This is a genomic window from Chloroherpetonaceae bacterium, from assembly GCA_025056565.1.
In the GTDB taxonomy this organism is placed as follows: Bacteria; Bacteroidota; Chlorobiia; order Chlorobiales; family Thermochlorobacteraceae; genus Thermochlorobacter.
The window spans coordinates 1-115,343 of record JANWWA010000001.1 but is presented as its reverse complement, the minus strand read 5'-3'; the positions used below and the strand labels follow the sequence as shown (position 1 = coordinate 115,343).

Sequence of the window (115,343 nt, the reverse complement as noted above, 5' to 3'; positions counted from 1 at the left end):
CATCACAGAGCGGGTGCAGGTAGAAAAAGAACTGCAGCGCGCTAAGGAAGACTTTGAAGCACGTGTTATTGAGCGCACACGCGACCTAATTGAGCTAAGCCGAAAACTGCAGGAAGAAATTGCGGCACGAAAGCGTGTGGAACAGACGCTGCAGCAAAGCGAAGACTATTTCTGGACAATTTTCCACCTCAGCCCAGCGGCGATCCTGCTCTGCAGTGCTGAAGACGGCAAAATCCTCAATGCGAATACTGCTTTCGAGAACTTATCAGGAATTTCTTATGAAGATGCGATTGGACGCACCATTGAGCAAGTCGGCTTGCAACTGTCTAAAAAAGAGCTAAGCGAAGCACTTGCGCACAAGACCAACTCAAATGCTCTGACTGGCATGGAGACCGAACTAATTTCGCAAACTGGTGAAGTGCGCAGCGTTTTGGCAGCAGCCCAAGCAATTGAGTTAGGCGTGCAGAGCTGCTGGCTCATCATCTTGCAAGATGTAACAGAGCATAAACGTGCTGAACTGTCGCTAGCAAAATCACTGGCAGAAAAGGAAATTTTGCTCAAAGAAATTCACCACCGCGTCAAAAACAATTTGCAGGTGGTCTCCAGCTTGCTATACCTGCAATCGCTAAAATTAACTGATGAGCGAGCAAGGGAGATTTTTCGTGAGAGCCAGAACCGCATCAAATCTATGGCACTTATTCACGAGCAACTCTACCAGACCAAAGACTTTGCGGAGATTAACTTTGCAGAGTATCTCCACAGCTTAGTGGGAATGCTATCAGACTCTTACACAGTGTCTTCATCTCTTATTGAGGTCAAAACCAGTTCAGAGAATCTCTCGGTCAGTATCCACGCAGCCGTGCCAGCAGGGCTAATTGTGAGCGAGTTGGTGACCAATAGTCTCAAGTATGCGTTTCCAGATGGCGTAGCGCCCAGTGGCGGAGAGAAAAAGATTACTATCTTCGCTGCCAAAAATGCAGAGAAAGAGGTGTGTTTGGAGGTGCGTGATAATGGCATAGGCTTTCCAGTTGCAAACCCGATTGAGTCGCCTAAAACCTTAGGGCTGCGGCTAGTTAAAATGCTGACGGAGCAACTGCACGGCACAGTTGAGGCGCGCACTGAAAATGGCGCGGTTTTCCGTATTTCCTTCAGGGACGACAGCCCGTAGTGCGGCACCCCCGACAAGCTGTATGAAACACTAAACTTTGCGCAAATTCAATGACCCAGTCCGCGTCAAGCATAACGCCAGCTAAGAAGAAAGTGCTTATTGTGGAAGATGAGGCGATTGTCGCAATGCATCTCTCTGAGCTGTTGGCGTCGCGTGGCTACGATGTAGCGGGTATTGCGGCCAGCGCAGAAGCGGCACTGGAAAAATACGCCCAGAGCAAGCCCGATGTGGTGCTGATGGACATTACCATCAAGGGTAAAATGGATGGGGTGATGGTCGCAGAAAAAATTTTAGCTGAAAAAACAGCGCCTGTGGTGTTTCTGACTGCGCATGCGGACGATGACACGCTCCGACGCGTGCAGGCGGTCTCCCCATATGGGTTTATCCTCAAACCATTCAAAGATGCAGAGCTCTGTGCGGCGCTGGAAATTGCAATGATGCGTTTCCAGAGCGAGGTGCAAGTATATCGCAAACGGGATTTGTTAGAAGATACTTTGATGAGCATTCCAGAAGGGTTGGTGGCTGTCGACAAGCAAGCCTGCGTTCAAATTATGAACGATGAAGCGGAGCGGCTGACAGGTTGGAAACGAAGCGATGCCTTCTATCGCCCAGTAGATGAAGTGATGAAGTTGGTCGAGGAGCGGTCGCACCAGCGTATTGAGCCGCCCCTGATTACAGCGCTTCGAGAAAAGCGAACGGTGCAAGTGCCACCTAAAACGCGCCTAGTTAGTCGCAATGGGGCTGAAACCCCTATCGTCGATAGTGCCGCACCGATTTATAGCAGAGAAGGAGAAGTGGTCGGCGCCGTGATGGTCTTCTATGACCTAACACTGAAAGGGGCACGCCAAATTGAGGCAGAATATGTGTTGCAGAAACTCATACAGGAACAGCGGGAAGATGCGCTCAGGAAAATTGCCAGCGGAATGGCGCATAACTATAACAACATTCTGGCTGCAATTTTAGGCAACCTCAGTCTCTTGCAGATGGAAATTGAAAAATCCTCGCAGAGCAACGTGCAAACTCGGCTGCGCCGCATTGAGGAAAGTGCAATGCGTGCAGCGATGCTCACAAGCCAGCTTGTAGGCTACACAGGTCAAGGGCGATTACATATTGAGCCGGTGAACCTGAACGCACTAGCCAAAGAGGTCTTGGACGAGATGAGCGAAACAGTGCAGAGCGATCGAGTCGTGATAGAATGTGCCTTCTCAGCGAACTTGCCTGCAGTGCAAGGCGATAGAGTGCAGCTCAAGCAAGTAATTCTAAATCTCTTTCTGAATGCTCTGGAAGCAATTGAAGAAAAAGCTACCAAACAAAGCGGTTTTCGTGGTAAAATTCAACTCTCTACTTTCTCGAGCCGACTAAGCGAAAAAGAAGCGCACAGCTTCGTATTGCCAGACAATAATCCTTTTGTGTGCTTAGCAATCAGCGATAATGGCATTGGAATTGCAGCAGAACATCAAAGCAAAATTTTTGAACCCTTTTTCAGCACAAAAGAAATGCCCCGTGCAGGCTTAGGGCTGTCTATGGCACAGGGCGTCGTAAAAAGCCATCGTGGGGTAATCATCTGCAACTCTATTCCAAAAGAAGGCACAACCTTCTCTGTCTGGCTGCCTGCATACTTGGCGCAAACGGTGTAAGCACACTGTAGCAAGGAAGCGAAGAACAGAACATGCGGCGCATAGCCGATTTGCGCCTTACCTAAACTTGTTTATCTTCCTGTTACTACACTTTATCTCGCTCATTGATTCAGGCTGCACAATGAAATCATTTACGCTAACAGTTAATCGTCAATCTTATACTTTGAAATTGGACCCAGATATGCCGCTGCTCTGGGTGCTGCGTGATGTATTAGGGCTAACAGGCACAAAATACGGCTGCGGCAAAGGTTACTGTGGGGCATGCACCGTGCTAATTGAGGGAGAGGCAGCAAAGTCCTGCTCACGCCCTGTTGAAATGGTCGCAGGCAAACGCATTACCACGATTGAAGGACTGGCTGAATCAGGGCTGACAGCATTGCAGCAGGCATGGATTGAAGAAGATGTGGCACAGTGCGGATACTGCCAGCCCGGGCAAATTATGACCGCAGCAGGGCTGCTAAATGAAAAACCAATTCCCACCGACCAAGATATTGACGAGGCAATGAGTGGCGTGCTCTGCCGCTGCGGCACATATCAACGCATTCGCGCAGCCATTCATCGAGCCGCACGGCTGCACCAGAAAGGAGGACTGAAATGAATGCCAAAGAGCTGAACCCGACCGGCGTCTCAAGACGCACAGTGCTAAAAGTGCTGTCCGCAGCTGGAGCGGGTCTGGTGTTGGGCTTTCATCTCTTGCCAGATGACAAACACCAGATTTTTGCGGAGACATCTGACCAGAGCAGCTTCGAGCCAAATGCGTGGCTTCGAATTGAGCAAGATGGAACGATTACTGTAACGATTGGCAAAGTGGAGATGGGGCAGGGTGTGCATACGGCGCTACCGATGATTGTGGCAGAAGAGTTAGATGCGGACTGGACAAAGGTGCGTGTGCAGCAGGCTGATGCCCACGAGAAATACGGGCGAATGGGCACAGGAGGCAGTGCGAGCGTGCGCACAAATTGGGAAACACTTCGCAAAGCAGGTGCAGCGGCACGAGAAATGCTCCTTGCTGCTGCAGCCAAAGCAATGAAAGTGCCTGAGCGTGAGTGTCGCACAGAGCAGGGATTCGTACTTCACACCAGCGGCAAAAAAATGAGCTATGGTGAATTAGTGCCGATAGCCGCTACCCTTGCGCCACCACAGAATCCAACGCTGAAATCTCCTACCGACTTTAAGCTGATTGGAAAACCCACTCGTCGCTTAGACCACCAAGAAAAGATAACGGGTAAAGCCATTTTCGGCATTGATGTGAAAGTGCCAAATATGTTGGTGGCGGTCGTGGTGCGCCCACCTGTTTTTGGTAGCAAAGTCAAAAGCGTTGATGACAAGTTGGCGCGTCAGGCGGCTGGCGTAAAGCACATTGTGCAAATTTCGTCCGGTGTGGCGGTGGTGGCAGATGGGTATTGGAATGCGATGCAGGCAAGAGAAAAGCTCAAAATCAAGTGGGAAGAGTCTAGCTTTGCAAAGCAAAGCAGCGAGACCATTCGCAAAGAGCGAGAGCAGTTAGCAAAGACGGCAGGGGCAGTGGCAAAATCAGTGGGTGATGCAAAAGCCATTCTTGAGCGCGCCACAAAACGGCTGGTAAATGTCGTCTATGAAGTTCCCTATCTGGCACATACGCCGATGGAGCCACCCGCTGCTGTTGCCAGCGTTGAAAGCCACCGGTGCGAAATTTGGGCATCCACGCAAGTGCCAGACCGCGTGCAGAGTTTGGCAGCGGAACTGACAGGGTTACCGAAAGAGAAAATTATCGTGCATACCACTTTTCTGGGTGGCGGATTCGGACGCAAGCTCTACCCAGACTATGTGGCTGATGCGATCGAGATTTCAAATGCTATTAAGGCGCCAGTAAAGGTCATTTGGTCACGAGAAGACGATATTCAGCATGATTTATACCGCCCTTCAACCTATAATGTGCTCAGTGCAGCACTTGATGACAAGGGCGAGATTTTAGCTTGGACGCACAAGATTGTTGGCGATGCACTCAACGCAACTCACCCAAAGGATAAAGTGGAAAGTGCGGCAGTAGAGGGGGCGCAAAATCTACCTTATCGCATTCCAAACTTGCATGTAGAGTGGGTGATGCATAATCCGGGCGTGCCAACAGGAGCATGGCGCTCAGTGGGAAGTTCGCAAAATGCCTTTATTACCGAATGCTTTATTGATGAACTGGCTTACTTGGCCGGCAAAGACCCATTGGAGTTTCGCCATAGCTTGCTTGAAAATCGCCGTCTTAAACGTGCCTTAGAGCTGGTAGCAGAAAAGTCAGGCTGGGGAAAACCTTTGCCTGAAGGGGTCTTTCGTGGGATTGCATGCCACGAGTCGTTCCGAAGTGCCGTAGCAGAGGTGGCAGAAGTGTCTGTTGATAGGAAAACAGGGCACGTGAAAGTTCACCGTGTAGTCGTGGCAATTGATTGTGGATTAGTGGTGAACCCACTCTCGGCTGCAGCACAAATGGAAGGCGGTGTGATTGATGGACTTTCTTGCGTCTTCAAGCGTGCCATCACGATTAAGAATGGGCGCGTGGAGCAAGCTAATTTCAACGATTACGATTCAATGCGTATCGATGAAGCCCCAAAGGTCGAAGTGCACTTTGTGCCGAGCACTGAAGCGCCAACTGGCACAGGAGAACCGGGCTTGCCACCCGCGATTCCCGCTGTCTGTAACGCAATTTTTGCCGCCACAGGTAAGCGCATTCGCAAACTACCTATCGCGCCAAGTGAATTAAGAGCGCCGTAAAAACTTTAAGCCGCTGCAGAGACTGAGCACAATGACGCATAGCGAGCTTCAGATATTGATGCTAACAGGCCTTGTTGTGTTCCTCATTTTAGTGGGGGCGCTAGGCTACCTACTGCTTCAGTCCAGTGAGAAAAAAACGCAGCTACTCGAGCAAACGCTGCAGACACTTTCAAAAAGTGAAGCAAGCTACAAGTCAATCATCCTCGGTCTGAATCTCCCTTTATTTGTGCATACCGAAGCAGACATTCAGTTTTGCAATCCAGCAGGCGCTGCCCTGTTGGGCAAGGCAGAGGCGTCTCAGGTGATTGGCAAGCCACTCTGTGCATTTGTGCACGAGTGTGAGCAAGATATGGTCAGGCAGTTTATTCAAGCTTGTTATGCACCCGTAGATAGCCCTGCACCAGCTTCAATTGTGGTGCGGTTGCGCCAATCGGAAGGAGGGTACGCTCAAGTAGAGCTTTCAGGCAGATGCATAGACTATGGTGGTCAGCGCGCTATCGCTATTGTAGGGAAAGCGCGGGAGCAAAACACTCCCAGCAACCAGATAGCAGAAGCCTGTAACACCATACCTGTGCTGGCAAGCGCCGTCGCTTACAATTTCAACATGGTGTTTGATACACTGGAAAATGCGTTTTCAGCCCTGCAAGTGAATAGGCGCGTAGATGCACTGGAAGCGGAGTGTCAAGCGTTTGAGCAAGCGATTGCACACGGGCGCAAGCTAACGCAGTCTATTTTGGACTTTACGCGTCCAATGCAAATGCAGCTATCGTCTGTATCGCTGTGGTCAGCAGTGGAAGAAGCGCGTCAGCTCCTCACATCAAGTCTGGCAAATTATCTCTCGTTTAAACTTACGCTCGATGCCGAGTCGGAAAAAGTTTATGCAGACGCAAGGCTAATATGTCAGCTAATTCTCAATCTTGTTGCCCTCATCAAAAGTGTGCTGCCTGCTTGCAGTAAGATTACGATTGAGGTGGCAGAGCCATCTATGGATTTGCTGCGTGAGCTATTGCCAAAGCCAGAAGGACAGCGTTATAGCCTATTGCGCATCAGTAGTGCTGCGGAGTGGCTTAGTGTGCCTATCCAGCCCCTAAAAATCTTGGAGTTTGCTGCACAAGAAGAGGTAAGCATCAAATTACTGCTGGCATATCACATTGTGGCGCTGCATCACGGTGCAATTGGAATCCAAAGAGAAGCAGAGTCTCATTTAGCCTTCGCAGTATTGCTGCCGCAAGCCAGAGACAAGAGGGCGGGAGCAAGTCGAGCACATGAGGCAGCGGTTGCAAATCGACCAGCTTCTCTGCAAACACCATCGCGTCAGGCACTATCTTGTAGCAAAAAGATTTTGGTAGTCGATGATGAAGCACATTTGTGCGAGGTGTTAAGTCGTGCCCTGAATGCCGCAGGTTATCAGACCTTAACAGCGCAAAGCAGCAAAGAGGCGCTGCAGCTCTTGGAATCGATAAACTATGATGTCAGTTTGTGCATCTTCGACCTGAGCCTGCCAGAAATCAGCGGCGAAGAACTCTTTTGCTTGGTGCACCGTGTTGCACCTAATGTGCCGATTTTGATTACTTCTGGAACTGTTGAGCCAACACGGCAAAGCCAAATGTTAGAAAAAGGCGTGGCAAGCTTTTTACTGAAACCATTTAATCTGAAAACGCTGCTCAGTACTGTGCAAGCAACGCTATCAGACTGAAGGGGCACGACCAGAAAATATGCGAGCTCAATTAGCTGAAAGCACGCTATCATCACCCAGCACCCTCTACGAGGGGGTTCGTGTGGTAAACTGGGTCTTGCTGCTGCTGTGCGTGTATGGACTATGTTTCCCGCTGCTTTCGCCTCAGCTTGCAAAAGTGTTCCCAGCCCTCTCGACCTGCTGGTATCAGGCGCGAACAGGGAAGCCGTGTCCTTTCTGTGGCATCACACGCGACTGGCAGCAGCTCACCGCTGGTAACTTCATGCGCGCTAAGCGGCTTAATGCAATGAGCTTACCTCTTTTTCTGCTCTGCATTGTGGAAATAGTGTGGCGCACTGCCCTGCTTGCAGGCTTAATGAGAACGCTCTGCCTGAAGCGCTGGATAACGCTCGACCTACTGGTGCATGCTGCCCTTTTGGCTTGGACTGGTTTTTCTTTACTTTGCAATGTTTTCTTAACACCAAACTGAGGAAATAGTAGCTATGACAGTTGGTATCGTTCTCCTCGTTCTTCTGGCACTGCTTCTGTTACAATGCTTTGTGACGGTCAAGCAAGGCACGGTAGCGGTTGTAACACAGTTTGGTCAGTATAAGCGCGTGATGCGCCCCGGCTTGAACTTCAAGTTGCCGATTCTCGAGAAAGTTGAAATGCGCATCTCCGTTCAAAATCGCTCAGCAGAGCTGGAATTTCAAGCGATTACGGAAGATCAAGCAAATGTGAATTTCAAATCGCTCTTGGTCTACTCAGTACTCAACCAAGAAGAGGAAACAATTAAAAACGTGGCATTCAAGTTTATCAATGAGCAAAACTTTATGCAAGCTTTGGTACGCACCGTAGAAGGCACAGTGCGAGGCTTTGTGGCAAAAAAACGACAGGCAGAAATTTTGGGCTTGCGTTCTGAAATTGTGCAATATGTCAAAGAACAGGTCGACCAAACACTGGAATCGTGGGGCTACCACTTGATTGACTTGCAAATCAATGACATCACCTTCGATGAGGCAATTATGCGCTCAATGTCGCAAGTGGTAGCATCTAAAAATCTTAAGGCTGCAGCGGAGAACGAAGGTCAGGCGCTACTTATCACCAAAACAAAGCAAGCCGAAGCAGAAGGCAATGCAATTAAAATTGCAGCAGAGGCGGAACGGCAAGCCGCACAGCTACGCGGTCAAGGCATTGCGCTCTTCCGAGAAGAAGTGGCACGCGGTATGAAAAATGCCGCCAAAGAAATGGAAGCGGCAAACCTTGATGCATCATTTATTCTCTTCTCAATGTGGACAGAAGCCATCAAAAACTTTGCTGAAAATGGTAAGGGAAATGTCATCTTCCTCGATGGCTCAGTAGAAGGTATGACACGCACCTTGCAGCAATTGATGGCGCTAAGCGGCAATTTGCACGCAGATGGCAGCAGTCAGCCAACGGTCTTTATGCCCTCTGTGCAAACGAAACCGAAGGCATAAGAGCATTAACAAAATCATTGAGCGATGAAAAAAAACATCGCTGTGATGGCTTGTGGCATCAGTCGCGCTGCGAGCCACTGTATGGCAAAGGTGTGTTAAGAAAACAGTGCAAGCTCTAATAGTTGAAAAGAAAAGAAACCAAACTGCCTAAGTTATCGCAGAGAGCGATAGTCTATAGCCAGATTCGTAGAGCAGCGGTGTCCGTATGGTGGTAAACTTTTTTACGGAGATTGGCGAGCTTGCAATTTTATTTGGCGGCGTACTCAAATCCCTACCGCGCCTTTGGAAAGACCGCCAGCTACTTATTACGCAGATGGCACATATCGGTGTCGATTCGCTGCCACTGGTGGTGTTGGTCTCTATTTTCACCGGTGCAATTGCTGCTTGGCAAGCCGCATACCAGATGAAAGGTCTTGCGCCAATGAGTCTGGTAGGCGGTATCACGTCGCGAGTGATTATTATTGAACTGGGCCCTGTGCTAACGGGTATCATTATTGCGGGTCGGGTCGGTGCATCGATCGCAGCGGAGATAGGAACCATGAAGGTAACAGAACAAATTGATGCGCTGGAAACAATGGCGATTAACCCTGTAAGGTACCTTGCGATGCCGCGAATTTTGGCAACCACGCTAATGATGCCAATTCTGGTCATCTTTGCTAACCTTGTGGCCATTGCAGGCGCGTTTGTAGTCTCCTCATCATTTCTGGGACTAACCGCATCGGGCTTTTTCGATTCGCTCAAAAATTTTTTCTACCTCGAAGACGTCTCAGGGGCATTGCTCAAAGCAGCGATTTTCGGCTTGATGACCTCTGCTATCGGCTGCCACATTGGCTTTCGCACCGATGGGGGGGCTGAGGGCGTGGGTATGGCAACCATTCGCAGTTTCGTCGTCTCCTCTGCAACCATTCTCATCGGTGATTATTTTCTTTGGCTCTTTCTCTTTTAGCGCTATAACCGTGTGCAAATGATATACATTATTTTCTTCGCACTGCTGACCTTTGCACCAAAACCTTTTGAAGGCGCGATTCTTTTTTCGGTGGCCTCGCCTGAGGTAAAAGATGGTCATCTGGTCATAATGCTCTCACGATATGGTGCCAAAGCCATCTTTGATGGCAAAAATCAAGCCTTCGAATTTCTTATTCCTAAGCAAGACAGTGCCGCTTACAAGCTCAACACTTACGGCAAGACCTACAACATTGTAGGACTGGCTGAGTCAAGAAGGCTAAGTGAGACGCTGGGTCGGTTTGAAAACTATACCTTAGACAAGCACGGCGAGGAAACGCTACTCGGCTATCGCTGCCAACACTTTACACTCAAAACCAAACTGCGCACCATAGAGTTATGGACAACCCCTGAAATTTTAGACAGTGATGAGCTAACAAAACTGGCAAGTGCAGTAACGCTGCTTGGCTTAAGTCCAAGAATGATTGACGAGATGAAAAAGGCAGGGGTGGCAGGCTTTCCGCTTAAAGTGCGAGCTGAGGAGCAAGGCAAGGTGCTTTTGCTAGTCGCCAAAAGAGTAACCAAGAGAACTTTTTCGCCCACTGCGTTCAAAATCCCAAAGGGATACCGACCGATAGATGAAGACACGACAGTGCGATAATGGTAGAAAAATTGCACAACAAGATGTGTGCATTTGTTTGATGGCTCTCTTGGCAGAAGAAAGATGTGAGGAACATGTCGCAAAGTCGCTGCGCGTTTATGCATGTATCTGTGCAACCTGCTTATCTCTCTGGACAGCAAAAACTCTGAGCAAGAATGCGACCACTTTCATTTAACGAAATCGTGGGAATGGATTTAGCCAAGCAAGCCTTGCTGTTGCTGGCAGTTGACCCGACATTGGGCGGCGTGGCTATTCCAGCAGCAGTAGGCTCAGGCAAATCAACGTTGGCAAGAGCATTTAGTCGAATCTTGCCTGAGGGAACGCCTTTTGTGGAACTACCCGTCAATGTTACTGAAGACCGCTTGCTGGGGGGCTTAGACCTTGAGGCCGCACTAGCGACAGGCAAGCGGGTTATAGAAAGAGGGCTACTTGCCAAAGCGAACGGCGGTGTGCTCTATGTTGATGCGTTGAATTTGCTCGACAATACAACGGCTGCCTATCTCATTGAAACGATGTCGCGTGGAGTGGTCTTTCTGGAACGAGAAGGGCTTTCTGCAGTGCATGAAGCTAAGTTTATGCTCATTGCCACATTTGACCCCAGCGATGGCAATGCGAGAATGGGGCTGTTGGACCGAATCGGCTTGATTGTGCCATTTTCAGCACAGACCCAAGCGGAGACAAGGGCGGAAGTCATTCGTCGTGTTCGAGCACACGAAGTAAAAGGAGCGCACCAGCAAGCTGAAATTGAAGAAGAAGAAAACGCTTTGCGGGCATTGATTTTAGCTGCACGTGCCGACCTCAAAGACGTGGTGCTGTATGATGAACAAATTGAAGCCTTAGCACAAGCTGCAGTCGAGTTAGGTATTGAGGGTAATCGTGTCGATGTCTTTGCAACCAAAGCAGCAGCAGCCAGTGCAGCGCTAAGAGGTTGTCGTGAAGTGGATGACGATGATTTGAAGTTAGCCACTAAGTTGGTTTTGGCGCCACGCGCCACGCGCTTGCCAGAGGAGCAAGCTGAACAAAAAGCCCCTGAGACAGTGATGCAAGAGCCGCCGCAGCCTGCGCAAAGTCACGATAACACGGAGAGCAACGAGCAAACTGACACAAACGAAATGCCATCGCCAGAAGAAATTCGAGAAATGCTTTTGGAGACAGTCGAGACCGAGCTGCCCGATGTCTTGCAACACTTTGCTCTAATGCAGCAGCGCAAAGGAAAGTCAGGCAAGCGAAGCGTGGCAGAAAATATGCGTCGTGGCAAATATGTGCGTGCAGTGAGCGGGCACTTGCGTGAAGGAAAGCTGGCGCTCATTCCGACCATGTTAGCTGCGGCACCTTGGCAACGCGTGCGCCACCGAGAAGACCAGAGAAAATCTTTCATCATCAAAAAAGATGACATTCGAGTCAAGCGATTTCGAGATAAAGCTGGCACGCTCTTTGTCTTTGCGGTCGATGCGTCAGGTTCAATGGCACTGAACCGAATGCGGCAAGCTAAGGGAGCGGTAGCACATCTCTTGCAAAACGCATATGTGCACCGCGATCAAGTCTCGCTGATTGCCTTTCGTGGTAAGAAAGCGGAGGTGCTGCTGCCGCCTTCACAGAGCGTCGAGCGTGCGAAGCGCGAACTGGACGTCTTGCCGACGGGCGGCGGCACGCCATTGGCATCAGCGTTGCTCTTAGTGTGGCAAACCGTCTCACAAATGCGTGCCAAGGGACAAATGCAAGCCACGCTGGTGCTGATTACCGATGGGCGTGCAAATGTGGCACTCGATAGCGCGCAAGGCAACAAAGAGCAGATTCAAAAAGAACTGGAGGATTTGTCTAAACTCATTCGTGCTGAAAACATTCAAAGCATCGTGGTCGATACGCAAATGACTTTTCTCTCAAGAGGCGAAGCAAAAAAGCTGGCTGAAATGCTGGGTGGCAAGTATGTCTACTTGCCAAATGCACGTGCCGAGCAGATTGCAGAAGTGGCACGAGTTGCAACTTGAAATAATTAATCTCCCAGAATGGTTATCGTCATAGACAACTACGATTCCTTCACCTACAACCTTGTGCAATACTTGGGCGAACTGGGCGCTGAGGTAGTGGTGTATCGTAACGATGCAATAAGCATCAGCGATATTCGCCAGATGAAGCCTGAGAAGATTGTGATTTCACCTGGACCATGCACGCCGAAAGAAGCGGGCATTTCCGTGCCACTCGTTCAAGCCTTGCAAGGTGAAATTCCAATTTTAGGAGTGTGTTTGGGACATCAATCAATTGGCGAGGCTTTAGGTGGAAAAGTAGTGCGAGCACCAGAGCCAAAGCATGGCAAAGTCTCCGAAATTTACCATAACGGTCAGGGAATTTTTAGAGGCATCAAAAACCCATTTCAAGCAACGCGTTATCATTCGCTCATTGTAGAGCGGGAAAGTTTGCCAGCATCGTTAGCTGTTACAGCTTGGACTGCAGATGGGCTGATTATGGGCATTGCCTGTGAAGCAAAAAAACTCTACGGCGTGCAGTTCCACCCCGAGTCAATTATGACAACCGAAGGCAAAGCATTGCTCAAAAATTTCCTTGAAATGTAGTTTTTGTAACTTGCCACCTTGTCAAAAACAATGCATCGACAAACCTTTTTTGCATTACTTTCTATGCTCGTACTCACATCACTCATTGAATCGCCCGAAGCAGAAGCACAGAAAAAGTCTGTGCCAAAGCCACCAATAGCAAAGAAAATCCCTAAAACAGATGTCCTGCACGGCGAGACACGCGTCGATAACTACTACTGGCTGCGTGAGAAATCTAACCCCGAAGTCATTCAGTATCTGGAAGCCGAAAATGCTTACACCGACGCAATGACAGCGGGGATTAAAGACTTTGAAGAGACCCTCTACAAGGAGATTCGCGGTCGTATCAAAGAAACGGATTTAAGTGTGCCATATCGGAAGAATGGATACTGGTATTATGTGCGATACGAAGAAGGCAAACAATACGGCATCTACTGCCGCAAACAAGGCTCAATGGAAGAAGGGAGGGAAGAGATTCTAATTGACCTCAATGAATTAGGCAAAGACAAGCCGTTTATTGCATTAGGCACATATGAGGTCAGCGACAACGGTGAGCTTTTAGCCTACTCGCTGGATTTTACAGGCTTTCGCCAATACCTTCTTTTTATCAAAAATCTGAAAACAGGCGAAATTTATCCAGAACGCATTGAGCGCGTAACAGGTGCAGAATGGGCAGCAGACAATCAAACGCTGTTTTACACGCAAGAAGACCCTGTCACCAAACGCAGTCACAAGCTCTTTCGGCACATGCTCGGCACGCCAGTAGAGCAAGATGCCCTGCTGTACGAGGAAAAAGATGAACTCTATCGGCTTTTTATCTCTCGCACACGCGACGGTAAGTTTATTCTGCGTGGTTCAGCCAGCTCTGAAACATATGAATTCTGGTATCTCGATAGCGAAAAACCAATGGGCGACTTCAAGGTGATTCTGCCACGCGAAGAAAAGCACAAATACACTGTCGACCACCGTGATGGACGCTTTTACATTCGCACCAATAAAGAGGCTAAGAACTTTCGTCTGGTGACTGCACCCGTTGAAAAGCCAACGGAATGGACAGAACTACTTGCGCATCGCCCAGCAGTCAAACTCGAGGAAGTAGATGTATTCAAAAATCATCTGGTTGTGCATGAGCGTGAGGGTGGGCTAATACGCATTCGCATCATAAACTTTGCAACCAACACTTCACACGAGATTTCTTTCCCTGAGCCGACTTACGACGCCTATCCTTACGCCAATCCAGAGTTTGAGACAAATCTGTATCGCTACGGCTATCAATCTCTGGTAACGCCCCCATCAGTGTTTGAGCACAATATGGATACGCGTGAGCAAAAGCTGCTCAAAGAAACAGAGGTGGTAGGTGGTTATGACAAGTCACAGTTTCAGAGCGAGCGCATTTTTGCAACAGCATCAGATGGTACGAAAATTCCTATTTCGCTGGTCTATAAGAAAGGCTTTAAGAAAGATGGGTCTGCACCTGCTTTGCTTTACGGCTATGGCTCATATGGGTTCTCAATAGATGCCTCTTTCAGCATTGCACGGCTCTCACTCTTAGAGCGAGGTATGCTCTTTGCAATTGCACACATTCGCGGCGGTGGCGAGATGGGCGAAGAGTGGCACGACAATGGCAAGATGATGAAGAAAATGAACACCTTTACGGACTTCATCGCTTGTGCCGAGCATCTCTTCAAAGAAAAATACACCTCGCCAAATCGCTTAGCGATTCAAGGCGCAAGTGCAGGGGGCTTGCTGATTGGCGCAGTGCTAAATATGCGACCTGACATCTGCAAAGTGGCGCATTTAGGCGTGCCATTTGTCGATGTCATCAACACAATGCTGGATGAAAGTCTGCCCCTGACTGTAGGAGAATTTTTAGAGTGGGGGAACCCGAAAGTCAAAGCAGAGTATGACTACATCAAGCAATACTGCCCCTACACGAACTTGGCGGCAAAAAATTATCCTGCGATTCTGGTTACCACATCGCTGAACGATAGCCAAGTGATGTATTGGGAGCCAGCAAAGTATGTTGCCAAACTACGCGCGCTGAAAACGGACAAGAACCCCTTGCTACTTAAAACCAATATGTCCGCAGGACACGGCGGTGCAAGCGGTCGATTTGACCGAATTAAAGAAATTGCCTTCGAGTATGCTTTCATTATGAGCCAGCTTGGCATTACGAAGTAAACTGCAACGAAACTGCCCTCTCCCATGAGGGAGAGAAGTTTTTCTCTGCAAATCAGGCTGTGCTAAGCCGCTGAACAGTGCTGTCCAATCCTTTCTTCGCTGCAAGACAGGAAGCGGCTCAGATGGCAGCAAGTGAAATTGCTCTCAAAGGTTACTAAGAGCACTTTGTAGGTCAAGCGCCCGTGAACAGGCATTCTGCATGTTGTTTGTATATTTCAGTGAAAAACCAGAGAGACGATATGCTATACTACAAGCAGTATGTATTGTCACCTGATACAGATTGGGTGGTGTTCATTCACGGGGCAGGCGGCAGTTCCTCCATCTGGTTCAAGCAAGTGCGTGAGTTTCGGCGAAATTTCAATGTCTTGCTTGTGGATCTACGTGGGCACGGCAAGTCGCAAACAATGCTCGAGCGTTACAAAGCTGAGAACTATACCTTCCGTGAAATTAGTCAGGAAATTCTCGAGGTCTTGGATTACCTGAAAATTGAGTCGGCGCACTTCGTGGGTATCTCCTTAGGAACCATTATCATTCGCACAATTGGCGAAATCGCACCGCATCGCATTAAGTCAATGGTGATGGGAGGAGCAATTACGCGTTTTAACACCCGCTCTAAAATTTTGATTTTTTTAGGACACTTGGTCAAGCGCTTCGTGCCTTATATGTGGCTGTACAGCCTCTTTGCATGGATTATTATGCCACGCCGCCGGCACCGAAACTCACGAATGATGTTTATCAATGAAGCTAAAAAGCTTTGTCAGCGCGAGTTTATTCGATGGTTCAGGCTAACTGATGAAGCAAACCCACTGCTCAAATACTTTATGGAAAAAGAAGTCCCTGTGCCAACGCTATACCTAATGGGTGATGAAGACTATATGTTTCTGCCACCCGTCAAACACCTTGTAAAGCATCACAAACACGCTGAACTGCGCATTATTGAAAATTCTGGACATGTCTGCAATATTGACCAACCCGAAGCCTTCAACGCCTACTCCATTGAGTTTATCAAGCGGCAAATCAGTCACACCCAATCTTCCACAGCACAGGCTGTGCAATGACAGGTCTAAGGCACTGGATAGCTGCATGTTGGCTTGTAATAGGCGTTAGAGCGCTCTCTCCCAGTGAGGAGCCTAAAACCATACTGTTTCTTGGCAATAGCCTCTCAGCAGGATTTGGCTTAGATCCATCGCAAGCGTTCCCAGCGTTGATTCAAAAAAAGATTGATTCAGCGGGACTGAAATACAAGGTCATTAACGCAGGGCTTTCAGGTGAAACATCGGCAGGGGGCTTGCGACGCATTGATTGGCTGCTGCGCCAGCGCATTGATGTGCTGGTCTTAGAACTGGGTGGCAATGATGGACTGCGTGGCATTAGTGTAGAAACAATGAGACAAAACCTGCAGGGTATTATTGACCGCACCAAAGCCAAGTACCCAAGCGTCAAAATCGTCATTGCAGGGATGCAAGCGCCACCGAATTTGGGCGCAGACTATACCCGTTCCTTCAAAGCCGTCTTCCCTGAGCTAGCAAAGAAAAACAATGCGGCACTCATTCCCTTTCTACTCGAGGGAGTCGGCGGCAATCCCAAGCTAAATTTGCCCGATGGCATTCACCCAACTGCCGAAGGACATCAAATTATCGCAGAAACAGTGTGGAAAACGCTCTATCCGCTGCTGGTGGCAAAGAAATAATAGAGTTAAATGCGCAGCGCTTTCTGAGAGTGAAGCAACTATCTGGATAGCTAAGCAAGAGCAACTTTGAAGAGAATGAGCTTTGTCGTAATTCTGACTGAAGAAGCACGATTGAATTTCAACAGTGCGGCTTTAGCAGCGCCAAAACTTGGCTCGCAAAATCTACTCCCGGTTGAAGTATATTGCTAACTCAGAAGACCAAAATCACTGCAGCGCAAAGTGAGCAATAGCCATAGCCGAGATGGAGTGAATAGTGCGCTAAACCTATAACCCAAATAGTCTCAACATGCAAGCCCACGCAGCAAGTTTGGAGCGGCAATTGCAAGCTGCATCAAGCAATGCCGCAAAGGTGGATGTGCTAAATGCGTTTTCTTGGGAAATGAAAGACTCAGACCCGCGTCGCGCCTTAGCTTTAGCAGAGGAAGCCTACCAGCTTGCACAAGCAGACAAGTATGCCAAAGGAGTGGCTTATAGCTTACGCAATCGCAGTGCATGCTGTGCAATGCTATCACGATACAATGAAGCGCTCACACTGTCCTTAGAAGCACTCGAGCACTTAGATGCACTGGGGGACAAAGAAGGCAAAGCGTCGGTCTTCAGCACGCTGGGGGTGGTCTATACAGACATCAGTGATTACGAAAAAGCACTCTATTACTACGACCAGAGCCTCAAGATTTATGAGCAGATTGGCGATAAGAATGGTGAGATGATGACAACAATGAACATTGGATCTATCTATCAGCAGTTAGGTGACTTCAATCATGCATTGGGTTACTTTCTGGAAAGCCTAAGTGTCAATCGCACCTTAGAGAACAGCAGCATTGAAGCCAGTGCACTCAATCACATCGGTGAGGTCTATATGGCAATGGGGAAGCCAAATCAGGCCTTAGAATACTTTGAGAAAAGTCTGGCTGTAGCACAAACCGCCAATCTGCGGCACACAGAAACAGTGGCCATGCTGAATTTAGGCAAAGCTTACCTTGCGGCTAATGACCCTGAGAACGGACTGTCGTATATGATGCAAAGCGTACAGTTTGCACGGGAGTTAGGAGACCGTCGCATTGAAGCAGAAAGTTTGGCATGCATCGGCTCGCTATATCGCGGTCTGAATGACTTTCAGAAAGCGGAGTTGCGATACCAGCAAGCCCTAAACATTGCACAGGAAATCGGCGCAAAAGACTTGGAGTATGCTTATCACCTTGCGCTTTCAGAGATTTACGAAACAACAGGGGATTTTCGCCAATCATTAGAACACTACAAAGCCTTTCATCAAGTCAAAGAAGCAGTGTTTGGCGAAGAAGCCAGCAAGCGACTACGCCGCATTGCAATTGAGCGAGAAGTCGAAAAGGCGCAGCGTGAAGCAGAACTGGTTCGCTTACGCAACCTGGAGCTTGCCAAAGCAAACAAAGCCTTGGAAGAAGCCAATCAGCTCAAAACGGAGTTGCTCTCTATTGCCGCACACGACCTCAAAAATCCACTCTTCTCGATTATGACCTTTGCAGATATGCTACTTGACCCCACCTCGCCTGCAAGCGACAAGCAGACTCAGTTTCTTTCACTTATCAAAGACCTTGCCTACCGAATGCACCACATCATTAGCGACCTGCTAAATAGCATGAGCATTGAAAGTGGGCGAATCAAACTGAATCTGCACCTGTTTGACTTAGGACAGCTCTCCGCGCTGATGGCTGCAATTTCAACTGCGCGTGCTGAGCAAAAAGGGCAGACTATCACGACTGATATTGAGCAAGGCTGCTATGTGCGTGCTGATGAAGAACGCGTCAAAGAAGTAATGGATAATCTCCTGAGCAATGCCATCAAATACTCGCCACACGGTAGGTCTATCGCAGTGCGAGTCTATCGCAAAGAAAAGTGGATAGTCTTCGAGGTAAAAGATGAAGGACTTGGCTTTTCGGCAGATGAAAAAGACAAGCTGTTCAAGAGATTTCAGCGGCTAACGGCTAAACCAACTGGCGGAGAATCCTCGACAGGGTTAGGACTGGCGATTGTCAAGCAGCTTGTAGAAATGCACGGCGGCAAAGTGTGGGCGCATTCCGATGGCATCGGCAAAGGTAGCACATTCGCATTTGAGCTACCAGCGGCTGAAATTGAATAGCGCGTCCAAAGATTGCAACCTATAAGCTGGGGGTGGGGCAAGGCGTGCACAGGCTGGCAGAGAATAGGTGCGAAATTCAGACTGCTGTAGCAAAAGTGCCAAGCTGAAAATCTTGCGGTGTTCTTTCGTAGAGATATGCCTCGCTAAAGAGCAAGTTCATTATGCAGAAACTGTTGATTCTCGGTTCAGGCTTTGCAGCAATGAGCCTTGTGAAGCACATTGACCTTCGTGCCTACGATGTCACGGTTCTAAGCCCCCGCAATCACTTTCTCTTTTCTCCACTTCTGCCCAGCACTACAGTCGGCACAATTGAATTTCGCAGCATTATCGAGCCAGTGCGCCGCATCCGCAAGGGGATTCATTACCTACAAGCCCGTGCAGTGGCACTGAGCAAAGCAACTCAAACCGTAACAGCACAGTATGTAAATGCGCCTGATACATTCGATGTGCAATACGATAAGCTGGTGATTGCAGTAGGGGCAGTGAATAACACATTTGGCATTGAGGGAGCAGCGGAGTATGCGCTGTTTTTGCGAGAACTCTCTGACGCACGTGCTATTCGCCAAAAAATTTTAGATAACTTCGAACAGGCCTCATTGCCATCTGTTGTTGCGTCGGAGCGCAAGCGGTTGCTTCATACGGTCGTGGTAGGCGGCGGACCAACTGGAGTGGAGTTTGCAGCCGAGCTGTCAGATTTCCTGAGCAGAGAGCTGAAAGCAGTGTTCCCACACATTATCGGTGATGCAAGAATTACTTTGTTAGAAGCAGGCAATCAAATCCTGAGCACATTTGATGCGAAGTTGCGCAGCTACACGATGAAAGTATTTGCGCGCCAGAATGTCGAGGTGCGCACCAATTCATTTGTTCGGAAAGTAACGCCACGCTCTGTCGTGTTAGCAAGTGGCGAAGAGCTTTGTTACGGGTTGTTGGTGTGGTCGACAGGCAATGCACCTTCGCCATTCGTCTTGCAACTACCCTTTGAGCATAGCCGCACAGGAGCAATTCTAACCGACGGGTATCTGCGCGTGAAAGGAGAGACGAACATTTTTGCAGCGGGCGATTGTGCCACCATTGAAGATGACCCGCAACCAGCAACTGCACAAGTTGCCCAGCAAGAAGGTATCTACCTTGCAAAGCTGCTTAACGCCATGGCAAAGTTGCACACCACGGCACCACCGCTCCGGCGATTCAAACGCATTAACTTTGGGATGTTAGCCTACATTGGCGATAACCGCGCTGTGGCAGACCTGCCACAGACTAAGTCTGGAGGTTTTGCCACTTGGCTCTTTTGGCGCTCGGCTTATCTCACCAAACTGGTAAGCCTAAAAAACAAAATGCAAGTGCTGTTCGACTGGCTGAAAACAAGCCTTTTTGGGCGCGATGTCAGTCGATTTTAGCGTGGTTCGAAGTGCCTTAGGTTATGTGGAAAAAATTCTCTCTAAGTGACGATTAAACCTCAAGAGAAGGCGCAGTGAAAACTTGGTGCACTCAGCGCAGTTAGAAAAATGCAGAGATGCCTGAGTGCTTGGTGCGCTTTGACACGCTACTCGGGTTACGAACCGATTGAGTGTTACGTGCGTGAGCAAGTAAAAAGCTCCGTGCAGGCTGTAAGCAGCAAGCACGGAGCGAATGCACAGAGAATCTTGGTGAAAAAGCGTTACTTGAGTTCAACTTCCGCACCAGCGTCGCGCAGCTCCTTAGCGAGCTTTTCCGCTTCAGCCTTTGGCATTGCCTCTTTGACCGTCTTGGGCGCACCATCGACGAGGTCTTTTGCTTCTTTCAGACCAAGACCTGTAGCGGCACGCACGACCTTGATGACGTTAATCTTGTTTGCACCTGCATTCTTCAAGATTACGTCAAACTCGGTCTTTTCTTCGGCAGGAGCAGCTGGAGCGGCAGTGGCTCCTGCGCCTGCTGCAGGGGCTGCACCAGCCACCATCACAGGTGCGGCGGCAGTTACGCCAAACTTCGCTTCTAACGCTTTTACCAGCTCCGCAGCTTCAGTGAGCGTGAGCTTGCTGATCTCTTCAACCAGTGTTTCGACAGATGCCATTTTGCGTTGTTCCTCTCCTTGTTTTATTCGGCGAAAGTAGAAGCCAATCGCCGAGGGTTAATTGAATTGAGTGCGTAATAGTCCGTCATAAACTTACGCGTTAGCGGCTTTTTGCTTGGCGATTTGGTCTAAGACGCTGACCAAGTTGCGCATAACGGCATTGATAGTCATAGGCACGCTGGCAATAGTCTGGTTGATAATGCCTATAGCCTTGCCGATGTTTTCCGCCTTGTTCGTCATAGAGGCAATCGTAGCCAGCTGGGTGTGGTCAAAGACCTGCCCATCGACCGATGCCCCTTTGAATTTCAGCTTGTCATTTTCCTCTGAGAATTTCTTTAGGATTTTCGCAGGCGCAATCGGGTCATCGTATCCAAAGGCAATTGCAGTCGTGTTCTTCAGAACGGAAAAGAGCTTGTCGGACAGGTTGGCACGCTCAATTGCTTTCTTGATGAGCGTATTCTTTACCACCTTGTACTCAATGCCTGCCTTTCTTAGCTCATTACGCAACGCCTGGCTTTGCTCAACAGTCATACCCTGAAACTCAGTGAAGTACACCGCTTGCGCCCGCTTCATTTTCTCAGCAACTTGCTCGACGATTTTTTCTTTTTCTGGTCGTTTCATTTCTCGTCAAGGTTTATAAGTTATCCTGCCACCTCGCGCTTGATTTTGATGCTCGGCGACATCGTGCTTGAAAGGTAAATGCTCTTGATATACTGTCCCTTTGCGGCAGCTGGCCTAGCACGCACGATAGCACTAATAAATGCTTGCACATTTTCTGCCAGTTTTTTTTCATCAAACGAAACCTTGCCAATGCCAGCATGCACGACGCCTGCTTTATCCACCCGAAACTCAATTTTACCAGCTTTGACTTCGCGGACGGCTTTGCCCACGTCCATCGTTACGGTGCCAGATTTCGGGTTTGGCATCAGGCCACGTGGCCCAAGCACCTTACCAAGCTTACCAACTTCAGCCATCACATCAGGTGTAGCAATAATGACATCAACATCGGTCCAGCCACCTTGAATTTTCTCCACATACTCGGCTAAGCCAACATAGTCTGCGCCTGCGTCTTTGGCTTCTTGTTGCTTGTTTTCTCTGCAAAGCACAAGGACACGCACGGTTTTGCCAGTGCCATGTGGCAAAGTAACGGTGCCACGCACCACTTGGTCGGCTTGCCGTGGGTCAACGCCTAAGCGCATTGCAATATCGACGGTAGCATCGAACTTCGTGGTGCTGATTTCCTTGATTTTTGCAACAGCCTCGGCAATATCGTACTCTTTGGTACGGTCAATTTTTGCCAGCGCTTGCTGATATTTTTTTCCTGCCATCTTAAAGAAGTGGTTTTGGCGACGCTTTCGCGTCTCCCACAGTTAGAAGAGATAGGTTATCCTTCAATCACAATGCCCATATTCCTTGCCGTGCCCTCAATCATTCGCTCTGCAGCTTCAAGAGATGTGGTATTGAGGTCAGGCAATTTCATTTCCGCAATTTTACGAATCTGCGCGCGCGTAACCTTGCCAACTTTAGTGCGGTTCGGTTCGGCAGAGCCTTTCTCAATTTTCGCCTCTTTGAGCAGCAAAACCGATGCGGGCGGCGTTTTGGTAACGAAAGTAAAGGACTTGTCGGAATAAACCGTAATCACAACAGGGATAATCAGACCCTGCTGAGAAGCGGTTCGGGCATTAAACTGCTTACAGAACTCCATAATGTTCACACCCTTCTGACCCAGAGCAGGGCCGACAGGAGGGGCAGGGTTAGCTTGTCCTGCTGGAATTTGAAGTTTGACGTATCCGACAACTTTTTTTGCCATTGCTGAAGTTATGTTGTGAAATTGCGATTTTAATTTCCTGTGACCAGCTTGACCTGCGAAAAATCAACTTCGGTCGGGGTGCTGCGTCCGAAAAAGTTAATAAGCACCTTGACCTTCATTTTCTCGGCATTGATTTCCTGCACCACACCCACCAGCGAGTTGAACGGCCCATCAATAATTTTGACTGTGCTGCCAACTTCAAAAGGAGCTTTCATTGAAATGCGCCGCTCATCAGACTCTTGTGGCTCCAAAATACGCTTCACTTCTTCAGGACGCAGCGGGGTTGGTGTATCTTTGACCCCAAGAAAGCCAATTACTGAGGGCGTCTCCAAGATGAGGTTTTTGACCTGCTTATCTAAGACGGCTTCAACCAACACATAACCCGGAAATGCGTTTTTGGTGCGGCTTTTCTTCTTGCCATCCTTGACCTCCACAAACTTCTCATATGGAATATAGACCTGTGCGAGCTTGTCCTGCAGGCCTTGCTTTGCAACCTCTCGGTCAATGTGCTCCTTAACCTTACGCTCATGCCCAGAGTAGGTTCGAACCGTGTACCACTTTCTCTCGCTAGCTAAGGGCGAAACTGTATCTGCCTTCTGTTCCGTATTGGCTTGGACAGGCTCTGCCATATTAATCCCCCTAATGTGATTTAAAGCAGCGATACCAATTTCCTAATCAAAAAACTCAGAGTTTCATCGACGATGAAAGTACCCAGCACCAGAATACCGCACACTGTTAGCACCACTAGTGTCGATTCCTTGACCTCTTCTTGGCTAGGCCAAGTCACTTTCTTCATTTCACTGACTACCTCTTGGTAGTAGTTTACAATGCGTGCTGTCAGGGAGAGCTTTTTCTCTGACATATCAGGTTCACTTGAATCGTTTCAGAGCGCACGGGCGGTAGGACTCGAACCCACAGCCTGCGGTTTTGGAGACCGCTGCTCTACCAATTGAGCTACACCCGTATGTGGGTTGATGCAAGCAGCGTGTGCCAAAAAGCACCCTGTGCGCTGTGTTGTGCAAACGGGCGCGTGCTTACATCGCCTGCGAGCTGATGACCGGGATTGAACCGGTGACCTCGTCCTTACCAAGGACGTGCTCTACCAACTGAGCTACATCAGCACCCATTTGAACAGCGTGGGTAGGGAAGGATTCGAACCTCCGAAGACCGAAGTCAACTGATTTACAGTCAGTCGCGTTTGACCACTTCGCTACCTACCCATGCGCTGAATGCTGCGTGACTGGCGCAGCACAAACCCTGTGAGCTTGTTCGGAGTGACGGCATTTGGGTTTCCGCCAAGCTCTGCTCACGCTGAGCTGGTGGAGGGACTTGAACCCCCGGCCAGCTGATTACAAATCAGCTGCTCTACCAACTGAGCTACACCAGCATGCTTCATAATCAAAGGGCTGCAAATTTAGCGCCTTCTGTGCAAAAATGCAAGAAATGGTGCAAAGTGAGATAAGCTTCTCCAAGTGTCTTGTCCACAGTCTCCTGCCTTGCCATACTGTTGCCGCTGTGCTGGGGTTAGAGAAAGAGCGTGCAACAAGCACAGCTAAAATTAGTTGCGCACGCTAGCCGTGCCAAAGTTTGTGGTGTCCAGAATAGTGCAAGCAAATTCTTGGCGAATGCGCTCCAGCATCTTGCGTGAGACGTGCTGCATTCCAAAGCTCATTGCCGCTTCTGACATAACCTTGATAATTGGCTCTGGAAAAAAGCGGAGCAACACAGGCACATCGAAATCCACATGGATTTGCATACTGACATCGACAAATGTCTCCGTAGCCGAAAGCGGTTTCAGAAGCATTTCACCATTCGCTCTACCGATGAAAGTGTGGTCATTAGGCATCTCGCCTTCAACGACGACAGGATATTCTCTCCAAAAAATCTGACTATGTGTCTCGGGTGAGAGGTTGGGCACAAATTGCTCAATTTGCTCCACGAAGAAAATCAAATGAATCGGATGGGACTGCGGATCCATAATCTCAAAATCCCAGCGGTAGACATTGTCAATCTCAGTAGGAGACACTTCTCGGCAGAAGGGATTGAAGGACAAGATTTTTTTCTGGTTTGCAAAGAAAGGAAAAACGTGTTCCAAGCTTGCGTTCAAGATAACTTGACCGCGTGACCGACCAATGACCTCCATAGCTATTCTCCTTTCTGGCGCATTTGGGCTGGGCGCCAAAGCGGTCCAGCTCAGCTATGAGAGCGCCGTGCTGATCCAAAGGTAAGGTAAACTGATGAGTTTTCCAGTGAGGGAAACAAAGGCACGTCGGGAAAAGACATCGTAGCGGTTTTTCTCAATGCGTTCGAGGATTTTTCTGTAATTGACGCTGCTGACGCGCACGGCAAGGCGGCTATCCTTTGAAAGAAGAGGAATGCCTGCGTCGGCATCGTCGTAATAGCGCCGAGCGCGCGCAATTTGAAATTTCATCAGCGCAATAAAGCGTTCATCAAGCACGCTTCGGAATAAATCTTCTTCCGTGTAATTGAACCGCGCAAGGTCTTCCAAAGGCAGGTATATTCGCCCCTTACGAGCATCTTCGCCAACATCGCGCAAGATGTTCGTTAGCTGCATAGCAATCCCTAACTTGACGGCATAACTGAGTGCTTCTTTACTTGAGTAGCCGAAAATCTCCGACGTCATTAAGCCAACTACAGAAGCAACCTTGTAGCAATAGACATAAAGCTCCTCGAATGTTTGGTAGCGGCTGACCGCTAAATCCATACAAACACCATCAATAAGTTCTAAGGGCAGAGACTTTGGAATGGCGTAGCGCTGCAGCATATCATACCACGCCAGCATAATCGGGTTGTCAAGAATGACACCGCTGTAGCAAAGCTCTAAGTCAGTGCGCCACTGGTTAAGCAGTGCGGCAATTTTCTCCTTTGTGAGTGCTTTGCGTCCCTCTTCTGAACGGTCAACAAGGTCATCTACATAACGACAGAGTGCATAAACAGCATAGACAGGTGGGCGCTTTTGAGCTGGCAAAAAGTGTGTGGCGAAATAAAAGGTTTTGGCATGTTTCCACGAGATGGTTCGGCAGTATTCATATGCGAAAGCCAGCTTTTGTGGGTCAATCTTGGCAGAGTTGTGAAGTGTCCGAGCCGCTAAGCCATCAGAAGGTGTGTGGTTTGGGTGAGAAGGCCCAGTGCTAAGGTTTGGGTCTATGGTTCTTTGTTCAAAGTGCATATACGGTCTCTTAGATTTTCGTGCTGAGCATCACGGAGCGGCGCAACTTTCGAGTTCTATGCAAAAATTTGCTCAATTTAGCGATTTTCCTAATCCTGCGAAAACAAGGCTATGGCGGCGAATTCTGTCTATTGCATTCTCTGCTGGCGCAAAACGTTTGCCGCACCAAAGTCTGCTACACTCACTAAGGTAGAAGAGTTGCATATGTGTAGGGTGGTGCACAAGCTGTGTGTGAACCATAGCTGCTGCTCAAAATGTCCGAGGGATTTGCCAAATTTTAGAGGCGATAAAGAGTGAGTGGAGAGGCGCAACCTGAAAATGTGCGATGAGATGCGCCTGAAAAAACGATTTACGCCCTTGAAAAATTCTTATGCTGGATTAAATTCAGAGCAGCGAAAAAATGAACAAACCTTTCAGGAGTAAAGGGTATGGATTTGAAAAGTCTTGTGATGACCATTGAGAGCTACTTCTTCTTTGCGGTCATACTCATTATGCCTGTTTTCGCACTGGTGTCCCTCTTCAATCGATTTCGCATCAAGCAGGTAAAGCTTGCCATTCGTCATGGTGCACTCTGGGGCTATCCGTTAATGCCAAGCATTTATGCATTTGTGCAAGTCGTTTGTGCGCTAATTGCCTTAGCAATCGGCGATGAAGATTCTGCGGTGAAGTTTGGATTTTATTTCTTAGCAAGTATCTTTTGGTTTATTGGTGCATGGGCGTCTGAGCAGCGGCTGGTAACTGACGAGGGAATTTATCTAAGCATTAACATTTATCGCAAGTCCTTGCTTAAATGGGGGGCTATCACAGACTACTTTGCTAAGCCGAAGAAAGGCTATGTGGAGTATCACTTCTTTTTCAATACCACCGCAACCCAAAAAGGCAAGCGTGTCTTGCGCCGAAGTGTTGCGATAATCAGAGTCCAGAATAGCCAGAAAGACGCTTTCGAGGCTATCTTGAAGACCGAGCTTGAACCGCGCTTTGAAGTTGACCCAGCCAAAATTTTCAGAGGCGAGTTTAAACCCTAATTGCGAACAGAGGTGTATCTCTCGACAGTCAGTTCTTTTCTGTCCTCGCTAAGCGCCATAACCCTACGGACAATTTGAGCAACTTTTGCTAAGTTTGCCGCACAAATGCTAACCAACAACCTGCGGCAATGAAAGACAAGAAAAAACACCATAAACCTGCTTTAAAGCTCTCTCCCTTCGTTAATGAACCGCCAACAGATTTTTCAAAGCCAGCTGAGCGGCGCGCAATGGAGCGAGCGCTGGAAAAGGTGCGGGCACAGTTAGGCGGCGACTACCCCTCTTTCATTGCAGGCAGCGAAGTGTGGCGGGAAGAGAGAATCACTTCAGTCAATCCCTGTAACTACCGTCAAGTGGTAGCGACAGTTCCGAAGAACACCATCGAAGATGCACATCGGGCAATTGAGGCAGCAACCGAGGCCTTCGAAGAGTGGAAGCAAACACCTGCCAAAAAGCGTGTAAAGATTCTGCTCAAAGCAGCCGAAATGCTACGCAAGCGAAAGCATGAGTTCTCAGCTACGATGGTTTTTGAGGTCGGTAAGAATTGGGTAGAAGCGGATGCAGATACAGCCGAGGCAATTGACTTTATAGAGTTCTATGTACGCAGTGCTTTGCGCCTAAGCGGAGAACAGCCTGTGACTCCTGCGCCGAAGTGGTTAGGTAAGGAAAAAAATCGATTCATCTACATTCCGCTGGGAGTCGGCGTAGTATTGCCACCGTGGAATTTCCCGCTAGCAATTCTATGCGGTATGACCGTTTCGGCACTGGTTACTGGCAATACGGTTGTGCTCAAGCCATCGCCTGATGCACCGTGGATTGCACATCGCTTCTATGAGCTTTTGCAGGAAGCGGGATTACCGAAGGGAGTGTTAAATCTTCTGCACGGGGGTGCAGAGTTAGGCGAAGCATTAGTAACGCACCCTAAGACACGGTTTATTTCCTTTACAGGCTCAAAGGCAGTCGGACTACGAATCAATGAGCAAGCCGCAAAAACCCAAGAAGGTCAGCAGTGGATAAAGCGAGTGATTGCGGAGATGGGAGGCAAAGATGCCATTATTGTAGATAGAGAAGCAGACCTTGATGCAGCGGTGGAGGGGGTGGTAGTATCTGCCTTTGGGTTTTCAGGTCAGAAGTGTTCAGCCTGCTCACGGGCGATTATTGATGCCAAAATCTATGACACGTTCCTCAAACGCTTGGTAAAACGAGTGGAAGCAATCAAAGTCGGTGATGCTGAAAGTAATGCAGAAATGACGGCTGTCTCCAGTGAGCGCGCCTTCGAGAAAGTGCGACAGTATATTGAAATTGGCAAAAGCGAGGGGCGCTTGCTGACAGGGGGCACTTGCGACAAAAGCAAAGGATATTTCATTCAGCCAACGGTATTTGCAGATGTGGCGCCACATGCCCGCATTGCACAGGAAGAGATTTTTGGGCCAGTGCTGGCTTGCATCAAAGCCAAAGATTTTGATGAAGCCTTAAAAATTGCAAACGATACGGAGTATGGTCTAACAGGAAGCGTCTACAGCAAAAATCCGAAGAAGTTGACGCGCGCAAGCGAAGAATTTTTTGTCGGCAACTTGTATCTTAACCGCAAGTGCACTGGAGCGCTGGTCGGTGTGCACCCCTTTGGTGGATTTAAGCTCTCGGGGACAGACAGTAAGACAGGCAGTGAAGATTACCTCTTACTCTTCCTACAAGGCAAAAGTATTTCGGAAAGAGTAAAGTGAAAATTACCTGATGGTGAAAAACTCTTTGGGAGAAGGGGCTGCCTTAACAGGCGGCACTTCTTGGTGCATCGGCAAAGTGAAAGCCACCGTCGTGCCTTTACCAAGTTCGGACTCTGCCCAGATTTTGCCGCCGTGTAGCTCAACCACTTGCTTGGCAATAGAAAGCCCCAGTCCTGTGCCGCGAGAACCGTGTTTGGAGTTAGCTTGTCGGTAGGCGTCAAAGATGAATTCTACTTCTTCTGGGGCAATACCTTCGCCTGCATCAATAACCATCAAGCGAGCAAAGGGGTGATAGTGCTCTATAACTTTCTCCAAGCGCACTTCTATCTGTGAATCACGGTAGGAAAACTTGATGGCGTTGCTGACAATGTTAGTAATGACGCGTGCAATTTTGTCGAAGTCAAAGTAGAAAGTGAAGTCCTCTGGTGCAACAACCTTACGCAGGGTAATGCCTTTTGCGCGCATGTCAAATTGGTTCTGTTCCAAGACAAGGTCAAGGCAAAGCTCGAGGTTAGTTTTGACATAGTCGAGTTTCACCATTCGAGATTCATACTTGGAGAAGTCTAAGATTTCTTGAACAAGGCGCGTAATATTGCTCGAGGAGAGGTGAATCTGGTCAATAATGTTGCGCAGGTTTTCAACAGGCATAGCTTTCAGGTCCATCTGACGCAGCATTTCGCTGTAGCCGAAGATGGCAGAAAGTGGCACTTTCATATCGTGCACGACCATTGCAAAAAAGTTATTGCGAATGGTCTCCAGCTCTTTTCGCTGACGCTCAAGCTCTAGCTGTTTGCGCATATCAATCAGCACGCTAAAGGCGCCGACCACTGAGACCTCACCACTGGCACGCAAAACCAACTGCGGCTCTGACGAGATTTTGAACGGGATTGCGTCACCTGTGCTGGTCATCAGCCAAATCAAATCTTCTGAAGCGATACTACCTGAGTAGAGCACGGCAGTTTGACGACGAACAGCCTCAAGTGAATCGGGGTGAGCAATATCTTCCAAGCGAAAACCAATGAGCAGATCGTTACCGCGATTGAGCAGACGCTTAATGCAGGCATTAGCATACTCAATCCTTTGCTCTTTGTCGAAAATGAGAAAGCCATACTCGACATTCTCAACCAGATTGCGGAATTTGGCTTCAGAGGCAGTAAGCGTCTCATTTAGCTCTAAATTTTCCAGATGCGTAGCTAAGCTACTGGCGATAAGCTCAATGAGGCGCACATCGTCCAGAACGTCTTGCACTGACTTTTTGACACGCGCTAGCATTCTGCCCAAAGAGAGAAATCCATAAAGTTTGCCCTGAGAGCCAATAAGCGGGATGATGAAATTGATAAGTTTATCTTCTCGCTCAACCTTGCCGCAAAAGACAGCAAATGCTTCTTCGGGCGAAAGGGCAGGAGGTAAGTCTGAGACAGTGCTATGTGAGCGCCGCAGCATTTCATTTTCCAGCCACTGCAAGTCATAGCAGTAAGCATTGCCAGCTTGTCCTACCCGATTACGCTCGCTAAGCGAGAGTTCAAGAAAGAGCGGGTTGTAGGTGGCGACGCCTTGTGTGTAGCTTTGAATAAGCGGTGCGATAGACTTGCTGGGCTGGTCATCAGAGAAAGCTACAAGCTCAGGGTGCTCCATGTAGTAAAAGTCGGTGAGCGTTTGCTCACTCTTGTTAAGAAGCGCTGCAAGCACATAGCGAAAGCTCGACTGCTCAACGGAGCGCTCGCAGACCATTTTGATCTTGTCGTGCAGGGAAATCGGCTGGTTGAGTCGTACATCAAGTTCCAAGAGTCGCTGAATGAAAAGGCTTTTTTGGAACAGTTGCTGCGATTCTTGCGTGAGTGTTTCCGTGAGCAAAAAGTTTGTAAGGTCGGCCTCGACCACACTGATAAAAAGGTCAATAGCCGTGAGGCGTACCATTGCTTCACTGATGTCTTGGCAGTCCAGGAAGTTGCCTAAGGAGATAAAGCCGGTGGTTTGCAGGTCAGTGCGTGCACCGATGTTGAGCGGCACAACCAGCGTAAAGTAATCAGCCTCTTTGCCAGTCGCAATAGCAGAAAGGTAACGAGCAAGGTTGGTTTTCCCATCGGCGCAGGGTGAGCATTCACTGATTTCTACAACCTGCTGGTATGAAGTGCCTTTTACTTTCAGGGACGAATGAGGAGAATTGATTTGGCGCAGGTCAACGCAGTAGACTTTAAGCGATTGAATGCGAAATTGATCGTTACTGAAAATGGCATTGTAGGCAGCACGGTTTACCTTAGCGCCGGGCTTGAAGCTTTCTTTGGCAAGTGCTCGAGAGGCTTCCGAGAGATGATGAGAGCAATAGCAAGTGCCATGTCGCACAGTGCCACTAAGGTCATCGTATAGCACGACGCCTGCAAAATCCAGTGCCGCAGCCTGCGTGAGCGTCTGCGTCAGTCGCTGGAGCTTTTCGCTAAGCGAGGTAGCTTGCGAAATTTGACTGCTGCCCTCAAAAAGGAGAGTGAGGGTATTGCTCAGGCGCTGTTTAGCCGCAAGTTCTTGAGCGCGCTGGGCTTCGATTTGTAGAAGCGAGCACTCTTGCGAGAGCCGCTCTGCAAAAAGTGCAATAACTTTGGTGCGCTCGATAAACTCTGCAGTCAGCTCTTCTTCGGCAGGTAGCAGCCACTTCCCTAAGCGAATAAAGCCCATCAACGACTTACGCTCCGAATAGAGCGGAAACATAAGCTGGACTTGCTCACTGCCTTTGAAATACGCCCGCAGAGCACGCGTACCTGCAGCACCAGATGCACCGTTGGTGTAAAGGGCAGTTCGGTCAAAGGCAAAGCAGTATCCCGCTGAGAAGTGCGGTGAAAAAATGCGTTCAAGCGTGCGAAACGGAACAGGGCGTCCAATCTGGTAGCGCTGGCTGAAGCGAGCTTTCTCTGTTTCCTCATCGGTCTGAGGGTGCGCGAAAATTTCAGATGCTACAACATGTCCCGTCGAGTCGTACAGCACAATTGAGGCAGAACTAAAGCCAAGCTCCATTACAATTGCTTCACCAACGATGGCAAACTTCTCAGCAATCGTTTTTGCCGATTGAATGCGTAAGCTGGTTAGAAAAAGCGAATCCAGCAGGTCGTGCAAGGTCTTGGTCTGCAGCTCATAGCGCTGCTGCTCTGTTTGCGTAAGCAGGCGAGAAATTTCACGAGCCAGCGTCTCGCTAAGCAATGCCACCGCCTTCAAAGTCTGTGGCAGCGAATCACTTAAGCTGTGTGCTGCCTGAGTGGGAGAAGGCAAGTCTAAGGTCAGGTATCCCAGTACACTGCTGCCAGAGGTGAGAAAGAAAAACAGTCCGATGTCGTAATCGTCAAAAAAGCGAGTCATCTGTTTTTGGCATAGTGCGGGCGATAGCCACTCTTCTGAGACGCGAATACCAGTCTCCAGCGCTGACTGAATGGCGGAGACTTGAGTGCCACTAAGCCAGTAAGCCTCACTGAGTTTGAGCGTAGGAGAAAAAGCAACGAAATCGCACACATAGCGTGGCAAGGTCGCATGTGGAGAAAGAAATACGCGCAGCGGCGCTTCATTGGTTAGGTGATATGCATAGCGCTGAGGCTGCTCATCGTTTTGTGGAAAAAGCACAAAAGCACAATGTGAAAATCCAAAAAGATGCACCAGTGCATGCCCCATCGTCTGCACCTTTGCGTCAATCGTTTTCTGCTCACTAATCTCGCGCGAGAGCGAAATCAAGAGGTCAAGTGCAGTGGTGCTATCGGATTCATTGCCTTGAAGAAATGGGGTGTCTGTTGCGGTTGGTGCAGGCGATAGGTTCTCAACAGATGGAGACAGTGCCTCAGGCTCAGAGACCACTGCTGTAGGCGGTTCAGCTGGCTGATAAAGCAGTGGCTCTAAGGAGACACTGGCAGCCTGAACAAATTGGTCGATAACTTGCTCCAACTCCAGAACTTGTTCTTGCGATAGCGCAACGTTACGTAAGCTCCGCCCAATAAAGATGGCGCCAAACAGCTCGCCACTTGACCGGCGCAGCGGCAGTAGCACAGCATACTTGCCACTTTCGCTCTGCGACGCAGTGGCGTTGTAGAACATAAAGAGAATCTCGAGTGGGATTTTGCGCAGAGAAGTTTTGCGTGGTGTCGTAGTGGGCTGCTGACGCACGCGCTCGAGCAAAGAGGTTTTTGTCTTTCGTGATGAAAGGGGCAGGTTAGCGGTTTCAATGTTCGGCCTAAACTCCACAAACGGCACGGGTATCTGTGCTATGCCCAGTGTGGATTCTAAATCTGATTGTTCAAAGCAATAGGCGTTTTGGAAACGGTATCGCTTCTGCTGCAAGAGGCTCTCGTAGAATGCACGCCGCTGTGCAGCGGTTGCAGAAAGATGCGAAAGAAAGCCTCCACGTGCGGCCTCACTTGGCTCGACTGCATAGAAGTGGGCAAAAGCAACTGAGAAATCGTCCTTAAAAAGCGCAATTGCAACAAATGATACGGAAAGCGCACTAGACAGTGCTGAAGAAACGCCTTGCAGCTTTTCTGTGCCTTTGGCAACAGAAAGTTTCTGGAGATCGTGTTGCAATTCATCGGCGAGGAGTTTCGGAGAGCGATAGTGCAAACGACGTGCAAGTTCGCCTCGCGTTTCTGAGAAAACGCTGAGTATAGAAGCAGGTAACTCAGTTGTCAGTGTGCTGACAGAAACGTCATTCCCCTGCCCATCAGAGGCGCTATGCATTTGGTCTGCCATTGCAGTGTTAAAAAAGCGTCGCCAGCTATGTGCTAACTATGAAAGGCTCACCAGAATAAAACTCAGTATAATCATCAAGCCGAGCGTAATGGCGAGCGCATAATTCTGAGCAATGCCTGATTGAATACTGCGCAAGGCTTCCCCCAAACTCAGCACCAGCTTGCCTAAGCCACTGAATACATTTTCAAGCACCGTTTGCTCTACGGCTTGACTGGTGCGAACCAGCAAAAGCTGGAACGGTTGCACAAAGAGCCGCTCGTAAAGCTCGTCAATATAATACTTTTTGGAGAGCAAGGAACGCCAAGCGCTGTCAGTCTCAACAGGCGATTTTGAGTATAATGAATATGCTGCAAAAAGTCCAACCAACGCAATAAAGCTGGAGAGAGCAAGTAGCACCCATTCAGTTGAGTGAGAAAGGGAATGAGGCGATGAGGGAAATTGAAGCCATTGATGCAAAAAGCCATGCGCCGTTATCACAGGTGGAAGATTAAGTAAGCCACCTAATAGAGAAAGCACGCCAAGTAGCCACAAAGGCAGTGTCATCGTAAATGGAGACTCGTGCGGGTGATATGAAGCCGAGTAACGTGGCGCACCTAAAAAGGTGAGGGCATAGAGGCGCATCGTGTAGAAGGCTGTAAAGGCTGCAGTAACAAGACCAACGCCATAGAGCAAAAATTGACCTGATGCAAAGGTCTGTGCCAGAATTTCATCTTTGCTAAAGAAGCCAGCCGTGAGCGGTGCACCAGCCAGCGCCAGTGAGCCTAAAAGAAAGGTAAGCGATGTAGCAGGCATAGCACTTCGAAGGCCACCCATCTTACGAATGTCTTGTTCTTCATGCAAAGCGTGAATAACCGAGCCACTGCCCAAGAACAAACACGCCTTAAAGAAAGCATGGGTGATTAAGTGAAAGATGGCGGCTGAAAATGCCCCGACCCCCAGTGCTAAGAACATATACCCCAGTTGTGAGACCGTAGAATATGCCAAGACTTTCTTAATGTCGTACTGTGCCAGTGCAATTGTGGCTGCCAGAATTGCAGTCAGGGCGCCGATTGTTGCAACCAGTTGCATGGTAGCGGGCGACATGACATAGAGCGGAGCAAGGCGTGCAATCAGATACACGCCGCTGGTGACCATCGTCGCCGCATGAATCAATGCGGAAACAGGAGTTGGGCCGGCCATGGCATCAGGTAGCCATGTGTAGAGTGGAATCTGCGCAGACTTGCCCGTGCAGCCAATGAAAATGAGCAGCGTAATCCAGAATAAATGAGTCTCGTCAAGAAGAGACTTTTGCTCTAAAATAGCGTTGAAATCCAACGTGCCAATTTTCTGGAAAAGCAAAAACATTGCAGTTAGCATTGCAAAATCGCCAACGCGGTTCATAATGAAGGCTTTATTTGCAGCATCGGTGGTGGTCGCAATGCCGACACCCTCGAAAGAGCGGTCATACCAGAACCCAATCAAAAGATAGGAACATAGCCCAACGCCTTCCCAGCCCAAAAACATTAGCGGCATATTGGCAGCAAGCACAAGGTTGAGCATGGCGAAAATGAAAAGGTTGAGGTAGCTGAAGAATCGTGCAAAGCCTTCGTCACGATGCATATAGCCAATGGAGTAAAAATGAATCAAGCTGCCAACACCCGTTACCACCAGCATCATTGTAACCGACAGTGAATCGATCTGGTAGGCAAGGCTGATGCGCAAATCACCTGCAGCAAACCACTCATAGATGGGCACGACAAAAAGACGTAGGTTTTCGGGAAGCTCTGAAAGCTCGAGCCAGAGACCAATGCCAATTGCAAAAGACACCACAACACTAAGCGTCGAAAGAAGCCCAGTGAAAAACTCACGAGAAGACACTCCACGCACAAATCCTAATCGATCAAGCAGACCACAGATAAGAAAGCCAAAAAGTGGGGAGAGGATTGCAAGGAAAACATATTCGTGCATAGACTTCCTAAGTCTCTAAGTTTGATGAGCGAAGTTGGCAGTTAACCTTTGAGTAGATTGACTTCGTCGACATTGACGGTTTGCCGATTGCGAAAAAGCGAGATGATAATTGCTAAGCCTACAGCTGCCTCAGCCGCTGCAACGGTCATGACAAAAAAGACCATCATTTGACCTTGAAGGTCGCTTAGGAAATGAGAGAAAGCAACAAACGAAAGATTAACTGCATTAAGCATGAGCTCAATGCACATAAAAATCACAATTGCGTTGCGCCGCACCAACACGCCAACGACGCCCATTGTGAACATAAATGCAGAGAGCCAAAGGTAATGGTTGAGTGTAATTTCCATCTTGGATGTTTGTCTGCGTTACGAGTCGTGCAGCAATATACCAAAAAGCGGTCTCACTGCCTTAGAGCGAGTGCAAAAGTGTAGCTAAATCAAGAACAGCAGGTATTAGAGGAAGTGTTCAATTCCTTGCCTTGCAAAAGAGAGAAGTGATGCTGGTGGCGGCGAAATAAAGAGCGTCAACGCAGTACCTTTGCAATCTCACATAGCAGCAGAACGGGCTTTTAAAACTCAGACGGCATCTATAACTTCACACAACGGCTTTCCCAACTTAGACAAACACGCACTATGAGAGTCCTGACCCGTTCTGACTTCGACGGCCTTGTCTGTGCCGTGCTCCTCAAGCAGGTTGAACCCATCGACAGCATTGAATTTTGCCACCCGAAGGATATGCAAGACGGCAAAATCAAGGTTACAAACGAGGATATCATCTGTAACTTACCGTATCACCCAGACGCAGCAATGTGGTTCGACCATCACGCCAGCGAAGCAGTGCGCAATGAAGATATTACTTTCAAAGGGCGATACGAGGTGGCGCCAAGCGCTGCACGCGTGGTCTATAACTACTATGCAACACAAGGCAAAGCCGATAAGCTCGAGCGCTTCAAGCCGATTATTGCTGAGGTAGATAAGACGGATTCCGCGCATCTGACGCCAGAAGATGTAACCAATCCTTCAGGCTGGGTGCTGCTGTCATACCTCATGGATCCACGCACAGGCTTAGGTAAACAGCATGACTATACCATCAGCAACAAAGAGCTGATGATGAAACTGGTCGATTGGATGGCTCAATACTCTGCAGAGGAGATTATGGAGCTACCAGACATCAAGGAACGCATCAAGCGCTACAAAGAAGATGAGCAAGCATTCAGAGAGGCTTTGCTCAAGCATTCTAGGCAAGATGGCAATGTGGTAATTACAGATTTTAGAAACGTGCAGACACCGGTGGGGAATCGATTTCTCATCTATGCGCTTTTCCCAACTGCAAATATCTCTGTGCGCATTATGGACGGCAAGCAAGGTGAGTTTGTAGCCGTTGCAGTTGGACATAGCATCTTCAACCGCACATCTAAGACCGATGTCGGAGCCCTTATGGCACGCTACGGGGGCGGCGGACACCGCGCAGCAGGCACATGCCAATTGCCCCACAATCAAGCCGATGAAAAGATTGCTGAAATCATTGAGGCAATTAAAAAAGATGGGTAGCACATTACAAGGATAGTGAATGCAAAGCTAAGTGCGAGAGCCGTCTTAATGCATGGGAGAAAAGGCTTGACCCCCACCCCATCTTCAAGATGAGGACTGTCACACTCTCACGAAGACTTATGCTGCTGCCGCAGTGCCTAAGGCCAGTGTTTTCCAACTCTCGCAGCCGTGCTAAATTTGCAGGTCATTTTCTTTAATGAACACTCTTCGAGAGATATATGGACTCACGTTCACCCGGCAGTCAGATTCAATTGCTACTGAGAGCCTTGTGCCAAACATAAGTTTTTCTTCAACCCTTAAACCATTGTGTGAAAATGAACACTGTTCTCATCATCGGTGCAGGGGGTGTTGGGCGTGTTGCAGCCTTTAAGTGCGCAATGAACCCCGATATCTTTCACAACATTGTGCTAGCCAGTCGCACTAAAGCAAAGTGCGATAAAATTGCAGCAGACATTCAAGCGAAGTTGAACGTCCATATTAAAACAGACTGTGTAGATGCGGACGATGCAAAGCAGGTGATTCAGCTCATTGAAAAATACCAGCCAAGCATGGTGCTCAACCTTGCCCTACCTTATCAAGACCTACCGATAATGGACGCCTGCCTTGCAACGAAAACAGCCTACCTTGACACAGCAAACTATGAGCCGAAAGACACTCCAAAATTCGAGTATCGCTACCAGTGGGCATATCACGAGCGCTATCAAGCAGCGGGCATTACGGCTATTTTAGGCTGCGGCTTCGACCCGGGCGTCTCACAAGTCTTTACCGCTTACGCCGCAAAGCATCACTTCGATGAAATCCACTACCTCGACATTGTCGATTGCAATGCTGGCAATCACGGCAAACCCTTTGCGACAAACTTCAATCCAGAAATCAACATTCGTGAAATCACGCAAAACGGAAAGTATTGGGAGAATGGTCGGTGGATTGAGACCAAACCACACGAAATTCACAAGCCACTGACTTACCCCAACATCGGACCGAGAGAATCTTACCTCATCTATCATGAGGAGTTAGAATCGCTGGTTAAAAATTTCCCGACGCTTCGGCGCGCACGCTTCTGGATGACATTCAGCCAAGAGTATCTGACGCACCTACGTGTTATTCAGAATATCGGCATGGCATCAATTAAGCCCATCAAATACAAAGGCGTAGAGATTGTCCCACTTGAGTTTTTGAAAGAAGTGCTGCCCAAGCCCGATGAGCTAGGCGAGAACTACACAGGCGAAACCTCTATCGGTTGCCGCATTCGAGGTATCAAAAATGGCAAAGAGAAGACTTACTATGTCTATAACAACTGCAGTCACGAAGCGGCATACAAAGAAACAGGCACGCAAGCTGTTGCCTACACCACAGGTGTGCCCGCAATGATTGGTGCAATGCTCTATTTACAAGGCAAATGGAAAAAGCCAGGGGTGTGGAACTGCGAACAGTTTGACCCTGACCCATTTATGGAATTGCTACCAAAGCACGGTCTGCCTTGGCATGAATTGCACGACATTGATTTGGAAGTCTAACAAAAAAAGCGCACCCAGCTGCACTGGCACGTTCAAGAAGAGCGTTGAAGCGCAAACTGTCTTGCCCTTTCCCTGCATGTGCAGCAAGGAAAGAAGCAAGAGCCGATGTGAGGGTTGCACGGCATTTCTTTGTGTAGTGAGCTGATGAATCATTGCAGGCCGCTAAGCAGCACTGGGCACGCCTTTGTTTCAGCATTTATGCTATCTTTGCGACCATTTACAAAACTGCGAAGCAAAAAACGCTTTTACTGTCAATGATTGACCTGAGGCTCATTCGCGAAGCCCCCGAGAAAGTCAAAGCAATGTTAGTGGCGCGCCAAATGGCAAGTGAGCAAGCAAAAGTCGATGAGCTTCTGGCATTAGACCAGCGCCGCCGCACGCTGGTCGCTGAAGCGGATTCACTAAGAGCACTACGCAACAAAGTCTCCGATGAAATCGCCACCATCAAGAAAAATAAAGGCAATGCAGACGATAAGATTGCAGAAATGAAGAAAGTCTCTGACAAAATCACAGAGCTGGATGCGGAGATTCGTGCTAATGAGACAGCACAAGAAGCCATCTTGCTAAACCTGCCAAATATGCTGCACGAAAGCGTGCCGCTAGGCAAAGATGCCAGCGAGAATGTCGTCTGTAAGGAGGTGCTGGAGTGGCGGCGTGAGTTCGACTTTGAGCCGAAAGACCACTTGCAACTGGGAAGGTCATTAGGCATTTTGGATTTTGAGCGTGGAGCAAAAGTAACAGGAGCAGGTTTTCCGGTCTATGTCGGCAAAGGGGCAACGCTGGAGCGGGCACTCATCAACTTTATGCTGGACTTACACATCTCCAAGCACGGATACAAGGAAGTCTTCCCGCCGTTTTTTGTCAATCAGGCTTCGCTGCGTGGAACAGGGCAGTTTCCAAAGTTTGTCGGACAAGTCTATCGCGTAGGTTACGATGAGCAAGAGCGCTACGAGGAAAGCGGCTTGCAGCTTTTTGCTATTCCGACTGCTGAAGTGCCTGTAACAAACCTGCATCGTGATGAAATTTTGCGCGCAAAAGACTTACCAATCAAGTATGTGGCTTACTCGGCGTGCTTCCGAAGCGAAGCAGGCAGTTATGGCAGAGATGTCAAGGGCTTTCTGCGCGTGCATCAATTCAATAAGGTTGAACTGGTCAAATTCACGCTGCCTGAAACATCTTACGAGGAACTGGAATCTTTGCGAGCTGATGCAGAAGCCGTCTTACAGGCGTTGAAAATCCCGTATCGCGTCGTCCTGCTCTGTTCAGGCGATATTGGCGCAAATGCAGCAAAGTGCTACGACCTTGAAGTATGGTCGCCAGCAGAAAAGCGCTTCTTGGAAGCTTCAAGCTGCTCGAACTTCGAAGACTATCAAGCGCGACGAGCCAACATTCGCTTTAAGCGTGATGAAAAATCCAAGCCAGAATTTGTGCACACGCTGAATGGTTCTGGCTTAGCGACGTCTCGCTTGATGGTCTCGCTTCTGGAAAACTATCAGACCAAGGACGGCAAAGTTGTGGTGCCTGACGTGCTGCGTCCTTACACGCACTTTGAACTGATTGACTAAGCAGATTCCACTCAAACTGGCACAAAAGGAGGCAAAGAATGCGCAAAGCGCTTTTTTCTCTTTTAGCGGTTGTGCTCTCTGTGCAAAGTGAGGCGGAGCTTTTGGCACAGATGCGCCCTGTGAGCACACGCAAAGCGATGGTGGTCTCCGCACAAAAGCTGGCGTCAGAAGCAGGTGTAGCGATGCTGCGTAAAGGCGGCAATGCAATTGATGCAGCCGTGGCAACGGAACTGGCACTGGCAGTTGTGCACCCCGTTGCAGGTAACTTGGGCGGCGGCGGATTTATGCTAATTCGCTTGGCAAATGGCGAGGTCTATGCCCTTGATTATCGTGAGAAAGCCCCGCTGAAAGCCACACGCACCATGTATCTGGATAGCTTGGGCAATCCGTCGCTAGATCGAAGCAAAATTGGGCACTTAGCAGTGGGCGTGCCGGGCACTGTCGCAGGCATCATAGAGGCACATCGGCGCTTTGGCAGACTGCCATTCAAAACCGTGATTCAACCAGCAATTGAGCTTGCAGAGAAAGGGTATCCACTCACGCGCTACAAAGCCGAGATGTTAAATCGCTTTGCGCCACTCTTTGCACGCTACGCTGGCTCACGCAAGTATTTTACCAAAGGCGATACCAGTCAAAAGTGGCAAGAAGGCGACCTATTTGTGCAGAAAGATTTGGCTGAAACTTTGAAGCGCATTCGCGACAAAGGTCGAGATGGCTTCTACAAAGGCAAGACGGCAGAACTCATCATTGCGGAAATGAAACGAGGAGGCGGGCTTATCACGCAAGAGGATTTGGATAAGTATGAAGCTAAATGGCGTGAGCCTATCAAAGGCTCATATCGTGGTTACGAGATTTATTCCATGCCACCGCCGAGCGCAGGCGGCATTGGGCTGGTGCAGTTGCTCTCGCTGGTAGAACCCTACAACCTCAAAGAAATGGGCTTTCAAAGCTCAGAGACAATTCACTTGTTTGCAGAAGCTATGCGGCGTGTCTATGCCGATAGACTCCTCTTAGGCGACCCTGATTTTGTCAAAATGCCCGTCCAAGAGCTGCTCAGTAAAGCCTACCTCAAAGAACGATGGAAGTCCTTCTCGCCCGATACGGTTACACCAAGCACGATGATTTCCAGTGGCAAACCGTTAGCGATTGAGTCCATGGAAACCACGCATTACTCAGTGGTAGATGCCGAAGGAAATGCTGTAGCAACGACCACGACGCTCAATGGCGCATTCGGCTCGTTTGTAGCAGTCGAGGGTGCAGGGTTTCTGCTCAACAATGAAATGGACGATTTTAGTCTCAAGCCCGGCATGCAAAATCCCGGTTTATTGGGTTACGCAGGTCTGATGGGTAGTGAAGCTAATGCAATCATGCCTGAGAAACGAATGCTAAGCTCAATGTCACCCACGATTCTGACCAAAAATGGCAAACTCTTTATGGTCATCGGCACACCGGGCGGTGCGACCATTATCACACAAGTCTTTCAAGTGATTACCAATGTGATTGACTTTGGAATGAACATTCAAGAAGCTGTAAGCGCTAAGCGCATTCATCACCAGTGGCTACCTGATGAGCTGCGCTACGAAAAAGATGCGCTGCGTAAAGATGTAATTCGGGCGCTGGAACGGCGTGGTTGGAAACTGCGTGAGCTACCGTCTTACTACGGCGCTGCAGATGGAATTCTGGTCGGTGATGACGGGTGGCTGTATGGTGGCGCTGACCCCCGAAATGAAGATGCAGCAGTTGGTTTTTAGCAAGCTCATTTTGCGATGCAATGTCAGCTTGCAAGGTATGTTTTGCAATGGGGCGTGGCGCTCGTAGGCATAATGTCAGTTGCCGCAGCGTTTGCGCAGAGCTATCGTGAAGTGGGTCGGCAAAGTCGCATTGTGCAAACAGACACAACGCAGCAAGCTGACACACTGACTGTGGTGCAACTTGTTGAAGTGCGTCAGCAGCTTGTGCGAGCTGCGCCACCGCCCGCTTTCATCTACGAAATTCGCCCCGGACTCTCAATTGTGCAGGCGGCATTTAGCAACTGGGTCGGAGGCGGAGTCAATGCGCTAGCATGGTCAAGTAACCTCAATGTGCGGGTGCAGTATAGACAAGACGCTTGGTTCTGGGAAGCGCGTGCGGTAGCAGAGTTTGGGCAAACGTTGGTTGATGGAGCGTTTCGCAAAACAAATGACCTGCTTGACCTGCAAACCTTTGCAAAATTAGACTTGGGAGCATCGTTTGGCCCACAGTTTGCAGCATCACTGCGCACACAGTTTGCAGATGGGTTTGATTTCTCTCGCTCGGGCGCACCGCAAATATCAGGCTTCTTTGACCCTGCCTATAGCGTGCAAAGTTTAGGCCTCGCCTATGCACGCTCCGACTCGCTGCGTGCTTCGATGGGCATTGCGGCACGTGAAATTTTTACCAATCAATTTCCGAACTTTGCGGATGACCCAAATACAGAAGACATTGAGCGCATTAACATCCGAGCAGGAATTGAGCTTTACATCGTTTGGTTGGTTGAACTGTTCCGAAGCGTCTCGTTTCGCACACGCACGCAACTCTTCGCACCGTTTGCGCGTTTGGGAGCGCTGGAAGTGAATCAAAAATTCACGCTCTTTCTCAACATTAATCAGTTCTTGGACACGCGCTTTACGCTTGTGCTGCTATACCAAGAAAACCTCAGCAAGCGCGTCCAATTGCAAGAGACATTAGAACTCACCATTAGTTTCAAAATCTCGAATCAATGAAAGAGCTGCTGATTTCAGGCATTCAGTCCGCATTAGGAGAGCTGGGCATTGCACTGCCCGAACAGCCAATCTTGATTGAGAAGCCAGCGGACGAAAAGTTTGGCGATGCCTCCACAAACATCGCAATGCTCTTAGCTAAGGCGCTGAAAAAAAATCCGCGCCAGATTGCTACCGACATTGTCGCAAAGTTGCCTTTCCAACACGATACAATGGAGCGCATTGAGGTCGCTGGGGCAGGCTTTATCAACTTCTACTTTGCAAAGCCCTTTATTGTGCGCTCCATCCAAGAAGTGCTTCTGCAGGGTGAGCGCTATGGACGCTCTACGGTTGGAGTAGGCAAAAAAGCAATCGTGGAGTATGTCAGTGCCAATCCAACAGGGCCGCTGACCGTCGGTCGTGGGCGAGGCGGGGTCTTGGGCGATACAATTGCAAACCTGCTCGAAGCACAGGGCTACAGCGTAACGCGAGAGTATTACTTCAACAATGCAGGACGGCAAATGCGTATCTTGGGCGAGTCTGTTCGACTACGCTACCTCGAGTACTGCGGCGAAAAAGTTGACTTCCCCGAAGACTATTATCAAGGTGAGTATATCAAAGACATCGCAAGAAAGATTTACGAGCAATACGGCGACACCAAGAAAGAAAGTGCATCACCCTATTTCTTCAAGGAGTTTGCCGAAGCAGAGATTTTTGAATCCATCAAAAAGACACTCTTGCGCTTAGGAATTAAGCATGATTCTTACTTTAACGAGCTGGAACTCTACCGCCGTGAGTGCGGCGAACCCAGTCGTAACGACCGCGTGATTGAAGAGCTAGACCGACTGGGTTATATTGAGCGGCGTGATGGAGCAATCTGGTTTAAGACCTCACTTTTGGGCAAAAAAACAGTAAATAAGGAGACAAAGGAGGAAATCCCTGTCGACACTGTGCTCGTGAAGTCCAACGGTGAACCAAGCTATCGCTTACCTGACATTGCTTATCATATCACCAAGTTTGAGCGTGGCTTTGACCTAATCGTCAATGTCTTTGGTGCTGACCATATCGACGAATATCCCGATGTGTTGCGCGCACTACGCGCCTTAGGTTATGATGACTCGCGTGTCAAAGTGGTGATTAACCAGTTCGTTACAACGACAATCAACGGGCAAGTCGTGAAAATGTCCACGCGCAAGGGGAATGCCGACCTGCTTGACGACCTGATTGATGAGGTAGGGCCAGACGCCACACGCTTTTTCTTCATGATGCGCTCCAAAGACACGCACCTTAATTTCGACTTGGAGCTTGCTAAGAAACAAAGCAACGAAAACCCTGTATTTTACCTGCAGTATGCGCACGCTCGCATTTGCGGCATCGAACGCGTGGCGGTGGAAACCGCAGGTTTTGCCCCGAATCCTTCTGAGTATGGAGTACTCGAGCATCTGTCTCTGAAAGAAGAGCTGGACTTAGCAAAAACATTGATGCGCTTCCCCGAAGCGATAACCTTCGCAGCAGAAAGTTTAGAGCCGCAGAAATTGGTCACCTATCTCAACGATGTAGCAGCAGCCTTTCACAAGTTCTATGTGGAGTGCCGCATTGTCGGTGAGCCTGAGCCGATAATGAAAGCACGCCTATACCTTGCGCTGGCAACCCGACAGGTTTTGCGCAACGGTTTCAAAATTCTGGGTATCTCTGCACCTGAGCGAATGTAACCAAGTAAAAACAACAGGCCGCTCATTTTGCCTGCTAAGAAAGCAAACTGCGGACAGTAGAGTAGAGTGGGGGTTCGGATGCACCGACCTCTTTCTCACGCAATCAAAATGCTGCCCCTGCAACGCAATGCTCTTGCAAGCGTTGTATTTCTCGTTAAAAAATGATTAAATTTTTAGAAAGACCAACATGAAGTTACTGGCAGCATAAGTCCATTTTTTTATCAAGTAAATCGTTACAAAAGGGAGACTATGAAAAGCGCATTACTATACTCGGCTATCCTTTTCCTCTTCACTTCGGCAAGTAGCGCAGTGTGGGCACAAGGGCGAGTGATCGGCAGAGTAGTAGATGAGCGTGGTGAGCCAGTGGGCGGTGCCACCGTGTCGTTGGTGGGTAAAACCGTGCCACATACGCAGGCAGCGATTTCAAATGGGCAGGGATATTATGTGCTGCTGGGAGTTCAAGAGGGTGGATACGAAGTGCGCGTGAAACGTCGGGGCTACCCTGAATGGAGGGCTGAAATTGCTGTCGCAGCCTCAACAACCAAACGAATGGATGTAAGGCTGGGTGAAGCGCCTGAGATTGTCGTGAAAGCAAATCCTGCAAGCGCGGACAAGGATAGAGACAAGGGCAAGCAGCAGGAAGCTGAAACGCAGTATAACATTGCTCGTGATATTGAGGTCAGTGCAATTTCAAACGATGCAGGTATGCTGAGTGCCTTGAAAGCTGCAGAAGAATTTGCAAAGGTGGAAGAAAGCGTAACGATTCCTGACAAGGAAGTCGAGCTAATTGGAGGGGTCGAGGGACTCTACAAAAAGGTTGTCTATCCTTTCACGGCGGAACGCGCCCGAATTGAAGGTCAAGTCGTAGCGAAGGTCTATATTGATGAGGCAGGTTATATCACCCAAATTAGCTTAGTGAAATCAGCTCATCCACTGCTCAACGCAGAGGTGCTTCGCGTCATTACAGAGGAAGCACGCTTTTTGCCGGCACAAGTGAAAGGAAAGCCCGTCAAGAGTGCAATGATTATCCCGATTCGTTTCGTGCTGAAATAGAAAAGTGGTAACGTGTACGGCTTGTAAAGGTGCGCTGAGGAGAAGTGAGAGTTTCCCTCAGCGCTTTTTATTTGGTGTAGAATTCATCAGCTCGGTTGAGAATGAAGCGGAGATTGCAGAGCCTGCTCTATTGCTTTTGCTAGCAGCTGAGTTGCAGTGGAGAGGCAGACATACGAAGCTTGGTAGCAACTCGAGCGAGGGGCATGCAAGTTTCAGGAAATCATTGTATCTTTGAAGCCCTTTTCTTGTGGAGGGTAACATCGGCGTGTGGCGCAGCCCGGTAGCGCACCACTTTGGGGTAGTGGGGGTCGCAGGTTCAAATCCTGTCACGCCGACGGTTGTGGCAAAAGCGAAACAGGGCGGCTTTCCAGCCGCCCTTTCTAATTGAAGCAAGTTTCCCTTAGACGCGAAAAGCTGCTCGCCCAAGAAACTTGGCTTCGCTACCAAGCTGTTCTTCAATGCGTAGCAGCTCGTTGTATTTGGCAACGCGGTCTGTGCGGGATAGACTGCCTGTTTTGATTTGCCCAGCATTGGTGGCGACTGCAAGCTGTGCAATCGTGGCATCTTCCGTCTCCCCACTGCGATGAGAAATAATTGATGTATAGCCATTTCGGGTTGCCATGGCGACCGCTTCCAGTGTCTCGGTCAGCGTGCCAATCTGATTCACCTTAATCAAGATGGAATTCGCAATGCCTTGCTCTATGCCACGGGAGAGAATTTTCGTGTTGGTTACGAACAAATCATCACCGACAAGCTGAATGCGTTTGCCCAAACGCTCCGTCAGCATCGCCCAGCCTTCCCAGTCGTGTTCCGCCATGCCGTCTTCCAGAGAAATAATCGGATACTGCTTAACCCAATTTTCCCAATACTCGACCATCTTTTCGGATGAAAGCTCTTGCTTGGTGGATTTCTTGAAGATGTATTTCTTTTTGGCTGGGTCATACAGCTCTGAGGTAGCAGGGTCTAAGGCAATCATCACATTGCCGGCAGGCGCAGAAGAACCAGCATTTTTCTTGGACTTCGATGCACCCGTCGACGCTTCGCCTGCTTTGTAACCAGCTTTACCAATTGCTTCGAGCACAAGTTCAATAGCTTCCTCGTTGGATTTGAGGTTTGGTGCAAAGCCGCCTTCATCACCAACAGCGGTGCTGTAACCTTTGGATTTGAGAAGCGCTTTGAGCGAATGGAAAATTTCGGCACCGCACTGCAGCGCATCACTGAAGGTTGAAAAACCAACGGGCACAATCATAAACTCTTGAAAGTCTACATTGTTGTCTGCGTGGGCACCGCCGTTGAGAACATTCATCATCGGAACGGGCAGAGTGCACGCTAATGCACCCCCAATGTATCGATAGAGAGGTAAGCCAGTAAAATCCGCAGCGGCTTTTGCACAGGCGAGTGAGACGCCCAAGATGGCATTGGCGCCCAGCTTGGACTTATTCTCTGTGCCATCAAGCTCAATGAGCTTGTGGTCAATTTCTGTTTGCTGCGTTACGACCATACCTGTCAGTGCATCATTGATAACAGTATTGACATGTTTAACCGCTTTTAAGACACCTCTACCGAGATACTTTTTCTTATCGCCGTCACGCAGCTCAACGGCTTCGTTTTCGCCCGTGCTGGCACCACTGGGCACGGCTGCACGCCCAAACGATGAACGAGTATAGACATCAACTTCAATCGTGGGGTTGCCACGTGAATCTAGAATCTGTCGAGCGAGGATTTTTTCAATGAGTGGCATAACTTCCGAATTGGATAAGTTGAAGAAAATTCAAAGGGCAAAGCAAATATACGCTAGCTGCAGCGATTCAAAGGAATAAACAGCAGGCTAAGTGAAAATCAAGAGGCGCAGCTGTCCAAAGGCAGCACGATATGTAGCGACCGATTTAGCCGATTTCTGGGCTAAGACTTTAAGTTATAGTGGATTGAGCTGCACGGAATTTCTCGGCACAATCGACTTTTAAGCGCCGCAAGATTGCTCGTGAATTTGCAGATTAGGTGAGCAAGACATTTAAGAGAAAAGGAGAAGAGTATGCTCACCAGAGATCTGCAAGCGCAACTGGGCAACACCAAAATCCCTCGAGTCATCATTTATTCTGGCAAGGGTGGCACGGGCAAAACAACCGTCTCTTCAGCCTCTGCGGTTGCCCTGTCACGTCAGGGCAAGCGCGTGCTAATTATGTCCAGCGATCCTGCCCACTCTATTTCCGATGTCTTCAATTTCAAAATAGGGCGCTTTGAGCCGTGCGAAATCGAACCAAATCTATATGGCTTGGAAATCGACACAATTTATGAGCTCAAGAAAAATATGTCGGGCTTTCAGAAGTTTGTCTCGAGTTCCTACACTAGTCGTGGTGTAGACTCAGGCGTCGCCTCAGAATTGACCACACAGCCCGGCTTAGATGAGATTTTTGCCCTAGCTCGCCTCTTAGATGAAGCAATGTCAGGCAAGTGGGACGTGATTATTCTGGATACTTCGCCCACGGGCAACACACTACGGCTCTTAGCTTACCCTGAGATTATCATTGGCGGCAATATGGGCAAGCAGTTCTTTAAGCTTTACAAAAATATGGCCTCGCTGCAGCGCTCACTGGGCGCCACCAATCAGCCTGACCCTGAGTTCTTCGAGGAAGTCAATATGTTAATGAAGCAGATGGACGACATCAACAAGTTCATCTTGCGACCAGAAGTAACCTTCCGCTTAGTTCTAAATCCAGAAAAACTCTCCATTCTCGAAACCAAGCGTGCCTACACATTTGTCCACCTCTATGGCATTAACATTGATGCGATTGTGGTGAACAAAGTCTTGCCAACAGTAAAGACCGTCGGCGAGTATTTCGAGTTCTGGTCAGACCTGCATCGTAAGTATCTTTTGGAAATTGATAACTCGTTTTACCCGACACCAATTTTCCGCTGTGAAATGCAGCGCGTAGAACCAATTGGTTGCGATATGCTCTATGAGCTAAGCAAGCTTATCTTCAAAGGAGAGTCGCCTGATAAGGTGTTCTACAGCGGTAAAAACTTCTGGATCGAGAGCAAAAAGGATGCGCTGCCAAATATGAATCGTGAAATTTTGGCGATTCGCATTCCCTTCCTAAAAGATGCCGAAGAAGTCAAGGTCGTACGAATGGGCACAGACCTGAGTGTGACAATAGATCGCAACCATCGAGTGATTACATTACCACGGGTGCTCTACACGCTGGAAATGGAAAGCTTCGTGCGTGAAGGGGATGTGCTCAAAGTGCTCTTCAAAGAGCCACCAATGGAAAAAGAGCCGATGGAACTGAACGTGGACAAAGGTATCTTGAACAAGCTGCGCGCAACGCGTAAGATAGCTTCCTAATCGCTAAGCGGCAGGTAACCTGAGCGACACCTGCCGCTGCAAGACGGTTCTAAATCTGAGAGGAGTTGGTACCATGAAGCAAGCTGAGACCATACAAACTCCCCGAGCAACTGCCCAGCAAGATGTTGCAAAAGATTTGCAACCTACTCCGCAAAGCACTCACCACAAAACGCATCGCAAAATCGTCTACAAGCGACTGGTGATTCAGCTAACGTTTATTTTCGTTCATGTGGCGCTGATTAAGTTTGCGATTCCAAACATTCTTTGGGCAGCAATTGGGCTGGTGTTTTGGGGTAGTCTGGTCTATGCTGCCTCACGTAGCGGCCGGTGGGTGTGTTCAACTTTCTGCTGGCTGGGCGGAATTCAAGATATTATGTTCCCCTTTGCCAAAAAGCGTGTATCGTTCAATCCAAAAATTTCGCAGTATGCAACGCTGATTTTACTTGTAATCTGGGTGCCATTAGCATGGCTATTTCATAGTCAAGCAGTGCTCGATATGAGCGAAAACCCCATCAACAATCCATTTAACAGCGAAGAGAGTTTGCTGGTGCAAGGTGGACACTTTCTCATTCTCACACTAGTGGGATTAGGCGTAACCATCTTCGGAGCGCGTGGAATGTGCCACTACTTCTGTCCCTTCGGTATTGTGGTGCAGTTCTTCAAAAACCAGCGCTTAAAGCGGCGCTTGGCTTCAGCACCACCTGCGTCGCCAGTGGCGAAGTAACCGCTGCACTGCATTGAGCAAAGCCCCTGCAGTTATGGCTTACCGCATCTACAGCCTTCCACCGACTAAATGAGGTAGCTGTCTGTGAGGTAGGGTATCTCATAGTCAGTATGCTGCTCTTTCTTATCTTGCAGCAACTAACAATCAGTTCAATGTCAGCAGGTCTTTTGCATTTCTCAAAGCAACTGCGAAAGTCCAAGCCCGTGCGAATTGCAGCGGTTACGCTTGCTGGATTCGGGCTCAGCGCACTGCTGCAGGTCTTGGGCTTGCTGGAGGTGGTGGAGCTGAAGCTTTTAGATGTGCGATTTCTCTACGGTCATAATCCGCACCGTGAGGATAACTCCGTTGTGATGGTGGCAATTGACCAAAACAGCCTGACTTATTTCCAAAAGCAAGGGCAAAGCTGGCCATGGCCGAGAGAGTTTTATGCCGTAATGGTGCGTTACCTTCACAAGGCAGGCGCAAAAGTGATTGCCTTTGATGTGGAATTTTCACAGCCTGATTTTGACCGCTTGAGTGTCGATGCAGCCACCTCTGACAGCGCATTTGCCTGTGCACTAAAAGAAAGTGGCTGTGCCGTGCTGGCAACCTATCTCTCGAGTGATGTGCATACGGAGGGCGAAAATGAGGTGTTTTCGAAGCATTTCTTGCCCGCGATAAATGCGTCAAATTTGAATACCCCTGCGTATCGCAGCGCACAAGCACCGATTCCCATCTTTCAAGATGGGGCGGCAAAGCTCGGTGTAGTGAATTTCCAAAGCGACCGTGATGGCATCGCACGGCGTGTGCCACTAATATGCAAGCTGGGTGATAAGTATCTGCCTTACTTCGGACTAAGCTGTTTCATACTTTCCAAAGGCATCGGTAACATAGATTCGCTCCTCAAGACCTTGCCCACTGCAAGCGATGGCAACTTCTTGCTCTATTGGTATGGCAAAGGCGGACCAAATGGCGCATTCAAATACTATCCTGCAGGTGCAGTGATTGCCTCTGCCATTCAACTTGAGCGAGGAGAATCACCCGATATTCCGCCAAGTGAATTTCAGGACAAGCATATCATTATCGGTGCTTCTGCAGCAGGATTGCTGGATTTCAAACCAACCCCATTTACGCCGTTAGAGCCATACCCCGGTATGGAGATTCATGCAACTATGCTGGCAAACCTGCTTAATGGGCATTTCTTGCACGAATTGCCAGAAGAAGGAAGTTGGCTCCTTGCACTGTGTTTAGCAGTTGCAGCTGGCACTGGGTTCTTTCTGCTGAACCGAGTAAGTGTGAGTGTGGTATTTGCTGTTTTATTGGTATTAACTTACCTCGCATCGGTCTATGTTGCATTCATGCAAGCACGCTGGTGGATTCCAGCAGCTTTCCCGATCCTATCGTTTCTGCTGACCTTTGCGCTGGCGGCGGTCGTGAGCTATGCTACAGAAGGCAGAGAAAAGCGCGAGTTGCGAAGAGCCTTCAACCGATACCTGAGTCCGCGCGTCATTGATGAAATCCTTGCCAACCCTGATGAGGTAGAGTTAGGTGGCAAAGAAATTGAGGCAACTGTGTTTTTCTCCGACATTGAGGGCTTTACCAGTATTTCGGAGACACTGACGCCGAAAGAGTTGGTGATGTTCCTCAATGAATACTTTACGCTGGCAAGTCGAATTATCTTAGAGCATGGCGCAATGGTTGATAAATACATCGGCGATGCGATTATGGCAATTTTTGGGGCGCCAATTCCAAAGGATTTACATGCAGCGTCAGCTTGTCTTACTGCTTTGGAAATTCACCGGCAGCTAAAAGCATTTTATGAAAAGAAAAGTGCGGACTTGCCACATTTTCAGACACGCATTGGACTGAACACGGGAAAGATGGTTATCGGCAACATCGGCTCAGAGATGCACATGGACTACACCGTCATTGGTGATGCAGTAAACTTAGCCTCTCGCTTAGAGGGCGCAAATAAGGAATACGGCACAAACATTATCATTAGTGAAAGCACCTATCAGCAAGCAAAAGACTTTATTGAAGTGCGTGAGCTGGATTATCTGCGCGTGAAGGGCAAAGCAATTCCAATTCGCATCTATGAACTGCTCTCTGAAAAGGGAGGGCTTTCGTCGCAGGAGCAAGAAAAAGTTGAGTGCTTTGCCGAAGCACTTGCCTTATACCGCAAGCAGGATTGGGTAGGTGCAATTCGCCGCTTCGAGGCTGTATTGCAGCTCTCGCCAAACGATGGACCTGCCAAGACTTACATTCGCCGTTGCCAGATGCTGGCGCATGAAACACTCCCCGAAAATTGGGACGGCGTGTATGTAATGAAGACAAAGTAGTGTGAGAGAGCAGGACGCTGGTAAGTAACAGATAAGCGTATTTTTTAGTGATAGGAAAAAGTGTCGAGTAAGGTATGCACAGCGCCAGCTTTTTCCAAAGCGACATTAAGTTTCTCAAGGGCATTGGACCAAACCGTGCCGATGCGCTTTACCGCGCTGGCATTCGCACCTTCGAGGATTTTCTGAACTTTTTCCCACGCCGCTACCTTGATAGAACGCTCATCAAAAGCATCGCTGCCCTTCGGGAAGGAGAAACCGCCACAGTTGTCGGTGAAATTAAGTCTGTCCGTCTTGAAGGTACATCGTGGAAAAACCGTCGGCTGGTGGTGCAGCTCTTTGACCGAACAGGGCGGCTTGACCTAACATGGTTTCAAGGGGCGCAGTATCTGCAAAAGGTCTTTAAGGCGGGCGAAGCACTAGCAGTCTCAGGCAAGGTGGGGTTCTTCGGCTCGCGACCACAAATGCTGCACCCTGACTTCGACAAACTCTCCTTACCAGAGTCCAGCGATGGCGAACTGGACGGCGAGCAAAGCGATTATGAGCTGTTTAACACAGGCAAGATCATTGCGCTCTACTCCACAACCGAAGCAATGAAGCAAGTTGGGCTGAGCAACCGCACGCTCCGCCGACTGATGCGGGAAATGCTACATAAAGCAAAGCCATACATTGAAGAAAACTTGCCACCGTTGTTGCTCTCCAAATATGACCTAATGCCCCTACCAGATGCCTACGAACAAATTCACTTTCCAGACTCTATTGAGGCACTGGAGCGCGCCAAGTTTCGCTTAAAGTGGACGGAGCTGTTTTTTATGCAACTGCTCTTTGCTTTGCGCAAAGAAGAGACGGCTAGTACAGTTCATGCCACGCCTTTCTTAAAGGTCGGCGACTACACCAATCGGCTTTACCAGTCTTTGCCGTATGAAATGACCAATGCGCAAAAACGTGTAATTAAAGAAATCCGTGCGGATATGCGCAGCGGTAGTCAAATGAATCGCCTGCTGCAAGGAGATGTCGGAAGTGGCAAGACGCTGGTCGCAATGTTTGCAATGATGATTGCGCTGGATAACGGTGCGCAATGTGCCTTTATGGCGCCAACTGAAATTTTAGCGACTCAGCACTACATCACCCTTAAGTCCTTGCTGGCGCCGCTTGGCGTAACGATTGAACTGCTGGTTGGCAAGCAGCGCAAAAAGTTGCGAGAGGAAATCTTGGAAGCGATTGCAACAGGCAAAACGCAAATTGTGGTAGGCACACACGCCTTAATTCAAGATAAGGTGCAGTTCCACAATCTGGGCTTAGCGATTATTGACGAACAGCATCGCTTTGGGGTCTTGCAACGAAAGGCCTTGCAAGACAAAGCCCTCAATCCACACATTCTACTAATGACCGCAACGCCAATTCCCCGCACGCTGGCAATGACGCTCTACGGCGATTTAGATGTCTCTATCATTGACGAAATGCCGAAAAATCGGAAACCTGTCATCACTTACCTGCGCCATGAATCAGAACGTGAAAAAGTGTATGAAGCCGTAAAGGAGGAAATCCGCAAAGGTCGGCAAGCCTACATTGTCTATCCACTTGTCGAAGAATCGGAGAAAGTGGATTTAGCAGCGGCGGTCGAGAGTTATGAGTATTTGAAGAATAATGTTTTTGAGGAGTGTCGTGTAGGACTCATTCACGGGCGAATGTTCCCTTACGAGAAGGAAGAAGAAATGGAGTTGTTCCGCTCTGGCAAAACGCGTGTGCTGGTTGGCACAACAGTCATTGAAGTCGGGGTGGATGTGCCGAATGCGACAATTATGGTTATTGAACACGCAGAGCGCTTCGGTCTAGCGCAACTGCATCAATTGCGTGGGCGCGTGGGCAGAGGAGCAGAGCAGTCTTATTGTTACCTCATCTACGATAAACTGACCGTCGATGCCAAAGCAAGGCTCTACGCAATGGAAGAGACCACCGACGGCTTCAAAATTGCTGAAATTGATGCGCGCCTACGTGGCACAGGCAACATCATGGGCACGCAGCAATCTGGCAACATTACCAATCTTAAAATTGCGAACCTGAACGAAGACAGCGAGATTTTGCAATCCGCACGCGAAGCGGCGTTTGCCTTGGTAGCCCAAGACCCTCATTTGCGTTTCCCTGAGCACCGCTGCGTGCGTGATTACTACATCCGACACTTCCGCCACAAATATGGGCTTTCCGATGTTGGGTGAAGAGCTGTTCAGCAAACCGTAAATAAAGGAAGCGAGGAGAAAAGTGTGCTGCAAGTTGCAGTTTTAAGTTCTCCCTCGCTTCGCTGCAAAAGAGTCAACCCTCAAGAGTGGCACCCCAACCGTGCAGTTGAGCGCATGCACGACAGGCTCTTTAGTAGAATGCGGGTATCGTGTAGCGCACCTCACTCAAAAGGAATCGTGGAACTGCGGGCGATGCGACCATCTCACGCTGCATGGTGTTGAAAAGGTTTGTGGCTGAAATCGAGAAAAGCAGCTCTTTGGTGATATTGACGCCAATGTTCAAATCCACCGTAACAAATCCACCGAGCGGGCCACGATTAAAAAGGAAGGTCGCAGCGGCTGGGTTGTTCGGCCCAAGTGGCTGACTGGGGTCGCGTGGAATAATAGTGCGTGTGCCTTCACCAAACCGACCGGCATAATGCACGCCAGAGACGAAATCATATGATGACACATACCGCACTGCCAGCGAGCCAAACAGCAGCCCATCAAAGAGGTTCAGTGCAGTGACAACCAACGATGCTTTATGCTCTGGCGTATTGATACTGATTTCATTTGGCGTTACAACGCCATCGCGATTTACGTCAAATACCAACCGATTGCCATCACGCCGGTTCGCATCGAAATCGGGACGGAACCAAGAGTAGTTCAGACCAATTGTCCAATTGTTGTTGATGTTGTAAGTAATGCCAGCATCCACACCAAATGCGGTAACCTGACCGAAATTGACATATGTTTGCACAAACTGCGGTTGCACATCGGTATTGCCAATGCGCACAACGCGCTGGTCAGGCGTAAAGCCAGAGTAAAGTGGCACAGCGGGGCTGATAAAGTCAGCAGAGTTTTGGAAGTATGCACTAATGTCAAGAAAGAGATTGCCAGGCAGCACGCCTTTGTAGCCGATTTCATATGTGTCAACTCGCTCAGGACGAAGTTTGTCAAACACCGTGCCGTTCTGCAGCGTGAAGCCTTCAGAATTGCCCACAATTGAGAGCGTAGAGCCAGCAACGACGGCAGCAGGCACGAAAATAAACATATTCAGTACAGTAGGGGCGACATAGCCACGACCGTAAGTGGCGCGCAATGCCCCATCGCCGATGCTGTAGATTGCACCGATTTTAGGAGCAAGCATTGCGCCGAAAATGTCGTGATTGTCGTAGCGCAAAGCGCCAAGCAGGCGGAGTTGTTCAGTAAGGTTAAAGTCAAGTTGAAGGGCGCCGCCAATTTGCTTAATGCCAGATAGGCTGATGTAGCTTTCTGGCAAAAGTCGTCCTGTGCCAAGCGCAGTAGAACCGTCGCCTCTGAATGCAGCGTTATCGCCTAAGTAAGTACCATCACTGCGCGGATTGTCGACCTGATAATTGAAGGCCAAAACAAAGCGCAAACGGTCGCCAATTTGATTGTTATACTGAATCTCGGCATTAAGCCGTGAAGACAGCTCTGCAAAGCGAGCAGCTTGAATAGCTTCGCTTGCGGTAATAGTGCCACGCAGGACGCGATTGACGCGGTTCGTGTCGCGCAGCGGCCCAAAGAGCGTGGGCACAGGCACAATGTTGCCATTCATAATGTTCGTTACATTCTGAATCGGAAAAGTGTTGCCAGAGTTGTTCCAAGTGTTGTAAATCTGCGCAAAGAGTCGTGGTGAGACGAATTTGGCTTGCCAGTAAGCAAAAAGCCAGTTGTTAATGTAGTTGCGTCCAGCGTTGGTGGGACCAGCGCCCCAGTTGTTGCTCTGCCCGTAAGAGAGTATCAAATCAGGGCGATCGCCTAAGAAAGCGGTCTCAAACGGAAGATTCCAGATAAAAGTGCCTTCGCCACGAATGTGCCGAACAAGAAAGAGATCTTCGTCTGTGTCTATGCGTCCAGTGGCTCGTGGGTCAAAACCCGGGCGTGTGATAACTGGATTGGCGGGATTGAAGTGCGGGATATTTCCACCGTTTGCAGGCGTTTGATAGACCGTATCAACAAACTCCCAATCGCGAGCCGTCATATACTCGAAGGTGGCTTTCCAAGCAAAATCGCCGACTGCGCCAGCATGCCGAAAGCGACCAGAGAAATAAGACTGCAAACCTGCATTGAGTGCAAACATAGTGCCTTGCGATGTGCGTGGGTCTTTGCTGACGACATTCACCACGCCATTATGAGCATTCGGTCCGTAGAGTGCAGATGAAGGACCCAAAATCATTTCAATGCTGGCAATATCCTCTTTGATATTGGTATTAAGGTTGCCAATTGGTAAGCCATTACCAGGCAAGATTGAAAATCGGCTATCGGTTACAACCAGCATTCTGGTATTGAAGGCGGAGTTGAAACCGCGTGCATTAATGCCAATGCCATCAATCCCGGAGCGCACAAAGTCAACGCCTTTAAGCGTCGACATAGCATACCCATATGCAGCAAGCGGGACTCGATCCAGTTCCGCTGAACTGACAGTTTGAACGGACGCAGGGGCGTCTGTGACTTTCTCAGTGCGGCGAGATGCGCCAAACACCACCAATTCTTGCGTTTGAATGACTGCTTCTTCCAGTGCAATATCCAGTTTGTTTTCTCCCTCTGCCAGCTCCAATGTGCGCTCAAAGGTTTTGTAGCCCATATAGGTTACCACGATGGTGTAGCGCCCAGGCAGAAGACCACTGATACTGTATGTGCCATTTGCACGTGAAGTTGTGCCTTTGGTTGTGCCGCGAATTGCGATGCTAGCGCCGGGTAGTGGAGTTTGATTGGCTTTGTCCGTAACTCGACCGCTCAGTGAGCTGGTTTGTGCAAAAGATGTGGCAGCAATCAAGAATACAGCAAGCGCAAGAGCAGCGTGGCGAAAAGTGTTTCCCATAGTTCCTCCTCAGTTGTTTCGTTAATTGGAAGAAAGTTCAGGTGGAGCAAGAATAAATAAGCGTTTCAATTTTTCCAAAAGTTTGATTTGCCAGAAATTACTAAATAGTTGGATAGCGCATTTTTAGAAAGGCTACTTTGCGCGCAGCAGATGCTCATGGAAATATCGGTCAAAAAGCAAAGGCTGCTCAATGTGAGGGGCGTGGGCGCAGTCGTCCAGCAGGATTTCGCGCACAAAACCTGAGTGCTGCTCATATGCACGTAAGACTGCGCGAATCTGGTCAATCATTGGTTGGGGCGGGCAGATGTCAGCACCCGGATAATTAGGCAAAAGTCCTGCTTGACCTAATACGGCTGCGTCTGATGACGCGCGATTTGAGACAGCTTTGTCCAGCGCGCCACGAATCCATAAAATCGGCGGCTTAGGGGTGATACGTGTAAAATCCTTAAAAGAGGGAGCATACTTGGGTGAGATAGCATTAACAGGCCCATAGATACCGGGTGCAAAGCCGGGAAAATTTGGACTAGGTGTTTTGTCGCCGGGTAGAGCGCGCTCGCCAATGTGAACGGTCAGCATTGCAGACAGCAAATCTTCTTCACGTGGGGCAATGAAGCCGGGCTTGAAGACAAAGTTACGCAAGGCATTTCGTGGTGAGAATGTCGACAAACCTCTATCGCCCGCTTTAATCGCATTGAGTAGGAGCAGATTAGCAAGCCCTGCACCACTACCAGCATAATCAGGAAAGCAAGGCGTGCCGAGCGTATCTTTTGTGCCGCCAAAGCCAAAGGGTGAGCCAGGCGCCACCAGTGTTACGCTTAGAAGACGCTCTGGGCAGCGCAAAAGCAGACCCCACACCACATTCCCGCCTAACGAATTACCAACAACATGAAACCGTTGAATGCCAAGTGCATCAGCAAGCGCCAGAATATCATCAACCCAATCACCTACGCCACGCCGTGCATCGACAACTGCAGCAGTATCTGCACCACCAAAGCCACGTAGGTCAGGTGCGATTGCATAGTATTGAGGAGGCAAGCGTAGCATAGTCTCCTCCCACCATGTAGCCGAAGAGAGGTTACCGTGAATAAAGATTACAGGCACACCTGTTTGATTGCCTGAGAAAAGCACGCGCGTGCGTAGGCGTGTGGTTTGAACCATTCGGGCGCGAATATTAGGCAAAGTCGGAACGCGCCTTAACTCAGGCGCATCTTCTTCGACGCGAAGCAAGCGGCTGCTGTGCATAGCTGGTGTGCAAGATAGGTGCATAAGAATGGCTGCAAAGAGGATGAGAAATAGACTACGAGAAAGCATAGCTCTTGCATTTTAAAAGTTTGAAACGTTGCAAGCAAAATATAGGCGAGAAAATGTCAGGTAGAAACACTTTGTTAAGTTTTCTTAAACTTGGTGAGAAAATCGCAGCGCTGTCTAACTTTAGCATAACAATCTGACGCTATCTATGCACCACAGATTTTTTTCAGCACGTTGGGCTATTTCAATCACTTTGACACTGCTGGGTGCAGCCTGTCCGCTTGAGCTCTCCGAGGGGTGGGGCTTCTGGGCGCATAAGCAAATTCATAGACTCGCCGTGCAAGCAATGCCAGAGCCAACTGCGCCATTCTTCAGAGAGTATGCTACGTTCCTCATTGAGCATGCAATCGATGCGGACGACCGGCGGCGCATTGACCCCAGCGAAGCGCCACAGCACTTTCTCGACATTGATCGATACGGCAAGTATCCTTTCCCTGAACTGCCACGTCGCTACGAAGATGCGGTAAAGAAATACTCGTTTGATACGCTGCGCACGTATGGACTGGTGCCATGGCGAATTGCGGCATTTGCAGATAGCCTAACACAAGCATTTCGCACTAAAAATCTTGATAAGATTCTCTTCTTTGCGGTCAATCTAGGGCACTATGTAGCCGATAGCCATGTGCCGCTGCACGCAACAGAGAACTACGATGGGCAGCTGACTGGACAAAAAGGCTTGCACGGGCGCTGGGAGTCGGATATTCCTGAGCGCTTTATGCGGCACTATGAAACGCTGGGCGATATTAAGCCAAGAGTCTACTACATTGCTGACAAAACGGAAGAAAGTTTCAAGTGGATTTTGGAAAGCTACTTACTTGTAGATTCCGTCCTGAAATGCGACCTCAAAGCCAAAGAGGGATTGAAACCTGAAGAGATTTGCACAATTATCACAGATAAAAATGGACGTGAGCGAGAAATCTACACACCGCTCTACTACGAGCGTTTCAAGCAGGCCTTAGGAGATATGGTCGAACGCCGCTTTGCACAATCGGTCGAGCGGGTAGCCTCTATCTGGTATTCGGCATGGGTGGACGCAGGCAAGCCTGATTTAAGCAGCCTGCTGAGTCGTTGAAGTGTATCTTTAATGTGGCACGGTGCGCTCCGTAGGATGCTAAACCAAAAGAAGCATGGCTTTACTTGGTTACTTAAAGTGCAGAGAAGCACTGCCCTCCCCCTTGTGAGGAAAAGAGGTGAGGACGATATACAGCGAACTTTTTGTGACGTAATTTTGAGGTAACAAAGCAGTGTGTGCGAACACACAGGAATTGTAAGAAATATTGTAACTTGGGACTATGATGGTTGTAAGAGCAATCTTTTCTTAACTTAAATTTCTTGTCTATGGTAAAGAAGCTCATAGCGAAAAAGTCAGTTACCTTTTCACTGCTGCTAAGTGTTCTTTTCATCTATGCAAGTTGTAGCAGTTCTTCAGGACCGAGCGTCAGCCGAGCTAAAATTTTAGTAACCCATGCTTCGCCAAATACGCCGACGGTCAATCTGGTGATTGATAATGATGTGGTCGGAGGCAACACGCCCGCTCGCCTGAGCTTTACGCAAAGCACAAGGGTAGAAACCGACCCTGGCACACGTCGCATACGCGTGCGGTTAGATGGCATCAATCCACCTGTAGATATTCTTGACATTCAGAATCTGACTCTGGCTGAGGGAAAAGATTACTCGCTCTATGTGATTGACACGCTGGTTGGGGTCAGCAACCTGAAAACCTTATTCATCACTGATGACCTGACCGCTCCACCATCAGGGCAAGCAGGCGTGCGGTTTTTACATTTGTCGCCAGATGCGCCCGCAGTGGATTTCGTAACTTTCACGGGCACGCCGGGTCTGCCGCAAAACGTGCAACCGATTACAAACGGCACAAACCGCACATTTAACCGAACTGTAACGTCGGCGCAGACAACCTTCGTGAATATCCCAGCAGGCTCACGAGTAGGGGTGCGACTGGCAGGCACGACAGGGTCGCTAATTGGAGAGTTTACAATTCCAGGAGGCAGTAGTGGAGTCGCAGCTGGACGTCTCTACACCTTCTGTGTAATGGGCCTGGCAAGGCCGGGTGCGCCACCAGCACAGAGTTTGACATTAGTGGCAACTGTGAACAACTGAGACGGCTGCAGTGCAATAAATAGCTGAGAGATGTGTGGGCAGACCTGATGGTCTGCCCACGCTGCTTAAATTGTGAGTAGAGAGCTAATCAGCACGTGTAAGAGAGGCAGCTGCGCGTCGCAGAGACGCAGTGAACTGTTCCTTGCTTTGCAGAATAGATTTGCCAATGAAGACCAAATCGCAGCCCTCCGCATGTCCGACATAATCTTCAATGGTATATCGACCAAAGGCATAGTTGAGAATAAAAGACTGCGGTTGTTCTGCTAAACGAATCGTGCCTTTTAGCCGCCAAAGGTGGGTAGGAAGTTGTTCCAGAGCTTCTTGCAGCAGAGGGAGTGAGAAAGTCAAGGCTGAGTCTTGAAAGCGGAAAGTCTCAATGCCATCTGCTTGCAAGTGGTGATGTAGGATGGCAGGTGGTAGCTGAGCCTCGTTGCGAGGGTAGGCGACACCAAAAATAAGCTCCAGCGCTATATCTGCGGCACGGAAAATTTGACAGCGTGCGTTGGTAGCACGCACTGCATTCTCGACCTCTGAAATCTCAACTTCGCTGGCGATATCTGTTTTAGTAAGTAGCACAACATCAGCGCATTCCAGTTGGTCTTGCCAGACATCGACTTCGTTTCTGATACGCAAAAAGTTTTTTGCATCTACCGTCGTAAGGACTGCGTCAAGCACAAGATTGGGGTTGATAAGCGAGTAAATGATTGAGATGGGGTTTGCGACACCTGTGGTTTCAATGACTAGCAAGTCAGGAGAAAGTTTCTCTGTGATTTCATCAATTGCAGCAACAAAATTTTCATTGATGGTGCAGCAAATGCAGCCGTCGTTCAGTTCATAGAGTTCAATTGAGAAACCCTCAAGCAGCTTGGCATCAATTGAGACTTCCCCAATTTCGTTCATCAAGATAGCAATTTTGCGCCGTCCAGCATTTTCACGCAACAGCCGTTTAAGCAGAGTGGTCTTCCCGCTTCCCAGAAAGCCTGTAAGAAGATTGACTGGGATTTTGTGCCGTATCAGCTCAGCCATCAATACCCTGGAACAGGTAAAGTTGATGAGATGCCAGTTTTGTCATCTTGTTTGCCTGAGTCTTCTCCGCCACGTCCGCCAATGCGTGAGATAATGATGGGTGTAGCGATGACCAGTGCTACAGCACCCACCGCTATGATGATAAGTGAGGTGCGATTAGGTGCTTTGACTTCATCAGATGAGGTAGAGAGCGGCGCAGCCGTGCTATCAGCACTACCCGAAGAGGATGGATATGAATTGGCTGCAGCAGAAGATGCAGCAACAGGCTGAGCAAATTGTGTGGTGCGCAAGTGTGCAGCAGGCGAACAACCCACAAGCGTGTAAAATGAAAATGCGCTTAAAACGAGTAGCTGCGTCAAACGAAAAGAAAATCGTCTAAGAGTCATGGCTTTTGAGTAATTTGTAAAAAGTGTCGAAGTAAAACTGTCTCACACATCAAATGTTTCGCATCGGTATTGGCATAGATGTCCATCCTTTGGTGGAAGGACGAAAGCTGATTATAGGCGGCGTTGAAATTCCCTTTGAAAAGGGCTTAGACGGACACAGCGACGCCGATGTGCTCTTGCACGCAATTGCTGATGCACTGTTGGGTGCAGCAGCAATGGGCGACATTGGCAAGCACTTTCCCAATTCTGACCCCGCTTTCAAAGATATTGACAGCCAATACCTGCTTCGAAAAGTGCGCCAACTTTTGGAGCGACAAAATTACAAACCCGTTAATGTTGACGCAATGCTTTTGTTGGAAAAGCCCAAAATTGCACCATTCATTCCCCAAATGCGCAAAAATATCGCTCGCTGTCTCAGTCTGGAGATAGATGCGGTTTCAATCAAAGCGACAACCACCGAAGGCATGGGATTTGTAGGCAAAGGTGAAGGAGCAATGGCGCACGCAGTCTGCATCATTGAGAAAGTGGAAGAAGCCAAGCGTTAGTGAGCAAAGTCGCGTTCCGTCATCTTCTCCCCACCACCTCAGAAAATATGCAGCAATGAGACTGCCATAAGTCGGCTAAGGTGTGCTAATGCTCTCGAGAGCACATTGCGCCTTGAAAAGCAGCGCTGAAAAAACTTACTGTTGCAGGTGCATGCTACTACTCACCGATAAATCCTTCGTTTCGCCGATTTGCACTGCCTGCCGCGATGTCTGTCCCGTAGATTTGAGCCGTCGTTAGGTCTATCAACTTCAATGCAAGATGCTATGCGATTCATCTGGCTTATAGTGTTGGTCTGCGCGGGTGCAATGAGTGCAGCGGCTCAAACGAGAATTTCGGGGAAAGTCACTGACGCAAATGCCAATCCGATTGAATTTGCCTCGGTCGTGATTGTCGGCACGACGACTGGCACGCTCACCGATGAGAACGGCAGGTTCACGCTTACGACAACGTTTTCAGGAACGGTGAAACTCCGTGCATCTGCTATCGGCTATGCCCCGAAAGAACAGATGCTTGTGCTTGGCGAGAACAACATAGTTGTTGATTTTTGCTTGGAAGAAGAGGGCGCGTCAAGAAATGAAATTGTGGTGTCTGCAAGCGCATACTCGGCGGGCGACAACGCAAATGCGACGCTTGGCGCGCTTGACGTGGTAACGACGCCCGGCGCCGCTGCCGACATTTTTCGCGCAATTCAGGCTTTGCCCGGCGTTGCCAGAGTTGATGATAGCGCAGGTTTATTTGTGCGCGGCGGCGACGTCAGCGAGACGCTCACGCTCTTAGACCAAGCCACCGTTACTTATCCCTACCGTTTTCAAACGCCGCAAACAGGCAGCGGCGGCGGACTTTTCGGCACGATTCCGCCTTTTCTGGTAAGCGGCACCGTCTTTTCATCGGGCGGATTTTCAGCGCGATACGGCAACGCGCTCTCCGCCGTGATAGCAATGGAAAGCAACAATCTGCCGAAGCAAACTTCACTCACGCTGAACGCGGGGCTGGGCGCGTTGTCGCTCGGCGCGCAGGTGCAACTCGCCGATAATCTTGGCGTGCGCTTCTCAGGCAATTATGGCTTGCCCCGACCAATGTTTGCGCTCAACAATCAACTGGCGCTCTTTGAGCGATTGCCTGAACATCGCGATGGCAACGTCAGTTTGATTTATCGCTACTCACCAAGTGGTCAGTTGAAAATTTTTAATTACCTTACGCGCAATCAAGTTGGCGTGCGAGCGACAGGGAACGCGCAAGCAGGCATTTACTTGTCCGACGAACAGAACAGTTTGCACAACCTTCAATGGTCGGATTTGCTCAGCGGTTGGCTTGTGAAGACCAGCCTTTCGCTAAACCGATTTTCAGTCAATCGTCAGTTCGGCGTTCTCAATGTCACGCAAAGCGATGACACCTACAAACTTCGCGCTGACATCGAAGGCGACGTCGCCGCGAGCGTGAAAATCGCCTTTGGCGCGGAAGTTGAACATATCGTCAATCGATACGCTGGCGTCGTACCGATCACTGGCAATTGGCTTAGTCCGTCAGCGGAGACGCTTGCTCTCAATGAGCGATACTCTGGCACGCGCTTCGGCGGCTACGCAGAAGTAGAATGGGCGTTTGCAAAGAATTTTATCCTAACAACTGGACTTCGGACAGACCATCATCTGCTCGCAAAGGAAACCGTGTTTGACCCGCGCGCCAGCGTCCGTTACCGACTAACGGAATCACTCACGCTCTCAGCCGCATGGGGAATTTATCATCAGTTTGCGCAGCCATTTCAATTTGCGCCCATCGTAGGCAACCCTAACCTGCAAGCGCAATCCGCACAGCATTTCATTCTCGGCGCGATGTATGACGAAGACGCGCTTCTCATTCGTCTCGAGGCGTATTACAAACCATATCGAAATCTCATCGTAGCGGACAAAGAATTGAATCTTTCCAATCGCGGCGTTGGCTTTGCGCAAGGCGTTGATTTTTTCCTCAAATACGGCGGCTTTCTCAAAACGCCGGTGAGCGGCTGGATTTCATATAGCTACTTGCGCTCAGAGCGCACGCAAGCACGACGTGGCAGCGAGGGCTTGAACTATGAAGTTGCGCCAGCGCCGTTTGACATCACGCATAATTTTGTCGTCGTCTCTATGGTTCGGATATGGGGCGGCTTGCATGTTGGCGCAACTCTCCGCCTTGCGACAGGGCGACCGATTACGCCCATCGTTGGTTCAATTTTTCGAGACGGGTCCTACTCGCCAATTGATGGCGCAGTTGGTTCGGAACGCTTGCCGGATTTCAGTCGCCTCGACCTTAACGCAAATTATTATTTGCCATTTGGCAATCATTCCGTCGTGTTCTACGCCGAAGTCTCCAATGCGCTCGATAGAGAAAATGTCTTGGGCTATCAATACAGCGAGGATTTCTCCATGCGCTCGCCCGTGCTCTCGACATTCAGGCGCTTTTGGTATTTCGGCGCAACGCTTGCGCTATCACTTTAATTAACAGACAATTCTTTAACCTAAACGCACACAACGCTATGAGAAAGCTCTTCTTTCTGCTCTGGCTTCCTGCCTCTGTTTTTGCGCAAACGCCCGACAGTCTTATTATGAGTTACAAAGCGACACTGGCACAAGGCGTCAATGCGAACAGCGCGAAAGAGATTACGCAGGCTCGCGCAGGCTTCGAGCAACTCTTGGAGACGCATCCGAGAAAAGATTTAATTCACTACTACATTGGCTACTGCTGCTACAGTTTGATTAACACCTACCGTGAAAAAGGTGACCAGAAAAAAACAGAATTGCTGATTGACGATGCGATAAAGCACTTGGAAGCATCGTTGCAACTTAATCAAACGTCTGCTGAAGCAATGGCGCTGCTTGGCTTGGTCTATGGCATGAAAGCCTCAACGGGCATGTTCGCGGGAATGCAATACGGCGGGAAATCAAGCGCAATGCTCGAGAAGGCGATGGCGCTGGCGCCGAATAACCCGCGTGTGTTAATACTGCAAGGCATTAACAAGTTCTATACGCCTGCGATGTTTGGCGGTGACAAGAAAAAAGCACGCGAATTATTCAAGCAGGCAACGGAGATTTTCGAGAAAAATCCGCCTGAACCAAGCGTTGAACCGACTTGGGGCTATGAAGAAGCATTTACTTGGCTTGGCATTGCGGCATTTGATGCAAAAGAATTTGATGTAGCCAAAGCAGCATTCGAGAAAGCTCTTGCTATCAATCCGAGTTATGGCTGGGTGAAGTACTATTGGCTGCCAAAACTTGCAGCGGCAAAATAACACTAACGCAATTTGGAGCGGCGCAAGCCTCGCCGCAAAGCGCGGTGAAGAATCCACTCAGCCCCTCTCCTTGCGCAAGGAGAGGGGAACGATTCTGACGCTGTCAGAATCGGGGGTGAGGTCTGAATTTCTCGCTGTGCTCGGAATGACAACAAGAAAATGACATGACCGCCATTCGCAATTCCGAGGCTCTATAGCGATAGCCAGCATAGTTATCTTTGTTTGAACAAATTCTACCAGCAGATGGAGCGACAAGCATTTAAACTTTTCGGTATCACGGGGCGCGGCTATGCCATCGGGTTCGCCGCTTGGACGATGTATGGCATAGTAGCGGCGGGCTTTACAGCGCTTGGCACCGGCGTCAATATGCGCCACATTGAATTTTTAGAATCTAATGGACAGGGCGGTCTAACCATTACGATGACGAGCAAACATAGCATTAAGGTCAGCCGCAGCTATGCCACTGAACTGCGTAAACGCATCGTGTAGACGCTAAGTGAACCTATGCGCTGTGGCAAGTGCTGTGGCAGGGCGAGAAAAAGAATCTCCTACTAGTATTCCTCAGAAGGAGAAAAGCGCAAACAAAGACACAGGGCAACCAAAGGGATTGGGCGCAACTGTGCGCTATTCACCGAAGACAATAATTGCCGCAGTGCCCGGCCCACCGTAAGTGCCTAACACGGGTGAAATTTGAGCCAGTTCAATCTCTATGTCGGGAAAGCGCTCCGCCATTCGGTCCTTGGCATAGAGGGCGCGATCAAGCTTATCGGAATACACTACAGCAATTCGGATATTTTTCTTCCCAGAAAGGTAGCGCGTAGCGTGCTCAATTGCTTTATCCAGTGAGCCTTTGCTACCTACGCCCTTATCAAAGGGAACCACTTTGCCCTTTTCATCGAATGTAAGCACGGGGTTAATATGCAAAAGCTTGGCTAGGAAGCCCTTAGACTTTGAGAGGCGACCGCCACGCACAAGATTGTCAATCGTCTCGAGGCTGAAGTAGGCACGAATGCGGGGAACCATTTCGTTTAAGCGGGCTTCGATTTCAGTGAGGGTCTTGCCTTCGTCGCGCAGTTTCACTGCCTCCTTGATAAGAAAGCCCATACCAAGCGAGGTGATTTTGCTGTCGACGATAGCAAATTTGCGATCTTTGAAGAATTTGCTCGTAGTGCGAGCGTTTTGCAGCGTGCCTGAAATACCTGACGAAATGAAAACGCCCAAAATGCTGTCGTATCGACGAAGCATATCTTCATAGACCTGCTTAAAAGCAGCCGTTGCAGGCTGTGAAGTTTTGGGCAAAATCGAACTGGTGCTAAGGCGCTTATAGAACTCTTCGGCAGAAATGGTGATGCGGTCTAAGTATTCATCGTCGCCAAAACGCACTTGCAGTGGAACAAGTCGAACGTCATGCTGCTCGAGATACTCATCAGGCAGGTCGCAAGTGGAGTCAGTAACGATGCCGACTGGCTTTTTGCTAAATGCGGCTTCGTGCTGAGCTTTCATATCTTCGAACTTCTTTTGTCGCACGATGCCAAAGCGAGCCGCAATCTCAAAAATCTTCTCAGGTTCATTGGTGTGAATATGCACTTTTGTCTTAGTAGCTGAGCCACCAATAATGAGTGAATCGCCGTATTCAATGAGGGCTTTGCGAAGGGCTTTCTTGTCATAATTCGGGCCGTTTTCGAGGACGAACTCTGTGCAGTATTGAAATGCAATTGCATCGCTGTTGACCTCAACCGTTGCACCTTCACCTTCACGGCTGCTGAATGAGAAGAACTTACGTTTGAGGTATTCACGAATGTTGCCCTTTTGCATAAAGTCGTAGATGCCTTGCAGCATATCGACAAAGCCTTGTGCTCCTGAGTCCACCACGCCAGCTTTTTTCAAAATAGGCACGCCGTTGACAATGAGTTCATCAGGAGTCCTCGCCAGAGAGCTTTTGGCATCTTTGATGGATTCGGCAAGGATTTCCTTAAAGTCACTGGTGCGTTGCACCAATCGGCTGATGCTGGCAGTCCAGTCACGAATAACGGTTAGAATAGTGCCTTCCTTAGGTTCGAGCATTGCTTCGTAGGCGTAGTCGCGCGCAACAATGAGTGAAGCGCCAAATTCTGGAGCCGTGATACGCTCCTTGCCAGCAAGCCCCTGTGCCATTCCTTGATAAAACTGAGCCAGAATTGAACCAGAATTTCCTCTCGAGCCAACCAGTGCAGCATCGGCAGCGCAGGTGACTACAGCCTCCACTGTCGAATCATCACATTCATATAGCCCCTCGACAACTGACTTTAGCGTCAGCGCCATATTTGTGCCTGTGTCTCCATCGGCGACTGGAAAGACATTAATCTTATTCAGATACTCCTTACGCATAATAACTGATTCTGCGCCTGCGATGATGGCATGCTTGAGGCGCCGTCCATTCAAGTATGCAATCGGCATAGAATCGGATTGTTTTGAGTTAAGGTAAAGTTGATGTTCTGCGCCGCACTACGCTCTCGGACTGCAACTGCGACCTGTGCAAACGCCGGTTAGACTTCCATAATTTCTTTCTCTTTCTTAGCGATGGACTCATCAATCAGCTTTTCGAACTTCTGGGTAAGTGCGTCTGCTTCCTTCTTGGCGCGATTTTTCTCGTCTTCGCTGATAATTTTGTCTTTTTCAGCGCGTTCAATAGCGTGAATAGCATCGCGGCGAACGTTGCGAATAGCAATTTTGCCCTCTTCCGCAATTTTCTTGCAAAGCTTGACATATTCCTTGCGGCGCTCTTCCGTAAGCGGTGGAATCGGCACGCGGATAGTTTGCCCTTCGGTTGCAGGATTTAAGCCCATTCCCGACTCACGAATCGCTTTCTCTACCGCCGATGCCAGCGAGCGGTCCCAGACTTGCACGGAGAGCGTCTTGGTATCAATTACCGACACGTTGGCAACTTGCCGAAGCGGTGAAAGCTGTCCATATGCTTCCACCTTGACGCCATCGAGCAGAGCAGTAGTAGCTTTTCCCGTGCGAATAGATGCCAGTTCGTGCTGAACCGTCTCGAGCGACTTTTTCATCTTCTGTTCAGCCGAACTCAGAATTTCTTTGGTTGAACTCATAATGAACAGGCGAAAAGTTCAAGAAATGCAAAATAAAAGATGCTCAAACGCTAACCCTAAGAAAGAAGTAAGCATCTGAGCATCAGAGTCAGACGACATTCGTTCAAGCTTTTGCAGATTCTTTCTTTGCAAAGCGCTTGTTAAAGCGCTCAACACGGCCTGCTGTATCCACCAAAACCTGCCGACCTGTGTAATACGGGTGGCAGTTGTTGCAGATATCGACCTTGATAAAACTTTGTGTGGAGCGCGTAACGAAATGATTGCCACAATTGGCGCACACCACCTCGCAACGCACATAATTTGGATGAATTCCCTTTTTCATTAGGTTTTCGTCGTTTGAGTTTCGGAACAACAAATATACACTTTCAGAAGCCTTTTGCAAGGCGCAAGCAATAGGTATGCCAAGCTGCAGTCTCTGGGAAGAGAGCGCTGCGCCGGTAAGGCGCAATCCGCAGGTGAGACCTTTCGTGATATATTTGCAGCCAAAAAGATAGACCCACTGTGATAGCACGCTACTCACCGCCAGATATGGCAGCTATCTGGACAGACGAAGCCAAAATGCAGCGCTGGCTTGAAATTGAATTAGCCGCTGTTGAAGCACGGGTGAAACTGGGCGAAGTGCCTGAGTCAGATTACGAAGAAATTCGGCGCAAGGCGCGCTTTGAAGTGGCACGCGTGCAAGAAATTGAAAAAAGCACCAAGCACGATGTGATTGCCTTTTTAAGCAACGTGGCTGAACATGTGGGCAGCGCTTCACGCCACATCCATCAAGGAATGACCTCGAGCGATGTGTTAGATACGGCGTTAGCGCTGCAACTGCGTGATGCAGGCAAGATCTTGCTGGCAGACATTGACCGACTCCTTACCATTCTGGCGAAGCGTGCACAGGAATTCAAATATACTCTGCAGATAGGACGGACGCACGGCGTGCACGCTGAGCCTATCACCTTCGGCTTAAAGCTGGCGCTTTGGTATGAAGAGATGAAACGCAATCGCCAGAGATTGGAGCGCGCAGTTGAAACAATCAGCGTAGGCAAAATCAGCGGTGCAGTGGGCACATTTGAGCATCTGTCACCAAAGGTGGAAGAATACGTGTGCAAAAAGTTGGGCTTAAAGCCAGAACCGATTGCCACACAGGTTATTCAGCGCGACCGCCACGCTGAATACCTTTGCACGCTGGCTATTGTGGCAGCTTCAATTGAAAAGTTTTCTGTAGAATGCCGACACCTTCAACGCACAGAAGTGTTAGAGACTGAGGAATTCTTCAGCGAAGGTCAGAAAGGCAGCTCCGCAATGCCGCATAAGCGCAATCCGATTACCTTTGAACGGCTAACAGGGCTTGCCAGAGTAATTCGTGCCAATGCTCTTGCTGGCTTGGAAAACATTGCACTCTGGCACGAGCGCGACATCTCGCATAGCTCGGTTGAGCGCATCATTATGCCTGATTCAACCATTGCCCTCTGCTACATCTTGCGCGAGTTTGCAAATGCAATAGAGAAACTGCTGGTCTATCCCGATAAGATGCTGAGGAACTTTGAGCATTCTTTTGGTCTAGTGGCTTCGCAAGCTGTGATGTTAGCACTGACAACAAAAGGGCTAACGCGAGAAGCAGCCTACGCACTCGTGCAACGCAATGCAATGCGCAGTTGGAAAGAAAAAATTCAACTAAAAGACCTGATTTTGAGCGACGCAGAAATTAGGACACACCTCTCCGAAGAGGAAATTGAACACATCTTTTCCAGTGATGCATGGATGAAAAAGCTGAGAAAAAATGTGGATTACCTTTTTCGCCGTGTGGGCTTAGCAAAAAGCCGCTCAAAGTAATGTAGGACGGGCTGCCCAGAAGCAGGGCAAAGTTGGAGCGGACTGTGAAAGCAGCACGCTGCAAGAGACATCTCACTTTGCGCAAATCTGCCAGTTTTCTTGCTTTGAATTTCTGCACAAAATCCGCAATTTCACTGCAAATCAGTACGCTATGACAGCAGTTAAAAAGCTCGGTATTCTTGCTGGAGTGTCAGTTCTGGGAGTGTTACTGCTGGTGTTTCTTTTTCTTTACTACGGCACTTACAGCAAGGGCGAGCGGGCTGGTGTGGTGGTTAAAATCAGCGAGAAGGGCTACATTTTCAAGACGTTTGAGGGGCAATTAAACACACTGATTCCAGGTGCGGTGGGTAATGCGCAGCAAACGACGTTCTACTTTTCCGTAGACCGAGACCGACCAGATGTGATTCAGGCGCTAAAAGAAGCTGCGCTCACAGGTGAGCGAGTTGGCTTAGAGTATGAGGAGAAGTATGTGCGCTTTTTCTGGCGCGGCGATACCAAGTATTTCATTACGGGAGTAAAGCGTATGGGCAGACAGCCAGCTATGCCGCCTACGCTACCGCCGCCACTAAGCACGCCAAATAATTAACCTTGTAGCCTGAACGATGAGCACTACTCCAACACTGCCAGCGTCGCCCACTGAAAAGTTCTTGCTCTACAAGCGCGAGATTGAAGCGCGCCTCCACAGCCGTAAGCCACGTGAGCAACGCTATGCCCGCTACGAGCAAGCGCTAATTGAAAAAAGCTACTTTGTGCGTCTCAATGGCGCAGTGCATCACTACCACGACTCGCACCCTGAAGCGCCACCCGAAATGCCAACTATTATTCTCATTCACGGGTGGGATTGCTGGTGGATGTGGTGGCACGAAGTCATTCAGCACCTTAACGCAGCAGGTGTGCGCACCGTCGCCTACGACCTCAAAGGGCACGGTTGGTCTGATGAGGGTACAGACTACTCGCTGGATGCGCTCTCTGCGGATTTGCATGCACTGGTGCAGCACCTTGGTCTGAAACGCTATCACATTGCTGCCTTCTCACTCGGCTCGTTTGTTGCCCTAAACTATGCTCAACGTTTTGAGTCTGAAATCGGCTCACTCACCTTTTTCAACTTCGGCATTTTCCCGAACAGTGAACGGCTCGAGAAGGTGATTCCCACTGTCATTCCGTTTATTTTCGACAAGTTCCTGCGCAAAATCAAAGTCTGGTGGCTGATTTACGCATATGCGCGTCTGACACTGGCGCGTAACCACACCAGCAAGGAAAACATCTTAGTAGGCGTCAATAGCTTGCGCTTTATCTCTGGGAAAGCCATTCGTGAAACAGCAAAAGCGCTCGCTAAACGAGAAGTAACCGAAAATCTGCCTAGGCAAATGGCAAATCTCTCCATTCCTGTTTTACTGGTAGCAGGAAAAGGCGACCAAGTGGTAAGCTGGAAACATACCAAAGCGCTGTATGAATACGCCAAGAATGGTCGCTTTGAGCTTATCAAGAAATGTGGGCACTTGATTACGCTCGAGCTGCCAAAACGCACGGCTGAGCTGATTCTAAGCCAGATAAACTTAGCATCACAGCCTTACGCAGTGTCGCTCTCGCCTTCCAGTGCTGCATAGAGAATTCTGCGCTGCCTCTAAAGTTGCAGCAGAGATTTGAACCGCTGCGTGAGAGAGCTATATTATTCCTCAGTCTAAGTAGTTTGCGTCTTAGGGATACACTGCACCGCCTTTGTGCGGGCGAAATGTTTGACTAATGCACTGAAAAAATGTATGTCAAACGACAAGAGCTTTTCTCATCTGGATAGCGGCGGCAACCCCACAATGGTAAATGTGAGCGAAAAGCCAGTTACGCATCGATTAGCCAAAGCACAGGCAATTGTAGAACTTGGAGAAGAAATTCTCTCTCAATTGCAAAATGGTGAGATTCAAACTGCAAAAGGTGCTGTCTTCCAAACTGCCATTATCGCCGGCGTCATGGCAGCCAAGAAAACAGGCGAGCTGATTCCACTCTGCCACCCGCTTGGCTTAGAAAACTGCCAGATTGCGATTGCACCGATTTCCAACAGTGAAGTAAAAATTGAGTGCACCGCAGAACTCTACGGCAAAACAGGCGTGGAAATGGAAGCCTTAATAGGTGCGACACTTGCGGCGCTCACGATTTACGATATGTGCAAAGCACTTTCGCACAAAATCCTCATCAGAGAAATTAAATTGCTTGAAAAGCGAGGCGGAAAATCTGACTTCAAACAGGACTGAGAGTGAAAGCAATGAAAACACTGGAAGAGAAATGCTACACTTGCGAAGAATATCTGGCTTTCGAAGAAAAAGAAGGTCGCCGCTACGATTTTCGGGACTGCCAAGTCATGGATGCGAAATTCTACGAAGAGACTATTGAAATTGAAACGGGCGCGTCGGAACAGCACCAAATTATTTGCAGCAATCTTATCATAGAACTGGACAGATTGTTTCGTGAAACAAACTGCCGCGTGATGCCGAGCGGGATCAGAGTGCAAGCGGGAAAGTTGGACACATATCCAGATATTGTGGTAGTGTGTGGCGAGTCTCGGTATCGAGAGCCTAAGACCAACACAGGACGCGACACGCTCACAAATCCCATCGTCCTCATAGAAGTGCTCTCAGAATCCACACGCGACCGAGACCGAGGCGAGAAGTTTCAGGCATACCGCACAATTCCGACGCTGCAGGATTTTATCGCCATTGAGCAAGATAGCGTGTTCGTAGAGCACTTTACTAAACTCAAGGAAGGTAAATGGCTTCTATGTGAATACAGTAGACGAGAGTTTCTTGCTTAGTTCGCTTGGCATTTCACTGGTGCTCAGAAACATTTACGAGAAAACTAATCTTGCACAATGACTGCACTTTACGGGTTGGTGCTGGCAGGTGGCAAAAGCACGCGAATGGGGCGCGACAAAGGCTCGCTAAGTTATCATGGCGTGTCGCAGCGCGTCTTTGCGGCGCATTTGCTCTCTGAATTTTGCCGAGATGTGTTTATTTCTTGCCGTGCCGAGCAAGTGCCTTTGCTCGAGCCTGAGTTAAAGCCACTGGTTGATACCTTCTGCGATGTAGGACCTGCAGGTGGCATCTTGACAGCACTGCATTTCAGACCAGAATCGGCATGGCTGGTTGTGGCGTGCGACTTGCCATTTCTTTCCAGCAAAGCGCTGCAGATGCTGGTTGATGCCAGAGACCCAAACAAAGTTGCTACCGCTTACCAAAATCCAGATGACCGCCTACCTGAACCCTTGATTGCCATCTACGAACCCAAGAGCCGCGAGGGCTTGCTGGCGGCTGTGCAGCAAGGCAAAACCTGTCCGCGCAAATTTTTGCTAAGCGCTGACTGCAAGTTCATCTTGCCAGAAAAGCGCGAGATTGTTGCCAATATCAACACGCCTGAAGAGTATGAACAAGCAATTGCAGCCATAGTGCGTCAGGCGTAGCCAAGCAAATCTGGACCAGAGGGGCAATGCGGTAAAGAGCGCAGTCATTGCAAAATCTAGGAGATTGCGTTATCTTCGCAGTCCGCAAATTTTTGCGGCATTTTTGTTTTCACGTCTAATGAAGGTTTGCAAACGAGGAAATGTTTGAGGCACTGAGCGACAGAATAGACAGTGCGCTCCGCAAGCTATCTGGGCAAGCGCGTATCAATGAGGTGAATATCGGCAATGCACTGCGCGACATTAAGCGCGCGCTGTTAGATGCCGATGTCAATTATGCCGTCGCCAAGCAGTTCGTCGAAGAGGTTCGCAAGAAAGCGCTAGGGCAAGAGGTCATCAAAAGCGTCAAGCCCTCGCAGATGATTGTCAAAATCGTCTACGATGAGCTGACGGCGCTAATGGGTGGTGAGCAAGCGGAGCTGAATCTCAAAACCAACCGCATTCCGGCGGTGGTGATGGTAGCAGGCTTGCAAGGCTCTGGTAAAACAACCTTCGCTGCAAAATTAGCGCTGCATCTCAAAAAGAAGGGACGCAATCCGCTCTTGGTGGCGGCAGACATTTATCGCCCAGCAGCTATAGACCAACTGAAAACACTGGGGGCGCAAATTGATGTGCCTGTCTTTGCGCTGGAGGAAGAGAAAAATGCGGTCAAGGTAGCCAAAGAAGGCGTCGAGTTTGCCCGCAAAAATGCGCGAGATGTAGCCATCATTGACACCGCTGGTCGCTTGCAAATTGACGAAGAGATGATGCAGGAAGCCGAGGATATCAAAAAGGCACTAAACCCTGAGGAAATTCTCTTCGTCGTCGATGCAATGATAGGTCAGGAAGCGGTCAACACCGCAAAAGCCTTTAACGAGCGACTGGATTTCGATGGCGTAGTGCTCACCAAAATGGACGGCGACACGCGCGGAGGTGCTGCACTTTCCATCAAAAGTGTGGTGCACAAGCCCATCAAGTTCATCAGTCAAGGCGAAAAGTTAGAAGACCTTGATATTTTCTATCCTGACCGAATGGCACAGCGCATTCTCGGTATGGGCGATATTGTTACCTTTGTCGAGAAAGCGCAAGAAAAATTAGACCTCCAAAAAGCTCAAGAGCTGCAAAAGAAACTGCTCGAGAATGACTTTAACTTAGAAGATTTCTACGCGCAGATTCAGGAAATTAAAAAGTTGGGGTCGCTGCAAGCAATTGCGTCAATGATTCCCGGAATGAACAAGCTCATTCCTGCTCAGGAAATCAATGAGAAGGATTTGAAAAAAGTGGAGGCAATCATTTGTTCTATGACGAAAGAGGAGCGCCGCAATCCCGACATTATCAATGGTAGCCGGCGCGCACGCATTGCACGAGGCAGCGGTACAACGGTGCAGGAAGTCAATGCGCTCCTTAAGCAATTCAACGAGATGAAGAAAATGATGAAATCCATCAACAAGATGGCGGCAGCAGGGCGCAAAATTTCGCTCGAAAATCTCCCAATCGGCAAAATGTTTCAACGGTAGGGAATTCAAAACCACTTACACACACCAACTCAACTTGAAGAATGGTTAAAATTCGTCTGCGTCGAATTGGCAGAAAAAAATTGCCGATTTATCAACTGGTAGCGACCGATGCGCGGGCACGGCGCGACGGGGCATTTTTGGAAGACCTTGGTCGCTACGAGCCAAAGAAAAAGCCACATGCCGTGACGCTCAAGGAAGACCGCGTGGCGTATTGGCTGAGTGTGGGGGCGCAGCCAACTGCAACGGCACGTAGCATTATCCGTAGCACAGGACTGTTGCTCCGACTGCACTTGGAGCGGAAAGGCAAAAGCGCCGAAGAAATTGCAGCAGAGCTGGAAAAGTGGCGCCAGCAACGTGATGCACGCCTTAGGCGCAACCTTGAAAAAAAGGCTCTGCGACGCAAGAAAAAGAAAGAAGCTGAAGCAAAAGCAAAAGAAGGTGCTTCAGCGTAGAGCAGCGTAGAACCAAAAAAGTGACGGATTCGACAACAGCAACTTTTCAGTGCAGCTAATGAGCTGAGGCACGATGGAGCTGTATCTGGTCGGACGCATTTTGAAACCGCACGGCATAAAAGGGGCGGTCAAAGTGCAATCAGAGACAAGTTTTCCAGAAAAGTTTAAGTCGCGTCGGTGGCTCTATCTTGGCAAAAGTTCAGGTGAGGCGCAAAAAGTAGAGGTGCAGTCTGCAAGGTTAGCTAGTCAAGCTGTAATTTTGAAGCTCAAAGGTATTGAGTCGCCAGAAGAGGCGGAGAAATTTCGAGGTTACTCACTGTTCATTGACGAAACGCAGCTTGTAAGACTAGGCAAAAATCAAGCCTATATCCATGAGCTGATTGGATTGCAGGCTGTCGACACACAAGGCAAGCTGATTGGGGTTTTAACTGATGTGCTGACGCTGCCCTCGTGTGATGCCTATCAAATTCGCTATGGAGAGCGAGAGGTGCTCATTCCCGCTCTGGCAGAGTTTGTCGAAGAAGTCGACCTAAGCGCAAAGCTGGTTCGTCTGAAACGCTTCGAAGAGTTTTTGTAGCCTACTGAGAGGAGGTGGACAATGCTTCGCTTTGATGTGATCACGGTGATGCCTCGCTACTTTACAAGCGCCTTAGAAAATGGAGTGCTGAGGATTGCGCAAGAAAAGCAAGCGGTGCAAATTGTATTGCACAACTTGCACGACTATGGCAAGGGCAAATACCAGCAGGTTGATGATCACCCATTTGGGGGCGGTGCAGGAATGATTTTAATGCCTGAGCCGATTTTCCGCGTGGTGCAAAAACTAAAATCCGAGCGGCACTACGACGAGGTGATTTTCCTAACGCCCGACGGCGAGCGGCTAACGCAAAAAGTGGCAAATGAACTGTCGCTCAAAAGCAATTTGATTTTGCTCTGCGGGCACTACAAAGGCGTCGATGAGCGCGTGCGCGAAGCACTGGTGACACGAGAGATTTCTGTCGGTGATGTGGTGCTATCAGGTGGTGAAATCCCAGCTTTAATGGTGATGGATGCAGTAGCGCGGCTTTTGCCGAATGTGCTGGGCGATGCCGAGTCCGCACTGTTGGACTCGTTTCAAGATGGAAAGCTGGATTGTGCGCACTACACGCGTCCAGCCGAGTTTATGGGAATGAAAGTGCCGGCAGTGCTGCTGTCGGGCAATCACAAGGAAATTGCCAAGTGGCGTGAGCAAAATGCCTTAGAGCGTACCCGTCAGCGCCGCCCTGACTTGCTGGAGGGCAACTAAATTTTCAAAACAAAACAGAAAGGAATTTGAGCGATGCAAAACAAAATCAAACTGGTAGAAGCGGGTTTTTTGCGAAACGACATTCCAGACTTCCGCTACGGCGATACCGTGCGCGTGCATGTGCGCGTCGTGGAAGGCGACAAGGAGCGTATTCAGCTCTATGAAGGCGTAGTAATCAATCGCCGCGGTGAGGGTCTGTCGGAGACAATTACAGTGCGTAAAATTTCGCACGGCGTAGGTGTCGAGCGCATCTTTCCACTGCATACGCCGACCGTTGCAAAGATTGAGGTCGTCAAGCGTGGCAAGGCACGACGCGCAAAGCTCTTCTATCTGCGTGAGCGCACGGGTAAGGCTGCCCTCAAAGTCAAGGAACAAGAAGCCAAGAGCCAACCCACCGAAGCCTGACTTGAGAGCAAGTCAAAGGAATGCAATGCGAAGGGCAGGTTGAAGACCTGCCCTAACTTTTTTCACCGCTGGGGAGCATAACGCAGTTGCTACAGAGCGGCGAAGTGAATCACAGAACTTTTCTCAGCGCGATGTCAATCAGCAAGCCTAAGAGGAAAAGACCCCCTAACCGACGGTTGTGCATAAAAATCACGGCAGAAAACCAGAGCGGCCAAATGTTCGCATCATAGTCATCAGGTTTGGTGAGAGGTTTCGGAGCGCGATAGAATTTCCAGACTGCAGGCATCGTCGAAAGCGAAAAGAGCACAATGAGCATCGCAGGCGAGAAAAATCCAATTGCGACAAGATAGACAACAGAAACATACTGCAGCACAGCCATTCCAAGTACAGCGTAGCGGGCATTGCGCTCACCTAAGATGACAGGCAGCGTATAGATTTTTTTGGCTTTGTCGCTCTCGAGCTTGTCAATATGCTTGCCAAAAAGCACGCATGTCGGTCCTAAAGCATACGGCATTCCAGCAATGACGACATTCCAATCCCAATTGCCTGTTACAACATAGTATCCACCGCCAATCATCAGTGGCCCCCAGACCACGATGACGGTGAGTTCACCTAAGCCAATGTATTTGAGCGGCCAAGTGTAGAAGATGACAAAGATTAAGCCTAAGAGCAGCATCTGCAGCACCAGCTCACCGCGCACGCTAACAAGGTAGATGCCTGGGATAAGCGCCAGCACTAATGTAACAATAGCGTAAAGCCACTGCTCTCGCACAGTCAGCAAACCGTGCTCAACAGGCTGAGGACCGTATTGCGCGCGAAAGTAATTGCCACGGTCAACGCCCTTGAGATAATCAATCAGGTCGTTGAAAAGATTGTTGGCGGCATGCGCCAAAAGCAAGCCAATCACGACGCAGCCCCAGAGCAACCAGTCGAATTGACCTGCGCGATATGCTAACAGTCCACCAATTGCTGCAGAAGTAAAAGTCATTACCAGCACAGCCGAGCGGGTGGCAATCAGCCAGCGAGAGATAATATCCAGACTGTCCCACTCTTCTTTCGAGATGCGAGGAATGCCGCGTAGGGCTTTAAGCCACATTTGCACATTCAGCCGGGGAGACTTTGAGAGCGATTTTACCGCAGTATCCATAGTGCGTTAAGGTTAAGGTTGAGTAATGACCGACTGGTCAGTCAAGTAAAGATATAACATAGCATTGGACACTTGCAACAGTGCGAGGCTAAGCTGTAGTTGTTTGGGGCTTAGCTGAGCGTGCCTTTTGTAGAGGCAATTTGCTGAGATGAAATGCGCACGGCTTGCCGCAGCGCAACGGCAAAGGCTTTGAAGAGTGCTTCAATTTTGTGGTGAGTGTTTTTGCCGTAAAGCACTTCCAGATGCACATTGGCTTTCAGATGCTCGGAGAGCGAGAGGAAAAAGTGCTCAACCATTTCAGTCGCCATATCGCTGATTTTTGCACGTGCAAATTTGGCATTGAAGACAAGGTAAGCACGCCCGCTTAGGTCAATGACTGCACGCGCCAGTGTCTCGTCCATCGGAATGTATGCGTAACCATAGCGCTCAATGCCGACCTTTTCACCTAAGGCTTGAGAAAGCGCACGACCAAGTGCAATTGCTACGTCTTCTACCGTGTGGTGGTCATCAATGTGCACATCGCCTTTGCAGCGAAGCACAAGGTCAATGCGTGAGTGCTTGGCGAAAAGCTCCAGCATGTGGTTTAGGAAATTGATGCCCGTGTCAATATCATAGCGTCCCTCGCCATCAAGCGTGAGCGAAATGGTAATATCCGTCTCTTTGGTCTTGCGGGCATAGGTGGCAGAGCGTTTCGGCTCAGTGGAAAGGTCTGAGCGATGCGATGGCGGCGAGGCAAGTGCAGAAGGGCGGCTATGGTGTCCGTTTACGGACGAAGCAGAGCGAGCGGCATGAGTGCGTTTCATTGTGGCAAAAGGGATTGATGTGAATTCAAGACCCGTTGCTTTTGTTCCAGAATTGAGGTAATCGCTTCGGCAAAATCTGCAAAGCGTACAACCTGCTCTGACTTGGGACGGGTGGCAACTTTTGCGGCAGCTAAGAGCACAGCGTTTTTAACCTCGCCCCCTGAAGCGCCAAGTGAAATTTCTGCGAGCTTATCGAAGTCCAAATTTGGTTCAACAGGCAACTGCGGTGGTAGATGCACGCGCCAGATGTCCCGAAGCTGCGGTTTTTCAGGCAGGCGAAATTCAATGTGTGCAATCATTCGGCGAAGGAAAGCCGTGTCGTAGTTGCTCACAAGATTTGAGGCAAAAATCACCAAGCCGTTGAAGCGGTCAAGTTCAATGAGCGTGGTGCTACGTGTGAGATTAACGCTATGGTCGGCTGACTGCTGCACATTAGTCAGACGCTTACCTAAAATGGAATCGGCTTCATCAAAAAAGAGCACCGCACCCGTGCGACTGGCTTTGGCAAACGCTGCTTTGATGTTCTTAGGTGTCTCGCCTACATACTTTGATTCAAGCTCTGCATAGCTGACCATCAAGATGTCTCGGCCAAGAAAATTAGCAAGGGCTTCGGCGGCAAGCGTTTTGCCTGTGCCGGGCAGTCCGTAGAAATTAAGTGCAACCTTGCGCCCAGAACGGTCAATCGATTGCAAGTTCCATGTCTCGTAGATAAGATACTGCTGCTCAATAAGTGCAAGCACCTCGTGCAAAGCCTTGCGCGTGGCGTCGTCTAAAATCAAGCGGTCGAGCGAATAAAGTGGCTTGTGTGGCACAAACAGGTCTAAGCGCTTGGCAATGTCTTCATCAAGCGTTTGAAAAGAGCTCGGTGAGCTTTTCCGTTCACCTAAGCCGCTTTGCTCCAGACGCGCTTTGTGGGGATTGAAATTGAAGGTCATTTCAGGCTTGTGAAAGTGGGGTGAAAAGTCGGTCTTCTCGAGCAATCGGCGCAAGCCGGCTACAAAAGCATTGGTGCGAGCGCTCTCAAACTCACGTGCGGTATCTTTGCCCTCTGCAGCACACATTGGGCAGTAAAGCATCGGCAACCCTTCAAGGCGAGCATGAAGGTCAGGCACAGTTTTCACACCCCGATACGAAAGCACCAGTGGCACACGGTGAATAGGACAAAGTTCTGCCGACATTACTTAATCAGCATCATTTTCCTTGTTTGAACAAAGTTTCCAGCTTGCAAGCGATAAAAATACACACCGCTGCTAAGACCTGCATCGGCAGACCACTGCACTTGATAAGCGCCGGCAGCCTGACGGGCACGCACTAAGGTAGCAATTTCCCTGCCCAGCACATCATAGACTTTGAGGCTCACATCACTGGCAACGGGCAATTGATAGCGAATGGTGGTCGTTGGATTAAACGGATTCGGATAATTTTGTTCCAGTGCGAAGGTTTTAGGAACGGTCGCTTCACTCTTTGGCAGTGATAGTGGATTTTGAATCACGACCGCATCAGGCGTAGTGGAGAGTGTGAAAATAGCTGTGCCAAATGGTGGCAGACTGACAGAAACTGCACTGAGCTCAGAGCCGCGAACTTGTCGGCGAGTGTCACTATAAAGGTTATTGAGGAAATAAGTTGCACCGTCTTGTATGCCGCCTGTGAAAAGCACAGCGTTAGGCGTGCGCAAGTCCAGCGTAACAGTTTGCAGTTGATTGGAAAAATTGACAACCGTGATGCCATTTTGGTTTTCAAAGGGGCGCGTGAAGGCATAGACGAAATTGTTTGCGGTGTTCAGGCGAACCAGCGTTTGCGTCCAGAAAGCAGGAAACTGCGCGCGGATATGTGCAAGGCGCTGGTAATGTGGCATCAGGAGCGCCCGACCAAAGTGATTCCAGTTCACTATGCCACGACGACGCACATTAAGGTCGGGTTCGCCAAGATTAGTGGCTGTGGTAGGAAAGCCTGCGCCAACTTCTTGTCCAGTGTAAAGCAGCGGGTGACCGGGCGCCGTGAAAATCACGCTGGCCATCGGCATGGTGCGGCGGTATGCCGTAAGGGTATCAGCCGTGCGGTAAAGAAACGCAATGCGGTCTTCATCTTTGTTTTCGAGGAATCGAAGGTAGTAAGAATTTGTGCCGGGATAAAAACCATTGTTGAAAAGTTCGTTGTGAAGCGCATTGATAGAAGGAGCGGAGAAATCGAAGTTGCGGATAGCTCCGCCGTAGAGTTTCCAGTCATAGCCCGCATCAGCGCCACCGCGCAGACCGCCAGAGATGTGGTCAGCAAAGATAGTCTCAGAGCCAGGCCCTGTGCCATCTGACTCTGCAAGCAAGTAAATATCCCCTTTGATACGCTTAAGTTCACTGCGCAAGAATTCATCGAAGTTGGCTTTGCCATAGCGGCGATGGGGCCCCCAGTAGACATCAAAACGAAAGCCATCGAGGTCGAATTCTTTGAGCCAGTATTTGTAGACGTCAAGCATTGCGTGTCGGGCGTCAAGGTCGCTCCACTCGAAGTTGAGCAGTGCTTGGCTAAAGCCACCGTAGTAGACAAAGCCAGCGGCATCAATGCCCCAGCCCAATCCATTGGTGTTCGTGCCAGGCCCAGAAGTGGGAATCTGGCGTTGATACCAAGTAAAGTAAGGCGAGCGGCGACCTAAGGTGCGAGCACTCTGCGCCCAAGGGTGATTGCGCCCTGTATGGTTGGGCGTCACGTCCAAAATGACCTTTAAGCCCAAGCGATGCGCTTCGGTAACAAAATCCTTGAAGTCTTGCAGCGTACCGTAGGTAGAGACGACGGAGTAAAAATCCACAATGTTGTAGCCGATACCAATGTTATTGTCGATGCGGTCGTTGTCGGTTTTCATTACGGGCATCATCCAAATCACATTGAAGCCCATATCGCGAATGTATTGCAAGCCGCCGGGGTCTCTACCGCGCTGAATAAGGTCGCGCAGAATGTTGGTGTTCTGGTTTGAGGCAGCTTTGGGGAAAAGAAGATAAAGCCGCATTTGCCGCACCCAATCTGGTGAGGTTTCATAGCGGGTGTTGAGCACTTCGCCATTCGGGCGAACGGTAAAATACTGGCGCACGGTATCGGCATTGCCATCAGGGTCGCGCGCAATAAGTTGGAAGGGATAATCGCCAGCGCGAGACGGCTTCGGAATACTGACCGTTGTGCCAGTCCGACCAGTTAAGCCAAGCGGCACACCTTCAAGGTCACGCCAGATGAAGGTAAGGGGCTGACCTTGCGGGTCAGTGCTTTCCGCTGCCGAAAGCGTAATGGCGTTGCCAGATGCGGTAATGCTCACACGTGCAACTGGGGCTTGTGGCACAAACTTCGTAATGATGACGCTATCTGAGACGGTTTGGTTATCAATTGTGGCACTGACCACAATCACATTGCGACCGTTTTGCAGTGGCACAAAGCGGTCAAAACTGCCATTTACAACGGATTGAACGACAGGCAGTGCATTGCCGACTCGAATCTGCACCGCCGTAATTCGGCTATCGTTCACAAAGCCACCGATGTTAAAAGAATCTTTGCGCGTGGTAAAGCTCGGGGTTTCAATCTGAATGGTTCGAGCACGCACTTCAAATTGTATGGAGTCGGTGCGGGTCAGCCCTGTAGAGCTGGTGGCAGAGATGCGAAATGTGCGCACGCCATCAGTCAGATTGCTCGGGGGCTGATAGGAGAAAATGCCAGTTGCGGGATTGTAAAATGAGAGTGCATTAGGAATGCTAACGCCATCAAGACTGGCTGAAAGCGATGAGAGTGAAACATTCGGTGCAAGGAAAATGCCTGCGGTGAGCACAGGCCGTGCTGTGCGCACCACAAAAGGCTGATTGAAGGGCTTAGAGCCGCTGGTATATGGAAACACCGCAACTTGAAAAAGTGTCAGCGGTTCAACAGTCAAAATAGAGTTATCGTTATCCTGCGGATTATATCGGCGGTTTAATGGGTCGGTGCGCCAGCCCGTAACGAGGCCGTTTTCATTGATTTTGTATTCGTAGGTGCCAAGTGGCAAGCGAATAACCCTTTCCCAGAGGCCAGTTGCTGAATTGAAATTAGCCTGCGAAGGGGTGCCCGCTGCAATGTTGCCGTTGGTGTTAGGACCCCAGTTGTTGAACTGCCCGGGGAAGTGCACACGGCTTGGTGAAGGATTGCTCAGCGATTGATAGCGAAACAGAATGCTGACTGAATCTTGCCCAAAGGCTTGAGCAAAGAAAGAGAAGAACAGCAGAGCAAAAAGCCCAGTGTACTGCATTACCATAAGAGCATAAGTTTGATTGATAGACACTGCCGTAATCTACGACTTGCACGGCAAGGCTCAAACAGTCTAGCGCACCTAAGTTGCTAATGGCGACGCATTACGCATCAGCAGCGCGTAGCATTTCAATGTGTGCAATGCCGTCTTCGTCATATGGTAGTGAAGCGCGCACGAAGCCAAAGGTGTTATAGAATCGCTCTAAGTAAAGCTGGGCACCAATGCGAATAGGTTGACGAGGGTAAAGTTGTTGAATGTGGGAAATCGCTGTGTGCATCAAGGCTTTGCCGTAACCTTTGCCACGCACCGATGGCAGTGTCAGCACGCGTCCAATCGACGGCTCCGTGAACTTAATGCAGGGTGGCACAAGGCGACAGTAAGCTGCAAGCTGGTGCGCTTCATCAAAGCCAAAAAGGTGATGCGACATCTGGTCGCAGTCGTCAAGGTCCAAATACGCGCAATGCTGCTCGACGACAAACACCTGCTGGCGCGCTTTGAGGGCAGCGTAAAGCTCTGAAAGACTAAGCGCCGAAAAAGGCTTTAACACCCAAATAAGCATAGCCAAAACTTTGCGCAAAAAAGCGTAAATTTCAAGGGCAAAAGCTACATTTCACTCTATCAACAGCAAAACACCAAGTTTTGAAGTTGCAGATTTCAAAAGCACGCATATTGAACAAACAGTTCATTAACTTGCAATTTCAGGCTCACCCAGATTTTATGCCGCTAAGCCTTTCTTCTGCTAAATCGGGAAAAGCACGCCTGATGCCGAACTTGCAAGTACTCACTAATCACTAACTCACAAAAACAATGAAACTTTACCACTGGCTTTTACTACCGCTGATGGTTGGGCTCGTAGCCTGTGGCAAGAAAGATGTTCGGCCCACTGAAGCAAAAAAGGGAACCGAGACAACCAAATTTGCTGCGCCACCGAACACACTGGTGCATGCTTACATTGCGGACCTCACGCTAAACCCCATCTTGCAGAGTGAGAGCAACTCTGATGAGTTCTGCAAAATGATTTACCCACGATTGATGCAGGAAGAATTTGATACGACTATGGGCTTGATTGTCTATAGACCACTTTTTGCAACTCGCTGGGAAGTGCGCAATGGCAATCGTGAAATTGTCTTTACGCTGCGCCGCGATGTGAAGTGGACGGACGGAAAGCCCGTAACCGCACAAGACTGGAAGTTTAGCTATGAGCTTTACGCTGACCCTGTTATTGCATCAGTGCGCCAGAATTTTATCACGGAAAATTTCTTGCAGGAAAAAGATGGCCGCGTTGACTTAAACAAAGCGGTTGAGATTCCAAATGACTCAACGCTTATTGTGCGCTTCCGCAAGCCAATGGCGGTCGACCTAATGTGCAAATACACCAACTTGCCCTTCATTGCAGAGCACATTTGGAAGGATGTAAAGCGTGAGGACTTTCGCAAAAGTGAGTTCAACAGAGACCCACAAAAATTGATTGGCTGCGGGCCATACAAGGTAGAGAAATGGGTGCCAAACTCAGAGTGTGTGCTGGTGGCAAATCCAACTTGCAACTTGCCAGCGCCACCGAAGATTGAGCGCATCATCAACCGTGTGGTGCAGGAAAATACGACCCGCCTTGCAATGCTGCGCACAGGTGAAGCTGATATGGTGCAGGGTGTGCCACCTGAAGAAGCTGAAAAAATGCAAAAGGAAAATCCGAATGTGGAGATTCACCAGCGCGGAATGATAACTTACCTTTATGTCGGCTGGATGAATATTGACCAAAATCTTTATAACCAGAGCAAAAAAATCGCGCCGCATCCTCTTTTTGGTTCAAAGAAAGTGCGTCAGGCACTCACATATGCAATTAATCGGCAAGAGTATGTTGATGGTTTCCTAAGAGGCTATGGTATGTTAGGCTTTTCAGATGTCGTGCCAGTGTGTAAATGGGCGCAAAACCCTGAGCTAAAGCCTTATCCTTACGACCCTGAAAAGGCCAAAGCCTTGCTAGCAGAAGAAGGCTGGAAGAAAGGCAGCGATGGTATTCTTGAAAAAGAAGGACGAAAATTCAGCTTCAAGCTTTTTATCAACAAAGGCAATAAGGGGCGTGAGTTCTTATCTGTCTTAATTCAGAAGAATCTAAAAGAAATTGGCATTGATTGCCAGATTGAGACGATTGAGTCGAATGTGATGACCGAAAAAATGCGCAAGCGCGAGCTGGACGTGATGATTGCAGGTTTTATTGTAGCACCACCAGATGTGGATCCATCGGAGACACGTCTCTCCGACCTTGAAAGAACCCCCTACAACTTTGTTTGCTTCCAGAATAAACGTGTCGATGAACTCATTGACCAAGCAAAAGCCGAGCTGAATATCTTGAACACTGCACCGATTTGGAAAGAATACCAGAAAATTATCTACGACGAGCAGCCCGAAACAATTGTGTCTTGGTCTTCACCACTGATTGGTGTAAGCAAGCGCATAAAAAAAGCGGTGATTACACCAGTGGCAGCCTTCGACAGAATCTGGGAATGGGAAATGGAACAGAGCCTTGCTGAGAAAAAGTAACTGCGGGGCAGCAAAATTCTTGCGTAGCGATGCGGCACTTGCTTGGGCTATATAGGACATCAGCAGAAGAAATTGCACGCATCTTGCAATGTGCAGCAGACTTTAAGCAGCAATGGATAGCATCGCCAACCACGTTGCCGCCTGTGTTGCAAGGCAAGACAGTAGTGCTTGCATTTTTTGAAAATTCTACGCGCACGCGCACGTCATTTGAGTTAGCAGTTCGGCGTCTAAGTGGGAGTGCCTTAAACTTCTCAGCTGCGACCAGTAGCCTGCAAAAAGGCGAAACCTTGCTGGACACGATTGCTAACATTGAGGCAATGCAAGTCGATGCATTTGTAATTCGGCACGGGGAGTCGGGTGCAGCTGAAATTGTCGCAAAGCATACGCGCAAAATTGTCATCAACGCAGGCGATGGGATGCACGAGCATCCTACACAGGCTTTGTTGGATATGTTCACCTTGCAAGAAACATTTGGACAATTGTCAGGACTAAGAGTATTGATTTTGGGGGACATTTTGCATAGCCGCGTAGCACGCTCAAATATTTTCGGGCTGCAAAAAATGGGAGCGCGCGTAAGTGTGTGCGCGCCGCCTACACTACTTCCAGTCGGCATTGAGCACTTTGGCGTTCAGGTCTTTACACGCCTTCAAGAAGCACTGCAAGCCTGTGATGCAGTAATTGTGCTGCGCTTGCAATTGGAACGGGAAGCTGCGGGCTTTGTGCCAACGCTGCGTGAGTATAACACTTTCTTTGCTTTGACCGATGAGGCGCTGGCAAAAGTAACTCACAAAGTCTTTGTCTTGCACCCTGGACCTGTCAATCGCGAAATAGAGCTGTCTAGTGTGGTAACAGACCGAGACGATACAGCTGGCAAGTCAGAGAGCCTGATTTTGAAGCAGGTGACGAATGGTGTAGCGGTGCGAATGGCAGTACTGAGTGTGTTGTTCGGGCATACATTACCGTGAGTTACCGTGAGACTTGAGTCCTGAATTACCTTGTCTTGTGCAAGGGGACTGCATAATGTTTTGAAGTGTAAAACATATTAATGGGCTATTGCATGTATCTCAATCAAACATGTCGATAGAGCTATCTCAAAAAAAAATGAGCGTAACCGAATTTTTCTTCGTGTAATTACATGCAAACCGAATGCAAACAGCGATGAACACAATTCGATTAGGATTGGAGTGGTTTCTTAATCCTGACCACGCACCATTTCTTATTGCTGAAGAAAAAGGCTGGTTCAGAGAAGCAGGGCTCTTGCTGGATTTGATTGAACCTGCGTCTCACTTAGACGCAATGGAAGCAATTGAAAAAGGTGAATTAGATGTAGCTATTACAGAGCCAATTCATTTAGTAATTGATGCAGCGAAAGGAAAATCTGTAATAGGTTTTGCACGATTTTTACATACTAACGGTGGCGTAATGTATCTAAAAGGTAGAGGCATTGAGCGACCACGCGATATGGCAGGTAAGCGCGTGCAGTATCCAGGTGCGCCTGACCCAGGAGGGTTAGCGATTATTCGTACGATGATTGAAGCAGACGGCGGAGAAAAAGATGCACCTTTAACGCCCGTTAACAACAGCTTCTACCATACCGATGCTTTAGCTCAAGACAAAGCCGATGTTGCAACACTCATTTTCTACAATTTTGAGATTATTGAAGCGCGCAATCGTGGTTTAGATGCTGATTTTTTTGCGCTCAAAGACTGGGGTGTACCTGATTTCTGCCAGCTAATTTTGATAACGTCACAACGCAATCTTGAGGAGCGTAGCAAAGAAATAAAAGGATTGCTCAAGGTATTGCGCAAAAGTATTGACTTCATTCATCAGCATCCAGACGAAAGTAAGCTAATTTATTTCAAGAGAACCAATACAGTGCCTGACGATTCTCTAAGTAACGCAATTTACAATGCAACAGTCCCTTGCTTTACATTTGATTTTATGCTGGCTAAGGAATACTGGGAGAACCTGCAAAACTGGCTTTGTCATACTCAGCAAATCAAGCAAGCACCAGAAAATATCTGGTATTGGACAAATAAGTGGGTATTGTAGAAGTGCTCGGAATCTTGTATTTTTACAGAAAAAAAACTATTAGCAAACAGCAAGACAAAATTAACTCCCGGCAACTCTGAATGACAGAGCGAGATAAAGTCTACTTAGGAGCGCTGTTACACGACATTGGTAAGTTTATCGAGCGTGCCAAATTGCCAGAGTGGCAAGAGCGTGCAGAGCGGTATGTGAAAAGCGGTGATGCGGATGTAACATTTGCGCATAAGCGATACTCTGCAGCGCTAATTGACGAATTTAAGTCCCGTAAGCCCTTCTTGAGCGATGCAATTTCTGCATTTGCACTGTGGCATCATCGTGGAAGTGACCCAAACAAAAAAGACTACGAGTCTATCAACTCAAAAGGTGTGCTGTTAAAGCTGATTCGCATTGCGGACGATTGCGCTTCTGCAGAAAGAAAAGACGATGCACATCTCGAACCACAGAAGTATTATCTGGCGCGCCTGCAATCACCATTCGCAGACATAGAAATAGACGGAAAACGCTTGGCAAAGCCGCTGTACCTTGATTTACATCCGCTAAGTCAGAATGCGGAGTCAATGTTTCAAAGTAGTAATCAACCTGCGTTTGAAGAAAAAGAAAAAAGCCCTTATCAGCGAATTGTCAAAGAGTTCTTACAGGCACTTGAAAAGATCGAGACGGAAGATGAATTGCTTTATCTCTTGGAAAAATTTTGCCATAGCACGCCTGCGCAAACGCCTGTGGCATTTCAAGGAAAAGAAAGGCTCTCAAAGCCTGACATTAATCTATATGACCATCTGCGTTCCACTGCGGCAATTGCGCTATGTCTGTATGACGAGTATGTGGAAGGAAGTTGGAAAGGTAAAGATGCAGATATTCTGAATGATGGAAAAGAGGGTTACAAAAGAGACAGTTTTCCTGAGCCATGTCTATTGGTTGCTGGCGATGTATCAGGTATTCAGGATTTTATATTTAGTGTTACGACAAAAGGCGCAGCAAAAGCGCTAAAAGGTCGATCATTTTTCGTACAGCTTTTAGCAGAGGTCGCTGCACAACTTATTTTAGATGAACTAAATCTTAAACCAGCAAATCTTCTCTTTAACGGAGGCGGAAACTTTTATATCCTTGCACCGCAATGCAAAGAAGAAAATTTGAGGCAGTGCAAGAAAAAGTTAGAGGAAGCATTCTTAGAAACAGAGCTATACATTTCTTTGGTGTGGGAAAAAGTTTCAATCCAAGATTTTAGACCGCAGCGTGAGGCAGATTTCGGGGAGCAGACAGCAAAGTTCTTCACAGAGAAGTGGCAAAAAGTGAAGGAAATGCTCCGAATCCAAAAGCAGGCGAAGTTTAAGTCTGTTGATTATGAGAAGGTATTTGAGCCGATTCCACAAGTTCCGAAAAGCAGAGAAAAAGAACAGGAAGATTTCAGGGAACTAGCTGAAAGACTGCGAAGAGCAAGAGCATATACTATTCTCAAACGAAAAGAGCCAGAGAAGAAAGAAGAGATACTTTACTGGGAAGAGCCTATAAAAAAGTTGGGATATGAAGTGAGGTTTTTTGAGAACGATAGCAAAGAGGGGGTGGCATTTAATATAACAGGTTTTGAGGGGCGATTTAAAGGGTTTCGTTTTGCAGTCAAAAATCTTCCTACTTGGACAAAGGAGGAGAAAGAGCGCTTTTTGAAGGCTTGCGAGGAAAAAGGGCTTAACTTTGATGCAACAGCAGATCCAATTGAACTCAATTATCTGCTATCGTTCAACCATTTAGCTTGGAAAGCGGCGTTGGAGACAGGCACTGGGAAACTGGCAGTATTAAAGGTAGATGTGGATAATTTGGGCAGGCTGTTCAAAGAGGGGCTTCCAAAAGAGCTGCGCACAGTATCTCGGGTTGCTGCACTATCTCGGTCAATGAAATGGTTTTTTGAGGGATATGTTAATACATTGCTGCGGAATGAATCATTCAGGAACTACATTTACCCAATCTTCTCTGGCGGCGATGATTTTTTTGTGGTAGGGAGCTGGCATCGAGTATTTGATTTTGCACTGAGAGTAAATGATGAGTTTAGACGGTTTGTGTGTTATCATCCAAAAATCACACTATCTGCGGGAATTGTTGTTGTAGATAGCAGTTGTTCAGTTGCGCGCTTTGCAGCGCTTGCCGAGGAGCGACTGCACGATGCAAAGACAAGAAGACCAGAGAAAAACAGCATCAGTGTGTTCAACACAGTGTTATCATGGCAAGAATTTGCAGAAGCAAGAAAGTTAAAGGAAACATTTGTCGAACTGGTTAGGAAATACGAACAGCCAAAGTCTGTTTTGCAGAAAGTTTTACAGAGTGCATCGGGCTTAAACGAGGTGCTGAGAAGCAATGGGAAAACAAGGCGCGTAGATTTAAAGAAGTATTGGATAGTGGCATATTCGCTGCGTGAAATTAGAGGAAAAAAGGAAAATGAGCAGGTAGTGAGAGAGATAGTGAAAAAAATTGTAAATCAGTACGAACGGCTTTTGTCTGATGCACTAACGGCAAAAGATAAAAGTAGAGTGAAAAGTCCTATGCTTGTAGCTGTAGCAGCGCGATGGGCAGAATTTGAAACAAGAGGATTCAAACCTGCATTCCAAGAGCAGTGAAATAAAAGGGAGGAGAGAAACAAATGGCAGAACCGCAACAAAATCACAGTGAGAATAGCAAAAAAGAAAAAAGCCAAGAGGGAAAAAAGCAGGATAAGCATGGCAAACATGATTTTCCGAACCCAAAGGAGATGTTCAAACCTGAATATGTGTATGGAGAGTCAAATTATCACGAGTTGATAGATAGAATAAAGAGATACACGGGCTACATAGCAAAACGTATTACCTCACATCAGTTGAGAAACATCTTTAATAAGGTAAAGAAAGTAAAACAACCAGAGGAGCTATGGAAAATGGAAGTACAGCTTGCCTATCTTGCAGGACGTAATGAGGCAAATAAAGATTTTAGAATTTTCGTTGATGTCTTAACAAATTTGATTCGTAATGCGAACTCACTGGAACGCCTGAGCAAATTTCAGGAGTTCCTGACGGCAATCGTGGCATACCATAAATACAACGAAAAACTTCCATAGTAGGAGGATTCAATGAAACTAATAAAGAAAATTTTTATTACAGGTATCATCGAGACAGTTACAGGTTTACATATTGGTGGTTCAAAAACAGCGCTCGATATCGGCGGTATTGATTTAAATGTGATAAAAACAGCGAGAGGAGTACCATTTATTCCTGGAAGCTCTATAAAAGGCAAGCTACGCGCTATTTTGGCACGAGAGGAGGGAAGTCTTGACATAAAGCAGGATTCAGCAGTGCTGCAAGAGATTTTCGGTTCGGCAAATGATAAAACACAAGAGGGAAAGCCAGCTCGCCTAATTGTAAGAGATGCATTTTTGGATGAAGAACACTTTCGAGAAAAATTTAGAGATGCAACACTGGAGTTTGACTTCACAGAAAGTAAGTGGGAAAATACGATTAATCGAAAGACAGGAACAGCAGACCATCCGCGTCAATTGGAACGTGTGCCAGCAGGTGCACGTTTCAAGTTTGAGATGATATTGAATATATTCGACGATGACAAGGGACAGTCTCACCTCGATCAAGTATGCAAAGCAATGTTGATTTTGCAAGATGATTATCTGGGTGGTCAAGGTTCAAGAGGCTATGGTAAAGTAAAGTTTTCAGAGGTAAAGATAAGAGAAAAAACAATTGATGACTACAAGAACAACAATGAGGCGAAGAGTATAACTAATGAACAGGAGTATGTCGAAAAGTTTAATAGAATGGTAGAGGTATGAAGGCATTGCTGTTGTTACCAAAGCCGTATTCGCAGTTTCACTTTGGCGAAACAGGGCTAGATGAAACCTCAGAAATTTTACATAGTGACACACTCTTTTCAGCACTGGCAAACATCTATGAAATAGCACTGAGCGGAGCAGAGAAGTTCATAAATCTGGTAAATGAAGGTAAAGTGTTATTTTCATCTGGCTTTTATGTGTTGATTTTAGGGACGCATAAGATTTTTTTCTTGCCAAAGCCAATGTGTCAACTCGCCGTGAGAGATTTTACCCAGCATAAGAAAGAAAAAAAGATTCAGTATCTATCGTTTGGCGTATACTCGGAGGTGTTGAAATCCATAGAAGTGCAGAGAGTACGGGATATGACTTTCTTGGCTTCATCACTTTCACTTCTGGATAAAGGGCGCATTGCAATAATTGGAGGCAAGTTTGCGTGCCTGAAGGAAGAGTTAGCAGGCTTGGAGTGTGAAGAAGAAGCATGTTTTTGCCAAAAAGTGGAAATGCAAAAGGTAAAGGTGCATACCACTGAGCAAGAGGCAAAATTATATATGGAAACGAATGTGCAGTTTTTGCCCATAATTGGCAGAAATGGTGTAACAGCAAAAGGCGGATTTTATGTGCTGCTGAGAATTTCGGAGGAAATGGGCGAAAATGATGAAAAGGAACTTCTGACAGCATTTCGAATCTTGGCTGACGAAGGGATAGGTGGAGAGCGTTCAAGCGGATGTGGGCAGTTCGAGTATGTAGAAGAAACATTACTAGAAGATTTTCCGAAAGCAAAATCGTCTTCACCAGAATACTATTTGGGACTTTCACTGATTTCGCCAAATGGAAAGGAAGAGTTCGCGAGCGCAATGCAATATGAAATATTGCTGCGTGGTGGCGGAACAATTGGGAAATTTGGAGATTCAGAGCAACATCGAAAGAGAGTCCGACTTATTGCAGAGGGGGCTGTGTTTAAGGGAGATGTGAAAGGAAGGTTAGTAGATGTGTCACCTGATTCTGGAAACCCTAAAATATATCGGAACGGAAAAGCATTTACGGTTCCAATCCTATAAAAGGAATGAGTGGCCCTGGACTAATAACATATCACTTAACTCTTACCACATTATCACCCGTTCATATTGGGACTGGAAGAGAAAATGTCTTATCACCTGTTTCAGATTATATCATAGAGAAGGTAAGCCGTCAGCCAGTTTGCATATTCATTGACGTGGAGAAACTTCAAGAGACTATCTCCTCAGATAAAATATATGCAGAAGAATATGTAAAGGAAGTGGGAAAGGTCTTAAATGGGAAGACGCAATTTGACCTGCGAGCATTTATTCAGAGAACATTAAAGAAAAAAGTTGAAACATTTCAAACACGCTGTTTGCCTATCTACGGCAAGTTAGATGCAAAAATCCAGCTACATCCACATATTACAAGTGCAGGGAAGGCGTATATTCCTGGGAGTTCAATAAAAGGAGCGGTGCGGACTGCGTTGCTGTATCAATACTTTACCCATACAGAAGAGGGAAAGAAACAAGTCGAGGAGCTAATAGGACATTTGAATCAGTATGCTCAAAATCAACTAAAACGTCGTGAGCTGGAAAGGAGCAAAGAGCTATCTGAAAAAGAGAAAAGGGAACAGAGAAGAAAGTTGGATAAAGAAAGAAGCGAATTAGAAGAGAAGATTGATCAAGCTTTAGACGAACAGAACCTGTTTGGAAGGCTGAGTCGAGACACAAGCAATGATGCAAGATTTCTGAGATTTAGTGATACAGAAGCTATTGAAGATAGATTTTTGGCAATAAGAGAAGTTGAGCGAAAAAACATTCGTAATTTCAAGAAAAGAGAAATTCCGCAGTTCTGTGAGGTAATCGAAAGAGGGAGTATAACAAGTTTTACCATTTCAGTAGAGCCAAGGTTGCAGCATCAGAGCTTGAGTTTTTTAAATCAGCCTGATTTTGAAGCATTGGCGAAATGTATAAACGGGTTCTCACAAGATTGCATTGAGGTTGAGCTAAGTGAATTAGAAAGTTCTCCAAACAAGAGTGAACTTTTAGGTGTAATTGCGTTTTACCAGAGCCTTAGGAGTCAAATCCAGAATGCGTTTGAAAAGAGAATGCCGCTAGCAATTTTGCGTATAGGGAGACATAAAACATACTTCGACAATTCATTAGGTTTAGTGCTTTTCAAGCAAAGTAGAGAAGCGTTTGAGATACTAAGGATGATAAAAGGAATCGGAAGAAATCCAAGAACTAAGAAAATTACGGAAGGGCAATTCCCAATAACGCGGAGCTTTGCGAATAATTTGGCAATGGGCTGGATTAGCATTTCCACTGACGCAGACTTAGCGACCAAAATAGCAAGTTATATTTTTAGCGAAAAGCTCTCTGCGATACCTTCTGGTATATCAGCACAGCCCACTCAGCCACCGAACACAGTTCGCGCCGTAATCGTAGATGACCAGTCAAAACCACCGAAGGTCAAAATCTTAGAGGGGGAATATGCAGAGAAGGAAGTGCAGATGCCGGGAGTAAATCTTGCAGGACTGGAACTGAAAAACGGAAGTGAAGTCTTCGTTAAATTAGAACTTTCTCGTGATAAAAAGCGACTTGAGAAAGCAACCTACAAAGCCAAAGCAAAATGACTGAACATCACATCGTAACCGTTGGAATTAGTCTGCTTACGAATTATGAGCGCGAACATAAAACAACACGGGACGAGACGATAAAAAGACATCATCAATTGATTGATTTCATGGAGCGTGATCCAGTAAGGGCATCGGCGGAACTAAACAGCTTAAACTCTAAGACGCAGTTCTTAGAGCTCAAGGATATAAAGGAGCACTTCGGAGTGTCGCTGATTTACACCGACACAATTGAGGGAAAATTTGCAACTAATATGTTACGCACCTTCCTTGAGCGTAAAGGGTTCGCACCGATTGAAGTAAAACTGAAGAATATTGCTCTGCCGAAAACTCCTGAGACGAGAGAAGAAATGAAAGAAGCGCAACGGCTTGCAAATGAAGGTTTGAAGGAGCTTCAAGAGAAAGTGACAGAGCATGTTGAAAAGTTGAGAAACAATATGCCAGCCTTAAGAATCTACTTCAATGTTACAGGTGGCTATAAAGCGCAAGTAGCAGTATTATACGGGCTTGGGAAGAAGCTAAGTATCCCTGTCTACTATATGCATGAAGAGTACAAGGTAGCAATTGAGCTGCCGTAGGGTAACTACAGTTCAATAACCAAGTGTGCTTGCGGAAAGTGAGACTCAACAGCTTTCCGAATTAAAGATAATGCGGCTGTGCCAAACTTGCATAAGTAGTAGAACACATTGACAACACGTTCTTGCAAAATGCGGTTAGGCAAGAGATGAGTTTCACATTTGCTAAACTGAGCAAGAAGATCCTGATGCTTTTGCCTTTCAGCACGATAAGCCTTTTCTTTCAAGTGCCCAAGCTGATAAAGAATTTTCCCCCTAGCTGTTTCTAACGCATCTTTTAGAGTTGGGTCAATAGCAGAAAGTCCAACCATTAAATTCTGGAGGGCTTGTCCAACATCTTTATCGGCACGAGCAAAAAGTTCCTCGACGCGAACTGCCTCGAGGGAATCAATTGCTTGTTGGAATAGATGAGTAGGGTCTTCGAAAAAACGTTTGTATATTTCTGAAACATCCAGCTGGCTAATTTCAGTAAGATCGCGAATTTTATTGAAGACTTTCTTAATCTTTGGTTCTACCAGTGAAAGACTGTGTCGTGGCACAATGAGCGGCATTTCTAACCCGAAAAATGCATAATTTGGCTTCAGTTGAGCAAAGTAGGCAACTTCAGCTGGCCCAGCAATGTATGCAAAAGTAGGTAAAACAGTATCTTGCACCAGCGGGCGCAGAATAACATTTGGGCTAAACCGCTCAGGAGATTCCTCAGCAAGTTCCAAAAGCTCACTGCGCGAAATCGCATAGCGGAGGGGCTGCAAAAGATACTGCTCTTTCTGCTGAGGCTCAATGCGCCAGCGCTGACTATTGTCAACAAAATAAAGATTTACAGGCTTGGCTTTCGCTTGCACTTCATAACTGTGTTCCTCAAGAAGTGCGCTTTGTGCAATTACATTTGCAGAGCTTTGCGGTGCCGTGAGAAGTTCTTTGACGAAGAGCGACTTACAGAGTCGCTTGTAATCATTATCATCACTCGAAATGAAAACAAGCCCATCATCTTTGAAGAGCAGATGCATCAGCTTAGCAAATGCAGAAAGCAGAGTTTCTCCTTCACGATAAGTAGTGCGCACAAGGTCTGCAATTTCAGCTTTGAACTCACTAGATGGAAGCATCGTTAGAACTTCCGTAATAAAATGTGCAATTTCTGAGGAAAGCACAATACGACCAGTCATGTACCGCTCTGGAAGATGTGCTTCCTGATAAGAAAATGTGTGCAAGCGATTGTCAGAGAAAATCGATAACTTGCATACCTCAGCATAATCGTGGTCTTCACCTTCAAGCCAGAAGACAGGTATGAATTCATAATCAGGAAAAGTTTGCTGCATCTGCCGTGCGAAAGCAATTGCTGAGAGAGTTTTGTAAATTGTGTAGAGGTTGCCAGTCAGCATGCCAACTTGCTGACCTGTTACAACCGCAACTGCATTAGGGCGCTCAAATTTTTGAATTTGCAAAAGAGTTTTCTCACTGCAGCCGAAGGCACGATTTTGACGTAATAAGATTTTAACAAGTTCTTTACGTGGATAAGCCGCACAGGAGAGACGCTCTAACTTTTTCGCTTGAAGGGTATAGTTGCGATAGTCGCCTTCAAAACAAGTTTGCCAGAGCCATTCAGCTGGTGGGCTATGCATGGCGTATTCCAAAAAAATTCTCGTAAAGGCGTGTGGGCGCGCCTTAAATGCAGTGTAAGGAATCTCAAAGGTCATCACCGTTATTTTTTCAGATTCCAAGACCGAATAGTCTCAAGAAAGGCATAATTTGTCTGGTCAAAAGAGATAGGGGTAACGGAGACATAGTCATTACGGACGGCAAATTCATCGTCCTCGAGACTATCGTCTTGCAGCATCAATTCACCGCGCAGCCAGTAATATGGTTCCCCATAGGCATCGGCGCGCTCAATCATCGTCTCATGCCACTTAGACTTGCCTTGCTGCGTAACCACCACGCCCTTGATTTTTTCCTCTGGCAAGTTCGGGATATTGACCGTCAGCAGCGTCTCAGCGGGTAAGCCGTGTTTGAGAACCTTCAGAGCGAGCTGCCGCGCAAACTTAGCGGCGTAGCGAAAGTCAGGGTTGCTATATGTGGTCAGCGAAAAGGCAATCGCAGGGATTTTCGCAATTGCTGCCTCACGTGCAGCCGCTACAGTGCCCGAGTAAAGAATGTTAATCGCCGTGTTGCTGCCGTGATTGATGCCGCTGACCACCAAGTCAGGCTTTTGGGGCAAGATATGTGCCAATGCCGCTTTGACACAATCAACTGGAGTGCCAGAAACCGCATAGCCGAAAAATTTTTTGTGCTTATAAGCTTTTTTGATGCGAAGTGGCTTACCGAGCGTCATCGCATGGCTCATACCGCTTTGCGAAAGCGTGGGTGCAACGACCATAATATCGGCAATGCGGCTCATTGATTTTGCAAGAAACTCAAGACCTTCGGCATCAATGCCATCATCGTTGGTAACCAAGATAAAGGGTCGCTTCTGTGGCGACGACTCAGATGTAGAATGCTGTGCTGACGATGTCGGAGTTTTGCTTGGTTGTTTGTTTGCCACCGCTATGTGCTATTTTGCGCAAAAATACAAAAACTTGGATACTCTTTGACGCACGATGCTCAAACTGCTATGTGATGAAGAATTGCTAAACCCACCCTACATAAAAGTTTGTGCCTCGCCGATTCAGGGATATGGTCTCTTCACAGAAAAGGCCTGTCGTGAGAAGGAGGTCATAATGGTTATTGCGGGTGAAGTAATCGACGGAAGCGAATGCTTGCGCCGTGAGAATGAAGAAAACAATGTCTATATCTTCTACCTTGACGAGGAGCGATACTTAGATACGGCACAGAGCGATAAAATCCGCTACATCAACCACTCTTGCGAGCCGAACTGCATCGTTTGCACGCGCAATGCCGAGTCACTGTATCTGGTCGCTGCACGAGAGATTGCAGCGGGCGAGGAACTCACGATTGACTACGACTTTGAAGAAATCTACGAGCTATGCCAAAAGCACAACCCAAACTGCAAAAAAGAGCAGTGCAAAGTGTGGCGGGCAAAGCAAGTGCTATAACGAAGGAAGCGACCTTTTAGGTCGCTTCCAGATTGAGCAACAATGCAGGGCACGAGTTACTTTGTAGCAGTCTGGCTTGTAACAGGCTTGAAAGTGAGAGCTGTGATTTTGCCTACTTCATTGTAGGTGAGATTGACCTTCACTTGCCCTTCAGAGAAGTCGCAGATAAGCACGACTGTGGTGGTGTTGCGCGTGTTCATTATCTCTGCCTTGCGAATGCCTTTGTAGTCGCCCAGTGCTGCGCGCAACCCTGCGCCGAAATCTGCAAGGTTCTCAACCGCCTTCAGGCTGGAAGAGTTGGCAATCATTGTCGCTGCCTCTTCATACTTGCCTGAGAAAACGGCGGCAAGAAACACTTCTGAGCGAGCTTCAAGGTCATCGCCTGCAAAAGCAGGAGCAGAAGAAAGCACAAGTATCAAAGCAGCCAAAAGAGAACGAAGCATTTGCATAGCACGTTTGGGTTTGATTGGTTGATGATTAAGGAAACAAAACTGCACGCAAAGACGCACGGCTTTACGCAGAGAATCCAGAAAGAGTTGCGAAGAGGAGTGTAAAGATTTCGTTAAGCAGTCTGGACAGGGCGGCGTATGGCAAAGCTTAGCAAATTGTGTCAGCACGATGGTGCGAAGAGCATTCCTTGTTGCATGTTTAGTCAAAAAACGATGCAGCAATCAAGAGCGCTTCTAAGTGAGCTAAGCTAGTTGCGCCCTCTTGAATAGGAATGGAGGGGCGGGCATCTTGCTTCAAAGCAAGCGAAACTGTAAATTCCCAAAACTTTTGCTAAGCTATGTTCTACCACCGATTGGGGCAAATTCCTGCGAAGCGACATATTCAATTCCGCAAGCCTGATGGCTCACTTTATGCCGAAGAGCTGATGAGCACGAAAGGCTTTTCGGGCATCTACTCTAATGTCTATCATCTTGCGCCACCGACAAGGGTGCATCAGATTGGTGAAACTGAAGTGCGCCCACTAATCAAGTGGGGCGACAGAGAGCTACGCCATCATCACCTGAAAACCAAATCGCTGGAGCCAGCAGGTGATATGCTCTCGTCACGCATTCCCATTCTCTTCAATAGCGATGTAACGATATGGGTGGCGCGTCCCAAAGAGCAAGCCTCATATTTCTATCGCAACGGCGCAGCCGATGAAGTGGTCTTCATTCACGAAGGTGAGGGCGTGCTAGCAACGCAGCTCGGCAATATCCCTTACAAGCAGGGTGATTACTTAATCATTCCGCGTGGGGTAACGCATCAGTTTCGGTTTCAAGGGGCGCAGCGATGGTTTATTATTGAAGTCAATTCAGCCGTGCAGACGCCCAAAAAATATCGTAACGAGTTTGGGCAGCTCCTGGAGCATTCACCGTATTGCGAGCGTGATTTGCGCCCACCGACGGAACTCGAGACGCACGACGAAAAAGGCAGTTTCGAAATTCGCGTCAAGAAAGGCGAACTCTATGCGCGGTATTGTTACAACCAGCATCCGTTTGACCTTGTAGGATGGGACGGCTACTACTACCCATTTGCGTTCAGCATCTACGACTTTGAGCCAATTACAGGGCGCATTCATCAACCGCCACCAGTGCATCAAGTCTTTGAGGCAAACGGATTGGTGATATGCAACTTTGTGCCACGCCTTTTTGACTATCATCCGCAGGCGATTCCTGCACCTTATAATCATAGTAACATTGACTCCGACGAAGTGCTCTACTATGTAGATGGGAACTTTATGAGCCGACGGGGTATCGAAGTAGCATCGCTGACCATCCATCCAGGTGGTATCCCGCACGGTCCGCATCCGGGCACAGTGGAAAAGAGCATTGGCGCAAAGGAAACGCATGAATATGCCATAATGGTCGACACATTTAGACCGCTTTACTTCACTGAGCAAGCTAAAGAGTTCGATGATGCCAGCTATCCGATGAGTTGGAGCGTATCGGCATAGCGGAAACCAAAACACGTGAGCAGACGGTTTGCAAGGCTTGAGAACACTTGAAGTTTTGCTAACTAACTTAATTTGGTATGAACCGGCTGAATCAAAAGGTCTTAGTGCTGAACCAAAGTTACGAGCCAATGAGCATCTGCGACGTTAGGAAGGCGATTGTCCTTATCTTTGGCGGCAAAGCAGAGTTGGTGGCAACATACCCTGACCAGTTCGTGCACTCGGTCTCAATGCAGTTTCCGATGCCGAGCGTGGTGAGGCTGATGGTTTTCATCGCTGTGCCTTACAAGAAAATTATGCTCACGCGGCGTAATATCTTGCGCCGAGATGGCAACCGATGCCAATACTGCGGACGTGCTGACCTGCCATTGACGATTGACCATGTCGTGCCCAAATCGCAAGGCGGAGGAGACACTTGGGAAAATCTGGTAACGGCTTGCACCAAGTGCAACAACAAAAAGGCAAACCGCACACCCGAACAAGCAGGAATGCAACTGTTGCGCCGCCCGATTCGCCCAAGCCACATTATGTTTATGCAGCGCTTTATGGGCACCATCTCCGACTCGTGGAAACCGTATCTCTTTATGACCTGAGCTAAGGCAACTGACCATACGCAGTTGCCTTTTTTGTTTCCAATACTCTTCACCGAAGAGCCTGCCCAAAGATTCTCGAAAAACTGATATCTTTCACAAACGCATGGGTCAAGAATGCGCTGCAAAAAAGAACATTACAGGAGGGACAAATGTCAAACACTGCTCCATTGCCAGAAGCCGTTGAAGTGGCAGTGATTGGCGGTGGAATTATTGGATTAGGTGTAGCGTGGCAACTGCAGCGTCGAGGAGTGCAGGTTGTCGTCTTTGAGCGTAGTGAAGCAGGCAAAAGCGCAAGCTGGGCCGCCGCTGGAATGCTTGCTCCGCAAGCTGAAGTGGGCTTTGAAAACTTGCATCTACTGCGCTTGGGGCAAGAAAGTCTGGCGCTCTATCCGCAATTCTTAGCTGAACTGAAAGAAGATTCTGGGAGAGAGGTCGCACTGGACAAGCGAGGCACATTGATGATTAGCCTTGATCGCGACGATACTGAAGCCTTGCGGCGAGAGTTTGCGTTCCGAAAAAAGATTGGCTTGCCGGTTGAGTGGCTCTCTGGGTCTGAGGCACGCGAGCGCGAGCCGCTGCTTTCACCCAAAATAGCGGCTGCAATTTGGTTAGCGCAGGATTACCAAATTGATAACCGTGAAGTGATGCGTGCGCTAAGAGATGCCTTTGTGCAGCGTGGCGGGCTGCTCTTTGAGTATCAACCTGTAGAGCGCGTGCTGGTGGAGCAAAGCACAGTAGTCGGTATCAAAGTGAAAAGTGGAGCCGTGCGAGCGCGACAAGTGGTTGTAGCCGCAGGCTGCTGGTCGCGTGAAATTGGCGGCATACCAGATGAAGCAGTGCCAGCAGTGCGCCCTGTGAAAGGGCAAGTGCTGACGCTCAAAATGACGACGCAAATTCGACTGGAAAAAGTCGTGCGTTCCCCGCGCGTATACCTTGCACCAAAGTTTGATGGGCGCTTGACCATTGGTGCAACCAGCGAAGAAATGGGCTTCGATGTAACGCCCACCGCAGGAGGAGTCATGACACTGTTAGACGAAGCCTATGAGGCTGTGCCAGCTATTTATGAACTGCCCATTGAAGAAGTCAGCGTAGGTTTGCGTCCAGCCAGCCGTGATAATGAACCGCTGGTGGGCGAAAGCCCTGTGAAAAATCTTTTTATCGCTACAGGGCACTATCGGCACGGTATTTTGCTTGCACCTATTACCAGTTATGCACTGGCAGCAATGATGTGTGGCGAACCTGTGCCTGAAAGTCTTGTGCCGTTTAGGCCAACTCGATTTCTCTCAACTCACACATCTTGAACATGCACACCATTACGCTAAACGGAAAGCCACATCAAATTGACAAGGAGATGACGGTGGCAGAATTCTTGCAAAGTCTTCGCATATCACCTGATGAGAAAGGAATTGCTGTAGCGATTAACGAAGCGGTGATTAACAAACAAGCGTGGGGGCGCGTGCGCATTAAGCCAGATGATGTGGTCGAGGTCATTCGTGCCACGCAAGGCGGTTAATGAAGGGTCAGCGCACCCTAATGCCGAATAAGCAAACGGCTCTCACTTTGCAGATAAAAAGCACAAAGGTTCGTTCAGGAAGACAGGGCTACTTCAAAAGCAACATTTTCCGAGTCTGAACATTGCGACCCGCCTGCAAACGGTAGAAATACATTCCACTTGGAAGACCCGCTCCGTTGAAACGAACTTGATAAGTGCCCGCATTGCGGCGCTCGCTCACTAAGGTGGCAACTTCTCGACCCAACACATCATAGACCTTCAGGCTCACTTCTGCAGCAGTCGGAAGCTGATAAGTGATAATCGTAGTTGGATTAAATGGGTTGGGATAGTTCTGCCAAAGGCGAAACTCAGTAGGACGCTCTGTAGGCAAGACCTCCGTAGAAGCCGTAGGGTCTAAGGCAAAGCGCGCCCAAACAGGAAAATGGTCTGAGGTCGTTGAAGCGTAGTTCGGAATATACACAGTGTTTTCAACGCGCTCTGTGCCAGTAAAATAGACAGGAAAAAGCTCGTTAGTGATGGCAATATGGTCAATCATCTCTGTAAAGCCCGTAGTAGAACGCACACCACGGGCGCTGAGACTGGCTGTAACGACACGATAATTGGCTGCATCACTGACGAAGTTGGCGTAAGGAGAAGGCTGATTTGGCGTAATGGAGACGTCGACATCATCGTTGTAATCGCCAAGCAAGATAAGGTTGTCACTAGGTCGGTTTTGGTCAAGCCAAGTCTTCAAAGCTTGCGAATCGGAGAGGCGACGGTTGTAATCAGCTGTGGCGCTGCCGGCATCGGCGTGAATGTTGACAATGCGCAGGCGTCGTGAAACACCACGAATGCGTGCATCAACCGTCAGTTCAACAGGGAAACGACTGACCCCTTGGAAAGGTGCCCAGCTTCCCACCTCAACAAATTGCAGCCCAATTGAGTCAATCACTGATGGTTTCCAAAGAAACCCTAAGCGTTGGGTTTGACCACGTGGAGCGCGAAACCCGCGACACGCAAATCCACGTCGGTTGAGCGTATCAATCAATGCGCGAAACGCAGCATCATCACTAATTTCTTGAAAGGCATATAAGTCCGCGTTAATGCGCTGAATAACCGTTGCAGCATTTTGAAGTTGCAGTGTTTCATTCGTTGGACCGTTCTGTGTATCGCCAAACCACTCGATATTCCAAGTGCAGACTTCCAGCGTATTTTCCAGCGGGATATTTTCGCCGGGGATAATGACTTCCTGTGCACCTACATCACGCCGAAAGCGAGGCAGAATTTGGCGCGTGCCCCGAAATTCACTGACTACACCAATCAAGTTCACAGGACCAGTAGGCGCTTGCGCCCCTGCAAGCTCAGTGTCGCCATCAATGCGTAGTTCCAGACCTGTGTTGTTGCCACCAACCAAAATGCGATAGTTGGTATTGCCTTGAAATTGCGTGAAAGTGGTGCCAGCTGTGGTGCGAAACTCCACATTGTTCAATTGAATCAAGACGCCCTCTAAGTCTTCGGTAACCTGAGCAGGTGTCACCACACGCGGCTCGGGGGTAATGCGTGGGCTTTGAACTACGCGAAAGGTGGTACCGCTTCCTGAAATTTGGAGCAGTCCTGTGCCACGCTGCCCAGTGGTCGGCTGAAATTCGGACAAGGGACCTGTAACCACAATTGAATCACCGATTTGCACGCCTGTATGCACTGCATTATCGAAGACGGCAAAACCGCCTGTCCCGTCTTGAAAATAGGTAGGTCCAGCAAATTCATTGGCGACAGTTACGCGCCCAGCGAGCGTAACAATGGCACCTAATTGGATACGTCCAGCATTGTAATCGGCGCGCACCTCGCGCATGGAGCGAGGCGTTTGCGCAAGAACGGGTATGGAAACCAAACAAGCAATGCAAAGCAGTTGTAAGAAGCGATGTATCATAGTTGGTGACTGGCTTATTGAAGCAGCGCGCAAAATAGAGAGAATGTGCAAGGCACTAAAATTAAATTTTTGTGAAGCCAGTGGTGAGCAGAAAACAAGTGCTCAAGAAGATTCACTTTTTTCGCGGTGGATAAGCAGGAACTCTGGAATTTCTACCTCGAAAGATTCTCCCTCTATGATGAAGACATTGTCAGGGCGATAGTAGCCATCTGGGTCGGAATCCAGCGTGTAGACGCCATAGTAAAAACCAAACGCGCTGCCGAAGCGAGAGCGCAAGATGTGATAGCTTTGGTAAGTGAAGGTTTCGCCGGGTGAAAGAATTGGAAATTGTCCAACAACACCTTCGCCTTCTACAATGCGGTCTTTCATATCACCATCGCGTACAATCCATTTACGCGACTGAATTTGCACGGTATAGACTGAGTGATTGTGAATAGAAATCGTGTAAGCGAAGCCATACTTGTAAGGTGGCTCAACATAGCGCGGGTCAATTTCCTCTACACGGTCAATCGTAACGGTGCAGATATCCAGCGACATAAATGTTCAAATTTTTCTTGACACTTCATCCTTGTTCAAACTTGTGCAAAAGAGCATAGTAGGAAGCCGTCGCAGTGCGGCGCCTTCTAAGGTCAGTTGCTGACTGCTTCTCTTCGGAAAGCGATGCTATGCAACGAGCGTGCGCTTTCGGTGCATCACTATTCCAAGACCATAATTTTGCCGTAAAGTGGCTTTTGACCGTCTGCCTGAATAATATAAAAATACACACCGTTGGCCACCTTCGTGCCAGCATCGCTACGTCCGTTCCAGAAGTCTTCTTCTTCACTGCGACTGCGTGGTGCGTTTTGCACAACGGTTTTTACCAGATTCATAGCAAAGTCGTAGATGCGAATGGTCACTCGCGCAGGTTGAGAAAGCGCATAACGAATGCGCACTGAGCCATCCAGTCGTGGCGCAAAAGGATTGGGATAAGCATATGTTTTTGTGCCTTCTGGCACAGGAAGATCGGCACGCAGAATTTTCCAAGTGTTGCCACCGTCCGTTGAAGTAGCCGTGCCGTCTTCGCTGCCAAGCCAAAGGCGCTCACTGCGACCCAGCGGTTCAATGCCTAAGGCAAACATTTCTGCTTGTGGCTGAATGAGTAGGCGAGGGTTGTCTCTGTCTTGCACGCCACGCCGATTGAGCCAAGTTTCGCCACCATCAGGTGAGATGAATAGACCGTTTGTCCCAACGGCATAAACTGTGTCACCACGAAAGGCAAAGTCATAGATGCGCTCACCTAAGAGAGCAGTTTGCCACGAGTTGCCATTGTCTCGTGTCCACGAGACGCCAAAAGCCTCTTGCCGTGATTCGGCTTGCCATGTCGCTGCCCAAATCGCACGTCCTAAGCGCGGGGTAGCTGGCTGTTCGCGAATCGCCGTAACCCAATTGCCCGACAGGCCACCAAAAGTGCGATTAAATTTGACCCACGACGGGTAGAGCGCATCAGGGTCATCGGTGCGGCAAATGCCATCGACCGTGCCGACCCAAACCGCGCCATCAGAGGCTTGAAGCACAGAAAATCCTAAGAAGACTAAGTCGCCCCGTGCACCACGACGCGGTTCAAGTTGAAACGATAGTGTGTCTGTTGGCGCAATGCGTTGGCGTCCAGTGGGGGGCAAGACCATTCGTTGCCAAGAGCGACCATTATTCTGCGTGCGCCGTATGCCCCCTGACCATGTAGCGACCCAAACCGTGCTATCTTTGTTGCCAATAGCAATGTCATAGATGACATTCTGTTGTGGCACGGTAATTGGCAAAGCGCGCAGTGTGTTGAACCCGTATCGCTCTATGGAATCCGCAGGTGAATCTAAGGGTTGAGCCACTTCGCGCCATGTAGTGCCGCCATCGTCCGAATACATCAACCCATCACCTGTTGGGAAGCGCCGACCTTCTGCTTCAGTAATGCGAGAGCTGGATGCCCAGATGCGCTGCCCTCGCACATCTAAGCCCTGAATACCATTCTGATTGAAGCGTGGCACGGCGGTGATAGTGTTGAATGTAATGCCGCCATCGTCTGTCCAGACCAAGCCATTGCGCCCCGCTAGCCACACGCGACGATGAACGGGGCTATAGCGAATATGGTTCACGATATTTGTGCCTAAGTTGGAGCGCTGGCTAAAAAAATGCAATGAATACTTGGCAAAGCTATATGGGACACTAATGCTCGTTTGTGCATAGAGGGTGGCGTGGCTAATGTAGGTGAGTGCAAAGCCACATAGTGCTATTGCAGCAGAGGTGTAGAGTGGAGCAGAGCGCCCCACTCTGTGCGCCGGGTAAGAAGTGGTCATCACTCCTGCGGTTTGAAACGAATCGGTGGGACAGAAAGGCGCTGGTCGCCGTATTTCAAGCCGTCTTCCATTAGGAGGACGGCAGTTTCCGTCTTAGGCAAACGGGCAACAGGCACATAATCAATTGGCACGACAGACGAAGAATCGCCAAAGTCAGCTACAAACGACGCATAGCAGCGCTCGCCTTTACCGGGCTGGATTTCCACCCGTCCCTGCTTCAACGTTGCATTGATTTTGTTCTTCTCAATGAATTCGCTGAGTTCTACAAAGAGATAGTTGGAAGAAAGAAACTTCAATTTTCTGGGGTCAAAGATAATCGGCTTTGTGCCTTTGTTTTCAATGTCAATTTCCACCAGCGACTGCACAGCAATCAAGCGAATGCGCTCCCCACGTAGCGGTTTCCCAATAAAGCGATAAGTAGCCGTGAGTGCAACACCAACGTTGCTTGCATCATCACGATAGTACACTCGCCGTGAGAGGTTTGAAGCATCACCTGTTGAGAGCAGGTAGGCTTGCTGCACCGACTCACAACCGAAAAGAGCAAAAGAAAGAAAAAGAGCCAAAATCAGCCGATGTTTCATAGTCATTACGGTTTGGTGTTCATCAAGAGTTTTTAATTAGTCTTCGCTGCACATGTTCAGGGCGCGAGGAATTAGCGCAAAAATACAATACTTCGGGTAATTATGTTGCTGCGTCGCTCTGCGCGGTCAATGGCTTGATACTCAAAGGTGCGCGTAGCAGGCGAATTGGTTGAAGGCACTTGCAGCGTGGCAGTAAAAATGCCGTCCCCTGCGGTTTGGTCGCCACTCAGTCCATTTCGGTCGCCATCATCTAAAAGCTGAAAGGTGATGTTGCGGTTGTCGGTGCGGGTCGCGAGCACTTCGCGAATGAATGAGACGCCATTAGGGTGCGTAGCACGAGCAGTAATTTGAATGAGCCGTGTGCCTGTCTCCGGAATACGCACTGTGTCTGGCGACTCGACGCTCAGAAGCGTAGGGGCACTGGCTCGGGAATCCCGAATGCGCACGGTTTGCCGAGCATGGCCACCACTTTGACCAAACACATCAAATGGCGTGACAATGATTTGAAAATCTCCAACTGTAGTGCGGGAAAGTCGAACGGTAAGTGTGCCTGAATACTGCACACTGGTCGCTGTGCCCACAATTGGACGAAGTGTTGCAGTAGCCAGTGGCTCTGTGCCTGATGGCGAGACAAATGCAGCGAGCACACTATTGATAGCATTGCTGCGAAATTGAATGGTGGTCTCCACACGAAATCGCACTTCAGCTTGATTGCCCTCGAAGCGAACCGTATCCAAGTCCACTTGCGTGGGTGAGACGCTGAGGAACGAAACAGTGGGCGGTTCATATAAGTCTTCGGTAAGAGATTGATTGACACAAGATGTGGTAACGATGCTAAGCCACACCACATACAGGGTGCAAAGAAGCCATTTAGCGTTCATTTCTTAGTAGCCAGTTCAGAACGGTTTGATGGACAGTACGGACTTTCAGCATCAAAGGATGAGCTGGCACCCAAAATGCTTCATTTCTTGCAATCGGCCACACTGAACTGCTGGCAGGCACAATCATCAAATCAAGCGGTGTCCAAAGTGACAGCAGCGAAAGAGATTGCAGCCGTGTTTCACTCTCTGCCAAACGCCTAAGTAACAGGCTATCTGGGCATAGTTCCCGTGCGCCAGCACCTTTGGCAAAGTGTGCCAGTAGAGAGCCTCTGTGTGGACTGGAAATGCTGACAAACTGCGCTACGCGTTGGTAACCGCTCAGTTCTTGCAAGTAGTAGCGCGCCACAATGCCCCCCATACTGAAGCCAACGATTGCGAGTGGTTTGACCGAACCAATGCGTGTATCTACAATATGTGCAACAGACTCAGCAAGCTGTGAAATAGGTGCGCTCCCATCGTTAGGCACAAGGTCGGGTGCAAGTGTCTCAAACCCATAGCGCTGAAGCACCGCTTCGAGTGGTGCAAAGACTTTTCCCGTGTCAAAAATGCCGTGCAAAAGTAAAACGACTTTCTGCATTGCTAAAATTTCACGCCAAGCGACAGGAAGTTTAGTCCAAAAGGGGCATTTGGTTCAAGCATAAATGTGTAATCCAGCGCGGCCACAACGCGGTCTATCGGATACTCCACTGAAAAACCAAAGGCAGGCTTTGCCAGCTCAAAAAAGCCAATACCTTGCAAGCCCAGTCGGTCAACGCCGATGCGAAATTTCAAAATCCGCAGAGGTTGCAGCATTGCGCCTAATCGTAGGTGAGTTTCAGACCGTCTCAAGGATTCGGTCTCTAAGGTCGGACGTGCAATGCCATTTTCAACAATGAAGGTAGTGCGTCGCCCTTCCAGCGATGCCGTAAGAAGTTGCACATCGGCAGCAAGCACAATAGTATGCCAGCCGAACAGTTGTTCCCACTGCAAAGCGATACCAGCACGCAACGCAAGTGGCAGAGGGTCAATCGTGGTCAGGCCTTGCTGGTCATAGATCGGTGTCGTATCCCAGCGATACTGTGAGAGCACATCGGCTACGCTCACTGCTAGCGAAAGGTAAGTCAGTGAATCCAATGAAAAACGATAAAGTGCCCCAGCGTCAAGTCCAATCGTAAAAGAAGGACGAATTTGAGCCACGAGCGAAGCCAAGTATCCGCGCAGTGTCAGTCCTAAGGAAAGCGCATCGGTGAAACGATTGGCAAACGAAAGCATAAAGAGATTCTCCGACGTGGAGAGAGTGCCAGTTTGTTTGCCATCACGGTTACGGGCGTCAATGTTGCCAATGCCAGCGTTAATCCATGCGGCGCCGATGCCAGCTGTGGGACCAATTTTGCCAAGAAAGGACACAAAGTTCAGCGTGCGGTCAAGTGAAAGAAAAGTGTAGGTTACTGATGCGTCGTAGTATTCGGTGAAGCCAACCAATGCAGGGTTGTAGTAAGGGTGGAGTTCACCGCTAGTGGCGATAGCCGTGCCGGCGTTGCCTAACCCTGTGCCACGTGCGGAAAAGCCCATTCGGGAAAAAGGCGCTGCAGCGCCACTAACTTGTGCAAAGCTATGACCAGCGGCTACAGCAAGAAAGAGCCATACAATGCCTGCAATATGAAGCCTTATGGACGGCATAGCGCAAAGTTGCACATTTTCGTGAAGGCAAAAAAGTCAGGCTGGAAAACTGTGTGGCAAGGGAGACGTGTAAGCTACCTCTATGAGAAAATCTTTCGAGCAAGGTAAAGCAAGGCGGAAAGCAAAATGGAAAGCAGAATGGAGGTACCCAGTGGAAAGTAAAAGGTGAAGTTTTCGCGCTCAATCTTGAAGTCTAAGGGCAGGCGACCGAGCCACTCGAAAAGAGGAACTTTCGGGACAAAGTAAAAAAGCACGCCCAAAAGCAGCAAAAATGCACCAAGAAGGATCAAAACTTTGCCAAGCTCTGACATAGCTAAAAGTTGGTTTGACAAAATTCGCTGAGATTGCTAAATTGCAAATCCTAAGTCTAAAAATCAAGATATGCTGCACACAATTGTTGTGATTCTAACGATTTTGGTATCTATCCTGCTTATTTTGGTCGTATTGATGCAAAGTAGCAGAGGGTCAGGGTTAGCTGGGGCATTTGGGATTGGAATGGGAGCGCAGCAGGTTTTGGGGGTGCGGCGCACCGCAGATATTTTAAGCCGCACCACAACCTATCTTGCAGCGACTTTTATGATTCTCTGCGTAATTGCAGAGTTTACCACGCGTGCAAGCAAGGAGAAAGAGCCAGAGGAGAGTGTTATTCAGAAAGCGGCTCCAAAGACGATGCCTACCTTACCGACACTGCCCTCGACCAGCTCGCTCCCGAAGGAAAAGGGAAGCGAATCGGCGGCAGGAAAGAGTGACACGGCTAAGTAGGGCTAAGCAACACTGGTGCAGGCTAGTGTAGCAAGTTGCATCCGTAGCTCAGTTGGTAGAGCAGCTGACTCTTAATCAGCGGGTCCTAGGTTCGAGTCCTAGCGGATGCACAATGAAATGGAGTTACACAGTGTCTTCAATGCGGCTCCCTGAAGGCTCCCACAGGCGTTGACGTCCACATTGGTTTCAGTGATACCCCGCAATTCTACGATGTCAATCAGCATGACGAGATACGATAGCCCTAGCAGAGTCTTGTTCTTTTGAGACGGTCTGCTCGAAGAAAAACTGCCCAGCAACACAGAAGAGGTTACTGGGCAGCAAAGTGACAAGCCCAAGAAAGCTTAGCGGCGTCCGCTGCTGTAGGATACTCCAATAGGAATCAAGCGAACTGAAATCGGTCTAAACCGAATCTCAGTGATGCGGGTATCGTTGCTGCAATCGTCATCATGCGATACATCCTCCCCGCCTGTGTCACCAATGATTTTAATCCTTTCAACGAAGCCATCGCGAAAGTCAAGACTATGCTCCTCACCGTCGGGCTCGCCTGCGCCCAAAAATTCGGTGCGACCGCCCCCACGAAGGACTCTATCGAACCGCATAGTGGTGGTGTATGGCACGGTAATGTAGTCAAAGTACATACCTGGAGGTGCAGAAGCCAATTCTATAATCCAGCTCCCCTCGCCACGCGTATCTCCAGGGCGCCCACTGGGCTCATCCCACTCTTGAACTTGGAGCGTCACAACAGCCTGCAGCTGCGTCTTATCAGGACTGATTCGAAGCTCAATAGAGCCGCTCGCACGAGGACCACGACCGGCAAATTCACGGTCTCCACCAGTATGCCGTGGGCATAAGGGGTGAGTGATGACTGGAGCGTAAGTTGCAACGGCTACATCACGGCTTGGCGGAATAGAGGCACTGGCTACGCTACTTTTGACACGCTCACACTTTTCCCACGCTTGGGCAAAATATTCAGCCGCTTGCCAGAGATTATCGACCACTTCCCTGCCTCCTGATTGAAGACTAACGTCGTAGAAAAATTCTGGCATCAGCCCGTAATGGGAGACCCCTCCTTCTGTGATGTAATCCCACTTGCGTGAGCTACCTTGAATGCCACTCTTGTCCGTGATGCGACCCTCAAAGTATGGAAAGCTGAAAAAGTCTCTGTAAAAGCGATCACTTTCACTACTCGTATTGGGGCGTCTATGATGGGGTAACAGCTCGAACCCATTGACATCAGTGCCAACCGCTACAGCACGTCCGCCCATTGCTTCCCAAGCAGACTGGAAGTTACGCACAAATTGCTCTGGTGTAGCATGGGCGGTCCCCACACCAAGCATACCGCCAAGCCGACTAATCCGCTCAACAAGTTCACGTGGTGCATTGCGCTCATTGCCACCGATGGAGCGGATACCATTGTGTCCCATAAAGAGGGGATATCCGCCACCCGGGATGCTTTCCGCAATTTCCACTGCACGCCGCTGAGCTTTCTCAGACATATGGTCAATATCAATCAGCATGCCTAAGCTCATCATCTCTTGGAGCGCAATTTCTCCTAAGTAAGTGAGCCCAAGTGTATTGACATGCCTACCAGTGCTGAAGTGTTCGGCTTTGCGTTCCAGCTCAGCAGAGGTGTTTAAGAGGCCGTCTACAAATCTAGGCCTGCCTGGAGCGTCTCTTAGCCTTCCTATTGCGTCGCGGAAACCACTAATTTGACGTCGCATATCATAGCCAAGATTTCGATCGGAACTTGACTCGAGAAGAAAGTGATAACCATTGGTATAGCAATTAGCGAAGCTAAACAGAACATCATAGACCGCTGCACCGCTAAACTCATTATCGACTAAATGGACAGGGAAGACATAACGTATGCCCATATTGTACCAGCGTTGAACAAGATTTCGTACATATGCTCTAAGGTCAGGCCTATACTCATGCCTCCACTGCTTCTGAACAGGAGCAGGAATGTACTTGGTAGGTGGTTGACTGCTACCGCCTACGCTGACAACCACGTTCGCAGCTGGCGGTCTATCTATGGCGTAGCTAAGAGACCATCTATCCATCTCCATACCTAAGACCACCGCTAATTTGCCCCTTCTTACTATGTCTCGCAGCTGCTCAGCGGAGTAAGCGATTTCCATAAAGTCACTGTGCTGCTCGACAAACTTCTTTGTCTCTGCAATTTGCCGCACCGCAACAGATTCATCGTCATAGGGTCGGTCACCATCGAGTAAAGCAGCTAAAAGCTCACTGTTGACAGTCAGTGCGACCATGACCCGCAAGCCACCATCATAGGCGCGCTTTATCCACTCCCACCACATTTGCTGGTGTAGCTTGGAGCTATGGTGTGGCCAGTAAGGAAAGTTAGGATAACCGTCATGGTGATGGTCAGGATGGAGCTCATTACGTGTATTGTGAATGAAGTCTTTATCGAGAGCCCCGCTGATAACACCTGCGCGGAAGTAATTGCCGCAAAGATTATCGAAACGACCCCATCCGCCGTGTGTAGGGTTGCAGTTAGCGAGCGCTTGAGCAGGCGATGTCGCATTGCCGTGCCAGTCGCAACTTGCCATACCTGGTGGAACATAAATTCCAACATCTGGCGCACCATGCATCGCTTTTCGACCAAAGCCCAAGTGACTCATTGGATGCGTATGCAAATCAACCCATCCACGAAGCTGACGCTCTAGCGACTCTCGTAGCTGCGCCGTCGTAGGTTCATTGCGCTTAATGTCGCTCGGAGTTAAACGAGGGAATGGGGAGCGCGGAAGAGTAGGCTGCGGCTGGGGTTGTGGACGCTGACGCGGGTCAGGGTCGCGCATAGGGTCTTTCAGTCGCTCTCTGGGGTCTTGTGGACCGAGCGGTAAAGAGGGCGGCACAGCCGTAACGGGCGAAGGCGAGGTCGCATAGACGAAAAACCGTGCGCCCTTCGGCATCGGTGCTTGGCTTTGGTTAAAAATGCGCCACTCATCATCGTCATACCACACCCCAACTTCGCTTGGGTTGTAGACTGATGTCCAGTATTGGGTAACAAACAGCAGCAAATTCGATTGGTTATCGAGTGAAGGATGACGAGCGGCACACCAGTTGTCAAGAGGTGCTCTGGCTTCGATTTCGAGAAGTTCGTCTGAAACAAACACATTGAACAGTGCCCCTGTGGGCATAGAGCGAAGGTCTTGATTAAAGATTGCCCATTGCTGACCCGTGTAGTAGACACCGATTGGGCTATTGTTATAGACCCCTTGCCAGTTTTGGGTTACGAGGAGGCGGGCTTTGGGATTCCCATTGAGGAGTGGGTGATCCAAGTAAGTAATATGCCCAGAGGTGTTCTTCGCAGTGGCTTGATGCACAAAGGCACGCTCACTCGGCTCGAGGACAAGCACGTTGAACTGCGCACCACGAGTCATTGGACTTCTGTCTTGATTGAAGATAGTCCACTTGCCACTGTTATACCACACACCAATGGGAGCAGCGGGATACTGTCCTCTGCCATAGTCTGTGGTGACAAAAAGCAGCGCATTAGGGCGTTGGTCAGTAGCGGGGTGAGAGAGCGTAGTGTAGTTAGCCGTGAGGTTTTGCGATGTAACCGTGTGCTTAAACACAACGGGCTGCGCAGACAGCACAGCTTGCAGCAGGAAGTGGAAGAGACAGCACAACAAGATGAAGCGTCTCATAGCATTGCAATTTTAGCTTGTTGAAGAAAAACATGTGTGTATGGTACGATTCATCACTACAAGAATAGAATGCTGAAGCGTGAGAGGAAAGGACATTTTTAAAAAATGTGGTTTGCAGAAATAGCACGCTGCAAAGTAGGAAAGTTGCATGTCTCTACATCACAGTCGGCAGTCACTTTATTGCAGAAGAGCAAAGTTTGCTGAGTTCGCTACCTGCGTTGCGTGCATCGGACATTGAAGTAGGCAAGTGCAGCTTGGGAAGCAAACGCATCCAGTCGTTGCATTGCGGCGGGGTAGCCGTTATGAAGACACTCAGGGTGGGCAAGACTACGCTTACTCTTACCCGCTGCCTTCTTTGCTTGACCTGCCTGTGGTTAGTCTGGCTGAGTCTTGCTCATTTTCACCAAAAGGGGGAAGCAGAGCAGCAGGAGCTGAAACAGGTTACTCGCAACAGGGTAACAAAGCGTGCAGAATGAGAGAAAATGTCAGGTGCGCTACTTTGCAGGCAGGTGCAAGTGCAAAGCCCGAGAGTGCAAAGCAGAAGACCCTGCACTCTCGCTCTGGATTTCATCTGCGAAGCAGCAAGTAGAGCGACTTGGGTTGCGACCCGAGCATTTGCTCGCTCCTGAAACTGCTGTAGTGGCAAGGCAAGGTCGCCAAAGGTGTTCCGAATCAGGAAAAAACACGTGGCAAATTGCAAAGCATGTGCATAAGATAGCCGAAATGGTTGTCTAGGTGTATCTTCTTCATTGTGATCTGTATCCTTTTTTGTTGAACTGTTAAAAGTAGCGATTAAGCCCAAGTTAAAATAATAAGTCGTCAAAAGCATCAGGAGATGGGGGATACGGTTTTGACGGTGCCGCATTTCAATCCCACATTGGTGCAATTAGAATTGGCGACGCTGGCGACGTCAGTGAAGACGGTGAAGAATTTCAATCCCACATTGGTGCAATTAGAATCTACATCCTAACAACACATCACACGATGACGAAAACATTTCAATCCCACATTGGTGCAATTAGAATCTGTGTTTCTTACAGCGACCACTGATAGCCATGTAGCATTTCAATCCCACATTGGTGCAATTAGAATTCCTTCGGTCGCGTCGAGCGCTTGTCTTCAGTGCCGTCATTTCAATCCCACATTGGTGCAATTAGAAT

Annotated in this window: 97 protein-coding genes, 6 tRNA genes and 1 CRISPR repeat array (1 of these 104 running past the window's edge); of the genes, 63 read left to right on the top strand and 40 right to left on the bottom strand. The window is 48.7% G+C overall.

Going from position 1 to position 115,343, the window contains the following annotated elements; genetic code table 11:
• The 16 genes from NZM05_00515 to NZM05_00440 all read left to right on the top strand — a co-directional run.
• On the top strand, positions 1–1,168 hold the end of the coding sequence (locus NZM05_00515; protein MCS7012099.1) for a PAS domain S-box protein. It extends 1,316 nt beyond the left edge of the window; 1,168 of the gene's 2,484 nt are visible here — the last part of the coding sequence; its start codon lies off the left edge, out of view; its stop codon occupies positions 1,166–1,168.
• Between the two features lie 50 nt (positions 1,169–1,218).
• Positions 1,219–2,805, top strand: a complete 1,587-nt coding sequence (locus NZM05_00510; protein MCS7012098.1) for a response regulator — start codon at positions 1,219–1,221, stop codon at positions 2,803–2,805.
• A 121-nt stretch (positions 2,806–2,926) separates the two neighbouring features.
• A complete protein-coding gene (locus tag NZM05_00505; protein ID MCS7012097.1) occupies positions 2,927–3,403 on the top strand; it encodes a (2Fe-2S)-binding protein in 477 nt (158 codons plus the stop codon).
• On the top strand, positions 3,400–5,544 hold the full coding sequence (locus NZM05_00500) for a xanthine dehydrogenase family protein molybdopterin-binding subunit (GenBank protein MCS7012096.1): 2,145 nt from the start codon (positions 3,400–3,402) through the stop codon (positions 5,542–5,544). The genes NZM05_00505 and NZM05_00500 overlap by 4 nt, the downstream gene beginning before the upstream one ends.
• A 31-nt stretch (positions 5,545–5,575) precedes the next feature.
• Positions 5,576–7,240, top strand: a complete 1,665-nt coding sequence (locus tag NZM05_00495; GenBank protein ID MCS7012095.1) for a response regulator — start codon at positions 5,576–5,578, stop codon at positions 7,238–7,240.
• 19 nt (positions 7,241–7,259) lie between these two features.
• Positions 7,260–7,709, top strand: coding sequence for a DUF2752 domain-containing protein (locus NZM05_00490; protein ID MCS7012094.1), 450 nt, complete (start codon positions 7,260–7,262; stop codon positions 7,707–7,709).
• A 13-nt stretch (positions 7,710–7,722) separates the two neighbouring features.
• Complete coding sequence (locus NZM05_00485) at positions 7,723–8,697, top strand: SPFH domain-containing protein (protein ID MCS7012093.1); 975 nt, start codon at positions 7,723–7,725, stop codon at positions 8,695–8,697.
• Positions 8,698–8,902: 205 nt separating this feature from the next.
• On the top strand, positions 8,903–9,643 hold the full coding sequence (locus tag NZM05_00480) for an ABC transporter permease (protein ID MCS7012092.1): 741 nt from the start codon (positions 8,903–8,905) through the stop codon (positions 9,641–9,643).
• Positions 9,644–9,661: 18 nt separating this feature from the next.
• A complete protein-coding gene (locus NZM05_00475) occupies positions 9,662–10,300 on the top strand; it encodes a DUF4412 domain-containing protein (GenBank protein MCS7012091.1) in 639 nt (212 codons plus the stop codon).
• 155 nt (positions 10,301–10,455) lie between these two features.
• Positions 10,456–12,288: a magnesium chelatase ATPase subunit D gene (gene bchD, locus NZM05_00470; GenBank protein ID MCS7012090.1), complete on the top strand. Its 1,833-nt coding sequence runs from the start codon at positions 10,456–10,458 to the stop codon at positions 12,286–12,288.
• An 18-nt stretch (positions 12,289–12,306) separates the two neighbouring features.
• Entirely contained in the window at positions 12,307–12,870 is a 564-nt protein-coding gene (locus tag NZM05_00465) for an aminodeoxychorismate/anthranilate synthase component II (protein MCS7012089.1), read from the top strand.
• Positions 12,871–12,933: 63 nt separating this feature from the next.
• The gene (locus NZM05_00460; GenBank protein MCS7012088.1) at positions 12,934–15,030 is read left to right on the top strand and encodes a S9 family peptidase; all 2,097 of its coding nucleotides are present in this window, start codon (positions 12,934–12,936) and stop codon (positions 15,028–15,030) included.
• A gap of 239 nt (positions 15,031–15,269) precedes the next feature.
• Positions 15,270–16,088: an alpha/beta hydrolase gene (locus NZM05_00455; GenBank protein MCS7012087.1), complete on the top strand. Its 819-nt coding sequence runs from the start codon at positions 15,270–15,272 to the stop codon at positions 16,086–16,088.
• Positions 16,085–16,720, top strand: a complete 636-nt coding sequence (locus tag NZM05_00450) for an arylesterase (GenBank protein ID MCS7012086.1) — start codon at positions 16,085–16,087, stop codon at positions 16,718–16,720. The genes NZM05_00455 and NZM05_00450 overlap by 4 nt, the downstream gene beginning before the upstream one ends.
• Positions 16,721–17,027: 307 nt before the next feature.
• The gene (locus NZM05_00445) at positions 17,028–18,836 is read left to right on the top strand and encodes a tetratricopeptide repeat protein (GenBank protein ID MCS7012085.1); all 1,809 of its coding nucleotides are present in this window, start codon (positions 17,028–17,030) and stop codon (positions 18,834–18,836) included.
• 161 nt (positions 18,837–18,997) lie between these two features.
• Positions 18,998–20,233: an FAD-dependent oxidoreductase gene (locus tag NZM05_00440; GenBank protein MCS7012084.1), complete on the top strand. Its 1,236-nt coding sequence runs from the start codon at positions 18,998–19,000 to the stop codon at positions 20,231–20,233.
• 260 nt (positions 20,234–20,493) lie between these two features.
• Here NZM05_00440 and rplL read toward each other — a convergent pair whose 3' ends face one another.
• From rplL to NZM05_00380, 12 genes are all read right to left on the bottom strand, one after another.
• Positions 20,494–20,889 carry a 50S ribosomal protein L7/L12 gene (rplL, locus tag NZM05_00435; GenBank protein ID MCS7012083.1) on the bottom strand — a complete coding sequence of 132 codons (396 nt, stop codon included), beginning with the start codon at positions 20,887–20,889 and terminating at the stop codon, positions 20,494–20,496.
• Positions 20,890–20,982: 93 nt separating this feature from the next.
• The gene (gene rplJ, locus NZM05_00430; GenBank protein ID MCS7012082.1) at positions 20,983–21,510 is read right to left on the bottom strand and encodes a 50S ribosomal protein L10; all 528 of its coding nucleotides are present in this window, start codon (positions 21,508–21,510) and stop codon (positions 20,983–20,985) included.
• Positions 21,511–21,530: 20 nt separating this feature from the next.
• Positions 21,531–22,217 carry a 50S ribosomal protein L1 gene (gene rplA, locus NZM05_00425; GenBank protein ID MCS7012081.1) on the bottom strand — a complete coding sequence of 229 codons (687 nt, stop codon included), beginning with the start codon at positions 22,215–22,217 and terminating at the stop codon, positions 21,531–21,533.
• Positions 22,218–22,273: 56 nt separating this feature from the next.
• Positions 22,274–22,699, bottom strand: a complete 426-nt coding sequence (rplK, locus tag NZM05_00420; GenBank protein MCS7012080.1) for a 50S ribosomal protein L11 — start codon at positions 22,697–22,699, stop codon at positions 22,274–22,276.
• Positions 22,700–22,728: 29 nt separating this feature from the next.
• The gene (gene nusG, locus NZM05_00415; GenBank protein ID MCS7012079.1) at positions 22,729–23,328 is read right to left on the bottom strand and encodes a transcription termination/antitermination protein NusG; all 600 of its coding nucleotides are present in this window, start codon (positions 23,326–23,328) and stop codon (positions 22,729–22,731) included.
• Between the two features lie 20 nt (positions 23,329–23,348).
• The gene (gene secE / locus NZM05_00410) at positions 23,349–23,561 is read right to left on the bottom strand and encodes a preprotein translocase subunit SecE (protein ID MCS7012078.1); all 213 of its coding nucleotides are present in this window, start codon (positions 23,559–23,561) and stop codon (positions 23,349–23,351) included.
• 29 nt (positions 23,562–23,590) lie between these two features.
• A tRNA-Trp gene (locus tag NZM05_00405) sits at positions 23,591–23,663 on the bottom strand.
• Between the two features lie 84 nt (positions 23,664–23,747).
• A tRNA-Thr gene (locus NZM05_00400) sits at positions 23,748–23,820 on the bottom strand.
• Between the two features lie 16 nt (positions 23,821–23,836).
• A tRNA-Tyr gene (locus tag NZM05_00395) sits at positions 23,837–23,919 on the bottom strand.
• A 94-nt stretch (positions 23,920–24,013) separates the two neighbouring features.
• A tRNA-Thr gene (locus tag NZM05_00390) sits at positions 24,014–24,086 on the bottom strand.
• A gap of 171 nt (positions 24,087–24,257) precedes the next feature.
• Positions 24,258–24,842: a hypothetical protein gene (locus NZM05_00385; protein ID MCS7012077.1), complete on the bottom strand. Its 585-nt coding sequence runs from the start codon at positions 24,840–24,842 to the stop codon at positions 24,258–24,260.
• 54 nt (positions 24,843–24,896) lie between these two features.
• Positions 24,897–25,889: a phytoene/squalene synthase family protein gene (locus NZM05_00380; protein ID MCS7012076.1), complete on the bottom strand. Its 993-nt coding sequence runs from the start codon at positions 25,887–25,889 to the stop codon at positions 24,897–24,899.
• Between the two features lie 428 nt (positions 25,890–26,317).
• Between NZM05_00380 and NZM05_00375 the strand changes: the two genes are divergently transcribed.
• Entirely contained in the window at positions 26,318–26,914 is a 597-nt protein-coding gene (locus NZM05_00375) for a hypothetical protein (GenBank protein MCS7012075.1), read from the top strand.
• Positions 26,915–27,042: 128 nt separating this feature from the next.
• Positions 27,043–28,635 carry an L-glutamate gamma-semialdehyde dehydrogenase gene (pruA, locus tag NZM05_00370; protein ID MCS7012074.1) on the top strand — a complete coding sequence of 531 codons (1,593 nt, stop codon included), beginning with the start codon at positions 27,043–27,045 and terminating at the stop codon, positions 28,633–28,635.
• A 3-nt stretch (positions 28,636–28,638) separates the two neighbouring features.
• On the opposite strand, the gene NZM05_00365 is transcribed toward pruA, so the two are convergent.
• Genes NZM05_00365 through nuoK form a run of 3 tightly spaced genes read right to left on the bottom strand, consistent with a single transcriptional unit; the run spans position 28,639 to position 35,645 of the window.
• On the bottom strand, positions 28,639–33,351 hold the full coding sequence (locus tag NZM05_00365) for a PAS domain-containing sensor histidine kinase (protein ID MCS7012073.1): 4,713 nt from the start codon (positions 33,349–33,351) through the stop codon (positions 28,639–28,641).
• A gap of 36 nt (positions 33,352–33,387) precedes the next feature.
• Positions 33,388–35,298, bottom strand: coding sequence for an NADH-quinone oxidoreductase subunit L (nuoL, locus tag NZM05_00360; GenBank protein ID MCS7012072.1), 1,911 nt, complete (start codon positions 35,296–35,298; stop codon positions 33,388–33,390).
• Between the two features lie 41 nt (positions 35,299–35,339).
• Complete coding sequence (gene nuoK / locus NZM05_00355; GenBank protein ID MCS7012071.1) at positions 35,340–35,645, bottom strand: NADH-quinone oxidoreductase subunit NuoK; 306 nt, start codon at positions 35,643–35,645, stop codon at positions 35,340–35,342.
• Positions 35,646–35,930: 285 nt separating this feature from the next.
• On the opposite strand from nuoK, the gene NZM05_00350 reads away from it, so the two are divergent.
• The 8 genes from NZM05_00350 to NZM05_00315 all read left to right on the top strand — a co-directional run bounded on the left by NZM05_00350 (position 35,931) and on the right by NZM05_00315 (position 45,747).
• Positions 35,931–36,848 (top strand): exopolyphosphatase, encoded by a 918-nt coding sequence (locus NZM05_00350; GenBank protein MCS7012070.1) that lies wholly within the window; start codon positions 35,931–35,933, stop codon positions 36,846–36,848.
• A 314-nt stretch (positions 36,849–37,162) separates the two neighbouring features.
• The gene (locus NZM05_00345) at positions 37,163–38,365 is read left to right on the top strand and encodes a saccharopine dehydrogenase family protein (protein ID MCS7012069.1); all 1,203 of its coding nucleotides are present in this window, start codon (positions 37,163–37,165) and stop codon (positions 38,363–38,365) included.
• A 254-nt stretch (positions 38,366–38,619) separates the two neighbouring features.
• A complete protein-coding gene (gene serS, locus NZM05_00340; GenBank protein ID MCS7012068.1) occupies positions 38,620–39,930 on the top strand; it encodes a serine--tRNA ligase in 1,311 nt (436 codons plus the stop codon).
• Between the two features lie 38 nt (positions 39,931–39,968).
• Entirely contained in the window at positions 39,969–41,681 is a 1,713-nt protein-coding gene (ggt, locus tag NZM05_00335) for a gamma-glutamyltransferase (GenBank protein MCS7012067.1), read from the top strand.
• A gap of 15 nt (positions 41,682–41,696) precedes the next feature.
• Positions 41,697–42,671 (top strand): DUF3078 domain-containing protein, encoded by a 975-nt coding sequence (locus NZM05_00330; protein ID MCS7012066.1) that lies wholly within the window; start codon positions 41,697–41,699, stop codon positions 42,669–42,671.
• Positions 42,668–44,359 (top strand): arginine--tRNA ligase, encoded by a 1,692-nt coding sequence (argS, locus tag NZM05_00325; GenBank protein ID MCS7012065.1) that lies wholly within the window; start codon positions 42,668–42,670, stop codon positions 44,357–44,359. The genes NZM05_00330 and argS overlap by 4 nt, the downstream gene beginning before the upstream one ends.
• Positions 44,360–44,608: 249 nt before the next feature.
• Positions 44,609–45,412 carry a TonB family protein gene (locus NZM05_00320; GenBank protein ID MCS7012064.1) on the top strand — a complete coding sequence of 268 codons (804 nt, stop codon included), beginning with the start codon at positions 44,609–44,611 and terminating at the stop codon, positions 45,410–45,412.
• A gap of 261 nt (positions 45,413–45,673) precedes the next feature.
• Positions 45,674–45,747, top strand: a tRNA-Pro gene (locus NZM05_00315).
• Positions 45,748–45,812: 65 nt separating this feature from the next.
• Here the strand turns inward: NZM05_00315 and eno are convergent.
• Positions 45,813–47,153, bottom strand: coding sequence for a phosphopyruvate hydratase (gene eno / locus NZM05_00310; protein ID MCS7012063.1), 1,341 nt, complete (start codon positions 47,151–47,153; stop codon positions 45,813–45,815).
• Between the two features lie 291 nt (positions 47,154–47,444).
• Here eno and NZM05_00305 point away from each other — a divergent pair, with 291 nt between their 5' ends.
• From NZM05_00305 to recG, 4 genes are all read left to right on the top strand, one after another.
• Positions 47,445–48,755 (top strand): ArsA family ATPase, encoded by a 1,311-nt coding sequence (locus NZM05_00305; protein ID MCS7012062.1) that lies wholly within the window; start codon positions 47,445–47,447, stop codon positions 48,753–48,755.
• Positions 48,756–48,891: 136 nt separating this feature from the next.
• On the top strand, positions 48,892–49,479 hold the full coding sequence (locus tag NZM05_00300; GenBank protein MCS7012061.1) for a 4Fe-4S binding protein: 588 nt from the start codon (positions 48,892–48,894) through the stop codon (positions 49,477–49,479).
• Positions 49,480–49,589: 110 nt separating this feature from the next.
• Entirely contained in the window at positions 49,590–51,797 is a 2,208-nt protein-coding gene (locus NZM05_00295) for an adenylate/guanylate cyclase domain-containing protein (protein MCS7012060.1), read from the top strand.
• 74 nt (positions 51,798–51,871) lie between these two features.
• Positions 51,872–54,010, top strand: coding sequence for an ATP-dependent DNA helicase RecG (gene recG / locus NZM05_00290; protein ID MCS7012059.1), 2,139 nt, complete (start codon positions 51,872–51,874; stop codon positions 54,008–54,010).
• A 151-nt stretch (positions 54,011–54,161) separates the two neighbouring features.
• Here recG and NZM05_00285 read toward each other — a convergent pair whose 3' ends face one another.
• Positions 54,162–56,858, bottom strand: a complete 2,697-nt coding sequence (locus NZM05_00285; GenBank protein MCS7012058.1) for a TonB-dependent receptor — start codon at positions 56,856–56,858, stop codon at positions 54,162–54,164.
• 132 nt (positions 56,859–56,990) lie between these two features.
• The gene (locus NZM05_00280) at positions 56,991–58,100 is read right to left on the bottom strand and encodes an alpha/beta hydrolase (GenBank protein MCS7012057.1); all 1,110 of its coding nucleotides are present in this window, start codon (positions 58,098–58,100) and stop codon (positions 56,991–56,993) included.
• 214 nt (positions 58,101–58,314) lie between these two features.
• Between NZM05_00280 and NZM05_00275 the strand changes: the two genes are divergently transcribed.
• Positions 58,315–59,238, top strand: coding sequence for a zinc dependent phospholipase C family protein (locus NZM05_00275; GenBank protein MCS7012056.1), 924 nt, complete (start codon positions 58,315–58,317; stop codon positions 59,236–59,238).
• A 266-nt stretch (positions 59,239–59,504) separates the two neighbouring features.
• Positions 59,505–60,284, top strand: a complete 780-nt coding sequence (locus NZM05_00270; protein MCS7012055.1) for a DUF4397 domain-containing protein — start codon at positions 59,505–59,507, stop codon at positions 60,282–60,284.
• An 84-nt stretch (positions 60,285–60,368) separates the two neighbouring features.
• Here NZM05_00270 and NZM05_00265 read toward each other — a convergent pair whose 3' ends face one another.
• Together NZM05_00265 and NZM05_00260 are read right to left on the bottom strand one after the other, a co-directional pair.
• Positions 60,369–61,310, bottom strand: coding sequence for a GTP-binding protein (locus NZM05_00265; protein ID MCS7012054.1), 942 nt, complete (start codon positions 61,308–61,310; stop codon positions 60,369–60,371).
• A complete protein-coding gene (locus NZM05_00260; GenBank protein MCS7012053.1) occupies positions 61,310–61,696 on the bottom strand; it encodes a hypothetical protein in 387 nt (128 codons plus the stop codon). Before NZM05_00260 ends, NZM05_00265 begins: the two co-directional genes overlap by 1 nt.
• Before the next feature lie 53 nt (positions 61,697–61,749).
• Here NZM05_00260 and ispF point away from each other — a divergent pair, with 53 nt between their 5' ends.
• From ispF to NZM05_00240, 4 genes are all read left to right on the top strand, one after another.
• A complete protein-coding gene (ispF, locus tag NZM05_00255; GenBank protein MCS7012052.1) occupies positions 61,750–62,241 on the top strand; it encodes a 2-C-methyl-D-erythritol 2,4-cyclodiphosphate synthase in 492 nt (163 codons plus the stop codon).
• Between the two features lie 264 nt (positions 62,242–62,505).
• On the top strand, positions 62,506–64,713 hold the full coding sequence (locus NZM05_00250; protein ID MCS7012051.1) for a TonB-dependent receptor: 2,208 nt from the start codon (positions 62,506–62,508) through the stop codon (positions 64,711–64,713).
• Between the two features lie 38 nt (positions 64,714–64,751).
• A complete protein-coding gene (locus tag NZM05_00245) occupies positions 64,752–65,504 on the top strand; it encodes a tetratricopeptide repeat protein (GenBank protein MCS7012050.1) in 753 nt (250 codons plus the stop codon).
• Positions 65,505–65,726: 222 nt separating this feature from the next.
• Positions 65,727–65,993, top strand: a complete 267-nt coding sequence (locus tag NZM05_00240; protein ID MCS7012049.1) for a LytTR family transcriptional regulator — start codon at positions 65,727–65,729, stop codon at positions 65,991–65,993.
• Positions 65,994–66,128: 135 nt separating this feature from the next.
• Here NZM05_00240 and NZM05_00235 read toward each other — a convergent pair whose 3' ends face one another.
• The 3 genes from NZM05_00235 to rpmE form a co-directional block, all read right to left on the bottom strand.
• Positions 66,129–67,940 carry a DegV family EDD domain-containing protein gene (locus NZM05_00235; protein MCS7012048.1) on the bottom strand — a complete coding sequence of 604 codons (1,812 nt, stop codon included), beginning with the start codon at positions 67,938–67,940 and terminating at the stop codon, positions 66,129–66,131.
• Between the two features lie 89 nt (positions 67,941–68,029).
• Complete coding sequence (gene frr / locus NZM05_00230; protein MCS7012047.1) at positions 68,030–68,593, bottom strand: ribosome recycling factor; 564 nt, start codon at positions 68,591–68,593, stop codon at positions 68,030–68,032.
• A 103-nt stretch (positions 68,594–68,696) separates the two neighbouring features.
• Complete coding sequence (gene rpmE / locus NZM05_00225) at positions 68,697–68,915, bottom strand: 50S ribosomal protein L31 (GenBank protein MCS7012046.1); 219 nt, start codon at positions 68,913–68,915, stop codon at positions 68,697–68,699.
• A gap of 179 nt (positions 68,916–69,094) precedes the next feature.
• Here rpmE and purB point away from each other — a divergent pair, with 179 nt between their 5' ends.
• From purB to rplS, 11 genes are all read left to right on the top strand, one after another.
• On the top strand, positions 69,095–70,417 hold the full coding sequence (gene purB, locus NZM05_00220; protein ID MCS7012045.1) for an adenylosuccinate lyase: 1,323 nt from the start codon (positions 69,095–69,097) through the stop codon (positions 70,415–70,417).
• 151 nt (positions 70,418–70,568) lie between these two features.
• Positions 70,569–71,003 carry a hypothetical protein gene (locus NZM05_00215; protein ID MCS7012044.1) on the top strand — a complete coding sequence of 145 codons (435 nt, stop codon included), beginning with the start codon at positions 70,569–70,571 and terminating at the stop codon, positions 71,001–71,003.
• Between the two features lie 16 nt (positions 71,004–71,019).
• Positions 71,020–72,024 (top strand): alpha/beta hydrolase, encoded by a 1,005-nt coding sequence (locus NZM05_00210; protein ID MCS7012043.1) that lies wholly within the window; start codon positions 71,020–71,022, stop codon positions 72,022–72,024.
• Positions 72,025–72,177: 153 nt separating this feature from the next.
• A complete protein-coding gene (moaC, locus tag NZM05_00205) occupies positions 72,178–72,663 on the top strand; it encodes a cyclic pyranopterin monophosphate synthase MoaC (GenBank protein ID MCS7012042.1) in 486 nt (161 codons plus the stop codon).
• Positions 72,664–72,674: 11 nt separating this feature from the next.
• The gene (locus NZM05_00200) at positions 72,675–73,220 is read left to right on the top strand and encodes a Uma2 family endonuclease (protein ID MCS7012041.1); all 546 of its coding nucleotides are present in this window, start codon (positions 72,675–72,677) and stop codon (positions 73,218–73,220) included.
• 57 nt (positions 73,221–73,277) lie between these two features.
• A complete protein-coding gene (locus NZM05_00195; GenBank protein MCS7012040.1) occupies positions 73,278–73,865 on the top strand; it encodes an NTP transferase domain-containing protein in 588 nt (195 codons plus the stop codon).
• Between the two features lie 140 nt (positions 73,866–74,005).
• Positions 74,006–75,358: a signal recognition particle protein gene (gene ffh / locus NZM05_00190; GenBank protein ID MCS7012039.1), complete on the top strand. Its 1,353-nt coding sequence runs from the start codon at positions 74,006–74,008 to the stop codon at positions 75,356–75,358.
• 41 nt (positions 75,359–75,399) lie between these two features.
• The gene (rpsP, locus tag NZM05_00185; GenBank protein ID MCS7012038.1) at positions 75,400–75,810 is read left to right on the top strand and encodes a 30S ribosomal protein S16; all 411 of its coding nucleotides are present in this window, start codon (positions 75,400–75,402) and stop codon (positions 75,808–75,810) included.
• A 73-nt stretch (positions 75,811–75,883) separates the two neighbouring features.
• Positions 75,884–76,387, top strand: a complete 504-nt coding sequence (gene rimM, locus NZM05_00180) for a ribosome maturation factor RimM (GenBank protein ID MCS7012037.1) — start codon at positions 75,884–75,886, stop codon at positions 76,385–76,387.
• A 21-nt stretch (positions 76,388–76,408) separates the two neighbouring features.
• Positions 76,409–77,092 carry a tRNA (guanosine(37)-N1)-methyltransferase TrmD gene (gene trmD / locus NZM05_00175; protein MCS7012036.1) on the top strand — a complete coding sequence of 228 codons (684 nt, stop codon included), beginning with the start codon at positions 76,409–76,411 and terminating at the stop codon, positions 77,090–77,092.
• A gap of 33 nt (positions 77,093–77,125) precedes the next feature.
• Positions 77,126–77,497, top strand: coding sequence for a 50S ribosomal protein L19 (gene rplS / locus NZM05_00170; protein MCS7012035.1), 372 nt, complete (start codon positions 77,126–77,128; stop codon positions 77,495–77,497).
• Positions 77,498–77,606: 109 nt separating this feature from the next.
• On the opposite strand, the gene NZM05_00165 is transcribed toward rplS, so the two are convergent.
• From NZM05_00165 to NZM05_00145, 5 genes are all read right to left on the bottom strand, one after another.
• Positions 77,607–78,644 (bottom strand): prenyltransferase, encoded by a 1,038-nt coding sequence (locus NZM05_00165; protein ID MCS7012034.1) that lies wholly within the window; start codon positions 78,642–78,644, stop codon positions 77,607–77,609.
• 110 nt (positions 78,645–78,754) lie between these two features.
• On the bottom strand, positions 78,755–79,447 hold the full coding sequence (gene hisB, locus NZM05_00160) for an imidazoleglycerol-phosphate dehydratase HisB (protein ID MCS7012033.1): 693 nt from the start codon (positions 79,445–79,447) through the stop codon (positions 78,755–78,757).
• On the bottom strand, positions 79,444–80,625 hold the full coding sequence (locus NZM05_00155; protein MCS7012032.1) for an ATP-binding protein: 1,182 nt from the start codon (positions 80,623–80,625) through the stop codon (positions 79,444–79,446). Before NZM05_00155 ends, hisB begins: the two co-directional genes overlap by 4 nt.
• The gene (locus NZM05_00150) at positions 80,625–83,702 is read right to left on the bottom strand and encodes an alpha-amylase family glycosyl hydrolase (GenBank protein ID MCS7012031.1); all 3,078 of its coding nucleotides are present in this window, start codon (positions 83,700–83,702) and stop codon (positions 80,625–80,627) included. Before NZM05_00150 ends, NZM05_00155 begins: the two co-directional genes overlap by 1 nt.
• Positions 83,703–83,805: 103 nt before the next feature.
• Positions 83,806–84,261 carry a GNAT family N-acetyltransferase gene (locus NZM05_00145; GenBank protein ID MCS7012030.1) on the bottom strand — a complete coding sequence of 152 codons (456 nt, stop codon included), beginning with the start codon at positions 84,259–84,261 and terminating at the stop codon, positions 83,806–83,808.
• A gap of 248 nt (positions 84,262–84,509) precedes the next feature.
• On the opposite strand from NZM05_00145, the gene NZM05_00140 reads away from it, so the two are divergent.
• The 9 genes from NZM05_00140 to NZM05_00100 all read left to right on the top strand — a co-directional run bounded on the left by NZM05_00140 (position 84,510) and on the right by NZM05_00100 (position 95,304).
• Complete coding sequence (locus tag NZM05_00140) at positions 84,510–86,243, top strand: ABC transporter substrate-binding protein (GenBank protein MCS7012029.1); 1,734 nt, start codon at positions 84,510–84,512, stop codon at positions 86,241–86,243.
• A 29-nt stretch (positions 86,244–86,272) separates the two neighbouring features.
• Complete coding sequence (locus NZM05_00135; protein MCS7012028.1) at positions 86,273–87,208, top strand: aspartate carbamoyltransferase catalytic subunit; 936 nt, start codon at positions 86,273–86,275, stop codon at positions 87,206–87,208.
• A gap of 193 nt (positions 87,209–87,401) precedes the next feature.
• Positions 87,402–88,295, top strand: coding sequence for an ABC transporter substrate-binding protein (locus tag NZM05_00130; GenBank protein MCS7012027.1), 894 nt, complete (start codon positions 87,402–87,404; stop codon positions 88,293–88,295).
• Between the two features lie 80 nt (positions 88,296–88,375).
• Positions 88,376–90,898 (top strand): type III-A CRISPR-associated protein Cas10/Csm1, encoded by a 2,523-nt coding sequence (gene cas10, locus NZM05_00125; GenBank protein ID MCS7012026.1) that lies wholly within the window; start codon positions 88,376–88,378, stop codon positions 90,896–90,898.
• A 23-nt stretch (positions 90,899–90,921) separates the two neighbouring features.
• Positions 90,922–91,371 (top strand): type III-A CRISPR-associated protein Csm2, encoded by a 450-nt coding sequence (gene csm2 / locus NZM05_00120; GenBank protein MCS7012025.1) that lies wholly within the window; start codon positions 90,922–90,924, stop codon positions 91,369–91,371.
• 12 nt (positions 91,372–91,383) lie between these two features.
• Positions 91,384–92,091, top strand: a complete 708-nt coding sequence (csm3, locus tag NZM05_00115) for a type III-A CRISPR-associated RAMP protein Csm3 (protein ID MCS7012024.1) — start codon at positions 91,384–91,386, stop codon at positions 92,089–92,091.
• On the top strand, positions 92,088–93,149 hold the full coding sequence (gene csm4, locus NZM05_00110) for a type III-A CRISPR-associated RAMP protein Csm4 (GenBank protein MCS7012023.1): 1,062 nt from the start codon (positions 92,088–92,090) through the stop codon (positions 93,147–93,149). The genes csm3 and csm4 overlap by 4 nt, the downstream gene beginning before the upstream one ends.
• Positions 93,150–93,154: 5 nt before the next feature.
• Positions 93,155–94,726, top strand: a complete 1,572-nt coding sequence (csm5, locus tag NZM05_00105; protein MCS7012022.1) for a type III-A CRISPR-associated RAMP protein Csm5 — start codon at positions 93,155–93,157, stop codon at positions 94,724–94,726.
• A complete protein-coding gene (locus NZM05_00100) occupies positions 94,723–95,304 on the top strand; it encodes a putative CRISPR-associated protein (GenBank protein MCS7012021.1) in 582 nt (193 codons plus the stop codon). Before csm5 ends, NZM05_00100 begins: the two co-directional genes overlap by 4 nt.
• 5 nt (positions 95,305–95,309) lie before the next feature.
• Here NZM05_00100 and bshC read toward each other — a convergent pair whose 3' ends face one another.
• Both bshC and surE read right to left on the bottom strand, forming a co-directional pair.
• A complete protein-coding gene (gene bshC, locus NZM05_00095) occupies positions 95,310–96,995 on the bottom strand; it encodes a bacillithiol biosynthesis cysteine-adding enzyme BshC (GenBank protein MCS7012020.1) in 1,686 nt (561 codons plus the stop codon).
• Between the two features lie 5 nt (positions 96,996–97,000).
• Positions 97,001–97,753 (bottom strand): 5'/3'-nucleotidase SurE, encoded by a 753-nt coding sequence (gene surE / locus NZM05_00090; protein MCS7012019.1) that lies wholly within the window; start codon positions 97,751–97,753, stop codon positions 97,001–97,003.
• 139 nt (positions 97,754–97,892) lie between these two features.
• On the opposite strand from surE, the gene NZM05_00085 reads away from it, so the two are divergent.
• A complete protein-coding gene (locus tag NZM05_00085) occupies positions 97,893–98,348 on the top strand; it encodes an SET domain-containing protein (GenBank protein ID MCS7012018.1) in 456 nt (151 codons plus the stop codon).
• A 56-nt stretch (positions 98,349–98,404) separates the two neighbouring features.
• Here NZM05_00085 and NZM05_00080 read toward each other — a convergent pair whose 3' ends face one another.
• Positions 98,405–98,797, bottom strand: a complete 393-nt coding sequence (locus NZM05_00080) for a DUF3887 domain-containing protein (GenBank protein ID MCS7012017.1) — start codon at positions 98,795–98,797, stop codon at positions 98,405–98,407.
• Between the two features lie 338 nt (positions 98,798–99,135).
• Between NZM05_00080 and NZM05_00075 the strand changes: the two genes are divergently transcribed.
• The 4 genes from NZM05_00075 (at position 99,136) to thiS (ending at position 102,393) form a co-directional block, all read left to right on the top strand.
• The gene (locus tag NZM05_00075; GenBank protein ID MCS7012016.1) at positions 99,136–100,290 is read left to right on the top strand and encodes a homogentisate 1,2-dioxygenase; all 1,155 of its coding nucleotides are present in this window, start codon (positions 99,136–99,138) and stop codon (positions 100,288–100,290) included.
• Positions 100,291–100,367: 77 nt separating this feature from the next.
• Positions 100,368–100,880, top strand: a complete 513-nt coding sequence (locus NZM05_00070) for an HNH endonuclease (protein ID MCS7012015.1) — start codon at positions 100,368–100,370, stop codon at positions 100,878–100,880.
• Between the two features lie 149 nt (positions 100,881–101,029).
• Positions 101,030–102,181, top strand: coding sequence for a glycine oxidase ThiO (thiO, locus tag NZM05_00065; GenBank protein ID MCS7012014.1), 1,152 nt, complete (start codon positions 101,030–101,032; stop codon positions 102,179–102,181).
• Positions 102,182–102,183: 2 nt separating this feature from the next.
• On the top strand, positions 102,184–102,393 hold the full coding sequence (gene thiS / locus NZM05_00060; GenBank protein ID MCS7012013.1) for a sulfur carrier protein ThiS: 210 nt from the start codon (positions 102,184–102,186) through the stop codon (positions 102,391–102,393).
• An 88-nt stretch (positions 102,394–102,481) separates the two neighbouring features.
• On the opposite strand, the gene NZM05_00055 is transcribed toward thiS, so the two are convergent.
• The 8 genes from NZM05_00055 to NZM05_00020 form a co-directional block, all read right to left on the bottom strand.
• Positions 102,482–104,302, bottom strand: a complete 1,821-nt coding sequence (locus NZM05_00055) for a DUF5689 domain-containing protein (GenBank protein MCS7012012.1) — start codon at positions 104,300–104,302, stop codon at positions 102,482–102,484.
• A 102-nt stretch (positions 104,303–104,404) separates the two neighbouring features.
• On the bottom strand, positions 104,405–104,839 hold the full coding sequence (locus NZM05_00050; GenBank protein ID MCS7012011.1) for an ApaG domain: 435 nt from the start codon (positions 104,837–104,839) through the stop codon (positions 104,405–104,407).
• A 158-nt stretch (positions 104,840–104,997) separates the two neighbouring features.
• Positions 104,998–106,629 carry a hypothetical protein gene (locus NZM05_00045; GenBank protein ID MCS7012010.1) on the bottom strand — a complete coding sequence of 544 codons (1,632 nt, stop codon included), beginning with the start codon at positions 106,627–106,629 and terminating at the stop codon, positions 104,998–105,000.
• On the bottom strand, positions 106,629–107,210 hold the full coding sequence (locus NZM05_00040) for a hypothetical protein (protein MCS7012009.1): 582 nt from the start codon (positions 107,208–107,210) through the stop codon (positions 106,629–106,631). The genes NZM05_00045 and NZM05_00040 overlap by 1 nt, the downstream gene beginning before the upstream one ends.
• A gap of 71 nt (positions 107,211–107,281) precedes the next feature.
• Positions 107,282–108,091, bottom strand: coding sequence for a hypothetical protein (locus NZM05_00035; protein MCS7012008.1), 810 nt, complete (start codon positions 108,089–108,091; stop codon positions 107,282–107,284).
• Entirely contained in the window at positions 108,081–108,668 is a 588-nt protein-coding gene (locus tag NZM05_00030) for an alpha/beta fold hydrolase (GenBank protein MCS7012007.1), read from the bottom strand. The genes NZM05_00035 and NZM05_00030 overlap by 11 nt, the downstream gene beginning before the upstream one ends.
• 2 nt (positions 108,669–108,670) lie before the next feature.
• Positions 108,671–109,750 carry a hypothetical protein gene (locus tag NZM05_00025; GenBank protein ID MCS7012006.1) on the bottom strand — a complete coding sequence of 360 codons (1,080 nt, stop codon included), beginning with the start codon at positions 109,748–109,750 and terminating at the stop codon, positions 108,671–108,673.
• A gap of 80 nt (positions 109,751–109,830) precedes the next feature.
• Complete coding sequence (locus NZM05_00020; GenBank protein MCS7012005.1) at positions 109,831–110,061, bottom strand: DUF2905 domain-containing protein; 231 nt, start codon at positions 110,059–110,061, stop codon at positions 109,831–109,833.
• A gap of 70 nt (positions 110,062–110,131) precedes the next feature.
• Between NZM05_00020 and secG the strand changes: the two genes are divergently transcribed.
• Both secG and NZM05_00010 read left to right on the top strand, forming a co-directional pair.
• Positions 110,132–110,512, top strand: a complete 381-nt coding sequence (gene secG / locus NZM05_00015; GenBank protein MCS7012004.1) for a preprotein translocase subunit SecG — start codon at positions 110,132–110,134, stop codon at positions 110,510–110,512.
• A gap of 37 nt (positions 110,513–110,549) precedes the next feature.
• Positions 110,550–110,622, top strand: a tRNA-Lys gene (locus NZM05_00010).
• Positions 110,623–110,853: 231 nt separating this feature from the next.
• Here the strand turns inward: NZM05_00010 and NZM05_00005 are convergent.
• On the bottom strand, positions 110,854–114,183 hold the full coding sequence (locus NZM05_00005) for a dipeptidase (protein MCS7012003.1): 3,330 nt from the start codon (positions 114,181–114,183) through the stop codon (positions 110,854–110,856).
• 862 nt (positions 114,184–115,045) lie between these two features.
• A CRISPR array of direct repeats spans positions 115,046–115,343; the repeat unit is 31 nt; unit sequence CATTTCAATCCCACATTGGTGCAATTAGAAT.

Bases quoted from the DNA above. Each gene is read 5' to 3' on its own strand.
- rimM (MCS7012037.1), top strand. From the start codon at position 75,884: ATGGAGCTGTATCTGGTCGGACGCATTTTGAAACCGCACGGCATAAAA.
- bchD (MCS7012090.1), top strand. From the start codon at position 10,456: ATGCGACCACTTTCATTTAACGAAATCGTGGGAATGGATTTAGCCAAG.
- NZM05_00200 (MCS7012041.1), top strand. From the start codon at position 72,675: ATGAAAACACTGGAAGAGAAATGCTACACTTGCGAAGAATATCTGGCT.
- NZM05_00345 (MCS7012069.1), top strand. From the start codon at position 37,163: ATGAACACTGTTCTCATCATCGGTGCAGGGGGTGTTGGGCGTGTTGCA.
- NZM05_00165 (MCS7012034.1), bottom strand. From the start codon at position 78,644: ATGGATACTGCGGTAAAATCGCTCTCAAAGTCTCCCCGGCTGAATGTG.
- NZM05_00475 (MCS7012091.1), top strand. From the start codon at position 9,662: ATGATATACATTATTTTCTTCGCACTGCTGACCTTTGCACCAAAACCT.
- secG (MCS7012004.1), top strand. From the start codon at position 110,132: ATGCTGCACACAATTGTTGTGATTCTAACGATTTTGGTATCTATCCTG.
- nuoL (MCS7012072.1), bottom strand. From the start codon at position 35,298: ATGCACGAATATGTTTTCCTTGCAATCCTCTCCCCACTTTTTGGCTTT.
- NZM05_00075 (MCS7012016.1), top strand. From the start codon at position 99,136: ATGTTCTACCACCGATTGGGGCAAATTCCTGCGAAGCGACATATTCAA.
- rplS (MCS7012035.1), top strand. From the start codon at position 77,126: ATGCAAAACAAAATCAAACTGGTAGAAGCGGGTTTTTTGCGAAACGAC.
- recG (MCS7012059.1), top strand. From the start codon at position 51,872: ATGCACAGCGCCAGCTTTTTCCAAAGCGACATTAAGTTTCTCAAGGGC.
- NZM05_00350 (MCS7012070.1), top strand. From the start codon at position 35,931: ATGAGAGTCCTGACCCGTTCTGACTTCGACGGCCTTGTCTGTGCCGTG.
- NZM05_00270 (MCS7012055.1), top strand. From the start codon at position 59,505: ATGGTAAAGAAGCTCATAGCGAAAAAGTCAGTTACCTTTTCACTGCTG.
- NZM05_00005 (MCS7012003.1), bottom strand. From the start codon at position 114,183: ATGAGACGCTTCATCTTGTTGTGCTGTCTCTTCCACTTCCTGCTGCAA.
- nuoK (MCS7012071.1), bottom strand. From the start codon at position 35,645: ATGGAAATTACACTCAACCATTACCTTTGGCTCTCTGCATTTATGTTC.
- frr (MCS7012047.1), bottom strand. From the start codon at position 68,593: ATGAGTTCAACCAAAGAAATTCTGAGTTCGGCTGAACAGAAGATGAAA.
- rpsP (MCS7012038.1), top strand. From the start codon at position 75,400: ATGGTTAAAATTCGTCTGCGTCGAATTGGCAGAAAAAAATTGCCGATT.
- NZM05_00305 (MCS7012062.1), top strand. From the start codon at position 47,445: ATGCTCACCAGAGATCTGCAAGCGCAACTGGGCAACACCAAAATCCCT.
- NZM05_00135 (MCS7012028.1), top strand. From the start codon at position 86,273: ATGCGGCACTTGCTTGGGCTATATAGGACATCAGCAGAAGAAATTGCA.
- NZM05_00285 (MCS7012058.1), bottom strand. From the start codon at position 56,858: ATGGGAAACACTTTTCGCCACGCTGCTCTTGCGCTTGCTGTATTCTTG.
- NZM05_00385 (MCS7012077.1), bottom strand. From the start codon at position 24,842: ATGGAGGTCATTGGTCGGTCACGCGGTCAAGTTATCTTGAACGCAAGC.
- NZM05_00250 (MCS7012051.1), top strand. From the start codon at position 62,506: ATGCGATTCATCTGGCTTATAGTGTTGGTCTGCGCGGGTGCAATGAGT.
- NZM05_00145 (MCS7012030.1), bottom strand. From the start codon at position 84,261: ATGCTTATTTGGGTGTTAAAGCCTTTTTCGGCGCTTAGTCTTTCAGAG.
- bshC (MCS7012020.1), bottom strand. From the start codon at position 96,995: ATGACCTTTGAGATTCCTTACACTGCATTTAAGGCGCGCCCACACGCC.
- NZM05_00260 (MCS7012053.1), bottom strand. From the start codon at position 61,696: ATGACTCTTAGACGATTTTCTTTTCGTTTGACGCAGCTACTCGTTTTA.
- rplK (MCS7012080.1), bottom strand. From the start codon at position 22,699: ATGGCAAAAAAAGTTGTCGGATACGTCAAACTTCAAATTCCAGCAGGA.
- NZM05_00100 (MCS7012021.1), top strand. From the start codon at position 94,723: ATGACTGAACATCACATCGTAACCGTTGGAATTAGTCTGCTTACGAAT.
- argS (MCS7012065.1), top strand. From the start codon at position 42,668: ATGAAAGAGCTGCTGATTTCAGGCATTCAGTCCGCATTAGGAGAGCTG.
- NZM05_00375 (MCS7012075.1), top strand. From the start codon at position 26,318: ATGGATTTGAAAAGTCTTGTGATGACCATTGAGAGCTACTTCTTCTTT.
- NZM05_00380 (MCS7012076.1), bottom strand. From the start codon at position 25,889: ATGCACTTTGAACAAAGAACCATAGACCCAAACCTTAGCACTGGGCCT.
- NZM05_00465 (MCS7012089.1), top strand. From the start codon at position 12,307: ATGGTTATCGTCATAGACAACTACGATTCCTTCACCTACAACCTTGTG.
- NZM05_00455 (MCS7012087.1), top strand. From the start codon at position 15,270: ATGCTATACTACAAGCAGTATGTATTGTCACCTGATACAGATTGGGTG.
- NZM05_00265 (MCS7012054.1), bottom strand. From the start codon at position 61,310: ATGGCTGAGCTGATACGGCACAAAATCCCAGTCAATCTTCTTACAGGC.
- NZM05_00025 (MCS7012006.1), bottom strand. From the start codon at position 109,750: ATGCCGTCCATAAGGCTTCATATTGCAGGCATTGTATGGCTCTTTCTT.
- NZM05_00210 (MCS7012043.1), top strand. From the start codon at position 71,020: ATGAGCACTACTCCAACACTGCCAGCGTCGCCCACTGAAAAGTTCTTG.
- NZM05_00235 (MCS7012048.1), bottom strand. From the start codon at position 67,940: ATGCCGATTGCATACTTGAATGGACGGCGCCTCAAGCATGCCATCATC.
- NZM05_00480 (MCS7012092.1), top strand. From the start codon at position 8,903: ATGGTGGTAAACTTTTTTACGGAGATTGGCGAGCTTGCAATTTTATTT.
- NZM05_00490 (MCS7012094.1), top strand. From the start codon at position 7,260: ATGCGAGCTCAATTAGCTGAAAGCACGCTATCATCACCCAGCACCCTC.
- NZM05_00045 (MCS7012010.1), bottom strand. From the start codon at position 106,629: ATGACCACTTCTTACCCGGCGCACAGAGTGGGGCGCTCTGCTCCACTC.
- csm5 (MCS7012022.1), top strand. From the start codon at position 93,155: ATGAGTGGCCCTGGACTAATAACATATCACTTAACTCTTACCACATTA.
- rpmE (MCS7012046.1), bottom strand. From the start codon at position 68,915: ATGAAAAAGGGAATTCATCCAAATTATGTGCGTTGCGAGGTGGTGTGC.
- NZM05_00040 (MCS7012009.1), bottom strand. From the start codon at position 107,210: ATGAAACATCGGCTGATTTTGGCTCTTTTTCTTTCTTTTGCTCTTTTC.
- cas10 (MCS7012026.1), top strand. From the start codon at position 88,376: ATGACAGAGCGAGATAAAGTCTACTTAGGAGCGCTGTTACACGACATT.
- NZM05_00495 (MCS7012095.1), top strand. From the start codon at position 5,576: ATGACGCATAGCGAGCTTCAGATATTGATGCTAACAGGCCTTGTTGTG.
- NZM05_00245 (MCS7012050.1), top strand. From the start codon at position 64,752: ATGAGAAAGCTCTTCTTTCTGCTCTGGCTTCCTGCCTCTGTTTTTGCG.
- NZM05_00280 (MCS7012057.1), bottom strand. From the start codon at position 58,100: ATGCACAGCAGCCGCTTGCTTCGCGTCGAAGAAGATGCGCCTGAGTTA.
- thiS (MCS7012013.1), top strand. From the start codon at position 102,184: ATGCACACCATTACGCTAAACGGAAAGCCACATCAAATTGACAAGGAG.
- NZM05_00155 (MCS7012032.1), bottom strand. From the start codon at position 80,625: ATGTCGGCAGAACTTTGTCCTATTCACCGTGTGCCACTGGTGCTTTCG.
- rplJ (MCS7012082.1), bottom strand. From the start codon at position 21,510: ATGAAACGACCAGAAAAAGAAAAAATCGTCGAGCAAGTTGCTGAGAAA.
- NZM05_00070 (MCS7012015.1), top strand. From the start codon at position 100,368: ATGAACCGGCTGAATCAAAAGGTCTTAGTGCTGAACCAAAGTTACGAG.
- secE (MCS7012078.1), bottom strand. From the start codon at position 23,561: ATGTCAGAGAAAAAGCTCTCCCTGACAGCACGCATTGTAAACTACTAC.
- rplA (MCS7012081.1), bottom strand. From the start codon at position 22,217: ATGGCAGGAAAAAAATATCAGCAAGCGCTGGCAAAAATTGACCGTACC.
- NZM05_00030 (MCS7012007.1), bottom strand. From the start codon at position 108,668: ATGCAGAAAGTCGTTTTACTTTTGCACGGCATTTTTGACACGGGAAAA.
- NZM05_00020 (MCS7012005.1), bottom strand. From the start codon at position 110,061: ATGTCAGAGCTTGGCAAAGTTTTGATCCTTCTTGGTGCATTTTTGCTG.
- ispF (MCS7012052.1), top strand. From the start codon at position 61,750: ATGTTTCGCATCGGTATTGGCATAGATGTCCATCCTTTGGTGGAAGGA.
- rplL (MCS7012083.1), bottom strand. From the start codon at position 20,889: ATGGCATCTGTCGAAACACTGGTTGAAGAGATCAGCAAGCTCACGCTC.
- NZM05_00130 (MCS7012027.1), top strand. From the start codon at position 87,402: ATGAACACAATTCGATTAGGATTGGAGTGGTTTCTTAATCCTGACCAC.
- thiO (MCS7012014.1), top strand. From the start codon at position 101,030: ATGTCAAACACTGCTCCATTGCCAGAAGCCGTTGAAGTGGCAGTGATT.
- eno (MCS7012063.1), bottom strand. From the start codon at position 47,153: ATGCCACTCATTGAAAAAATCCTCGCTCGACAGATTCTAGATTCACGT.
- NZM05_00330 (MCS7012066.1), top strand. From the start codon at position 41,697: ATGCAATGTCAGCTTGCAAGGTATGTTTTGCAATGGGGCGTGGCGCTC.
- NZM05_00275 (MCS7012056.1), top strand. From the start codon at position 58,315: ATGCACCACAGATTTTTTTCAGCACGTTGGGCTATTTCAATCACTTTG.
- NZM05_00215 (MCS7012044.1), top strand. From the start codon at position 70,569: ATGACAGCAGTTAAAAAGCTCGGTATTCTTGCTGGAGTGTCAGTTCTG.
- moaC (MCS7012042.1), top strand. From the start codon at position 72,178: ATGTCAAACGACAAGAGCTTTTCTCATCTGGATAGCGGCGGCAACCCC.
- ggt (MCS7012067.1), top strand. From the start codon at position 39,969: ATGCGCAAAGCGCTTTTTTCTCTTTTAGCGGTTGTGCTCTCTGTGCAA.
- NZM05_00140 (MCS7012029.1), top strand. From the start codon at position 84,510: ATGAAACTTTACCACTGGCTTTTACTACCGCTGATGGTTGGGCTCGTA.
- NZM05_00085 (MCS7012018.1), top strand. From the start codon at position 97,893: ATGCTCAAACTGCTATGTGATGAAGAATTGCTAAACCCACCCTACATA.
- hisB (MCS7012033.1), bottom strand. From the start codon at position 79,447: ATGAAACGCACTCATGCCGCTCGCTCTGCTTCGTCCGTAAACGGACAC.
- NZM05_00450 (MCS7012086.1), top strand. From the start codon at position 16,085: ATGACAGGTCTAAGGCACTGGATAGCTGCATGTTGGCTTGTAATAGGC.
- pruA (MCS7012074.1), top strand. From the start codon at position 27,043: ATGAAAGACAAGAAAAAACACCATAAACCTGCTTTAAAGCTCTCTCCC.
- NZM05_00055 (MCS7012012.1), bottom strand. From the start codon at position 104,302: ATGATACATCGCTTCTTACAACTGCTTTGCATTGCTTGTTTGGTTTCC.
- NZM05_00195 (MCS7012040.1), top strand. From the start codon at position 73,278: ATGACTGCACTTTACGGGTTGGTGCTGGCAGGTGGCAAAAGCACGCGA.
- NZM05_00295 (MCS7012060.1), top strand. From the start codon at position 49,590: ATGCTGCTCTTTCTTATCTTGCAGCAACTAACAATCAGTTCAATGTCA.
- nusG (MCS7012079.1), bottom strand. From the start codon at position 23,328: ATGGCAGAGCCTGTCCAAGCCAATACGGAACAGAAGGCAGATACAGTT.
- trmD (MCS7012036.1), top strand. From the start codon at position 76,409: ATGCTTCGCTTTGATGTGATCACGGTGATGCCTCGCTACTTTACAAGC.
- serS (MCS7012068.1), top strand. From the start codon at position 38,620: ATGATTGACCTGAGGCTCATTCGCGAAGCCCCCGAGAAAGTCAAAGCA.
- csm3 (MCS7012024.1), top strand. From the start codon at position 91,384: ATGAAACTAATAAAGAAAATTTTTATTACAGGTATCATCGAGACAGTT.
- NZM05_00440 (MCS7012084.1), top strand. From the start codon at position 18,998: ATGCAGAAACTGTTGATTCTCGGTTCAGGCTTTGCAGCAATGAGCCTT.
- NZM05_00035 (MCS7012008.1), bottom strand. From the start codon at position 108,091: ATGAACGCTAAATGGCTTCTTTGCACCCTGTATGTGGTGTGGCTTAGC.
- NZM05_00080 (MCS7012017.1), bottom strand. From the start codon at position 98,797: ATGCAAATGCTTCGTTCTCTTTTGGCTGCTTTGATACTTGTGCTTTCT.
- NZM05_00485 (MCS7012093.1), top strand. From the start codon at position 7,723: ATGACAGTTGGTATCGTTCTCCTCGTTCTTCTGGCACTGCTTCTGTTA.
- NZM05_00050 (MCS7012011.1), bottom strand. From the start codon at position 104,839: ATGTCGCTGGATATCTGCACCGTTACGATTGACCGTGTAGAGGAAATT.
- NZM05_00320 (MCS7012064.1), top strand. From the start codon at position 44,609: ATGAAAAGCGCATTACTATACTCGGCTATCCTTTTCCTCTTCACTTCG.
- NZM05_00150 (MCS7012031.1), bottom strand. From the start codon at position 83,702: ATGCAGTACACTGGGCTTTTTGCTCTGCTGTTCTTCTCTTTCTTTGCT.
- NZM05_00505 (MCS7012097.1), top strand. From the start codon at position 2,927: ATGAAATCATTTACGCTAACAGTTAATCGTCAATCTTATACTTTGAAA.
- csm4 (MCS7012023.1), top strand. From the start codon at position 92,088: ATGAAGGCATTGCTGTTGTTACCAAAGCCGTATTCGCAGTTTCACTTT.
- NZM05_00460 (MCS7012088.1), top strand. From the start codon at position 12,934: ATGCTCGTACTCACATCACTCATTGAATCGCCCGAAGCAGAAGCACAG.
- csm2 (MCS7012025.1), top strand. From the start codon at position 90,922: ATGGCAGAACCGCAACAAAATCACAGTGAGAATAGCAAAAAAGAAAAA.
- NZM05_00500 (MCS7012096.1), top strand. From the start codon at position 3,400: ATGAATGCCAAAGAGCTGAACCCGACCGGCGTCTCAAGACGCACAGTG.
- NZM05_00365 (MCS7012073.1), bottom strand. From the start codon at position 33,351: ATGGCAGACCAAATGCATAGCGCCTCTGATGGGCAGGGGAATGACGTT.
- ffh (MCS7012039.1), top strand. From the start codon at position 74,006: ATGTTTGAGGCACTGAGCGACAGAATAGACAGTGCGCTCCGCAAGCTA.
- NZM05_00510 (MCS7012098.1), top strand. From the start codon at position 1,219: ATGACCCAGTCCGCGTCAAGCATAACGCCAGCTAAGAAGAAAGTGCTT.